The sequence below is a fragment of the Microbispora sp. NPDC046933 genome (genome assembly GCF_040644635.1).
Taxonomy (GTDB): domain Bacteria; phylum Actinomycetota; class Actinomycetes; order Streptosporangiales; family Streptosporangiaceae; genus Microbispora.
Genome location: NZ_JBEYWW010000002.1, coordinates 341,447 through 435,524, shown reverse-complemented (window position 1 = coordinate 435,524; position 94,078 = coordinate 341,447). Strand labels below are relative to the sequence as shown.

The window sequence follows — 94,078 nt, the reverse complement described above, 5'->3', positions numbered from 1 at the left end:
GGCTGCACGGCGCACCGGAATCCCTCGCCTACATCCGCTCGCTCAACGCCATCACCCCACCGGCCGCCGCCTTCGACGCCGCCTTCTCCTCCGAGTGACCCACCGGGCGGCGGCCCCCACTGTGGGCCGCCGCCTCGGCGACTCATCCCGGCCCGAGCCCAGATCTCGCCGTCAGCCCGGGGCGTTCACTCCGTCCCCAGTTTCGCGCTGATCGTGCGCAGCGCTTCGAGGAGATCGCGGGCCGAAGGGGCCTGGTCCGGGTCGACGAGCCACTGGGCCGCCATCCCGCCGAGCAGTGCCTGGTAGAACGCGCCCACTGCCATCGCCTTGCGTTCGTCCCCGGCCGGATCCAGCTGTTCGAAGATCGCCGCCAGGCCCAGCTTCGCCTGCCGGTTGGCGGTCGCGAACGCCTCGCGCAGCTCCGGGAGCCGGTCCATCTGGGCGATGAGCTCGAACTGGATGGCCCACAGCGGTCTCATCCTGGCGAAGGACTCGATGATCCGCGTCCAGGTCGCCTCGAATCGCTGCGCGGGTGTGCCGTCGAGTGACGCGTCGGCGGCGAGAGTCTGCTCGATCTCCTTTCCCCATTCCTCCATCGCCTCGATGAGGGCCGCGTCGAGCAGGGCCTTCGTCGATCTGAAGTGGTAGCCGATGGCGGCGAGGCTCGTGCCGGCGGCCGCCGCGATGTCACGCGCGGTGGTGCCGGAGTATCCCTTCTCCATCAGGCACCGTTTGGCGCCCGCGAGCAGATCTTCCCGGTTTCCCATGCTCAGAGCCTAGCCCATGCCAGCACAAATGTCTTGGACATCCGTACTAGACAAGTGATTGAGACGCTTGTACAGTTCCCGGCATGGCGAACATCTTGATCTCCGGCGGAAGCGTCGCCGGGCTGACGCTGGCTTTCTGGCTCCGCGAGCACGGCTTCGCGGTGACCGTCGTGGAACGCGCGCCCTCACTGCGGGACGGCGGCTACAAGATCGACATTCGGGGGGCGGCCCTCGACGTCGTCGCCCGCATGGGGCTGCTGGACGAGGTGCGGCGGCACAGCACGGACATGCGGGTGGCACGCTTCGTCGACGCGCGCGGCAGGCAGATCGGCACGATGAGCGCGCAGCTGTTCGGCGGCCGAGAGGGTGACGACGTCGAGATCATGCGGGGTGACCTCACCCGGCTCCTGCACGCGGCGACCGGAGACGGCGTCGAGTACGTCTTCGACGACTCCATCACGGCCCTGCGGGAGACCCCCGAAGGGATGCACGTCACCTTCGCGAACGGCTCCCCGCGTACGTTCGACCTGGTGGTGGGCGCCGATGGCCTGCACTCCACCGTGCGCGCGCTGGTCTTCGGCGAGGAGTCCCGGTTCGTCCACCACCTCGGGCACCACATCGCGATCTTCACCGTGCCGAACCATCTCCACCTGGACCGCACGGAGATGATGCATCCGGCCCCGGGCAGAAGCGCCGGGATGTACAGCACCGGGCGCGGCGACGACGCCAAGGCGATGTTCCTCTTCTCCTCACCGCCGTCGGCCGGCGACCGGCGGGACGTCGCCGGGCAGAAGAAGCTGCTCGCCGACGTCTTCTCCGGCCAGGGCTGGGAGGTCCCGCGCCTGCTCGACGCCATGGAGGACGCGCCGGACTTCTACCTGGACTCGATCAGCCAGGTGCGCATGGACCGCTGGTCGTCGGGCCGGGTGGCACTCGTGGGCGACGCCGCCTACGCGGCCTCGCCCGCGTCCGGCCAGGGCACCAGCCTGGCCCTGGCCGGCGCCTACGTTCTCGCGGGCTGCCTCGCCGAGGCGGCGGGAGACCACGCCGCCGGGTTCGCCGCGTACGAGCGCGAGATGCGGCACTTCGCCGAGGAGAACCAGAAGCTCGCCGCGAACAACCTCAAGGGCATGGTGCTGAAGTCCGCGGCGCAGATCCGGTTCCAGATGCTGATGCTGCGGCTGATGCCGCATCTGCCGGGAAGGAACCGCATGATCGAGCGCGTCACCGAGCCGATCCGCAGGGCCGCGACCGCGATCACGATCAGGGATTACCGCACGCCGGCTTCGTAGCCGTGCACACCGTCATTCGTACGGCCGTCGCGACGGCCGGGCCCGCCACGCCGCGAACCGCTCACGCAACGGCCCCGCGGGGGTACGCCTCTCGTCGGAACCCGCAACATTTCACGGTTCTCCGGCATCTCACACGGCATGAGATTGCGTACGGTTCTCGCGACCCTTCTCCTGACCGCCGTACCGCTGAGCGGGCAGCCCGCGGCGGCTGCCACCGCACCGGTCACGATCGCGTACGCCCAGCGAACCCAGACCTGGGAACTGGTGCTGACCAACGGTGACGTGGTGAAGGTGCCCGAAGCCCTCGCCGTGGCGCCCCGCGACGCGGTCAACGCCGGGACGCGGGCGGCGTTCCTGATCAGCGGGGACGGCCGGCACTTCTTCTACTTCCGCAAGTCGGACGGGCTGTTCGTCGAGCGGACTCTGCACGGCAAGGAAAGAGCGATCCGGAACATCACGGCGTACACGATCGGCGAGGAGTGGCCGTCGGTGTCGTACGACGGCAGTTACGTGGTGACCGGGACCTCGGCGCCGGGGCTGGGAGTCCTGGTGGACCTGCGGAAAGGCAAGACGTTTCCGCCGCCAGGAGGGACGGACGCGTGGGGGCTCGCGGGATTCAGCCCGGACAGCAAGCGGCTGCTGCTGGAAGGGGAGCGGGTGACGGTGTTCGACCGGGGGCTGCGCGCCCGGTTGCGGCTGAAGACGCGGCTGTCGCCGATGGCGCTGGCGAACGACTACGTGACGGCGGCGGCGCCTGTCGGTTCGTGGCCCAAGTATCGGAAGATACGCCTGCTCGACCTGCGTACCGGCCGGGTGAGAGGCACCGTGACCGTGCGATTGCCCCGAGGGCAGCACATGGACGATCTCGACTTCGACGAGGCGGGACGCCTGATCGTCCGGTCGAAGACCAGGACAGGGGTGGCCGTCTACCGGATCTCGAAGACGACCGGCAAGGCGACACCGCTACGGACGATGACCAGGCCCGACGTGAAGGTCTGGGTGCTCCCCGGGGACGACGAATACGAGCCGTGGACGGAGAAGAAGTGAGTCCCGCCCTCACCCGCGTGAACGTATGACCTCTCCCGGACGTCGTACTCGTGAACGGGAGGGGAGCATCGTGCGTACCGTATTCGTCTCGGCCATGACGGCGCTCGGGCTGGCGTGCCTGCCGGCCACGGCGGCCTCGGGCGTGACCCACCAGGGCCGCCAGGCCGGGGAGGCCGCATCGGCGTGGCGGCTGACCAGGGTGAACACGCTGCCCGGGGACGACGTCCTCAACGACGTCACCGTCCTGGGCGACGGGTCGGTGTGGGCGGCCGGTCACCGGGTGGTGAACGGCAGGCAGCGGGGCCTGGTCCAGTGGTTCGACGGCGGATCGTGGAAGGTCGTCCCCGGCAGCCCGCCGTACGAGCTGAAGGCCGTCGCGGCCACCTCGAACAGGAACGTGTGGGTCTTCGGCCCGGGGAAGGCCGCTCGGTGGAACGGCCGCGGGTGGACCACCGTCTCGCTCGGCAGCGGCTTCTCCGCGACCGACGCCGACGGAACGGGCGCGAGGGACGTCTGGGCGGTCGCCGAGTCCACGGCCTCGGCCAGACACTGGAACGGGTCCTCGTGGACGAGCGTCCCGCTGCCGGCCCGCGCCGCCGCCGTCGACGCGTACAGGGCCGGTGACGTCTGGGCGGCGGGGACCAAGGGCGATCGTCCCGCGATCATGCGGTGGAACGGGAAGTCCTGGGCGCTGGCGCCCACACCCACGATCAAGCTTCCCGCCCCTGACGCCGCCGCTGTCCTCCACGACATCGCCGTCGTGGGCCCGGGCAACGTGTGGGCCGTCGGCGGCGTCACCTGGGAAGGCGCCGACGACGAGGGCGACGACGTGACCTACAGCCGCACCCTGGTCATGCGCTGGAACGGCAGCTCATGGACCACCTCGATCGGTGCCGCCAACGCGCAGCCGTACACGGAGGTGGAGCCCGACGGCGAGGGCGGCGTGTGGGTCGTGCAGAGCGACTGGAACTCGACCCTGTGGCACGTCACGGGTTCGGCGTGGCGGAGTGCCCCAATCCCCCGGAAGCCCGGCACCGACGCCGCCCTGTTCTCGATCGCGCACAGGCCCGGGACGGCGACACTGTGGGGTGCGGGGTTCACCGTGCCGCAGGGCGACCCCGACGACCCTTCGGCCAACGGCACCTTCTGGCGTACGCGGTGACAGGCCGACCTCGGGAACCGGTGGGGCGTTGTCGTCGTCGTACCGGCTGAGGCGTGGCCGGAGGCGGAGAGGTGAGCATGCGGCGGAGCGAGTCCCTCACTCCGCCCATGTCGGCGGCGAAACCCGCCACGGAGGTCACCACGCCGCCTGCGGCCTCGATCTGCCGCAGGGCGGCGTCCTCGGTGCGGGCGGCGATGCCCCCGCAGGCGTCCACCAGGACCTGCACGTCGAGGCCATGCGCGAGCGCATCGAGGGCGGTGCGCAGCACCACGACCTCCGTGGTGACCCCGCGGATCACCAGGGTGGGGCGGCCCGCCGACAGGACGGTCTCACGCCAGGCGGCGTCGTCCCAGCAGGACGGTCCGGTACGCACGTACGGCGCGCGATCCCGGGGACCGGCGCAGGCAGACACTGGCACTCACCACGGAGGGCCGGGAACTGCTGGCCGCGTGCACCGCGGCGGCGGCCGAACTCGACACGGAACTGACCGACGGCCTCAGCCCCCGACGAGACACGGGCGCTCCGAAGCGCTCTGGGCACGCTGGCCCGTCGCAACGGCCTGCCCGCCGACCAGGGCGCACCCGTGACGGCCAAAGCCCCCTCACCGCCCAGCGCGTACGACGTGCCGTCGCACATCTGACGCACGGCCACCGAAGCCCGAAGACGCCGGCCGCGCACCTCACGCCCCCGCGAGCCGTTCGCTGACCATGTGCGCCCGCCGTGGCGGCCCCGGAACCGCTCAACGAGTGTGACGAGCGCCACATTTGTTTATCCAATGATTGCCCTGACCTGCGGTTTTACGATTTTGATCCTTTTTATGTGATCCTTACCGTTTTGCACCCTTTGCGACAATATGGGGCTACTTGGTAGTTTCCTTGCCCTACGACGGGGTCCACGTGACGCCGCCGTTACGAACCCGGCCCGGCCGTGTTCGAAACGAACATCCACTGTCACCGTCGCCATGTCCTCTCCGCCCCCCTGGGCGCCGGTGATGCCGAATCCGTGCAGCAAGGAGGCCCGGAGCCGGGGAACCAGTCGACCTTCGACGAAGGTCTGGGGTGAATCGGCGCGCCAGCGCCGTAGGGCGACTTCCCCGCCCGAATCCGTCAGCTAACCCGGTAGGCGCAAGCGGAAGACCCTAGGGAGAGATCCCCTGTCTACCAACTCCACCACTCTGCTCCGCATTGCCTGCGTCACCATCGGTAGCGTCGCGCTCACCGCCTCAGCGGGAGCCCTGAGCGCACTCCCCGCGGCCGCCGCGCCGGGGACGGTGACAGCCCCGCCCCCGGCCCCCGGGGTCGTTTCACCCGAGCCCCCCACGCCACCCGTCACCGGGGTCGCGACCGGCGAGGCCCCCGCGTCCTCCGCGGCGGAGGATTCCGCGACCAAGAAGCTCACCAAATCCGCTCTCCAGCAGGAGAAGGCCGAGCATGCCATCAGGGTGGCGAAGAAGCACCTCGGCGATCCGTACGTATGGGGCGCCACAGGCCCCCGGGCGTTCGACTGTTCGGGGCTGGTCCAGTTCGCCTGGCGCAAGGCCGGCGTCAAGCTCCCGCGTACGACGTGGTCGATGCTCGACGCCGTCAAGAAGAAGGTCTCCCTGGCACATCTCAAGCCCGGCGACCTCATCTTCACCAACGGCGGCGGCCACGTGGGCATGTACATAGGGCACAAGAAGGTGATCAGCGCCCCTCACAGCGGCGCGGTGGTCAGCGTCGACAAGATCAACGGTTACTGGAGGAGCGGCTTCCTCACCGCCGTACGTCCCGGAGTCTGACCCCGAGCCGCCGTGGAGACCTCCTCGGCGGAGATGTCCCGACGCGGCCGCCACCTGCCGGGACATCTCCGCCGACGCGCGACTCACGCCGAGTCCGCAGTAGCCGTTCGGCGCCTTGACACCATAGTGCTCCGCCTCAGGCGACACCTGTGCCTGGCGCCGGCGGGACCTTGCGGGCGGAGGCCGCCAGCCGGTCCGCGAGCGCGACGACAAGGCCGCGGAGCTCGTCCGGCCGCTCGATGACGAACGGCCGGTCGAGCGACGCGAGCACCGGAGGCAACCAGTCGAGCCGCTCCGCTCGCAACTCGACGCGGAGCCAGCCCTCGGTCTCCGGATCCGCGCCTCCCGCGGACGGGGACTCCTCCACAGTCGCGACGCCGGCGGGAAGCCGGGCGCGGATCTGCTCGACCGTCCCCTGGATCCGCAGGACCACTTCATGCCGATACCGAGCCTTGGCGAACCCTGACAAGACGTGCTGCGCCGGATCGAGCCCGGCGGGCGGCTCGAACGAACCGGGCAGGGTCCTCGCATCCGCGATGCGATCCAGCCGGAAGGTCCGGTCCTCGCCGATCCCGGGATCCGCACCCGTCACGTACCACCGGCCCGCATGGGCGACGAGCCCGTACGGATGCAGCGTGCGTTCGCTGCGCCGGCCGTCGGCGGCGGTGTACCTGATGGAGATCGGCCGGTGGTGGCGCACCGCATCGGCGACGGAGAGCAGGACCGCGGTCTCCGGGGCGGCGAACCCGCCGGGCGAAGCCGTGAAAGCGAGGGATCCGAGCACGGTGTCGAGCCTGCGGGCGAGCCGCTCGGGCAGGACCCGCCGGATCTTGGCCGCCGCCGTCTCACTCGCCGTGCCCGTCGTCGTCGTCAACCCTGACCGGCGACCGGCGACCAGGCCGAGCAGCACGGCGAGCGCTTCGTCCTCGCTCAGCATGAGCGGAGGCATGCGGTATCCGGGGGCGAGCCGATACCCCCCGTAGCGGCCGCGCACCGACTCGACGGGCACGTCGAGGTCGATCAGGTGGTCCACGTACCGCCGCACGGTGCGCTCGTCGACGCCGAGCCGGTCGGCGAGCTCGGCCATCGTCCGAATGCCTCCCGACTGCAGGAGCTCCAACAGCGTGAGCACGCGGTGAGTAGGTCGAGCCACGTCACACAACCTAGTGAAAATACTGGGCGGTTCCTGTCCGGTATCCGTCCTAGTGTGCCCCGTGAGAACGACCCCACAAACCAGGGAGATCACCATGGACTTCGTATCGATCCGCATCATCACGGGCGACGTCGCGCGCCTCGTCGACTTCTACGAGCGGGCCACGGGAGTGCGGGCCAGTTGGTCCAGCGAGGACTTCGCCGAGCTCAGGACCGCCTCCGCCACCCTCGCGATCGGCAGCACCCGCACCGTCCCGCTCTTCGCCCCCGGCGCCGCCCGGCCGGCCGACAACCGCAGCGTGATCATCGAATTCCTCGTCGACGACGTGGACAGGGTGCATCAGAACCTGGTCGGCTTCGTCGAGGAGTTCGTCAAAGAGCCCACCACGATGCCCTGGGGCAACCGGTCGCTCCTGTTCCGCGACCCCGACGGCAACCTCGTCAACTTCTTCACCCCTGTCAGCCCGGCCGCCATCGAGAAGTTCGCCCGCTGACGTGCTCCGCCGGCCGCAAGGTCCGCCGAACACCCCGTGATCTGCTCGCGGGGGTGCCCGCAGTCCGCGAACCTGTACAAGCCGATACGGCCTCCATCGGGGCTGGGAAGCCATGGCGTTGGACTACATCGGCATACTGCGTGCCGCCGTCTCCACCGATCCCGATCACCCACGGGCGGTCGCGGTCGTGAGTGAACTGAGAATCAGCAGCCCGGAGTTCCATCGCCTGTGGGCACGGCACGACGTCAGGGAAGTCGTCCACGGTACAAAGACCATCCGGCACCCGCGCGTCGGTGACATCGCCGTTGAATGGGACGCCTATCCGCTGCAGCCCCCACCCGGACCGCTGTTGATCGTTCTCACCCCCAAGGCCGGGCATGAGGAGCGGCTACGCCGGAGGGGCCGTAGCGATGAGGCGTCGCAGTGCCGCCTGGGCGGGTGGGCCCCACGTGGCCTTGCCACCTGGGCGGCCGCGGACGCCGGCTTCACCGATGAGGATGCCGCTGAGGGCGCGTCCCACCGCCCATCCGCGGGCACGGCGCAGGGTCGCGGCGTCCGGGGCCGGCTGGTAGGCGGCATTGAAGCGGTCGGCGGCGCCGTCCGGCAGCAGAATCCAGGCGGCGGCGAGGTCACAGGCCGGGTCGCCGGCGCAGAGGTCGCCGAAGTCGATCACGCCGCAGATGGTGCCGTCCGCGGTGAGGACGTTGGCCGGATGCAGGTCGCCGTGGAGCCACAGCGCGGGGCCTGCCCAGTCGGGCGCGGCGGCGGCGTCGTCCCAGACCGCGCGGACGGCATCCGGGTCGGGAATCAGCCCCATCTCGGTGGCCGAGGCGAGCTGCTTGGCGAACCCCTCGGAGTAGCCGGTCAGCGGCCCTCCGCGGTCCCGGCCCGTGGGCGCCTGGTCGGGGGCGGGTTGGTGCAGAGCCGTCAGGAAGGCGGCCAGGGCGTCGGCCGCCTCCGCGGCGCGCGTGACAGGGGCGCGGTCGGCAGGCGCGCCCGGCACCCAGGTGGTGACGATCCAGGGTCGTGGAAACAGAGCGGAGGGCTCGCCGAGACGCTGCGGGACGGGAACCGGCAGCGGAAGGCGCGGGGCGAGGACGGGCAGCCAGGTGTGCTCTTTGCGCAGCAGCGCGTCCGCAGACTGCGTCGCCCAGGGCAACCGGACGGCGAGGTCGTCACCGAGCCGCCATAGCTGGTTGTCCCAGCCACGCGCGCCGAGCCGCAAAGGGCGGTCTGCCAGGTCGGGGTGCTGGTCGCGCAGCAGATCCCGCACCAACTCCGCGCTGATCTCGGTCTCGGTGTGAGTCATGCGAGGCAACAGTAGCCGGATGGTGAGCGGCCCGCCCGTTTTCCAGGCCGCCGTCGCGGCTGGTCGCTCCATCCTCACGATCATCCGGCACCTGCCGTCCGGCCCGACCCCCGTTTCATCGACCTCGGCGCCGACTTCTACGACAACCGAGCCGGGCCGCTGTCTGTAAAAGAAGCGCCGGCTCTCCACCGCCTGACCGCTTTGCCACCGTATGTCTGCGCGCAGGCAGTGAAACGGGCAGCCTCGCCGCCGGAGGCGCAAAGCCATCGACGCTGAAAATTTCATCGCCGCGTCAACGGCAGCCGCGGCTTCTTCCCTGGTCAAAACCGAAGGAATGGACGGTTGCAGACGAGGGGCTCTCGAGGAGAAGGCGAAATTCTTGACAGATCTCATGACGTCATATTTGCTCCGCTTCACCACCACCTCCAGTCGCCCGGCAGAGAGGAGCACTTAGCCGCCCCCGTCACTGTTAGCGCTAACATACATATGGGCTAGTCGCCAGGCGGAACCGATCGGGATCGGCAGATTCCGGCACGCGCCTCCTTCACCTGGTATTCACCAGATGGGAAGCCGCATTCCGAGATTCCGCCGCGTTCTCCCCCAACCGAGGAGAGAACACGGCAAGCGCCATGCCAACGCTAACGGGCATCTGAACTCGCCATTCTCTTCTGCGGCAGGGAAGGCGAGCACGCGCGCGCCGACGATGGTCGGTCGCCGCGCTCCTGCGGGTCGACTGACGGTGGGCTCACTGAGCGTTCGAATCCGTCCGGGGAGGCCGCTCGGTCGGCATGCGCATGCCGACCGCGGACGCTCCACCGGATGAGAAAAAACCAATGGCTTCCCTATCGACGCATGTCGATTCTTGAACGGCAAAGGGAGTTGCGTGAAGTTGAGACAGAGATCCATCTTTACCGCCGTCGCGGCCGCCGCGCTTCTCGTCCTGACCACGGGACGCATGGCACTGAGCGACAGCCTCGGCGCGACCACGCCGTCCTCGGCCGGCGCCGTCGCAGCGGCGACCGCCGGATGCGGCAAGACCCCGACGCTGAGAAGCGGTTCACAGACGATCACGACCAGCGGCAAGAATCGCACTTGGATCCTGAGGATTCCCGACAACTACGACAACAGCCGCCCCTACCGGTTGATCTTCGCGTACCACTGGTTGAACGGCACCGCCCAGATAGTCGACAGCGGCGGATCGGACGGAGCCGTCTGGTCCTACTACGGGCTCAAGCAACTTTCCAACAACAGCACGATCTTCGTCGCCCCCCAGGGCATCAACAATGGCTGGGGCAACACCAACGGTGAAGACCTGACCTTCACCGACGACGTGCTGAAGCGTGTCGAGGGCGATCTCTGTGTCGACACGACGCAGCGCTTCGCCATGGGGTGGAGCTACGGCGGCGCGATGAGCTTCGCGGTCGCGTGTGCCCGGCCGACGATCTTCCGTGCGGTCGCGGTCTACTCCGGCGCGCAGCTCAGCGGGTGCAACGGCGGCACGCAGCCCGTCGCGTACATGGGCATTCACGGCACCCATGACTCGGTGCTCAACATCTCCAATGGACGGTCGCTGCGTGACAGGTTCGTCACGAACAACGGCTGCACCCCCATGAACCCGCGAGAGCCCGCACAGGGCAGCCTGACGCACATCATCACCGCCTACTCGGGGTGCCGGGCCGGGTACCCGGTCGTCTGGGCCGCGTTCGACGGGGATCACACCCCCTCTCCGAACGACGGGTCCACCTCCACCAGCGGCGCCAGGACCTGGACTTCGGGAGAGGTGTGGAAGTTCTTCACACAGTTCCAGTCCGGTCCGTCGACGTCTCCTTCTCCCTCACCTTCGCCGTCCTCATCCCCGTCGTCGTCCCCGTCGTCGTCCCCGTCGTCATCTCCGTCGTCTTCTCCGTCGCCGTCGCCGTCGCCCAGTGACGGATCGGGCGCCTGCCGCATCAGCGCCACCGTCAACGCCTGGAACAACGGACTGACGGAGAACATCACCATCACCAACACCGGCTCCTCCACCATCAGTGGCTGGTCTCTGACCTTCACCCTCCCCGGCGGACAGACCATCACCAACGGGTGGAACGCCACCTACTCCCCCACCAGCGGACAGGTCACGGCGAAGAACGTCAGCTACAACGGCTCGCTGACGCCCGGAGCCTCCACCGAGATCGGATTCCAGGCCACCCACACCGGCAACGCCGCCAAGCCCACCGCGTTCACCCTCAACGGAAGCCCCTGCACCATCGCCTGATCGGCAAGGATCACCGGGGGTGGCGCCCGACCGGACTCCACCCCCGGGCCCTCCCCCGCGTATGGGGCGGTGGCGGAGCCGGTGAGGGCTCGGCGGTTGACCGAGCAGGGGGGTCGCAAGCTGCAGCGAATCGTGCGGCGGGGCAGGCACGAGTCGGTGCGGGTCCGGCGGGCGTCACCCGGGCATGCTGGCCGCGGTGCCGGGAACGTGGGCCGACGCCGGAGAGCCGCTCGATGAGCCGGGGCTGCCCGACGGGGCAGGAGACGCCGGTGCCGCCGAGGCCGCAGTAACCGTTGGGCACCTTGGAGCAGGTCTGACACAGGCCCCGGCCCACAGGGTTCTCGAAGGGCCAGCGGCTTGCGTTACGCAGCCGACGGCGCGCGTACGGGCAAGTAGGAGCTACCTCACGGCCTGATGCCTTCGGGGAATCCGGTCCATCGTAGGTTGGGCGGGAGGTGGCTCATGTCGTTGAACATCACGATCGTGGGCGGCAGGCCGTTGCGGTACTCGATGACCGTCAGTGCGGTGTTGGCGCTGTTCAACCCGAGCCACCGGGATGGCGGCGCGTCCAGCGCGTGCCGCACCAGCCACGCGATCGGGTAGGCGTGCGTCACCAGGACCTCGTGGGTGTCGGGCTGGACCCCTTTCCCGGTTGTGTCGGGGGCCTTCGCGAACCGGGCGACCAGGGCCTCGGCGAGCCTCTGGCCCGAGGCTGCCTCGGCGTCGTCATAGCCGTCGAAGAAGTCGGCCCAGGACGGGGGCGTTTCGGCCGCGCTGGGAACGTAGGGCACGTGGTCGACGAGTTCGGCGGCCTCGGTTACGAGCACGTTCTCCGGTAGATGACGCGCGAGTTCGTGCGCGCTTGCTTCCGCACGTGGTAGCGGAGAGTGCCACACCGCGTCGACCGGCACGCCGGCGAGCCGTTCGCCCAGCAGGCCTGCCTGCCGACGCCCGATATCGGTGAGTTCCCCAAACGCGTCGGCTGCGCCGTGGCGTGCAAGGTAGAGGCGTCGAGTTGCCATGCGTAGTCAGGGGCGGGAGTCCGCGCGGACCCCTTTCCCGTCTCCTTCCAGTCGGTACGTGTGGGTTCGACGGCGGGATGCTCGGAGGGAGCCGGCTTGGCGGTGCGCGTCCAGGCGGTGCGTTCATCGTCAGCGGACGAGGCGGGGGCCGTGCCGTTGTCGCTGCTGGCACTGTTGCTATGTCGGCGGCGTGCGATTCCGGCAATGGCACGCGGTCACAGAGGGCCGTGATCAACTACGCGTTTGCCGCCGTGACGGTGCCAGTGGTGCCGTCGATGGTGATGATGGTGTCGTCGCGGAGCCTGCTCGTCGCGTTCGGGATGCCGAGGACGGCGGGGATGCCGTGCTCTCGAGCGACGATCGCGGCGTGGGAGAGCACGCCTCCGGTTTCGGTGACGACGCCGGCGGCGATGCGTAGCAGTGGCGTCCAAGCAGGGTCGGTGAAGGGGCAGACGAGGATGTCGCCCGGGCGCACGCGCGCGAAGTCGCCGAAACCACGGACGATCCTCGCGGTGCCGGTCACGGTTCCGTGACTGCCTGGCATTCCGGTGAGTCCGGCGGCTGTGATGGCCGAGGCGCCGGAAGGAGGTGTCGGTGGTGGGGGTGCGGCGGTGACCGGCCGTGCCTGCAGAACCCAAGTGCGGCCGTCGGCGATCGCCCACTCGATGTCCTGCGGTCCACCGAGTGTGGCAGCAATCTGTTTGCCCAGCTCGGCCAGCTGCGTGGCGGTCGCGTCGTCGACCGTCGGCTGGTTCCGGACAGCGGTGGGCACGTCGCGGATGACGAGCTGCGTGCCGCGCCGGTCAAGGCGCTTCTGTTTGTCCGCGACGGTGCGGGTGACTGACCCGTCCTCCGAAACGCGGTAGGCGTCAGGGGTGACCTTGCCCTCGACGATGCTGGGGCCGAGGCCCCAGGACGCCTCGATCCGGGTCGCCTCGTTCGGGTCCGCAGGTGTGAACATGACCCCGGATACCTCGGCGTCCAGGTGGCGCTGGACGATGACGGCCATCAAAAGATCGTCGGACGGTTGATCGTTGCGGCCGGAGGCAGCCCGGTAGGCGATGGCACGCGGGGAGAACAGCGAGGCCCAGCAGGCCCGTACGGCCTTGGCGACCTCACTCACTCCGTGCACGGCGAGGAAGCTCTCGTGCTGACCTGCCGCCGATGCCTGGCCGGTGTCTTCCTTTGCTGCCGATGATCTTACTGCCACGGGCGGATCGCCGAGCTTGTCGAGCGCGCGTCCCAGCGCATCGATCAGGGCGGCGTCGACCGGGCGCGCCTCGATCGCCTGCCGCGCCGCATCAACTTCGTCCGATTCGCCGGCCAACCACCCGAGGTTCAGGTCATGGACAGCGGCGAGGTAGGCGGCGAAGGGGACGACGAAGCCGTCAGGAACCGGTAGACCCGCACGGCGCAACGCGCCGAGTGCGCCGGCCTTGCCACCGCAGGTGTCGACGACAGCCTCCACGAGAGGTACGACCACGTCGCTCCACCTTTCAATGAAATGTTGACAACTATTTGTTGATTGTGCAGTATGAGACCTATGCAACGCAAGGACGACATCGCTCACAGGCTGCACGCTGACCACGTCCAGGCTCAGCGTGAGCGGGACGCGCGTGAACGTCTTCTGGACCTGGGCGCAGATGAGCTCGACGCCCGTCCGTGGCGCCCCTCACCCGCCCCGCCATCGGCGGTCGACCTTGTGCAGTTCGCCGTCTGGCGCAACGCCGACCTGGACCCGGAGGACATCCTGAGCGCGCTCGCCCTCCTACCGTCCGCACGAGCCGAGGTCGAAGGACTCGAGTCCGCCCTGCTGTTCATCGCCCGGAGCGCAGGCCTGACCTGGGCGCAGATGGCGCGCGTGATGGGGTTCAACTCCGCTCAGGCGTGCCAGCAGCACTACACCCGCCTGGCGGCACGACAGGGCGCCGGCTCGTGACGCACGACTCTCCGCCCGGCCTCCTGGTCCTGCACGCCGTGCGCATCACCGGGTTCGCGGACACCCCGGTAATCGCTCGTCGGTACGGGCTCGATGCGGCTACGGCGAAAGAGGTGCTACACGACGCCGAGACACGTGGCTGGGTTGAGCACACCGCCTTCGCCGGCACCGGAGGCTGGTCGTTGACCGAACCGGGCCGGGCCGAGAACGAGCGCCAGCTCGCGGCCGAGCTCACACTCGTCGGCGCCGCCGACGAGGTCCGAGACGTCTACCGCAAGTTCCTTCCGCTGAACGCTCTCCTACTGCAAGCCTGCACCGACTGGCAACTCCGGCCCACCGCCCACGATCGGCTCGCCGTCAACGACCACTCCGATCCCGCCTGGGACGCCGGAGTGCTCCATGAGCTCGCCTGCATCGACCGGGCACTCACGCCACTCGCAGACCGGCTCGGTCGCGTCCTCACGCGGTTCCACGGATATGACACACGATTCACCACAGCCCTGGCGCACGCCCAAGCCGGGGAGGGTGCCTGGGTCGACCGCACCGACGTGGACTCCTGCCATCGTGTCTGGTTCGAGCTCCACGAAGACCTCATCGCCACGCTCGGCCTCGACCGGCGCGAGGAACCCTGACCCGCTCGCGTACAACGAAGGCGAACAACGCCACACCGCGCCTGGAAGGGTTGTAGATCCCCAACCGTGTACAGGCCGTGGTCACCGCCTGCGAAGCCAGACTCACCACGGCCGGGGGCGATGACGGCTCCAGGCCGTGTCGCCGCCCGGCTGCACCTGTCGGCGGGCGCCAGACGCGACTACCTCACCAGCGCGATCACCAAGACCGGCGCCCGCAACAAGATCGACGCCGGACAGGCCCCCTCGTCGCAGAGCGGGTCCGAACCGAAGGTTCGGGGCCGCAGGTCACCGAGACCGGTAGCCCTTCCTCTTACGGCTGGCTGGCACGGCCCGGCGACCGGAGCCGTTCTGCGCGGGTTTTTGTGCCTGCCGCCGTGCTGGTTTCTCCGCGGGGGAGGCAGGGGTACGGCCCCGCGAGCTATTCACTGTCCGGCCGCGGACGATGCCGATGAAATCTTCCACCAGGTCAGTGGTCGCGTCCGTGGGCCAGGTCAGCGCGACCTGAGACTGCGGCGCGTCGATCACCGGCCGATATGTGAGATCCCTACGGTGGTAGAGGCGTGCCAGCGACTGCGGAACCAGGAGAATCCCAGTGCCGGCCGCTACCAGCTTGACCGCGTCCGCCGTTGTGGCAGGGCAGGTGAACGCGGGCTGCCCGGGCCGGACCGTCCACTCGATGGTGTCGTCCAGGGCATGGAACACCTCGTCGTCGGCAAGGTCGGCGATGACCACCTCGTCGGCGGCGGCCACCGCGTGGTCCTTGGGCACCACGACCACCGTGGTCTCCACGTAGAGAGGAATCACGCTGAGCCCGTCCCGGTCGACCGGCAGCCTGGCGAATCCGGCGTCGGCGCCGCCGTTTCGCAGGAGTCCCACCACCTCGGCGGCGGGAACCGCGACCAGGGTGACCGGCACGTCGGGCATCCTCTCGGTCCAGATGTTGACCCATTTCGCGGGTGTCACCCCGGGCACGTACGCCAGCCGAAACACCCTGCCGGTCTCTCCATCAGTCACTTCCTCAGGCTACCGATGTCATGGGAACCCGTTCCGACTGACTACTCTTGACGTTTATGACCTCGCCCAAGCCGAAGACCATCCAGACGATGAAGCCCGCGACCGCGGCCAAGAAGCTGGGTGTCCTCCTCTCGGCCACTCCCGCCGAGTTCCAGGCGGGTGTCGTCTCCAGGGACGAGCTGAACGAGTTGCAGTCGACGCCACCCGCCTGGCTCGTTGACCTGCGCCGTAACGGCCCGCACCCCAAGCAGGTCATCGCCGCGAAGCTCAGAGTCTCCATTTCTGGCCTGATCAGAGGCGGGATCACCGGACCGCTCACCACCGCCGAGATCGAGGCGTTGAAAGCGGAGAACCCGGCGTGGCTGGAGCGCGAGCGGTCCATCCAGGCCGAGGTCCGCAAAGAAGCACTCCGTCTCAAGCAACGCTAGACAGCTGAGATCCTGCGCGTCTCCGACCCCGGACCCCGTCTCCAGGCTGCCGCCACCGCACATGGTGATGTGCTGGTAGTAGACCTTCGCTTCGGGCATCCGATCTATTGAGGCTCGGACCGGTGATCAAGAGCAGCGACTACCGCATGCTGCCTGCGCAGATACCGCCAGCCCAGGACCCCGTACCAGACCATGACGGGTATGTGGAGCGCATACCCGAGCTGTTCCAGTGCCCCCGTGGGGCCGTCGGTCCCGGTCGTCCACGGAAGCACGACCGCGGCCAGGCCGATAAGTGCGGCGGTCACACCGGTGACACGAAGCCCGGCGGGCATCGGGATCCCCACCGCGCTCGCGGCGGTGGCAGCGACCCACAGCAGGCCGGCCAGATTGACTGCCCATTTGGCCGTGAGCAGGACGGCCAAGGCCACTGTGGTGGCCGCCGGGGCGGTCGGGCGGGTGGCCAACTGGGTCAGTGCCAGGTTTCCGGCGTCATGAAGCAGGCCGGCCAGCCCTGCGCCGGCCAGCAGGCCACCGGCCAGCGTCACCAGGTAGGGCCTTGACGTCTCGGCGGGGCGAGCAGCCATCACAAGCCCGGCCGCGGTCAGTGCCAGCCAGCCCAGCACGTCGAAGACCAACTCGGTCAGGTGCAGCCTGACCTGCCCGCGTACCGCGTTCAGCGCGGCGCCGGGGTCGGACGGACTCAGGGTCAACCCCGATGGCACCACGATGGCCGTACCGGCGATCATGGCTACCAGCGAGGTCAACAGCAGCACACCGGTGAGCCGGCGCCGAGGGTTCGGATCAGTCATGGATCGTGACGGTAGAACCCTGACGCAGGGACAAGGTCAACATGCCAGGAGAGGGGACGCCATGTGGCGGATCGGGCAACTGGCGCGCATGGTCGGCGTATCCGAACGGACCCTGCGCCACTACGACAAGATCGGGCTGCTGGTTCCCACCGCGGTCGACCGCACCACCGGCTACCGCTGGTACGGCGTGGCCGAGTTGTCCCGGCTCGAACGTATCCGCGGGCTGCAGCACCTCGGCCTCTCGCTGCGCCAGATCGCCGATCTGCTGGACGCTCCCGAGACACAGTTGCGGCAGGCGCTGACCGAGATCGTGGCGAACATCAGGCGTGACATCGCCGCGCTGGCCGCGACCGCCGCTCACGCCGAGGACCACCTCGCCGTGCCTATGTCGATCCTGCCTCAGCAGACCGCAGTGAACTCCCGTCGCCTACGCGTCCGCCACATGCGCCTCAACCATCCCGACGAACTGGCCGCCGTCTGCCCGGCGCCACCGGCGGCCCTGCTGACCTGGCTTCGCGGGCAGCCGACGGGCGGCTTCGCCGCCGCGGTGACCACCGATGGCGCCGGCGAGCAGCTCTTCCTGCCTGCCCGCACCGTCGTACGAGCGGTCGTTCCACCCTCAGCAGGGGTGGTCCGCGCCGGGCAGGACCTGTTCGGCTGGCTGCACCGCCGCCGCCTTGCTGTCACCGGTCCCACCGTGGAAGAGCACCTCATCGACGCCGACGGTGCTCGCGCCATCGTCCTTGAGGTATCCGTGAACCCACGGCGGTGCATCGACGCCGCTTGACCGTTCTTCGCTTTCACCGCACGCCTACGCCTCGCCGGACGTCAGACCGACAAGCCACGCCCGTGCCACCGAGGCCGCAGTAGCCGTTCGGCACCTTGCTGGTGGTAGCGGTTCTCTTCGGGCAATACTTCGCGGCTAGCGTGGCCTGGAGCGGAAATCAGCCCAGAGGTCAACCGTCTGTTGCAAGTCGAGGGCGGCGACGTCCTCGCGAGACATACCGACGGTGTAGAACTGGCCGGCGTCTGCAAGGACTTCGAGCATCGGGACGTGAAGACCCCCTCCGGGCGTCACTGGATCCCCACCACATTGCGCCGCCAGTGATGATCGCCTTGACGAAATCGCTGATCTGCTCGGCGGGGATCCACTGCCGCGAGCCGATCAGCGCAGCTTGTAACCGGGGCTCGACCCTGACGAAGTCCGACGCCAGTGCGCTCATCAGTTCCTCGAGGTTCCGCCGCACCCACGCTGCCTCGACGATGAGGGCAGTAGCCGCTCCCAATCGTGTAATTTTCACACACGTGATCACGAGTGGCTGCTCTCGTTGTACCGCATTCCCGTCACAAGATCGATCAAAGTGGGGCACATTGTCCCAGCTCACCCTGCAAATGGCGGCTGCCGTATTAGCCATGTACTCCGTCACGAGGACAACGGTCGCCAGATCTTTGTGGCCAACTGGCAATACCGCGCTGTATCGATCCGGGCTAAATCAATATTTATCGATCACCTGCCCGTCCCGCATAAGGAGAAGCATGCAAAAAGTCACTTGGCCCCGCCGGCTCGGCCTCGTCTCAGCAGTGGTGGCGGTCGGCCTGACCACCTCGCCCGTGACCGCGCACGCCGACGGCTATGACACTCCCCGCAGCGCCACCGCCGACGGAGCAGGCAACACCCAAGCAGCCGGGATCGCATCCGCCGAACAGCGGGCCCGGCAGGCCGTCCTCGCGGTCGGCCACGACTGCGACGCTGGGAGGTATTACACGCGTTCGATCTATATCTCCCCGGGTGGCGGCACGTGGGCGTACCGGTCCACCCACGAGGCGATGTGCGTCGACTGATCAAGGTTCAGCAGCTCGGCCCCCGCCGGGGTTGCCCGCCATCGGGGAGCCCACGGCCAGCAGGCCCAAAACGCTAAATCCACCCAGATTGAGCCCCAGGCTCAGCGCCATATTCATTTGCACCCTGCGAGTCATCCCGCCCATGTCACTTCCTCTCGCTGCAGGCTGGCGTACAAGACCCGACGAAGGAGCTTGCAGATCGCTTGGGGTGCCCCTCATGTCCGTCTACGCGCGGAACAGTCGCGGCGGTGACCCCCGCTTCATGAAGTTCGGCAAGCACGTCCGGTGCAAGGTCGCCGACGTGGAAGCGTGGGAGCACGAGCACTAGGTGGAGCAGGCGAACTGACGACAGCGCAGGCGCTATCGTCGTCCCCACCAGCACAGAAGTGCCCGGCACCGATCACGGTGCCGGGCCCTTCTTTCCGGTTGACGTTGCTCGGCAACTACAAACAACGACAACCAACCACAGGGTTTTTCCGGCTCAGCGCCCGTTTCCGGGAAGATCGCCACTTCGACGCCCGAGGTCCAAGGGTTTCTGACACGAGTACGCCAACAGGCACGCGTGCCCTTGGAGCGTGGGACCCAGATCGGGCAACCACGCTGGGAGTACTCCGCATGCGCTGGCAGATCAACTCCGAAGAGCCCCTCTACACCGACCCGTGACTCGACATCCGGGTCGCGGATGTCGAGCTGCCCGACGGCAGGCATCTGAACCACCGGCTGATCCGCACCGCGCCCGGAGCCGGAGCCGTGGTCGCCGACGAACGGCGCCGGGTGCTACTGATCTGGCGGCACCGCTTCATCACCGATTCCTGGGGATGGGAGATTCCCATTGGGAAAATCGAAGATGGAGAGGAGCCTGCGGGCGCCGCAGCGCGCTAAGTCGAGGAGGAGACCGGCTGGCGGCCCGGGCCGATGCGCCCATTGGTGAAAGTCCAGCCGACCAACGGCATCTCCGACTCCGTTCACCACATCTTCCACGCCGACAGCGCCACCTACATCGGCCCGCCCACAGAGGAGGGTTGGGAGGCCGAACGCGTCGAATAGGCGCCGCTGAGCGGCATCCCCCGGCTGGTCGGCAAGAGGTGAACTCGTGAGCGGCACCAGCATGGCCGCGCTGCTCTACTCCCTCGCCGAGATATAGAGGCCGGCCGAAGTCCGGAGAGAGCCGACACGGCAGGCGATCAACGGATCAGGGCCAGGCAGCAGGACGGGTCACGCCCAGGAGTCGAGCCCGAGCCTTACAGCGGGATCTGCGGAAACTACTCCTCGGCCGGAACCAGGCCCGTCTGGCAGGCAGCCCACTCGGACGGGTCACCTAGCTTGACGTTAGTACCGCCGAGGCCGCAGTAGCCGTTCGGCACCTTGAAGAGATATTGCTGGTGGTAGCGGTTCTCTTCGGGCAATAATTCGCCGCTAGCGTGGCTTGGACCGGAAGTCAGCCCAAAGGTCGACCGCCTGCTGCAAGTCGAGGGCGGCGACATCCTCACGAGACATGCCGACGGTGTGAATCAAGCGATCCGCGAGCCAATCCGGCACCGGCTCCCGAGGAGGCGGTTGATCGACGCGGATGTGATCGGCCAGCGCGCCCAGGCGTTCGATGATCTGGCCTAGCTGCACTACCTCGGGACGCCCCTTGCCAGCGGCACGAACCCTGGCTGTGGCTTCGGCGTAGACCTCGCTATCGGCCCTCTCGCCCACAGCCCACACTTCGCAGATCTCGATCGACTTGTCGTCCGTGATCCGATAGACGACCCGCCAGGTGTTGCGCCCGACCACGAGCTTGCGAAAGCCGGTCAGCTCCCCGCCCAGCGGATAGCCCGCCTCGGGATTGTCGAGCAAAAGAAGGATCTTCTTGAGCACCTTGGGCGCGGCGTCCGGACCGATTCGCCGCAGGTCATCGACCGCCGAAGCCGTGAAGACGACGTCAGACACGGTCTACTCGTCGTCCGGCAGCGCGGCCAGCGACTCCCGCGTGTGCCCGAAAGCGGAGAGCACGTCATCGAGCGATACACGCTCTCCAGAGTCGGTTACCGAGCGTGCGAGCACGAGCGCCAAGTCCCGGAGATCGGCGGCGGCCTCCTCCAGCTCATTCAGGCGACGGATGCTGACAACCGCCGCCACTGGCTGATGCCGACGGGTCACCACCAGATCGGTCCCACGTTCAGCATCAGCGACCAGACGGGCCACCCCACGCTGGGCTGCTTCTGTGACGCTCAACTCGGCAGCTTCATGCAGCACGGTCATGCGACTACTGTACAGCAACCTGTACAGAACAGGCGGGAGATGCCCGTCGTTCGGTGATGGCGATCACGGACGCCGGACCGCTTCATATGGGCGGCTTGCGCACCTGCCGGATGTTTCGCGTCATGGAACTGCCGCAGGTCGAGCACCTCCTCGATCTGAAGCGGCGTTGGTTTGCCGAACGACGTCGCGGCTTCCCGTGGTCGGACGAGGAGTATCCAGGCTTCGAACTCCTTGCCTACGTGGCTCTGGACGCCTATGAGCAGGTCACCGGCGAGAATATGGACGATCTCTACGCCGCCGTCGAAGCTCGAGGAGTCCGGAGCAGGTTTCCGCTTCTGGCGGCCGAGTTCGGCGAGCAAGACTGGGATATCGCCGATGAAGGGGAGGTCGCCCGCAGGCTCCCCCGGCTGGCCCGCTACCTGACCAGCCCTGGCTGACCTCCGTGCTCCCCGCCACTACTGATCGCAGATATGCCCGCCGAACGAGATGGATGCGGGCGCAGTGAGCGCTGCTTGCTCTCCGCGCGCACCGATACCGCAGAACCTTCGACCGCTGCGCGTCAGCCTGAATTCGATCCCGTCGTTGCCCCTCGCACCCTCCCAAGGGGCAACGACTCACGATCCTGCCGGGCGAGTGATCAGGCTTCGCCGGCCGTCAGGCCGACGGGGCAGGAGACGCCGGTGCCGCCGATGCCGCAGTAGCCGTTCGGCACCTTGAAGAGATATTGCTGGTGGTAGCGATTCACCTCAGGCAATAAGTTCTCCCTCACCGCGCTCTGTGACTTCTCACTGGTTGCGGGCAGGTCGGCGCCTACACTTGGCAGCATGGACTTGGACAACGAAGGCCGGGCCGACATCGAGGAGCCCCTCGACGCGCCCGCGCTTCCACGGCATCTCGCCGCGCTCGTCGGCGCGCTACAAGGGCCGGCAGACCTCGGCGTCCACCATGACCGGTACCTCACCTATCCTCACCACGAGGAGTCCGACGGAGCGATCACCGCGTGATCCTCTGCGACACGGGACCCCTCGTCGCGGCATTCAACAGGGCCGACAAGGACCACGCTCGCTGCGTCCGGTTTCTCGCGCAGAACTGGACCAAACTCGTCGTGCCGTCGCTCGCGGTGACAGAGATCTGTCACCTGCTCTCCGATCCGGTGCGTCGCGGCAGCTCCACTCTTGCAGCCGAGTTCTGCGCCGCCATCGCCGACGACGAGCTTCGCGTGATCGAGGTGACGCCTCACGACTACCGGCGGATGTCCGAACTGCTCTCGGCCTACGCCTCGCTCCGGCTTCAAGCCGTCGACGCCTGCGTGATAGCCCTGGCCGAACGCTTCGACCTTCGCGAAGTCGCCACGCTGGATCAGCGCGACTACCTCGTCGTTGCCCCTCGTCATCTTCCCAAGGGGCAACGACTCACGATCCTGCCGGGCGAGTGATCAGGCTTCGCCGGCCGTCAGGCCGACGGGGCAGGAGACTCCGGTGCCGCCGATGCCGCAGTAGCCGTTCGGCACCTTGAAGAGATATTGCTGGTGATAATCCTCGGCGAAGTAGAAATCGCCGGCGGGGGCGATCTCGGTGGTGATCTCGCCGTACCCGGCCTTGGTGAGCACCTCCTGGTACGCGTCCCGGGACGCCACGGCCGCCTTGGCCTGCTCCGGACCGTGGGTGTAGACGGCCGACCGGTACTGCGTGCCGACGTCGTTGCCCTGGCGCATGCCCTGGGTGGGGTCGTGGGCCTCCCAGAACACCTTGAGAAGCTCCTCGTACGACACCTCCGCCGGGTCGAAGACCACCCGGACGACCTCGGTGTGCCCGGTCAGGCCGGTGCAGACCTCCTCGTACGTAGGGTTCGGCGTGTAGCCGCCCGCGTAGCCCACGGCGGTCGACACGACCCCGGGGGTCTGCCAGAACTTGCGCTCGGCACCCCAGAAGCAACCCAGCCCGAACTCGGCGATCTCGGTGCCCTCGGGGTACGGCGGAGCCAGCGGTCCACCGAGGACCTGGTGGCGGGTGGCCACCGGCATGACCTCGGCACGGCCCGGCAGGGCGTCCGCGGGATCCACCATCGTCGTCTTGTCTGTGCCGAACAGCCAGCCCATCACGCACCTTCCTTCCGCTCTGCCTTCACCAACCAGGCGTCCCGCGGCCTTGTTCCTGACATAAGCGTCTCTAAACCCCAGACATAGAGACCCTTATTTGTGCTGAATCGAGGTAAGCAGCGAAGATGGGCTTCATGCCTGATACGCGCCGCGGTGTCCTGTACGGCGTCGCCGCCTACACGATGTGGGGTCTGTTCCCTCTCTACTGGCCTCTGCTCAAGCCGTCCGGCGCCGTGGAGATCCTCGCCCACCGGATGGTCTGGTCGCTGGTCGTGGTGGTCACGGTCCTCGCCGTACGCCGCCACTGGTCGTGGATCCGCACGATGACGCGCCGCCAGTTGGTCCTCCTCGTCCTCGCGGCCGTCACGGTCTCGGTCAACTGGGGCGTCTACATCTACGCCGTCAACGCCGGTCACGTGGTGGAAAGCGCGCTCGGCTACTTCATCAATCCGCTGGTCAGCGTGCTGTTCGGGGTGCTGATCTTCCGCGAGCGCCTGCGGCCGTGGCAGTGGATCGCCGTCGGGCTGGGCACGCTCGCGGTTCTCATCCTGACTCTCGGCTACGGGCGCCTCCCCTGGATCGCGCTCGTGCTCGCCGTCAGTTTCGGCACGTACGGCCTGATCAAGAAGGCGGCTGGGGTGGGCAGCGCGGAGAGCCTGACCATCGAGACGCTCGTGCTGCTGGTGCCGGCCCTGGGCTACCTGCTCGTCCTGCAGTCGAACGGCACCGGGACCTTCGCCAATCACGGGCTCGGCCACGCGCTGCTGCTGGTGGCGTCCGGCCTCATCACCGCGGTGCCGCTGATGCTCTTCACGGCCGCCGCGCTGCGGGTTCCGCTTACCGTGATCGGCCTGCTCCAGTACATCGCCCCGGTGCTGCAGTTCCTGTGCGGGGTGCTGATCGCTCACGAGACGATGCCCGCCAGCCGGTGGGCCGGCTTCGTGGTCGTCTGGCTCGCCCTCAGCGTCTTCACCTGGGACAGCATCCGCTCCGCGCGCACTGCCCGGCAGGAACGCGCGGCCGCGCTCGAGACCGTCTAGTACGCCCCCCGGCGTACGGCGTCCGCCTCCGGCGGGAGGACGACGGGAGCGGCCGGAACGGCGAGGATCGGCGGCATGAGCAAGGAATTCCGCTTCGGGATGGTCGCCGGCCTGGCCCCCGACGCCGCCGCGTGGACGGCGACGGCCCGCCGGACAGAGGACCTCGGCTATTCGACCCTGCTCGTCCCCGACACGCTGGGGACGCTGCCGCCGCTGCTCGCGATGACCGCCGCGGCCACCGTCACGACGACGCTGCGCGTGGGCACGTTCGTGCTGGCCGCGCCGTACCGCAATCCCCCGCAGCTCGCGCACGAGCTCGCAGGGCTCGACTTCCTGTCCGGCGGACGGCTGGAGGTCGGCGTGGGGGCCGGCCGTCCCGCCGCCGAGGAGGAGGCCCGCGCGCTGGGCATGCCGTACGGCACGGCGGGTGAGCGCGTCGCGCTGGTCCGTTCGGTGATCGGCGAGGTGCGGGCGGCCTTCGCCGGGAGCAGGACCACCGTGCAGCGTCAGGGGCCGCCCATCCTGGTCGCGGGGGCCGGTCCCCGCATGCTGGCGCTGGCCGCGGAGGAGGCGGACATCGTCGCGCTCGCCGTACCGGCCGACACACCGGATGAGGGCCTGCGCGGGCCCGTCGGCACGCTGCGGGAGCTGGCCGGGGCGAGGTTCGACGACATCGAGCTGAGCATGAACCTGCTCCAGATCGGTGACGAGCCGCCGCCGTGGGTGCCCGAAGGGTTGCGCACCACGTCGGCCGACGCCGCCGCCGTGCTGCGCGGCTCGCACCGCGAGATGGCCGACGTGCTGCTGCGGCGCCGCGACGAGCTGGGGATCTCGTACGTCACCGTCAACGGCTTCTACGCCGACGCCCTCGCCCCCGTCGTCGAACTCCTCGCCGGCCGCTGAAGTCAGCGGATGGCCGAGATGCGTGACCGAGTGCGGGCAGGCGCCGTTGGGGGCAGCTCGGCGAGGATGTCGGCGAGCGTGACCCCGGCGAGGCTGCTGCGCCACGCGGCGTGCGCCTCGGCCATCTTCTCGGCGAGGACGCAGATGCGCCGGCAGTCCTCGGGAGGCAGCGCGCCCCGTCCCTGCTGGCGGATCTCACGGCACTCGTACGGCGAGGAGGCACCGTCGACCGCCTCGACGATCTGCAGCAACGTGATGTCGGAAGCCGCCCGCGCGAGCCGGAAGCCGCCCCGCGGGCCCGTCATGGCGGCCAGCACACCGGCTCTGACGAGCGCCTGTAACTGCTTGGCCAGGTAGGGCGCCGGAACGTCGTAATACTCCGCGAGCTGCGCCGCCGACGCGGTCGCTCCCGGCTCGAGTTGCGCCAGCGTGGTGGCGCAGTGCAACACCCACTCGGTGCTCGCAGGCAGCTTCATGCCCTCCAGTCTATTGGAGACATTGCGGATCTATTTTGTCCGAGATAGCATCTGAGGCGTCTAGCGAAGGAGAAGTCATGCGCATCGCAGTCGCCGGCGCCACCGGGAACATCGGGAAGCTCACCGTCGCCGCCCTCGAACGGAACGGGCACGACGTCGTACGCGTCAGCCGGTCCCTCGGCGTGGACCTGATGACGGGCGAGGGGCTCGACAAGGCCCTGGACGGTGTCGAGGCGGTCGTCGACGCGATCAGCTCAGCCGCGACCGACCGGGACGAGTCGGTGGCGTACTTCGGCACGACCACCAGGAACCTGCTGGCCGCGGAGGAGCGGGCGGGCGTCCGCCACCATGTGCTGCTCTCGATCATCGGCATCCAGCGGGTGGAGGGCAACGCCCACTACGCCGGCAAGCGGGAGCAGGAGCGCCTGGTGTCCGCCGGTTCGGTGCCGTGGACGATCGTCCCGGTCGCGCAGTTCCACGACTTCGCCGAGATGGTGGCGGGGTGGACCGAGCAGGACGGCGTCGCCACGATCGCGCCGCTGCTGGTGCAGCCGATCGCGCCCGCGGACGTGGCCGACGTCCTCGCCGAGATCGCCGTGGGCGAGCCGCGGGGCCGCTACGCCGACGTGGCCGGTCCCGAGCCGCAGGACCTCGTCGACATGGCCCGGCGCACCTACGCGGCACGCGGCCGGACGGTCAAGCTCGTGCCGACCTGGTCGGGGCTCTTCGGTCCGGCGATGGCCGGCGACGTGCTGCTGCCCGGGGAAGGCGCCCGCATCGCGCCGACCACCTTCGACGAGTGGCTCGCCGACCAGAAGTAGACACCGGCGGCGCGAGCGGCGCGCCCTTTCGGACCTCGTGCTCGGCCGCCGGCCACTCCAGGGCGGCCACGGGTCACGGCGGCGTCAGGTCAGCGCCGCCTCCGCCCTGGCGTACGCGGCCTCGGCGATGCGCGGCAGCAGCACGGCAGGGTCGGTGCGCGGCTTCGGCGACTGGGTGGGAATCCGAATCTCCAGCACGTAACGCGGCGTCTGCACCACCTCGACCCACTGCGTCACCGACTCCTCCTCGAAGACCCGGAACGCCCAGGACCGGCTGCCGAGAGGCGGCACGGGGAATGGCTTCACGCTCATCGAGAGGCCCAGCACGCTGGAGAATTTCCGGCAGGAGGCCGTTGCGCCGGGATCGCCGAGACTGCTCACCATCTGGGCGGGCCCGGTGACGACGGTCTCGGAGAACTCCGCCGACCGTTTCCACGCCCCGTCGGCCATCGCGCTCAGCAGCGTCGCGGCGATCTGCACGCCATGCCGATTGAAGTCGCGCAGTGCGACGCGCCACGATCCCACGGTCCACCGCTCGCAGCCGGACAAGCTCTCGAACACCCCGACCGCCTGCCGAAGCGAGATGAACTCCGTCGCTCTGCCCTCGGCGGCGGGCAGGGCGACGACCACGCCCGGTGTGATCATCGACTCGTAGACCCCCTCGTAGCCGGTGAGCAACGCCTCCCTCAGCCGGAGGTCACCGGGGCCGCTCCCAGGGTTGGGGGCCGAGAGCGACCGCCCCTTCTTCATCGCTCTCGCCTCGAAGACCTGCTCGACGGACGGCGCCGGGGACGGGCGTCCCGACGCGCGCGCAGCCGGCTCGGGCGATGGCGATGCGGGCGGAGCCGACTCGGCCGTCCGCAGGCGTCCGAACAGGACCTCGGCGTCTGGCTGGGCAGTGGTCTGCCCCTCTTCCGCACGCGACGTCGCCGGGATCGGTGTCGCGGGCGTGCCGCCGTGTCCGGCGGCGCAGGACGTCGCCGCCAGAAGGCACAGGGCCGCCAGCCGGGTGATCTTCACCCGGCCAATGATCCCCTACAAGATGGTCAGCCCGTGCGCTCGACGACGTAGTCGCACAGGGCGATGAGAGCCGTACGGGCCGGGATGTCGGGCAGGCCTGCGAGGGCGGACTTGGCCCGGTCGGTCCAGCGGATGAGCTCTTCGCGGGCCTGGTCCATGGCCTTGTTGGCCCGCAGCAGCGTCAGCGCCTCCTCGACGTCCTCCTCGGCCACCGGCCCCGACAGCAGCGTACGCAGCCGGGCGTCGGCGGGGTCGTCGGAGGCCAGGGCGTACAGCACGGGAAGCGTGCGGACGCCCTCGCGCAGGTCGGTGCCGGGGGTCTTGCCCGAGTCGACCGTGGGCGCGGCCACGTCGATGAGGTCGTCACCGAGCTGCCAGGCCACGCCGATCGCCTCGCAGGCGTCGGTCAGGCGCTCGACCACGTCGGCGGGAGCGCCCGCGAGCATGGCCCCGAAGCGGCCCGAGGTGGCGATGAGGGAGCCGGTCTTGTCGGCAAGCACGCTGATGTAGTGGGCGACCGCGTCGCGGCCCTCGGCGGGCCCGATCGTCTCGCGGATCTGGCCGCGCACCAGGCGGGAGAACGTACGCGCCTGGATCCGGATGAGTTCGCTGCCGAGGTCGGCGAGGATCTCCGACGCCTGGGCGAACAGGTAGTCGCCGGTGAGGATGGCCACGGTGTTGTCCCACCGGGCGTTGGCGGACGGGGAACCCCGGCGCACCGGCGCCTCGTCCATCACGTCGTCGTGGTAGAGCGTGGCCAGGTGGGTCAGCTCGATGACGACGGCCCCGGGCACGACGCCCGGGGCGTCCGGGTTGCCGAACTGGGCGGCCAGCAGCACGAGCATCGCCCGGAACCGCTTGCCGCCCGCCTCGATGAGGTGCCTGGACGTCTGGGTGACGAAGGCGTCCTCGCTCTCGACCGACGAGCGCAGCAGCTTCTCCACCGCCGCGAGCCCGCCTGCGAGGTCGTCGGCCAGCCGCTCGTCGACGAGAGGAATGTCCACTACGGGCGGCGCGGCCATACGGAGATCTCCTATCGGACGAACAGGGACTGTGCAGCCGTGTGCGCGAGGTCCAGCACGGGCTGGGGGAACACCCCGAGAACTACCGTAGCCAATGCCGCGACGCCCACCACAGCCGCGGTCCCCCGCGAGGGCAGCACGACGGACGGGCCGTCGGCGGCCGGGTCGCTGAAGAACATCAGCACGATCACACGGACGTAGAAGAACGCGGCGACGGCCGAGGCGACCACACCGATGATGACCAACGGCGTGGCGCCGTTCGCGACGGCCGCCTGGAAGACCGCGTACTTCCCGAAGAACCCACTGGTGAGCGGGATGCCGGCGAAGGCCAGCAGGAAGAACGCGAAGACCCCCGCCAGCAGCGGCGAACGCTTGCCGAGCCCGGCCCAGCGGGACAGGTGCCATGCCTCGCCGCCCGCGTCGCGCACCATCGTGACGACGGCGAACGCGCCGACCGTGGTGAAGCCGTAGGCCACCAGGTAGAACAGCAGGCCGGTCAGGGCCGAGGTGTTCTGCGCCTGGGTGGTGCCGGTGGCGATCACACCGATGAGCAGGAAGCCGCCGTGCGCGATCGACGAGTAGGCGAGCATCCGCTTGATGTCGGTCTGCGTGATCGCGAGGATCGCGCCGGCCACCATCGTGAGAATCGCCACACCGTAGAGCACCGGGCGCCAGTCCCAGTCGAGACCGCCGAGGCCGACCCAGAACACGCGCAGCAGCGCGCCGAAGGCGGCCACCAGGGTGCCGGAGGCCATCAGCGCGGTGATGGGCGTGGGCGAGCCCTGGTAGACGTCCGGCTTCCACGCCTGGAACGGCGCCGCGCCGATCTTGAACAGCAGGCCGACGCCGAGCATGGCGGCGCCGATGTAGAGCAGCGTGTCCTGGCCGCCGACCGACCCCAGCGCCTGGTTGATCTTCACGAGGTCGATCGACCCGGCGTAGCCGTACAGCAGGGCCGTGCCGTACAGGAAGAAGGCCGAGGAGAACGCGCCGAGCAGGAAGTACTTGACCGCGGCCTCCTGCGACAGCAGGCGGCGCCGCCGGGCCAGGCCGCACAGCAGGTACAGCGGCAGCGACATGACCTCCAGGGCGACGAACGCCACCAGCAGGTCGTTGGCCGCCGGGAACAGCAGCATGCCGCCGACCGCGAACAGCAGCAGCGGGTAGACCTCGGTGTGCGCGGCGCGCTCGACCAGCGACTGCTCCTCCTCGGCCGAGCCGGGCACGGCCGCCGCGGAGCCGACGAAGTGCTCCTCGTCCTTGATGAGCAGCACGCTCACGAAGGCGAGGATGAGGATCGTGCCCCAGATGAACAGGGCCGGGCCGTCCACGGCCACCGCGCCCATCGCGGCGGGCTTGGTGGGCACGCCCTTGACCGCCTGCCAGACGGCCAGCGCGAACGCGCCGGCCAGCGACAGCAGCGTGAGCGGCAGGTGGATCGCCGAGCGCAGGTAGCGCGGGGCGAACGCCTCCACCAGCACGCCGACGATCGCCGCGCCGAAGACGACGAGCATCGGCGCCAGCAGGGCGTACTCGATACTCGGCGCCTGAATCGTGCCGTTCACTACTGGCCCTCCTGAGCAACGGGTACGGCCGGCTTCGGGTCCGTGACGGAGACGCTGGACAGCGTGTCCTTCACGGCGGGATTGATCACGTCGAGCAGCGGCTTGGGATAGAAGCCGAACACCAGCAGCAGCGCGACGAGCGGCGCCACCACCCACTTCTCCCTGGCGTTGAGGTCGGGCAGCGACTTGACCGACTCCGCCGTCGGGCCGTTCATCGTCCGCTGGTACATCCACAGGATGTAGATCGCGGCGAGGATGACGCCGACCGTCGCGATCACCGCCGGGACGACGTACCGCTGGTAGGTGCCGGTCAGCACCATGAACTCGCTGACGAACGTGCTGAGACCGGGCAGCGAGAGGCTGGACAGGCCGGCCACCAGGAACGTCCCGGCGAGGATCGGGGCGACCTTCTGCACGCCGCCGTAGTCGGCGATGAACTGCGAGCCCCTGCGGTAGATGAGGAAGCCCGCGATCAGGAACAGCGCGCCGGTCGAGAACCCGTGGTTGACCATGTAGAGCGTGGCGCCCGCGCCCGCGCTGGTGGTCATCGCGAACACGCCCATGGCGATGAAGCCGAAGTGCGACACCGAGGTGTAGGCGATGAGCCGCTTCATGTCGGTCTGCCCGATGGCCACGATCGCGCCGTACACGATGCCGATCACCGACAGCGTGATGACCAGCGGCGTGAAGAACTTCGCGGCGTCGGGGAAGAGCTCGAGGCAGAAGCGCAGCATGCCGTATGTGCCGACCTTGTCCAGCACGCCGACCAGCAGGACGGCCGCGCCGGCCGGGGCCTGGGCGGCGGCGTCCGGCAGCCAGGTGTGGAACGGCCACAGCGGCGCCTTGATCGCGAAGGCGATGAAGAAGCCGAGGAACAGCCACTTCTGCGTCGTCACGTCCTGGATGGTGCCGACCAGGTCGGTGAACATGAACGAGCCCTTGCCGGCGATCGAGTAGAGCGCGATCACCGCCACCAGCATCAGGAGCCCGCCGAACAGCGAGTACAGCAGGAACTTCACGGCCGCGTACGACCGCTGCGCCCCGCCGTACGACCCGATCATGAAGTACATCGGGATCAGCATGGCTTCGAAGAAGACGTAGAAGAGGAAGACGTCGGTCGCCGCGAAGACGCCGATCATCATGGCCTCGAGCACGAGCAGCAGCGAGAAGTACGTCCGGACCGAGCGCTTGCCGGCCTCGGCGTCGTGCCAGGAGGCGAGCACCACGATCGGCACGAGGATCACCGACAGCAGGATCAGCACCAGGGCGATGCCGTCCACGGCGACGCCGTAGTGGACGCCGAACGCGGGGATCCAGTCGTACTTCTCGGCGAACTGGAACTTGTCGCCGTTCGGGCTGAACTGGACCGCCATGGCGACGGTCAGCGCCAGCACGATCAGCGACACCACGAGGGTGAACTGCTTGGCGAGCTTGTCGTTGCGGACAAGGGTCACGCCCAGCGCGCCGAGCACGGACACGCCCATCAGGGTTGAAAGCCAGGGCATCACAGGTTCCCTACGACGAGCCAGGCACCGGCCAGGACGGCGGCGCCCAGGAATATCGACAGCGCGTACGAGCGGACGAACCCGGTCTGGACCCTGCGCAGACGCCCGGACGTGCCGCCGATGCCGGCCGCCAGGCCGTTCACGAGGCCGTCGACGCCGCGGTTGTCGAAGAACACCGCCAGGCGGGTCAGCCACTGGCCGGGACGCATGAACAGCGCCTCGTTCAGGGCGTCGCCGTACAGGTCACGACGGGCGAAGGTGGTGAGGAACGAGCCGCGCGGGGCCACCGCGGGCACCTCGGCCCTGCCGTACTTGACCCAGGCGAAGGCCGCGCCGACCGCGACGAGCGCGAGCGTGACCAGACCGGTGAGGCTGAACGGGTGGAACGACGGCATCTCCTCCGGCGCGCCGACGGCCGGCGACAGGAAGGTCATGAACCGGTTGCCCAGCACCAGGAACGCGCCCAGCCCGATCGCGCCGACCGACAGGATGATCAGCGGCCAGGTCATGACGGCGGGCGACTCGTGCGGGTGGGCCGTGGGCTCCCAGCGCTTGGTGCCGAAGAAGGTCATGAACACCAGGCGCGACATGTAGAAGCCGGTGATGCCCGCGCCGAGCACGGCCAGCCAGCCGAGGACGGCGTTGTGCTCCATCGCGGTCTCGATGATGCCGTCCTTGGTGAAGTAGCCGGACAGCAGCGGGAACCCGATGATCGCCAGGTAGCCGATGAGGAACGTCACGAACGTCACCGGCATGACCTTGCGCAACGCGCCGTACTTGCGCATGTCGACCTCGTCGTTCATGGCGTGCATGACCGAGCCCGCGCCGAGGAACATGTCGGCCTTGAAGAAGCCGTGCGTGATCAGGTGGGCGATCGCGAAGGCGTAACCCGCCGGGCCGATGCCCGCGGCGAGCACCATGTAGCCGATCTGCGACATCGTCGAACCGGCCAGCGCCTTCTTGATGTCGTCCTTGGCGGTACCGATGATCGCACCGGCGAGCAGCGTCGCGACGCCGACGATCGTCACCACGAGCTGCGCGGTCTCGGCGCCCTGGAAGATCGGGCCGGACCGGACGATCAGGTAGACGCCGGCGGTGACCATGGTCGCGGCGTGGATGAGGGCCGAGACCGGGGTCGGGCCCTCCATCGCGTCGAGGAGCCAGGACTGCAGCGGGAGCTGCGCCGACTTGCCGCAGGCGCCGACGAGCAGCAGCAGGCCGATCGCGGTGAGCGTGCCCGAGGACGCCTTCGAGGCGTTCGCGAGGACGTCGCTGAAGGCCAGCGTGTGGAACGTCGCGAAGATCGTGAAGATGCCGATCAGCAGGCCGAAGTCGCCGACGCGGTTGACGATGAACGCCTTCTTGGCCGCGGTCGCCGCCGAGGGCTTGTGCTGCCAGAACCCGATCAGCAGGTACGACGCCAGGCCGACGCCCTCCCAGCCGACGAACAGGGCCACGTAGTTGTCGGCCAGCACCAGCAGGAGCATCGCCGCGACGAACAGGTTGAGGTAGGCGAAGAACCGCCGCCTGTTCGGGTCGTGCGCCATGTAGCCGATCGAGTAGATGTGGATCAGCGAGCCCACGAAGGTGATCAGCAGGCAGAACGAGATCGACAGCGGGTCGACCAGCAGCCCCACCTTCGCCAGGCCCGGGATGAAGTCGTACAGCTCGATCCCGCGGCGGCGCTCGCCGGGGGCGAAGCCGAGCAGCTGCGCGAACGACAGCGCCGCCACCACGAAGGACGCGACGGCCATGAGCACGCCCAGCAGGTGGCCGAACTTGTCGGTCCTCCGGCCGCCAAGCAGGAGGACCGCCGCTCCCACCAGGGGCAGAGCGATCATGAGCCAGGCTGCTCCGATCGCTCCGCCGGAGTGCTGGATGATCTCAGCGGGTTCCACGGCCACCTCTTAGTACTTCAGCAGGCTGGCGTCGTCCACCGACGCGGACCTGCGGGTTCGGAAGATCGTCACGATGATGGCCAGGCCGATGACCACCTCGGCGGCGGCCACGATCATCACGAAGAACGCGATGAGCTGGCCGTCGAGGTTGCCGTTCTGCCGGGCGAAGGTGACGAACGCCAGGTTGCAGGCGTTGAGCATGAGCTCGACGCACATGAACACCACGATGGCGTTGCGCCGTACGAGCACGCCGACGCCGCCGATGGCGAACAGCAGCGCGGAGAGCACCAGGTAGTGCGTGGTCACTTGCCGTCCTCCTCGCTCAGGGACTCGGACTCACCGCGCGGGCGGACGATCCGGCCCGCCACGACACCCTCCTCGACGCCCTCCTCGGGCATCGGCTCGGTGTCGGGACCGCCGTCCCTGACCTCGTCCGCGACCGTCGGGGTGCTGTGCCCGTTGGCCCGCAGCGCGGCCTCCTCCTGCGCCAGCACCTGGGCGACCTCCGGGGGCAGGATGCCCTGGGACTCCTCGTACCGGGCGATGTACCGGTTGACCGACAGCGGCGAGACGGACCCGTCGGGCAGCAGCGCCGGCATGTCGATGGCGTTGTGCCGGGCGTAGGTGCCGGGGCCGGGCAGCGGGGCCGGGTTCTTGCCCGTCCTGCCGAAGGCGACGAAGCGCTGCCGGGACAGGTCCTTCTGGGTCGGCTTGGCCTCGGCGCGCTCCCGGTGCGCGAGCACCATCGCTCCGAGCGCGGCGGTGATCAGCAGCGCCGAGGTGACCTCGAAGGCGAACACGTGGCGCGTGAAGATCAGCTCGGCCAGGGAGGGCACGTTGCCCGCCCGGGTGGCGGCGGCCAGGCCCTTGGGCGAGCCGACGACCGCGTTGCCGATGCCGAGGGCGAGCAGGACGGCGAAGCCGAGCCCACCCAGGATGGCCCAGAACCGCTGTCCCCTGATCGTCTCCACGAGGGAGTCGGACGAGTCCACGCCCACGAGCATGAGCACGAACAGGAACAGCATCATGACCGCGCCGGTGTAGACGATGATCTGCACCGCCGCCAGGAACGGAGCGTCCTGGACCGCGTACAGCACCGCCAGCGAGAGCATGACGACGCCGAGCATGAGGGCCGAGTAGACGGCCCTGCGGCTGAAGACGAGTCCGAGCGCGGCGATCACCGAGACGACCGCGAGCACCCAGAACGTGATGGACTCACCCATTGCTTCGACCCAACCGGTAGTAGTCCTCCTCGGTCTCGCCGAGGCGCATCGGGTGGGGCGGCTGCTCCATGCCCGGTCCCAGCGGCGCGAGGAGCATCTCCTTGGTGTAGATCAGCGACTCGCGGCTGGAGTCGGCGAGCTCGTACTCGTTGGTCATCGTGAGCGCCCGGGTGGGGCACGCCTCGATGCACAGCCCGCAGAGGATGCAGCGCAGGTAGTTGATCTGGTAGACGCGGCCGTACCGCTCACCCGGCGAGAAACGCTCCTCGTCGGTGTTGTCGCCGCCCTCGACGTAGATGGCGTCGGCCGGACAGGCCCAGGCGCACAGCTCGCAGCCGACGCACTTCTCCAGGCCGTCGGGCCACCGGTTCAGCTGGTGCCGCCCGTGGAATCGCGGCGCGGTCGGCCGCTTCTCCTCGGGATAGTTGACGGTCACCGGCTTCTTGAACATGTGGTGGAAGGTGACGCCGAATCCCTTGATCGGGTTCAGCCAATCAGTTGCTCCCACTGGTCACCTCCTTGGCGGCGTCGGAATTGAGACGCGCGGCGGGCACGACTCCGTGGTAGTGCGGGGCGTCGAGCGGCGGCACCGGGAACCCGCCCGCGGTCGGCTCCTCGCGCAGCTGCTCGAACTCCTCCTCGATCGCGGCCGCCTTGGCCTCCCTGCGGCGCTGGTTGACCGTGTCGAACCGCAGCCAGATCGCGAAGGCGCCGATGATGACGACCGCGCCGATGGTCATGATGATCGCCCGGTTGCTCTCCGGCATGCGCAGCGCCTTGAACGTGGCGGCCAGCAGGATCCAGCCCAGGTTGAGCGGGATCAGCACCTTCCACCCGAAGGCCATGAGCTGGTCGTACCGGACACGCGGCAGCGAGGCGCGGACCCAGACGAAGAAGCCGAACGCGATGACCAGCTTGATGAAGAACCACAGCATCGGCCACCAGCCGGAGTTCGCGCCGTCCCACAGGGAGATCGGCCACGGGGCCCGCCAGCCGCCGAAGAACAGCGTGATCGCCATCGCCGAGACCGTGAAGACGTTCACGTACTCCGCGAGCATGAACATCGCGAACTTCAGCGAGGAGGAGTACTCGGTGTGGAAGCCGCCGACCAGCTCGCCCTCGCCCTCGGGGAGGTCGAAGGGCACGCGGTTCGTCTCGCCCAGCATCGTGATCGCGTAGATCAGGAAGGACGGGATCAGCGAGACCACATACCAGGACGGCGCCGGGATGGACAGCCCGAAGACGTCCCAGGTGCCGCCGCTCGCCTGCTTCGCCACGATCTCCGAGGTGGACAGCGTGCCCGCCTGGAGGAACACCGCGACGAACGACAGGCCCATCGCGATCTCGTACGACACGACCTGCGCGGCCGAGCGCAGGCCACCCAGCACGGCGTACGGCGAGCGGGAGCCCCACCCGGCGAGCACGACGCCGTAGACGCCGATCGAGGCGGTGGCCAGGACCAGCAGGACCGCGACCGGCAGGTCGGTGAGCTGCAGCGGCGTCCTGTGGCCGAACATCCACACCATCGGCCCGAACGGCACGACGGAGAAGGCCAGGAAGGCCGGGACGGCGATGATGACCGGGGCCAGGAAGTAGATCACCTTGTCCACGGTGCGTGGCATGATGTCTTCCTTCAGGCCCATCTTCAGGCCGTCGGCCACCGACTGCAGCAGGCCGAACTTACCGGCCCGGTTGGGGCCGTAGCGGTGCTGCATGCGCGAGATGAGCTTGCGCTCGGTCCACACGCCGAACAGCACGCCCAGCATCAGGAACACGAAGATCGCGACGGCCTTGATGATGCTGATCCACAGGGGATCGTGGCCGAAGTCGCTCAGCGTGGGTCCGGGGTTGTTCACGAGACGCTCCCGATCTTTACGACGTCTCCGGCGACCGCGCGCAGCTCGCGCGTGACCGACAGGCCGGCGGAGTTGGACGGCACCCACACGACACGGTCGGGCAGGTCCGCGACGCGCACCGGCACGACCACATCGTCACCGATGGTGATCTTGCCGCCGTCGACCGCGCCGATCTCGGCGGCCGTCGCCTCCGACAGCAGCGCCGCAACCTGGCGGGCGGTCCCCGCCAGGTAGGGCTCGCCGTCCTGCATCCGGCCGTCGTCGAGCAGCAGGTGCCAGGTCGCCAGCACGGCCTCGCCCGCCTGCGGCTCCTTGACCGGGCGGCCGGTCACGGAAGGCGCGGCCGGGCGGGTGCCCTTCCAGGCGCCGAGCGCGGCCATCTCGCGCCGGGCGGCGGCCGGGTCGGGCAGGCCGAGGTGGACGTCCATCTGGTCGGCGATCGAGGCGATCGCGCGCAGGTCGCTCATCAGGCCGGGGACGGCCGTGGCCACGCCGAACGAGCGGCCCCTGCCCTCCCAGTCGACGAACGTGCCGGACTTCTCGGCCACCGCGGCGACCGGCAGGACCACGTCGGCCCGGTCGGTGACCGCGCTCGCGCGGATCTCCAGGCTGACGATGAACGGCGTGTTCTCCAGCGCCGCCAGGGCCCGCTCCGGGTCGGGCAGGTCGTACGGGTCCACGCCCGCCACCACCAGCGCGTCGACCTCGTCGTTCAGCGCGGCCTCGATGATGCCGGCCGTGTCGCGGCCGGCGGCCTCGGGCAGCGAGGCGACGCCCCACACCCGGGCGACCTCCGCGCGGGCGGCCTCGTCGGCCGCCGGGCGGCCGATCGGCAGCAGGCCCGGCAGGGCGCCCGCCTCCAGCGCGCCGCGCTCACCGGCCCGGCGCGGCACCCAGGCGAGCCGGGCGCCGGTGGCCTGCGTGAGCCGTACGAGCGCGGACAGGGCGCCGGGGGCGGTGGCGAGCCGCTCGCCGGCGAGGACGATCGCGCCCGCGGGCAGCAGGTCGCCGGTGATGAGGTCGCCGATCGCCTCGGCCTCGGCGCCGGGCAGGGTGCGGATCAGCGTGCCGTTCATCTTGGCCAGGCCCGGCGTGGCGAACGGCGCGAGCGAGTAGACCTTCAGGCCCCGCTTGCGCGCCGCCTTGCGCAGGCGCAGGAAGACGATCGGCGACTCCTCCTCGGGCTCGAACCCGGCCAGGAGCACGGCCGGGGCCGTCTCCAGGTCGGCGTAGGAGACCTCGATGCCCTTGCCGGCGACGGCGTGGGCGAGGAAGCGCGTCTCCTCCTCCGAGTGCGGGCGGGCCCGGAAGTCGATGTCGTTGGTGCCGAGGGCGATCCTGGCGAACTTGCTGTACGCGTAGGCGTCCTCGACCGTGAGCCGCCCGCCGACCAGCACGCCGGCCTTGCCCCGCGCCCGCAGCAGGCCCTCGGCGGCGACGGCCAGCGCGTCCGGCCAGGAGGTCGGGACGAGCTTGCCGCTCTCGTCGCGGACCAGCGGCGACCGCAGGCGGTCGGGCTGGGTGGCGTAGGTGAAGGCCCACCGGCCCTTGTCGCAGTTCCACTCCTCGTTGACCTGCGGGTCGTCCCCGGCCAGGCGGCGGGTGACCTTGCCCCTGCGGTGGTCGGTGCGCAGCGAGCAGCCCGACGCGCAGTGCTCGCACGCGCTCGGCGTGGAGACCAGGTCGAACGGGCGGGAGCGGAACCGGTAGGCCGCGCCGGTCAGCGCGCCCACCGGGCAGATCTGGATGGTGTTGCCCGAGAAGTAGGACTGGAACGGCTCGCCGTCGGCGACGCCCACCTGCTCCTTGGCCCCGCGCTCGAAGAAGTCGATGAGCGGGTCACCGGCGATCTGCTCGGAGAACCGGATGCAGCGCGCGCACTGGATGCAGCGCTCGCGGTCGAGCAGCACCTCGCTCGACAGCGGGACCGGCTTCTCGAACGTCCGCTTCTGCTCGACGAACCGGCTCTCGCCCTGGCCGTTCGACATGGCCTGGTTCTGCAGGGGGCACTCGCCGCCCTTGTCGCAGACCGGGCAGTCGAGCGGGTGGTTGAGCAGCAGCATCTCCATCACGCCGCGCTGGGCCTTCTCGGCCACCGGCGAGGTGAGCTGCGTCTTGACCACCATGCCCTCGGCGACCTCGATCGCGCAGGACGGCTGCGGCTTGGGGAAGCCGCGGCCGTTGCCCGCGTCGGGGATGTCAACCAGGCACTGGCGGCAGTTGGCCGCCGGCGAGAGCAGCGGGTGGTCGCAGAACCGGGGGATCTGGATCCCCAGCAGCTCCGCGGCCCGGATGATCAGGGTGCCCTTGGGAACGCTGATCTGGAAGCCGTCGATGGTCAGGGTGACCATGTCCACGACCGGCTGCTCCGGCTGCGTCGTCTGAACTGTCACTTGGACCCCCACACCGTGGAAGCGGCGGGATCGAACGGGCAGCCGCCGATCTCGAAGTGCTTGAGGTATTCGTCGCGGAACTGCTTCACCGACGAGTGGATCGGGCTCGTCGCGCCGTCGCCGAGGGCGCAGAACGAGCGGCCGAGGATGTTGTCGGCGATGTCGGTGATCGTGGCCAGATCCTCCTCGGAGCCCTGGCCCTTCTCCAGCCGCTTGAGCACCTGCTTGAGCCAGTAGGTGCCCTCACGGCAGGGCGTGCACTTGCCGCAGGACTCGTGCGCGTAGAACTCGGTCCAGCGCAGGACGGCCCGGACCACGCAGGTCGTCTCGTCGAAGATCTGCAGGGCGCGGGTGCCCAGCATCGAGCCCTTGGCCCCGACCGACTCGAAGTCGAGCGGCACGTCCAGGTGCTCGGCCGTGAAGATCGGCGTCGAGGAGCCCCCCGGCGTCCAGAACTTCAGCTCGTGACCCTCGCGGATGCCGCCCGCCATGTCGAGCAGCTCGCGCAGCGTGATGCCCAGCGGGGCCTCGTACTGGCCCGGCCGGGTGACGTGGCCCGACAGCGAGAAGATGCCGAAGCCCTTGGACTTTTCGGTGCCCATCCCGGCGAACCAGTCGGCGCCGTTGGCCACGATGCTCGGCACGCTCGCGATCGACTCGACGTTGTTGATCACGGTCGGGCACGCGTACAGGCCGGCGACCGCCGGGAACGGCGGCTTGAGCCGGGGCTGGCCGCGGTAGCCCTCCAGCGAGTCGAGCAGCGCGGTCTCCTCGCCGCAGATGTACGCCCCGGCGCCGCTGTGCACGACGAGTTCGAGGTCGTAGCCCGAGCCGAGGATGTCCGTCCCGAGGTAGCCCTTCTCGTACGCCTCCCGGACCGCGGCCTGCACCCGGCGGATGACGTGGAGCACCTCGCCGCGGATGTAGATGAACGCGTGGTTGGCCCGGATGGCGTAGGACGCGATGATCACGCCCTCGACCAGCGCGTGCGGGTTGGCCATCATGAGCGGGATGTCCTTGCAGGTCCCCGGCTCCGACTCGTCGGCGTTGACCACGAGGTAGTGGGCCTTGCCGTCGCCCTGCGGGATGAAGCCCCACTTCATGCCGGTCGGGAAGCCCGCGCCGCCACGGCCGCGCAGGCCGGAGTCCTTCACCGCCTGGATGACGGCGTCGGGGTCCATGCCCAGGGCCTTCTTCGCGGCCGCGTACTCGCCGTACCCGTCGAGGGTGAACGAGTCGGCCCGGTCCCAGTTCCTGGTGAGGACCGGAGTCAGCGTCGTCATTGGTCGTTCACCGCTCCTCGTTCGCTACGCGGGCCGCTCGTGCCTCACGGACCGCTCCGCTCACCGCGTCGGGTTCTCTCCGCGTGGTCACTTCTGCTCGCTCCCCTCGGCCTTGGGGGCCTCCCAGCCGTTGGCCTTGGCGATCTTCAGGCCCTCCAGCGACGGGCCGGCGGCCGACGGGCCGTCACCGGCCTGGCCGTCGGGGAACCCGGCGAGGACCCTGGACGCCTCCTTGAACGTGCACAGCCGGCTCGGGCCGCGCGTGGGCGCGACCTCCTTGCCCGCGCGCAGGTCGTCGACGAGCTGCTTGGCCGACTCCGGGGTCTGGTTGTCGAAGAACTCCCAGTTGACCATCATGACCGGCGCGAAGTCGCAGGCGGCGTTGCACTCCAGCCGCTCCAGCGTGATCTTGCCGTCCGCGGTGGTCTCGTCGTGGCCGACGCCCACATGCTCGCTGAGCTCTTCCCAGATCTGGTCGCCGCCCATGACCGCGCACAGCGCGTTGATGCAGACGCCGACGTTGTACTCGCCGGCCGGCCTGCGCTTGTACATGGTGTAGAAGGTGGCCACGCCGACGACCTCGGCCTTGGACAGGCCCAGCATCTCGGCGCAGAACTCCTGCCCGTCGTCGGAGATGTAGCCGTCCACCGACTGCACCAGGTGCAGCAGCGGCAGCAGCGCGGAACGCGGCCGGGGGTAGCGGCCGATGATCTCCTTGGCGTCCGTCTCCAGACGCTCGCGGACCTCAGGCTGATAACTCATCGGTCCACACCTCCCATGACGGGGTCGATCGAGGCGACCGCGGAGATGACGTCGGCGACCATGCCGCCCTCGCACGTCGCGGGCACCGCCTGCAGGTTCGTGAACGACGGGTCGCGGAAGTGGACCCGGTAGGGGCGGGTGCCGCCGTCGCTGACCACGTGCGCGCCGAGCTCGCCGCGCGGCGACTCGACCGAGGCGTACGCCTGCCCGGCCGGCACCCGGAAGCCCTCGGTCACCAGCTTGAAGTGGTGGATCAGGGCCTCCATGGAGCTGCCCATGATGTGGGCGATGTGGTCGGGCGAGTTGCCGAGGCCGTCGGGGCCGAGCGCGAGCTGCGACGGCCAGCCGATCTTCTTGTCGTCGATCATCACCGGGCCGCCCTTGAGCGGGCCGGACAGGCGGTCGAGCGCCTGCTCGATGATCTTGAGGGACTCCTCCATCTCGGCCACGCGGACGAGGTAGCGGCCGTACACGTCGCAGGTGTTCTGCGTCGGCACCTCGAACTCGTACGTCTCGTAGCCGCAGTAGGGCTGCGACTTGCGCAGGTCCCAGGGCAGGCCGGCGGCGCGCAGCATGGGCCCGGTGACCCCGAGGGCCATGCAGCCGGTCAGGTCGAGGTAGGCCACGTCCTTGGTGCGCCGGGTGTAGACCGGGTTCGCGTCGAGGAGCTTGCGCATCTCCTTGATCCGCCCCGGCATGACCTTGAGGAACTCGCCGATCTTGTCGACCGCGCCGGCCGGCAGGTCGACGCTGACGCCGCCCGGCCGGACGTACGCCATGTTCATCCGCAGGCCGGTGATGTACTCCATCAGGTCGAGCACCATCTCGCGCTCGCGGAAGCCGAACAGCATCGGCGTGGTCGCGCCCAGCTCCATGCCGAACGTCGCGATCGCGACCAGGTGCGAGGAGATCCGGGTGAGCTCCATCGTCAGGACCCGGATGGCCTGTGCCCGGTCCGGGATCCTGTCGCTGATCCCGAGAAGCTTCTCGACGCCCATGCAGTAGGCGGTCTCGTTGAAGATCGGCGCGAGGTAGTCCATGCGGGTGACGAACGTGACCCCCTGGGTCCACGTCCGGAACTCCATGTTCTTCTCGATGCCGGTGTGCAGGTAGCCGATCACCGTGCGCGCCTCGGTCACGGTCTCGCCGTCGAGGGTCAGCACGAGCCGGAGCACGCCGTGGGTCGACGGGTGCTGCGGGCCCATGTTGACGACCAGGCGCTCCTCGGCCGACTCGCTGACGCTCTTGACCAGCTCGTCCCAGTCCTGACCGGCGACGTCGTAGATCCGGCCCTCGGTCTCGGTGGTGCTCACGACGCTCTCCTCGCTGCCCTCGTCCACTCGTGCAGGTCGCCGTGGATGCTCACGAGTACGACCTCCTCCGGTCCGGTGCCGGGACCTCGGCGCCGCGGTACTCGACGGGGATGCCGCCGAGCGGGTAGTCCTTGCGCTGCGGGTGCCCCTCCCAGTCGTCCGGCATCTCGATCCGGGTCAGCGCCGGGTGGCCGTCGAAGACGATTCCGAAGAAGTCGTACGTCTCGCGCTCATGCCAGTCGTGCGTGGGGTAGACCGGAACCGTGGAGGGGATGTGCGGGTCGGCGTCGGGGCAGGAGACCTCCACCCGGATGCGCCGGTTGTGCGTGATGGAGCACAGGTGGTAGACGGCGTGCAGCTCCGCGCCGGTCTCCTCGGGGTAGTGGACGCCGGAGACGCCGAGCGACAGCTCGAACCGCAGCGCGGGGTCGTCGCGCAGGTGCTTCATCACCTCGGGCAGCCGCTCGCGCCGCACGTGGAAGGTGATCTCGCCGCGGTCGACGACCACGCGCTCGACGGCGTCGGCGAACGCCGGCTCCAGCGCGTCGGCCACCTCGTCGAAGTACGACCCGTACGGCCGGCTGCTGGACAGCTTGGGCGGGCGACGGACGACCAGGCGGTTGTAGCCGGAGGTGTCGCCGGTGTCCTTGACGCCGAACATGCCCTTGCGGGCGACGGGCTCCTCGGGCAGCCCGGGCAGGTTCTCGGTGGTCACTTCCCGGCCCCCTGGTCGATCAGCGGCAGCGTGCGCAGCGCCTGGAGCTCCAGCTCCTCGATCTGCTTCTCCCGGTGCGCGCCGAACTTGATGTTCTGGATCTTGTCGTGCAGCTTCACGATGGCGTCGATCAGCATCTCCGGGCGCGGCGGGCAGCCGGGCAGGTAGATGTCGACCGGCACCACGTGGTCCACGCCCTGCACGACGGCGTAGTTGTTGAACATGCCGCCGCTGGACGCGCACACGCCCATCGCGATGACCCACTTGGGCTCGGCCATCTGGTCGTAGATCTGGCGGAGGACGGGCGCCATCTTCTGCGACAGCCGGCCGGCCACGATCATCAGGTCGGCCTGCCGCGGGGAGGCGGAGGCGCGCTCCATGCCGAAGCGGGCCAGGTCGTGCTTCGGACCGCCGGTGGCCATCAGCTCGATGGCGCAGCACGCGAGACCGAAGGTCGCAGGCCAGACGGAGTTCTTCCGGGCCCAGCCGGCCACCTGCTCGACGGTGGTGAGGACGAACCCGCTCGGGAGTTTCTCTTCAAGACCCATGGCTAATCCCAATCGAGGCCGCGACGCCGCCAGACATAGGCGTACGCCACGAGAACGGTGACGATGAACAGCACCATCTCGACGAGCCCGAACACGCCGAGTTTGTCGAAGGCCACCGCCCACGGATAGAGGAAGATGATCTCGATGTCGAACACGATGAACAGCATCGCGGTGATCATGTACTTCAGCGGGAAGCGGCCGCCGCCGACCGGCTGCGGAGTCGGCTCGATGCCGCACTCGTAGGCGTCAAGTTTCGCGCGGTTCCAGCGCTTCGGCCCGGTGAAGGGCGCGATGCTCACGGAGAACACGGCGAATCCCGCCGCGAGGACCGCGAGCACCACGATCGGCACATACAGCTCCATGGCTACATGTCCTCGCTTACTCGGTGAATTTGGGCGATCACGAGAATGCCGGAGAGCGCGGCCGTCCGGGCGGCCACCTTCGGGGCCGGCGCCGATGTGCGCGTCGTCTCGGTCATGCGGGCTTCAGTCATGCTGGCTTCGGTCATGATGGCGGAGCCACCTTGGACAGGGCGTTGATTATTCGGTCGGAGACGTCGCCCCGCCGGTCTGTGAGATTAGCGAGCAGCTTGAAGGCGAATCTCATCAGGGTGGGATGGGGCATCCCGTGCCGGGTGGCGAAGCTCATCACTCGCGGCCTCCCGATCGCCTCCACGAACAGGCGGCCGAGGGTGAAGTATCCGCCATGGGCGTCTTTGAGGATACGCGGGTACGCGAGTAAGACGCGCTCACGCTGGGCGGGCGTCGGCCGCGACAGCGCCTGGACGACCACTTCGGCCGCGGTCCGGCCGGTCTCCATGGCGTACGCGATGCCCTCGCCGTTGAACGGGTTGATCGACCCGCCCGCGTCGCCCACGAGAACCAGCCCGCGGGTGTAGTGCGGCTGCCGGTTGAAGCCCATCGGCAGCGCGGCGCCCCTGATCGGGCCCGTCATGTTCTCTTCGGTGAAGCCCCACTCCTGCGGCGTGTTCTTCATCCAGCGCCGCAGCAGGTCGCGGTAGTCGATGTTCTTGAAGGCCTCGCTGGTGTTCAGCAGGCCGAGGCCGACGTTGGAGGTGCCGTCGCCGACGGGGAAGATCCAGCCGTAGCCGGGGAGCAGCCGGTCGCCGTCCCACAGTTCGAGCCACGTCTCCAGGTAGTCGTCGTCGTGCCGGGGGCTCTTGTAGTAGGTGCGCACCGCCACGCCCATCGGGCGGTCCTCGCGCTTGTGCAGGCCCATCGCGAGCGACAGCCGGGTCGAGTTGCCGTCGGCCGCCACCACGAGCCGCGAGCGGTAGGACACCTCCTCGCCGTCCGCCTTGGCCGTCACGCCCACGACGTGGCCGCTGCGCTCGTCGAGCAGCGGGCCTGTGACGTTCACGCCCTCGCGCAGCCGGACGCCCGCGCGCTCGGCGTGCCTGGCGAGGATCTGGTCGAAGTCGGCGCGGGTGCGCACGAGGCCGAAGTCGGGGTAGCTCGACAGCTCGGGCCAGTCGAGTTCGAGACGCACGCCGCCGCCGTAGACGCGCAGCCCCTTGTTCCTGATCCAGCCGGGCGCGTCGATGTCGACGCCCATGGCGACGAGTTCCTTCACCGCCCGCGGAGTGAGACCGTCACCGCAGACCTTCTCCCGCGGGAAGCGCGTCTTCTCCAGCAGCAGCACGTCGAGACCGGCGCGGGCGAGGTGGAAGGCCGTCGTCGCACCCGCGGGACCCGCACCGACGACGATGACGTCGGCGTCGACATCTCTCCGCGTCACGCGGGGTTGCTCGCTCACGGGGACCTGTCCGTTCCAGGGAAGGAAGGCCTCGAATTGGTTTAGACCTTCGTGCCTTTGTGAACAACTTCACAAACTGTCGCGCCGCAGTCTAACCCCTACTCGCGGCGCAATGTCAGAGGGGTATGGGTAAGCATCTGTCACCGCTCCTTGACGGCACGGTGCAGGGCCACGATGCCGAGCGTGAGGTTGCGCCAGGCCACCTTCCGCCAGCCGGCCTCCTGGATGATCTTGGCCAACGCCTCCTGGTCGGGCCAGGCGCGGATCGACTCGGCGAGGTACTCATAGGAGTCGGGGTTCGAGCTGACCATCCGGGCCACCGGCGGCAGCAGCTTCATCAGGTACTGCGAGTAGACGAGGTCGAACGACTTGGGCGTCGGCCGGGAGAACTCGCAGATCACCAGCCTCCCGCCCGGGCGGGTCACCCGCAGCATCTCGCCCAGGGCCTGCACGGTGTCGGCCACGTTGCGCAGGCCGAAGGAGATCGTCACCGCGTCGAACGTCCCGTCGCGGAACGGCAGGCGCAGCGCGTCGCCCGCGACGAACGTCACCCCGCGCACTCCCCCGCCGTACAGGCCGGAGCCGCCGCGCCGCTCCACGCCGGTGCGGAGCATCCCGAGCGAGAAGTCGCAGGCGATCGCCCGCGCCCCGAGCGCGGTGAACGCGTCGGTCGAGGTGCCGGTGCCCGCGGCGAGGTCGAGGACCAGCTCGCCGGGCCCGGCGTCGATCGCCGCCGCGGTGGCCTTACGCCACAGGCGGTCCTGGCCGAGCGAGAGGACGTCGTTGACCAGGTCGTAGCGCCGGGCCGTGCGATCGAACATCGCGGCGACCTCGTGCGGCTGCTTGTCCAGCGATGCGCGCGTCATGCACGCAAGCCTAGGCGGCGACGGGCGCGCCCCCTCACCGCCGCCGCCGGATGAGCGGAACGTAGTTCATCGATTACGCTGCGTCTGCTAGAAATTGGGGAATGCGCGTCACCACCGCACTGCTCCCGGTCGCATCGCTCGTCACATGCGCCGCCGTCATCCATGCCGTACCGGCGTCCGCCGGCGTCCCGCAGCCCCGTGTGGTCGCGGAGAACCCGGTGAACACCACTCCGCACGTGCTCGACGGCATCGTCACCGCGTTCGCGCTGGTCGGCCGCACCGTCGTCGTGGGCGGCGAGTTCAGCGCGGTCCGCGAGGCCCGGGGCGGCGAGGACCTGCCGCGGGCGAACGTCTTCGCCTTCGACCTCTACACCGGGCGCGTCCTGCGCGACTTCGCGCCGGACCTCGACGGGCCGGTGGCCGCACTGGCCGCCGGTCCCGGCGGCACGGTCTACGTGGGCGGCGCGTTCGGCGCGCCGTCCCGGGGCCTGGTCCGTCTCCGCGTGTCCGACGGCAATCCCGTCGACGACTTCTCCGCCCCCGTCTACGGCGGGGAGGTCACCAGCCTGGTGCGGCTGGGCGGCGCGCTCTACGTGGGCGGCGACTTCAGCAGGATCGGCCGCAGCCCGCGCACCGCGCTGGCCCGGGTGGACGCCGAGACCGGCGCGGTGGACCCCCGGTTCACCGTCACGCCCGGCGACGGGCGCCGCGGCGATCCCCGGATCTACGCGATGGCCGCCGTCAGCGACCGCTTAGTCGTGGACGGCGCGTTCACCACGCTCGACGGCCTGCGCCGCCCGCAGCTCGGCGTGATCGACCTGACGACCGGACGGGTGGCCGACTGGCGCACCGAGGCGTACGCCCCGGCGTGCAAGCCGGACTTCCCGTCGTACGTGCGGGGGCTCGACCTGTCTCCCGACGGGCGCTACTTCGTGGTCGTCACGACGGGCGGGCCGGCGCCGCGCACGTCCAAGCTGTGCGACTCGGCCGCCAGGTTCGAGACGTACGCGAAGGGCGAGGCGATCCGTCCGACCTGGGTGAACCTGACCGGAGGCGACTCCCTGTACGCGGTCGCGGTCACGGGGTCCGCCGTCTACGTGGGCGGACATCAGCGCTGGCTGGACAACCCCCGGGGCGCCGACACGGCCGGTCCCGGAGCGGTCCACCGGCCCGGGATCGGGGCGATCGACCCGGTCAGGGGCAGGGCGCTGCGCTGGAACCCGACGCGGGAAAGGGGAATCGGGGTAAAGGCCTTCCTGACCGTAAAGACAGGTCTTTTGGTGGGAAGCGACACGACGGAGCTCGGGCATGAGTACCATGCCCGCGTCGGCATGTTCCCGGCGACCTAGTTCTTCCCCGTCTCCCGCCGTTTCCCGGCGATGCGCTCGCTCACCGCGTCGCGCTGTTTGGTCAGCAGCACGTAGCTGGCCAGACCGCTGACCAGGACCGCGAGCAGGAGCAACGGGAACGACCGCAGGCCGACGAGATACAGGACGCCGAGGGCCACGGCGAACAGGCCGAGGCGCGAAAGGGTGTAAACGACAACCGGATGCACAGCGTCGAGGTTACGTCACTCTCCCGACGCGCCGGTCTCTCTTCGCATCTGCTGCGGGCACTGCTAGTGTTCACAACAAGGCGCTTTTGTAAAGAAACACCCATGAGCGCCCCAAAGAGGCTCTATCATATAACAATCGGGCACTGAGCCGGTAACAACCCGTGATCTTCTGCGAAAACCACGGATAAATCAGGCTTCGCTCGGCACACTGGTTACCTGTCCGCCCGCTGCAGGACGCGGGACGCGAGGGGGAGAGATTGTGGAGAGTAGCAGCGAGCGACTGCTGACTCCTGGAGAGGTTGCCGCTCTCTTCAGGGTCGACCCGAAGACCGTGACCCGCTGGGCCGCGGCCGGGCGTATCAGCAGCATCCGTACCCCCGGGGGGCACAGGCGGTTCCGTGAATCGGAAGTGCACGCCCTCCTTCGCGGTGAGGACGTCCTCACGGCCGAACGGCCGAACGGCGACTCCCCGCGAGTCTGACGCAGTACCAGCACCGGGTGATCCTGCGCGCTACCCGGACGCCGCAGGGTCACCGGAGTCAGCCCCGCGTCGAGTCTGCGTCCCGGCCTGTCCTGCTCCCTTGCCGGAACGTCAGTCCTGCTCCGCCTTGAAGGCCAGGAACGCCTGCTCCAACGCGTCGTCGCCCTCACGCCAGCGGCGCCGGCGCTCGGTGTCCTCCTCCTCGGTGATCGACTCGGCCAGCCAGCGCTCGTAGTCCGGCTCGCCCGGGGCGACCTCCACGTACGCGTTGCCGATGAGGCGCCCGTCATCGGTGGTGAGTGACCTGGGCACGCGCAGCGTCCCGTCGCCGAGCCGGATCACGTACATCCGAATCACCTAGATTCCGTAACGCCGGTTGAAGAAGAGCATGACGTCGAGGGCCGCCCGCGTGTCGCCGCCCAGCATGTCGACCAGGGCCGGACGCTGCCGGGACGCGATCGCCGCGAACGCGTCGGCGAAGAACTCCTTGCGCCCCAGGCCGCCGGGCTGCCGGTGGAACGACGACGCGAACAGCGGCAGGCACTCCTCGTAGAGCGCCGCGAACTCCGGAGAGTCCGACACCCACTCTCCCGGACCGGCGTCCACGTCGTCCAGCGCATGTCCGACTTCGTGCATCATGACGTCGGGCGTGGGCGACGGCCGGTCCCCCACCACGATCTTGCGGTCGCCGTACGCGCCGGCGCAGATGTCCCAGGTGGCCCGTCCCGACGGCAGCGGCGCGCCGCGGAGGTAGCCCATGTCGTCCAGGTCGGGCACCCCGCCGCGCCCGACGTAGATGCCTTCGAGCCCGATGGCGAGCTTGGTCTTGAGCCGCTCGGGCAGGCTCGCCAGGCTGTCCACGGCCCGTACGGCGTCGGCGGAGGGAGGACCTTCCGCGGCGTCCCACTCGCGGTGCAGGATGCGCTCCAGCGGTCCGCAGTGCCGCCTGCCGTCCCGCAGGTCGGGCGCGTCGGGAGGGTGGGGGGCGGCCCGCGTCGGCAGGTCGTCGAGTTCGAAGTCCTGCCAGGTGTACTGCGGCCGGTCGTCCACCACGGGCGCGGTGACCGTGTGGGCCCGATCCACGGGCCGCTCCGGCGGCCATCCGGCCCAGTCGGCGCCCCACTCGTCCCGCCGCGAGTCCCGCTGTGAATCCCACTGGGGATCCCGCTGTGAATCCCACTGCGGATCCCGCTGTGCGTCCCACAGAGCGCGGCGGCGCTGTGGCTGTTCCGCGGGCCGTTCCGCGGGCCGTTCCTGGGCCCGCTCCGCCGTGCGGTCGGAGACACGTTCCGCGGCGCGATCGGGAGGGCGTTCGGGGACGTCCGTACGGCGGTGGGAGGACCAGTAGGGCCCTCGCTGCCACCACCGCGACCCCCGCCGGTGGCGGCCCCTGTCGCCCGGCTCCGCCATCGCACCCCTCTAACAGGCTCCGCGTGCCGTGTACCGGTCCACCGTACGATGCCGGGCTGCCCCCGTCACCCCAAAGCCGGACACGATCAGTCGCCGGTATGGCTTACCGTGTGGGCATGCCTAGCGTGATTATCGGCCTGGCGCTGCTTGCCCTCTGGCTCTACTGCCTGTTCGACGTGATCACGACCCCCGAGCAGGATGTGCGTAATCTCCCCAAGTTCATGTGGGTCCTCATCGTGATCTTCCTGGCGGACGTGGGCGCGCTGACCTGGCTCCTCGTGGGTCGCCCCCGCCCCCGGCACGCCATGTACGCGGCCGGGAACGGCGGGTGGGCCCGGAGCGGCGAGGCGCCCCGCGGCCCCGACGACGACCCCGAGTTCCTGCGCAGCCTGGAGCGGCGCCTGCGCGACGAGGACTGATCGCCTCTCGGGCGGCCGATTCCCCCCAAGCCGCCATCCATCCCTCAGGCGCCGTCCATCCCTCAGGCGCCGTCCATCCCTCAGGCGCCGTCCATCCCTCAGGCGCCGTCCATCCCTCAGGCGCCGTCCATCCCTCAGGCGCGGCCCGTCACTTCGGCACGTCGGCGTAGGAGTGCAGTCCCGAGAAGAAGATGTTGACGCCGACCAGGTTGAACAGCAGGCAGGCGAAGGCGACCAACGAAATGATCATCGCGGCCTTGCCCCGCCACCCGGCCGTCGCCCGGGCGTGGAGATAGGCGGCGTAGACGACCCACGTGACGAACGCCCACACCTCCTTGGGATCCCAGCCCCAGTAGCGGCCCCACGCCCGGTCGGCCCACAGGGCGCCCGCGATGACGGCGAAGGTCCAGATCGGGAAGGAGATGACGATCGCGCGGTGCGCGACGCGCTCCAGGCCCTCCCTGCTCGGCAGCACCGACGGCCGCCCGTCCTTGCGGATCAGGTAGAGGATCGCGCAGACGCCCGCCACGATGAACAGCCCGCTGGCCACGATCGCCGCCGTGACGTGGATCGCGATCCAGTACGAGTGCAGCGCGGGCATCACCGGGCCGGCCTGGACGTGCAGGAACAGCACGGCGAAGCCCAGCCCGAGCGCCGCGGTCACGGTCACGAACGCGCCGAGGAAGCGGATCGGCTGGCGGATCATCAGCGCGAGGAACGCGGTGACGGCGGCGAAGCAGATGGCCACCACAAACTCGTACATGTTGGCCCACGGCCACCGGTCGACGGCGATGCCGCGGGTGAGGATGCCGGCGAGGTTGCCGGCCCACGCGATCCAGGTGAGGACCACGCCGACGGTCCCCGCCCGGACCGCCCACGCGACCGGCTGCGGGCCTGGATCCTCCGTCGTGCCCCCAGTCGTGTCACCAGTCGTGTCACCGGACAGCGCCGGACCGCCCGCGCCGACGAGCTCCCGCCGGCGCGCGGACACGACCGTGCGGGCCCGGCCGAAGGCGAGATCCAGCGCGTAGCAGATCATCGCGGCGAGATACAGCAGGACGGTGACCAGGATGAGCTGGTCGCTCAGCGTGGCGAGACTCTCGTTGACGGCTTGGGTTACCGGGGCGGGCATCACTCACTCCTCGTCCGGGCGGGCGCCCGGCGCAGCGTTTCCGGTGGGCGCGTCCGGCGCGACGTGCCCGGCGCTCCCAGCCTTGTCCGGCTCGGCCGGTTCAGGCGTCCCATGACCGGGCTCGCTCGTCCCGGCGGCCTCCGGCTTCTCGGGCGGGCCGCCGCGCAGGGCGGTGACGATCTGGGCGAACTCGTCGGCGAAGGCCGCGCCGCCGCCTTCGGTGCGGGTCAATCCTCCCACCGTGACCGTCCCGTCCTTCACGCGCACCCAGAGGCGGCGGCGGCGGATCGTGAGGGACAGCACGAGCCCGATCACCGCGGCGGCCGCCGCCAGCAGGGCGGGCTCCCGGCCCGGGTCGTAGGTGATCTGGAGGCTGATCCACTCCTTCACGCCGGTGAACTGGATCTTCCCGGCGCCGTCGGCGAGCTCCTTGGTCTCGCCCACGTTGAGCGGGGTCGGCTGGGCCGACATCTTGCCGAGCGGCTTCAGGTTCGTGGTGTCGAGCTGATAGACCGACTGCGGCTGCCCCGACTTCAGCCCGAGGTCGCCGGCGAACGGGAAGACCTGCACGGTCGGGTTCGCGGCGCCCGGGAAGACCGACACCCAGGAGGCGCCGTTCGGCACGGTCGTGGGCAGGAAGCGCGCCAGGAACCCGAGCTGGGTCGGCTGGGCGTCCGGCACCTTGATCACGCACTCGGACGTGTACGTGGCCTGGTCGTCGGCCAGGCACGGCACCGGGCCGTCGTAGGCCACCTGGCCCTTGCCGTCGGTCACCCGGAACGTGGGGGCGTAGCCGTGCCCGATCAGGTAGGTCAGCGTGCCGTTCACGTCCAGCGGGTCGTTGACCTTGAGGTCCGCCTCGCGCGGCGCGGCCGTCGGCGAGTCCTGCACGGTCAGCTTGGCGACGTAGTCGAGCGGCTGGCCCTGCTTCTCCCCCGCGGCGACGTAGCTGGCCTGGAAGTCCTTCAGCGTGAAGGAGAACGGCTCCAGCGACTCGGCGGTGACCCGGCTGCCGGGCATGAAGCGGTCGTAGGCCGCCACCGCGTTGGAGAAGCCGTCTCCCTCCACCACCAGCACGTTGCCGCGGTAGCCGTACAGGCCTCCGGCGCCGACGGCGAACAGCAGCGCGAGCAGCGCGACGTGGAACAGGAGGTTGCCGGTCTCGCGGAGGTAGCCCTTCTCCGCCGCCACCCAGCCGTCACCGGTGACCACGCGGAACCGCCTGCGTCTGAGCGTGGCGGCGGCCTGCTCCAGGGTGAGCCCGCCCTCGAACGCCTCGCTGTGCGGCAGGCGCAGGAGGTTGCGCGGCGCGGCGGGCGGCCGGCGCCGGATCTCCTTGACGTGGGTCAGCGCGCGCGGGAACACGCAGCCGGCCAGCGAGATGAACAGCAGCAGGTAGATCGCGGCGAACCAGGGCGAGGTGAAGACGTCGAACAGCCAGAACCGGTCGAGCCACTTCGCCTGGGTCGGGTTGTCCTTGAAGTACTGCGCGACCCTGCCCGGATCGACGCCCCGCTGCGGGTAGACGGATCCGGGGACCGAGCCGAGCGCGAACAGGAACAGCAGGATCAGGGCCGTGCGCATCGAGGTGAGCGTGCGCCAGGCCCAGCGCGTCCAGCCGACAGGGCCCAGGCCGACGGGCTTCGTCCGCTCCTGCGCCTGTGCCTCGGTCGCGGGCTCGTCCCGTACGGCGGAGGCGAGGTCGTCGGGGGCGCTCATCAGATCACCGGCCTGAAGCCGCCGACCCACACCTGCAGGTGGACGATGATCTCCGACCACTGCCCGGTCACGAGCAGCACGCCGACGGCCACGAGCATCGCGCCGCCGACCTTGGTGATCAGCGGGGTGTGGCGGCGCACCGCCTTGAACGTGTGGAGCGCCTTGCGGTAGGCCAGCCCCGCCAGCACGAACGGCAGGCCGAGGCCCAGCGCGTACGCGAAGGCGAGGGCGGCGCCGCGCAGCGCGCTGCCCTGGTTCACCGAGAGCGTCATCACCACCGCCAGCGTCGGGCCGATGCACGGCGTCCAGCCGAGGCCGAAGACGACCCCGAGCAGCGGGGCCGTCGCGATCCCCGCCGCCGGAAGCCGATGGATGCGCACGTCACGCTGGAGGCCCGGGACGATCCCCACGAAGGCCAGCCCGAGCACGATCGTCACCACCCCGAGGACCCTGGTGATCACATCGGCGTTGCCCTGCAGCGCCGCGCCGAGGCCGCCGAACAAGGCGCCCCCCAGCACGAACACGACCGCGAACCCGAGCACGAACAACGCGCTGCCGAGCACCATCCGGCCCCGCTTCGGGTCGCCGCTCATGCCCGTGACGTACGACAGGTAGCCGGGGACCAGCGGCAGCACGCACGGCGAGACGAACGACACGAGCCCGGCGACGGCGGCGATCGGCGCGGCCAGCAGCAGCGACCCGGTCGCGACGGTGCTGCCGAGGTCACTCATCGGTCACCTTGGTGACGGCCGAGAGCAGGTCGTCGTACTTGACCGCGCCGAGCGCGCGGGCGGCGATGCGGCCCTGGGCGTCGATGATCAGCGTGGAGGGGATGGCGGCGGGCGGCACCGTGCCCTGGAACTGCAGCAGCACCTTGCCGCTCTGGTCGTAGATGCTCGGATAGCCGGGCTTGACCGCCCGGTCGTACGCCTGCGCGGACGCCTCGAGGTCCTTGAAGTTGACGCCGAGGAACTCCACGCCCTTGGACTTGGTGGTCGCCGCGATGTCCTTGAGCACGGGCGCCTCGGCCCGGCAGGGCGCGCACCAGGAGGCCCAGAAGTTCAGCACGTGGACCTTGCCCGCGGTCAGCGTGGCCGTGCCGCCGTCGAGGGTCTTCCCCTCGATCACGGGCGCCTTGTGACGCTGCGCGGCGGCGAAGAGCTCGACGCGGCCGTCCCCCGGGACGAAGCGCGTGTCGCCGGAGCGGGGCTGGGCCGTCTGGCCGCCCGCGCAGCCGGCGAGGGCCGTCGCGGCCGCGGCCGCGGCGGCGAGCGCGGTCAGACGCTTGACGGACACGCGCTTGGCGGACAGGCGCTTGGCGGACACGGGAGGAGGCTCTCCTTGTACTACAACCGGTAGAGCTGTAAGCCTACCGACCGGTGCGGGTGCCCCGTTCGTCGGGTCACACGCCGGGGACGGATCGCGTGCCGGGCGTCTCCTCGCCCTCCGGGCCCGCCCGGAGGGCGTCCGGGAGCGCCTCGTCGGCCTTGTCGAACAGCGCGGCCTCGCCCTGCGGCGGCGCGCCGGCCTTGAGCAGCTCCCCGGCGGGCTCGCTGTAGCCGACGCTGATGAGCCGGTCACCCTCGAAGGTCAGGCTGGTGAGGCTGGCGAGCGCGCACTGGCGGCGGCGCGGGTCGTGCCACAGCCGCCTGCCCTCGGCCGCCAGCCGGATGATCCAGATGGGCAGCTGGTGGCTGACGAGCAGTGCCTCGTGGCCGCGCGCCGCCGCCCGCGCGTCGTCCACGACCGCCTTCATGCGCGCCACGACCTCGGTGTACGGCTCGCCCCACGACGGACGGAACGGGTTCCTGAAGTGGCGGTAGGAGCGGGGGTCGCGGAAGACGTTGTCGCTTCCGGCCATCCGCAGGCCCTCGAAGACGTTGCCCGCCTCGGTCAGCCGCTCGTCGGTCGCCACCTCCAGGCCCAGGGCGCGGGCGGCCGGCGCCGCGGTCTCCTGGGCGCGCTCCATGGGCGAGCTCCACACCGCGACGATGTCCCTGCCCTCGACGGCCTTGGCGACCACCTCGGCCATGCGGCGGCCGGTCTCGGACAGGTGGTAGCCCGGCAGCCTGCCGTACAGGACCCCACGGGGATTGTGAACCTCACCGTGCCGGAGCAGGTGAACGATGGTCATCTCTGTCATGACCTGGACAGCCTACCCGCCGGGCAGCTCCGAGCACGCGGAGCGCAGCGCGTCGGCGGCGGCGCGGATCGCGGGACGCCGGGCGGCGTCGGTGCGCCAGACCGCGTAGATCCGCCGCACCGGCGGCGGCTGGACGGCCAGGACGGCGACGCCCTCGGGCAGCGGTCCCCGGCCCAGCCGGGGGATGAGCGCGCAGCCGTGGCCCTCGGCGACCAGCGCGAGCTGGGTGGGGTACTCGTCGGCCATGCAGACGATCCGCGGCTCCCGCTCCTCGGAACGCAGCAGGAACACGAGGAAGTCGTGACACACCGTGCCGGGGGTCGAGCTGATCCAGCTGTCGCCGGCGAGGTCGCTCAGCCGCAGCCGGGCGGCGCCCACGAGAGGATGATCGGCCGGCACGACGACGTCGGCCACGTCGTCGAGCAGCGCCGCGCGCGACAGGCCCTCGGGCAGCGCCATCGGCCGGTTGAGCCAGTCCTGCAGGACGGCGAGGTCGAGGTCGCCGCGTGCCAGTTCGCGGATCTGCCGCTCCGGCTCCCTCTCGTAGACGAGCAGATCGAGATCGGGGTGCTGCCTCTTGAGCATGGTCAGGGCGCGCGGCACGATGCCCCGGGCCGCAGTGGGGAAGGCGGCCATGGTCAGCTTTCCGACCACCGCCCCGCGCAGCGCCTCGAAGTCGGCCTCCGCCGTCTCCACGAGCGCGAGGATGCGCTCGGCGTGCTCGGCGAGCAGTCCGGCGGCGTCGGTCAGCTTGACGCCGCGCCCGTTGCGTTCGATCAGGACGGCGCCGGTCTCCCGTTCGAGCTTGGCGAGCTGCTGGGAGATCGCCGATGGGGTGACCATCAGCGCCTCGGCCGCCGCGCCGACGGAGCCGTAGACCGACACGGCGTGCAGGGCCTTCAGCCGGTTCAGATCCAACATGTAGCCAGCCTAAACCGTTCTCCTTAGAGAAACTTGTTTGTACTCAACTGTTTAGCGATGCGACGATGTTGTCATGCGAATCTTCAACGATCACTTCATAAAGTCGATCCGTTCCGAGCAGGGCTCCTGTCTGGAGGTTCTGGCGAGGCAGACCAGGCAGGCCACGCCGCCCCTCGCGCTGATCCCCTGACCCATGCGCCCTCGCCATCTGGCCCTCGCCGTCGCGCTCGCCGCCGTCTGGGGCGTCAACTTCGTCGTCATGCAGGCGGGCCTGAAGCACTACCCGCCGCTGACATATGCCGCACTCCGGTTCCTGCTGGCCGCCTTCCCCGCCGTACTGGTCGCCGGAGGGCCGCGCGTGCCCTGGCGGTGGGTGCTGGCCACCGGCGCGTCGCTCGGCGTCGCCCAGTACGGCCTGCTCCTGCTCGGCATGCGCGCCGGGATGCCCGCCGGGCTGACCTCCTTGGTCATCCAGGTGCAGGCCGTGTTCACCGCACTGTTCGCGACCGCGCTGCTGGGCGAGCGACTCGGGCGGCGCAGGATCGCCGGGATGGCGGTGGCCTTCGGTGGACTGAGCGTGATCGCGGCCGGCGTGGTGGCGAGATCGGGCGCGATCCCCTTCGGCGCGTTCCTGCTGTGCGTGGGGGCCGCCGCCGGGTGGGGCCTCGGCAACGTCGCCACCCGCAAGGCGTCCCCGCCCGACTCCCTGCGCTTCATGGTCTGGGTCAGCGCGGTCGCGTCCCCGCCCCTCCTGGCGCTCGCCCTGGCGACCGAGGGACCGTCGTCGCTGGCGTCGTTCACGGCGGAGGGCGTGGGGGCCGTGCTCTACACCGCGTTCCTGTCCACCCTGGGCGGCTTCGCCGTGTGGGGATGGCTGCTGGCGCGCTACGACGCCTCGGTGGTCGCGCCGTACAGCCTGCTCGTACCGGTCTTCGGCATCGCCTCCGCCGCGCTGTTCACCGGCGAGCCGATCTCCCCCCTCACGGTCGCCGCGGGCGCCCTCATCCTCGCCGGCCTCCTGTTCGCCAACTCACGCCCCCGTACGGCTCCCGCCCCCGAAAGGCACCCCCTCCCCGCCTCCCGCTGACCCTCGCCCTCGCCCTCGCATACCAATCTAGAGACAATGGGTAAGGGTCACGAGATTGAGTGGAACGGCTACCGTGAGTGACGAGGATGACACTAAAGTGCACGACGTGAGCAGCGCACTCGAGTACTGGCCGGCACCGCCTCCCTGGGGGTGGACCGCGGACGACCTCGATCATCTGCCTTACGAGGGCCCGAACGGCGAGCCCGACTTCTTCAAACACGTCGAACTGATCGATGGAGCACTCGTCTTCATGTCCCCCCAGAGACGGTTCCACGAGCGGCTCATCCGCGGTCTGACGGAGCGACTCGACGCGGAGTCCCCTGCACATCTGGCAGCCGTACAGCAGATGGACGTCAAGCTGGGGCCTCGGACGCGTCCGTGCCCGGATGTGATGGTCATCGACGCCGAGGCCGCGGCGGACATGAACCGTACGTATTACGAAGCGCGGGAGGTCCATCTCGTGATCGAGATCGTCTCCCCCGAGTCGGTGGAGCGCGACCGCAAGCTCAAGCCGCTGCGGTACGCCGAGGCGGGCATCCCGCACTTCTGGCGGGTGGAGGAGAGCGACGGGCGTCCCGTCGTCTACGTGTACGAACGGGACCCCGCCACGGGCGCGTACACGCCGACAGGAATCCACCACGGGCAGCTGGCGGTGCAGGTGCCCTTCCCGATCGAGGTGGATCTCGATCAGCTGGTGAAGTAGGGGTTCAGACCCCGGCGGCCTGGGCGGCGGCCTTGGCGGCCAGGGACAGGGCCTCGGCCACCCGGGTCAGCGCCTCGTCGTCATGGGCGGCCGACAGGAACCACGCCTCGTACGCCGACGGCGGCAGGTAGACGCCCTGGTCGAGCATGCTGTGGAAGAACGCCCGGTAGGCGTCGGTGTTCTGCGTCCGCGCCGAGTCGAAGTCGGTGACCGGGGCGTCGGTGAAGAAGATCGAGAACAGGTTCCCGGCCCGCTGGAGGCGGTGCGGGACCCCGGCGGCGGCCAGCGCGTCGGAGGCGGCCCTGCCGATGACCAGCGCGGACGCGTCGATCCTGTCGTACACGTCGTCGTCGCAGGCGCGCAGCGTGGCCAGCCCGGCCGCGCAGGCGAGCGGGTTGCCCGACAGCGTGCCGGCCTGGTAGACGGGCCCCTCGGGAGCGAGGGCGGCCATGACCTCCGCCCGCCCGCCGAACGCGGCGGCGGGCAGCCCGCCACCCATGACCTTGCCGAACGTCATGAGGTCGGCCTCGACGGGGTCCAGGCCGTACCAGCCGGAGGCGGACACGCGGAAGCCCGTGAGCACCTCGTCGAGGATCAGCAGCGCGCCGTGCTCGGTGCACAGCTCGCGCAGGCGCCGGTTGAAGCCGTCGGCGGGCGGCACGACACCCATGTTGGCCGGGCACGCCTCGGTGATCACGCACGCGATCTCGAACGTGCGGAACGCCTCCTCGACCGCCTCCACCGAGTTGTACGGCAGCACGATCGTGTCGGCCGCGGAGGCGCCGGTGACGCCGGGGGTGTCGGGCAGGCCGAAGGTGACGACCCCGGACCCGGCCGAGGCCAGCAGCGCGTCCACGTGCCCGTGGTAGCAGCCTGCGAACTTCACGACCTTCGCCCGCCCGGTGAAGCCGCGGGCCAGCCGTACGGCGGACATGGTCGCCTCGGTGCCGGAGCTGACCAGGCGGACCTTCTCGACGGGGGCCACCCGGGAGACGATCTCCTCGGCGAGCAGGACCTCGCCCTCGGTCGCGGTGCCGAACGAGAAGCCGCGCGCGACGGCCTCCTCCAGGGCCTCCACGACGGCGGGGTGGCGGTGGCCGAGGATCATCGGGCCCCAGGAGCACACCAGGTCGACGTAGCGGTTGCCGTCCACGTCGGTGATGTACGGCCCCTCGCCTGAGGCCATGAAGCGGGGCGTGCCGCCCACGGCGCCGAAGGCGCGCACCGGCGAGTTCACGCCGCCGGGAACGATCCGGTGGGCGCGGTCGAACAGGTCCTCGGAGGTCTGCGTGCGAGTCACGCCCTCCAGATTACGGGCCCACCCACGCGGGGCCCCTACCGGGAATCACTCGCAGAAGTCGGCGAGCAGGTCGAGCACGCGCAGCGGGTCGGGCAGCGGACGCCCGTCGGGCGGCCTGATCCAGCTCACGACCGCCCCGGAGGGCAGGGTGGACGGCGGCGCGAGCACGTAGCTGTCCCGGCAGTGCCAGCGCAGGCCCGGCGTGCTGTCGATCGTCTCGGGCCCCGCGTCGAGGCTGCAGGACCACCACTCGTCCTCGTCCTCGGGCGCGCCACGCGTGGCCACGAAAAAAAGCACCCGGTCGCCGTTCTCGGCGACCGGGCCCGTGTCGAAGCCTGCGGCGTCCATGGCGGCCAGGGCGGGACGGCCCGCCGCGGCCGGTACGTCGAACACGTCGAAAACCCTGCCGGTGGGCAGGATCACGTTCGCGTCCGGTTCCTGTTTCCACCACCGCGTGAGCAGCGCGGTGTCCGTCGTGGCCTGCATCTGCCACGCGGGCGACAGCGGGTGCATGCCGGGGTCGGGACAGCCGACCCGGTCGCAGGAGCACGCCCTGCCCCCCTCGCTCAGCGGATGGGCGCCCATACAGCTCGCCCAGCCCAGCTGCGCGTACTCGAGCACCGACGTCATCTTGCGCGGCGCGTGATGCGCACGCCGTTTCGCACGTCGGGCCAGCGGTACCCCCACCATGGCGCTCCTCCCCACAGCGTCACACCCGCTGCCCTCCTGCGTTACGCAAGATGCTCGCGGTACGTACCTGATAATGCCTTCTGCCCGATTACGGCGCGGCACGACCCCCCTGATGAGGTGTCAGGATAGTCCGCGGGCGACCTCGGTGGCCCAGTAAGTGAGGATCATGTCGGCACCGGCGCGGCGGATCGCGATCAGCGACTCCATGATCACCCGCTCCCGGTCGATCCAGCCGTTGGCCGCCGCCGCCTCGACCATCGCGTACTCGCCGCTGACCTGGTAGGCCGCGACCGGCACCTCCACCGTGTCGCGCACCTGCCGCAGGATGTCGAGGTACGCCAGGGCGGGCTTGACCATGACGGCGTCCGCGCCCTCGGCCAGGTCGAGGCGCACCTCGCGCAGCGCCTCGCCGATCGGGCCTGCCGGGTCCTGCTGGTAGGCGCTGCGGTCGCCGAACTGCGGCGCGCACTCCGCGGCGTCGCGGAACGGCCCGTAGAACCCGGAGGCGTACTTGGCGGCGTACGCCATGATCGGGACCTCGGCGAAGCCGTTGGCGTCGAGGGCCGCGCGGATGGCCCCCACCTGGCCGTCCATCATGCCGCTCGGCGCGATCATCCTGGAGCCGGCCGCCGCCTGCGCGACCGCCGCCGACGCGTACCGCTCCAGCGTCGCGTCGTTGTCCACCTCGCCGTCGGCGGTCAGCAGGCCGCAGTGGCCGTGGTCGGTGTACTCGTCCAGGCAGGTGTCGGTCATCAGCACCAGCGCGTCGCCCAGGTCGGAGGCGAGGTCGCGCAGCGCCACCTGGACGATGCCGTGCGGGTCGTCGGCGCCCGAGCCCCGGGCGTCCTTGTGCGCGGGAACCCCGAACAGGATGATCCCGCCCACGCCGGCCTCGGCCGCCTCGTGGGCCGCCTTGCGCAGCGACTCGCGGGTGTGCTGGACGACCCCGGGCATGGAGCCCACCGGCTGCGGCTCGGCGATGCCCTCCTTGACGAACATCGGCAGGATGAGTTCGGCCGGGTGCAGCCGCGTCCCCGCGACCATCCGGCGCATCGCGGCGGTACGGCGCAGCCGCCGGGGCCGCGCCACCGGGTATTGGGCGTTCACACTGGTCTCCCCGCTCTTGATCGCGTCGGCCCGCCGGATGTCACCGGCGGGCCGCACTCGAATCAGGTCATTTCACGCGACGCCGGGCGCCCCTGCGCATCTGGGACGGACGGCGGGGCACCTCGCCCGCAGAGACGGCGGCGTGCCGCATCTTGGCACCATAGTCCGCCAGGGCGGCGGCGAGAGCCGAAGCGGACGGCTTGTCGGCCATCACGTCGACCCGCAGCCCGAACTCCTCGGCCGTCTTGGCCGTCTGCGGACCGATGACCGCGATCACCGTCACGTTGTGCGGCTTCCCGGCGATGCCGACGAGGTTCCGCACGGTCGAGGACGAGGTGAACAGCACGGCGTCGAACCCGCCGCCCTTGATCGCCTCGCGGATCGGGGCCGGCGGCGGCGCGGCGCGCACGGTCCGGTAGGCCGTCACGTCGTCGCACTCCCAGCCGAGCTGGGTCAGCCCCGCCACCAGCGTCTCGGTCGCGATGTCGGCCCGCGGCAGCAGCACCCGGTTGATCGGGTCGAGCATCGAGTCGTACGGCGGCCACTCGGCCAGCAGGCCCTCGGACGACTGCTCGCCCGTCGGCATGAGGTCGGGCTTCACGCCGAACTCCACCAGCGCCCGCGAGGTGGCCTCGCCCACGGCGGCGACCTTGAGGCCGGCGAACGCCCGGGCGTCCAGGCCGTACTCCTCGAACTTCTCGCGCACCGCCTTGACCGCGTTGGCGCTGGTGAAGGCGACCCACTCGTAGCGGCCGGTCACCAGGCCCTTGATGGCGCGGTCCATCTGCTGCGGCGTGCGCGGCGGCTCGACGGAGATCGTCGGCACCTCCTCGGGCACCGCGCCGTACGAGCGCAGCTGCTCCGACAGCCCCTTGGACTGCTCCTTGGTGCGCGGCACGAGCACCCGCCAGCCGAACAGCGACTTGGTCTCGAACCAGGACAGGCGGTCGCGCATGCCGACCGCGTCGCCCACCACGATCAGCGCGGGCTCGGTCATCCCGGCGTGCTTGAGGTCGGGGCCGAGCCGCCCGAGCGTGGAGACCACCGTGTACTGCTCGGTGGTCGTGCCATCGCTGGTCACCGCGACCGGCGTCGAGTCGGGCTTGCCGCCCGCGATCAGCGCCTTGCTGATCGGGACCGCGTCCGCGACGCCGTTGTAGATCACCAGCGTGCCCTCGCACGCGGCGTGCTTGGCCCAGTCGTCCGTCTGGGCGGCGTCCACGATGCGGAACTCCGGCACCGACGCCGCCGGCGGGATGCCGGCGTACGTCAGCACGGCCGTGGCCGGCGGCACGCCGGGCACGATCTCGAAGTCCACGTCCGCCTTGGCGCAGGCGGCCACCTCGTCCGTGACCGAGGAGAAGAAGGACGGGTCGCCCGAGCACAGCCGCACGACCGTGCGGCCCGCCTTGGCGGCCTGGATGGTCTTCAGCGACACCGAGTTCTCCGCCGCGTCGGCGGAGATGTCCACGACCTCGGCGTCCTCGCGGCAGTGGCGCAGCAGCGGGCCGTACGCCTGCCGGTCGAGCACGACGACGTCCGCCCTGCCCAGCAGGTCGGCGCCGCGCAACGTGAGCAGGTTCTCGTCACCGGGGCCGGCGCCGACGAAGGCGACGAACCCGGACCGGGTCTGAGTGGTGTGATTCGCGGGGCTCAATGGGCCTGCTCCCCCATCAAAGTGTCGGCCCCCTCGGCGATCATGGCTGCCGCGAGTTCGCGGCCCAGCTCCACGGCCGCCGCAGAGGGTCCGGAGGTGGACTTGCGCACCGACCGTGCGCCGTCGACGGCGACGACGGTGGCGGTCAGATTGAGAATGTGCCCGTCACCGGAGGCGAAAGCACCTACCGGGGCCGCGCAACCGGCCTCGAGGGCGGCGAGCACCGAACGCTCGGCGTCCACCGCGGCCCGCGTCAGCGGGTCGTCGACGGCGCGCAGCAGCTCGATGAGATCGTCACGGTCGGCCAGGCACTCGACGGCGAGAGCGCCCTGCCCGGGAGCGGGCAGCATCTCGTCGACCTCGAACACCTGGGCGATCTCCCCGTCCCGGCGGATCCTGGCCAGCCCTGCGGCGGCCAGCACGATGGCGTCGAGCTCGCCCGACGTCACCTTGCCGATGCGGGTGTCCGCGTTTCCCCTGATGGGGACGTAGTCGAGATCCGGCCGGAGCAGCCGCAGCTGGGCCACCCGGCGCGGTGAGCCGGTGCCGACGCGGGCACCGGCGGGCAGGTCGTGCAGCTTGACCGGGCCGACGAGCGCGTCGCGCGGGTCGTCCCGCCGGGTGATCGCGGCCATCGCGATCCGCCCGTCCGGCTTGGTCGGCAGGTCCTTCAGCGAATGGACCGCGAAGTCGACCTCGCCGGCGAGCAGCCGGCCACGCAGGTCGTTGACGAACACGCCGGTGCCGCCGAGCTGGGTCAGGTGGGCCCGGGACACGTCGCCGAACGTGGTGACGCCGACGAGTTCCACCTCCCGGCCGGTCAGGGCGGTCAGCCGGTCGGCGACGATCTGCGACTGCGACGTCGCCATCAGGCTCTTGCGGGTGCCGAGCCGCAGGGGGGCGGTCACTGTTCCACCTCCAGGCTCGAAACGGCTTCGGGCTTCTTCGGGTCGAGGCCGAACAGCTCGCGCAGCGCCTCAGCGTACTGGTCGCCGCCCGGCGAGGCGGCCAGCCGCTTGACCCGTACGGTCGGCTCGTGGAGCAGCTTGTCCACGACCCGGCGCACAGTCTGGGTGATCTCGTCGCGCATCCGCCCGTCGATGTCCGGCAGGCGGGACAGCAGCCGGCCCATCTCCGCCTCGACCACCCCTGCGGCCTTGCTGCGCAGGGCCACGACCGTGGGGGTGACGAGCGCGGCGCGCGCGGCGTCGAGGTAGGCGGCGACCTCCTCGGCCACGATGCGCCTGACCTCGCAGATCGCCTCGGCCCTGCCGCCGTCGGAGACGTCGTCGCCCACGCCGTCCTGCTGCATCGACTTCAGGTCGACCAGCGTCACGCCGGGCAGGTCCCGTATGCCGGGGTCCACGTCGTGGGGCAGCGCGAGGTCGAGGACGAACAGCGGCCTGTCGCGGTCCCCGATCGTCTCCGGGGTGATGGTGCGGGTCCCGGCGCCGACGCAGGAGATGACCAGGTCGGCCTCCGCGAGCTCCGCGGGGACGTCGGCCAGGTCCGCGGCCCGCCCGCCGACCGTCTCGGCGAGCCGGTCCGCGCGCTCGCGGGTGCGGTTGGCGATGACGATGTCGGTCACGCCCTCGCGCGACAGCGTCGCGGCGGACAGCGAGCTCATCGAGCCCGCCCCCACGACCAGGGCGCGCCTGCCGCTGATCGGGCCGAGCACCCGCTCGGCGAGCGTCAGCCCCACCCCGACCAGCGACGCGCCGGCCCGGTCGATGCCCGTGTCGGCGTGCGCGCGCTTGCCCACGCGCAGGGCGTGCTGGGCCAGCTCGTTGAGCGTGGTCCCGGCCGTGCCCTCCTCCTGCGCCAGGCGCAGCGCGGTCCGTATCTGGCCGAGGATCTGCCCCTCGCCGATCACCATGGAGTCGAGCCCGCAGGCGACGGTGAACAGGTGCTGGACCGCCCGGTCCTCGTAGTGCACGTACAGGTGCCGCGCCAGCATCTCCTGCGGCAGGCCCGAGTGCGCTGCGAGCATGTTCGTCACCGCGGTGACGCCGCCGTGGAAACGGTCGACGACGGCGTAGACCTCGACGCGGTTGCACGTCGAGACGACCAGCGCCTCGGACACGTTCTCGTCCGCCTGCACGTCGTGCAGCAGCTTGACGAGCGCGTCCCCGCTGACCGTGACACGTTCGAGCAGCGCGACCGGCGTGGTCCGGTGGCTCAGGCCGACGACGAGGACGCTCATGAGTTCGCTCCGATCGATGGCTCACTCACATGACCACCCCGTCCGGCCACTCCTCGGCCATGATGGGCCCTCCATTAGCCTTGCGCTGCTCGTGGAACGCAAGTATCTGCAGCTCGATGGATAAATCGACTTTACGGACATCCACGCCGTCAGGCACAGCCAAGACGACGGGGGCGAAGTTCAAAATACTGGTGACACCGGCCGCGATGACACGGTCGCAGACCTGCTGCGCCGCCGTGGCGGGGGTGGCGATCACCACGATCGAGACTCCACGCTTCTTGATCACCGACTCCAGCTCGTCGGCGTGCTCGACGACGAGACCCGCGATGCGGTCGCCCACGACGTGCGGATCGGCGTCGAGCAGGCCGGCGATCCGGAACCCGCGGGAGGCGAACCCGCCGTAGTTGGCCAGCGCCCGGCCGAGGTTTCCCACGCCCACGATCGCCACGGCCCAGTCCTGAGTGAGACCAAGCTCACGCGAGATCTGGTAGATGAGGTACTGCACGTCGTAGCCCACGCCCCGGGTGCCGTACGACCCGAGGTGGGACAGGTCCTTGCGGAGCTTGGCGGAGTTCACCCCGGCGGCGAGCGCGAGATCCTCCGAGCTCACCGTCGCCGTGCCCCGTTCGGCCATCCCGTTGAGTGCGCGCAGATAGAGCGGCAGCCTCGCCACGGTGGCGTCGGGGATGCCGCGGTCGCGGGCCTGCGGGATACGGCGGATCACTTGCCGGGGCTCCAGGGGGACGGACGGCCGGTTACGCCCCCGGCCGCACAGCGGATGCGACGGATGAATACCAGGTTAGTGCCTTTGTGAAGCTATGCACAAAGTCGATCGTGCGCGCTTCCCTCGTATCCAGGGTCCCAGGAGGGGGCGCCGGTCTCCATGCCGGGCCGGGAGGATCGCGATAATCGGGAGCATGGCTCCTCGAGACCACCGCATCACGCTGCTCGGCAAGCCCGGCTGCCATCTGTGCGACGACGCCCGCGCGGTGATCGAGCGCGTGGCCGGAGAACTGGGCGTCCCCTGGGAGGAACGCGACATCACGGCCTCGCCGGAGGACCAGGCCGAGTACTGGGAGATGATCCCCGTCGTCCTGATCGACGGCGTGCAGCACGACTACTGGCGGGTGAACGAGAACCGCCTCCGCGAGGCCCTGCTGCGTTGACGTCGAGGCCGGCGTCGATGCGGCCCCCCCCTGATCCAACACGCCGGTCGACCGTTACCTGCCCGGCCTGCCGGCGCCCGACGTCACCGTACGCCACCTGCTCCGGCATACGAGCGGTGTGCCCGACTACCTGGCGCTGCTGGACCCCGGCGACATCGTGGCCCATCGCTACGACCACTGGAACGCGATGGACCTGGTCGAACTCGCGCTGCGCCACCCCATGGAGTTCCCCGTCGGCACGGACTGGAGCTACTCCAACACCAACTACCTCATCGTCGCCCTGATCATCGAGAAGGAGACCGGCAACGCTCGGCTTCAGGACCAGCGGCGGGGCGACCCTCGACGGCAGGCGGATAACGGTGATGACCAACCTCTACCGCATCGACGGCGTCCGCAACGCCGACCTCGACTCAGTGGTCACCGCCGCCCTGTGCGAGACCGCCTCGTGAGGGCCTGGGCCTAGAGGACCTGACGGGTGGGGAGGGGGACCACCTTGGCGGCGTTGACGGTGAGCTCGATGACGTTGGCCGCCAGCACGTACTTCACCCGCTCGGTCGCGAACCGCTCCATGTGCGGCTGCCGCTGGTGCTCGCCGTAGCCGACCTCGTCCCGGTAGAGCTCGTAGACGATGCGCTGGAGCGGGGCCGACTTGACCCCGTGGCAGACGAACAGCAGCGTGTCGGGCTCGTTGCGCTGGACGGCCTCCACCGTCTCCTCCGCCAGCTTGTCGAACGCCTCGCCCGAGCCGTCGAGCAGGGTGAAGACGGTCAGCAGGCCGTAGATTCCGGGGGCCGGCTTCACCGTGCCCCCCTGACCGGCGGGCCGGCCCGCCTGCTGCGGCGCCTGCGGGTCCCCCTGCCCGCCGCCCTGGCGGCTCATGACCGGCCGGGACCTGCCGCCGAACCCCACGCCGAAGCTCGCCGCGAGGTCGGCCGGGTCGGGGATCTCCGCCCCGGGATACAGGGCCCCCGTGGCGGGCATCGCCCGGTCGGGCTCGGCCGGGGACGCGGCGGGCATGCCGTACTCGGGCCTGCGGGGCTGGCCGTACTGGTCCGCGGCGAGAAGCTGGCCGGTCGCGGGCCCGCCGAAGTCGTCGGCGAGCGGAGGGCCGTCGGAGGGCCGCATGCGGGCGGCGTAGTCGACCTCGCCCTGCTCCCCCGCCCGGTATTCGGCCACGAGGTCGCCGAGCCCGGAACGGCGCGGCGCTCCCGGAACCCCCGCCCCTCCCGGAACACCGGCTCCTCCGGGAACACCCGCTCCTCCAGGAACACCGGGCGCTCCCGGCATCCCGGGCGGAACCGCGCCCGGTCCGGCGGGGCGGCCTTGAGGGGCCCCTCGCGGCGGCACGGGCGGCCCGGAGGGCGCGGAGGGCACGCGGGTCTCGGCACGCAGGGCGCTGTCGGCCCGGCCGCCGCGCCGCCCCTGCCACTCCTCCTCCGGCGCCTCGTCGTCCTCGCCCTCGTCGTCGTACGGTGCGAGCGGGCGGGCCACGGCGTACCAGACGCCTCCGGCGGAGGCGGCGAGCACCACGACGACGACCAGCCCCGGGAGCCCGAATTCGAGCACACCCGAGATCACCATTCCCGCCGGGGCGAGCACGACCGTCGCGTTCATGTTGTCGACGTCGTACTCGTCGCCGTCACGCCAGGCCATCACCGCCATGGCGAGGCAGAGCAGGAGCATGAAGACCACCAGGCCGTGAACGCCCCGCAGCAGCCACTCCGGCCAGAGGTCCCAATGGGCCGGCCCGTCGGGCAGCGACTTGTCGAACCCAGCGGTGACGACGGGGTCGAGCACCATGATCACCGTGCCCACGACCGTGAGCGCCGCGCCGAGGAGCCAGCCGGCGAAGCGGGCGCCGCCCTTCTCCGCGAGGAGCTGGATGACGCCGATCGCCAGCCAGAGCGGAGCCAGCAGCGAGCCGGTGATCTGGTAGGCCCGGAACGTCACGGGCCCGAACCCGGTGAGATGGCCGACGGCGATGGCGCCGAGCGACAACGCCAGCGCGCCCGTGGCGATGCTCCACGCGATCAGCCAACCGGCCGGCTCGTCACGGAGACGCCCGACGAGGACGCCGGTGGTGATGCCGGCGAGCAGGGCGCCGGCGAACGCGAGGAGAGCGACGAGGACTTCCATGGTGGCACCCATGCTGCCGGACATCGGCTTCCCACCGGTAGCCGGTCACCCTGTCCGGGAATATCACCACCCGCGTCTCCACTCCTGAAGTCGATTCCTCCACCCGAACGGATTGTGTTATCTCCCGTTGATTTCTAGAGTGTTCGAGCACGCCGACTCCCCTTCCCCCATGGGATAACGGATGCCGAACACGTGGCCGTTGGCCGGGCTTTCCCCTCCGGTCGCCGCAGGAGCAGCGCAATCCGCGCGCTCCGCCGGTCTCTCCGACCGGGAGCACGAGCACGACGAGATGCGAAGCCTCGTGCTGCGCGCCAAGACCGGCGACAGCGAGGCGTTCGGCATGCTCTACGACCACTACCTGGAGCTGGTCTACCGGTACGTCTACTTCCGGGTCGGCAGCCACGCGCTGGCCGAGGACCTGACGAGCGAGACGTTCCTGCGGGCGCTGCGGGGCATCGCCGAGTTCACCTGGCAGGGCCGCGACTTCGGCGCCTGGCTCGTCACGATCGCCCGCAACCTCGTCACCGACCACTACAAGTCGGGCCGCAACCGCCTCGAGGTGACCACCGCCGAGATCCTCGACACGCCCCTGGACGGCCCGCACATCCCCGAGAACGCGGTCGTCACGAACATGGTCAACGAGCGCGTGATGCAGGCGATCAAGCAACTCGGCGCGGAGCAGCAGGAATGCGTGATCCTGCGCTTCCTGCACGGGATGTCGCTCGCGGAGACGGCGAAGATCATGGGCAAGAAGTCCGGGGCGATCAAGGCGCTCCAGTTCCGGGCGATCAGGGCGCTCGCCCGGGCGCTCCCCGACGATCTCGGCTGAGACCCCCGTAACCATTACCCATACCCCATCGTTGGGCATGTGGCAGGTCGGATCTTCAGGCGGATCTCGCGGGCCGGCCGGGAGGTGACGAACGCTTCCCAGGGCCCGCGAGCGGATCTCCGCTGGGCGTCAAGCGGGGGATGGCGGGAGCGGTGATGGGCTGGTGGCGACCCTCGCGCCGCGCGGGCGGCCGGTCGGCGGCCCGCAGCCGCCGGCTCGCCGGTCACCGCTTCCTGCTGCGCGGCCGCTCGGCGGCCCGCACCCGCGGGGTCTCCGCGCGCGTGGCCGGTCTCCGCTCCCTGCTGGGCGGCGGCCCGAGACCCGAATTTCGCGAGAGGCTGCGGACCGAGCTGATGCGCGCCTACGCCGCCGAGCGCGCCGCGGGCAGGCACGCGGCGGGAAAGCACGCCGCACCCCCCGCCACACCCCCGCGGCCCCGGCCCCGCCGGTCCCTGCTCGTACGGCTGCGCCCCCTGCTGGTGTTCTGCGTGCTGCTGGCAGGGATGTTCGGCACCGGTGTGCGCGCCTACCACTCGGTGCCGGGCGAGGTGCTGTATCCGCTGAAGAGGCTGGCGGAGTCGACGGTGCTCGACCTCGCGTACGACGAGGAGGAGCTTGCGCAGCGGCAGATGGTCGCGGCGCGGGAGCGGGCGGCCGAGACGGCCTCACTGGTGGACAGGTCGACCCCGGAGCGCCGCCGGCTCATCGGGCAGACGCTCGACGACATGGAGACGACCACCAGGGCCGCGCTGAGCCGGGTTGCCCGCCAGGGGCGCGCCGGCGGCAAGGCCCGCGAGTTCGCCCGTGAGCAGCGCAATCTCGTGGAACCGCTGCTGCCGAAGCTCGACCAGGAAAATCGCGACAAGGCCAACCAATACCTGAGTTACATCGACTCGTTCACGGGTTCCGGACGTTGACACGTCATGTCCCGCTCCCGTTCCGGACACTGTCCGGCGGTTAAGCTGATGAGCCATGAGGCGGCTATTGCGACGGCGGGAAGCGGCGGAGATCGCCGGCGAGGTGGCGGCCGCCGCGGCGGTGTCCGCCCCCGAGGTCGTCCCCGACCTCACCGCGGCGGCGTTCTTCGATGTCGACAACACCATGATGCGCGGCGCCTCGATCTACCACTTCGCCCGGGGACTGGCGGCGCGCGGCCTGTTCACCAGCCGTGACCTCATGAAGTTCGCACTGGGACAGGCGTGGTTTCGCGTGCGGGGCAACGAGAACCCCGAGCACATCGCCAAGGCCAAGGAGATGGCCCTCGCCTTCGTCGCCGGGCTGAAGGTGGACGAGGTCGTCCGGCTGGGCGAGGAGATCTACGACGACGTGATGGCCGACCGCGTGTGGCAGGGCACCCGCGCGCTGGCCCAGGCGCACCTGGACGCCGGACAGCGCGTGTGGCTGGTCACCGCCACGCCGGTCGAGCTGGCCCGGGTCATCGCGCAGCGGCTCGGGCTCACCGGCGCGCTCGGCACGGTCGCGGAGACCGCCGACGGCGCCTACACCGGAAGGCTCGTCGGCGACCTGCTGCACGGCCCGGCCAAGGCCGAGGCCATCCGGGCGCTGGCGCGCCGCGAGGGCCTCGACCTGGCCCGCTGCTCGGCCTACAGCGATTCGGCCAACGACCTGCCGATGCTCTCCCTGGTCGGGCACCCGCACGCGATCAACCCGGACAGCGAGCTGCGCGAGCACGCCAGGGAGAACGACTGGGAGATCCGCGACTTCCGCACGGGCAGGAAGGCGACGATGATCGGCCTGCCGATCGCCGCGACCGCGGGGGCCATCGCGGGCGGCGTCGCCGCGGGCATCGCCCTGCGCCGTCACTACCGCTCCACCGTCTGACCGGACCGCCGCCCCACGGCGGATCGGCGCCGTACGGGCTCGGCCTGGGGGTCGCGGACGCCCATCCACGCGGCCGCGACGGCCGTGACGGCGACGAGACCGGCGGCGATCCAGAACGTGAGCCGGACCGCACCCAGGGCGGCGGCGCCCGGATCGACGTGCGACCGGACGTCCGCGGTGAACCTGTGGAGGAACGCGGTGCCGAGGACGGCGACGCCGAGTGTGCCGCCGAACTGCTGGACGGCGTTGAGCAGGCCGGCGGCGGAACCGGTCTCGTGCGGTCGCACCCGTGACAGGGCCGTGGTGAAGAACGGGACGGTGAACAGCCCGTTTCCCGCTCCGCCGAGTGACAGCGCCGCGAGCAGGGGCCACGGACAGCCGTCTGCGGGTGCGGCGTGGTAGACGCCGATCGCGCAGATCAGCCCGGCGAACAGGGCGGCGAGCCCGACGAACATGATCTTCGCTCCGTGGCGGGGAACCAGACGGGCACCGGCGTGCCAGGAGGCGACGGCCATGGCGGCCGACCACGGGAGCAGGGTGAGCCCGGCGGTCAGGACGTCGCTGCCCAGCCCCAGCTGCACCTGGAGGACGATCGCCACCATCAGTCCGTTCATCACCGCGAAGAACAGCGTGGAGGTCGCCAGAGCGGCCGGGAAGGCCCGGTCGCGGAACAGGCTCGGTTCGATCAGCGGGCTGCGGCCCCGCCGGGCGCGGTGACGCTGGTGCCACCCCAGCGCCGCGAGGACGGCGACGCCCGCGGCGAGAGCGATCCAGACCCAGGCGGGCCAGCCGGCGGCGTCCCCCTGGATGAGGGGATACACGATCAGGCCGGTGCCGAGCACGGCCAGCCCGGTGCCGGGCAGGTCGACGCGGGGAGGGTGAGGCGACCTGCTCTCCCGCAGGGCCCACGCGATGGCCAGGACGAGGGCGGCGAGGGGAACATTGACGAGGAACGCCGCCCGCCACGACACACCGAACAGGTCGGCGCGGGTGAGAACGGCGCCGAGCACGGGCCCGCAGACGGCGGCCAGGCCCATCACCGGCCCGATGGACCCCATGGCCTTGGCCAGTTCGTCCCCCTCGAACATGGCCCGGATCAGTCCGATGGTCTGCGGAATGATCAGCGCGGCCGCTGCTCCCTGGACCGCACGTGTGGTGATGAGCATTCCCGAACCGGTGGCGCAGGCGCAGACCGCCGATGCCAGCGCGAAGAGGGCGACCCCGGCCGTGAACACCCGTTTGCGGCCGATGAGGTCACCCAGACGGCCGCCGGGCACCAGCAGCACGGCGAAGGGCAGGGTGTAGGCGGCGCTGAACCACTGGATGTCCGACTCGGCGCCGCCGAAATCGCGGTGGATCACCGGCGCGACCACCGTCGTGATCGTGGCGTCCAGCAGGTTCATCGCCTCGGCCACCAGCAGCGTGACCAGCGCGAGCCACCGATACCGCGCGGCGGCGGTGTCCTCCTGTACGGGCATCACGTCTCCTTCCGCTTGTGTCGTGGGCACGCAGCAGCCTGCGGCGTACCGGTGGGACGCTCCAGCCAGGAAGCCGACTTTGCGGATTTGTTCCATGGAGGGCGGAACAGCGAAAGAATCTGACGATGCTGGATGAACTGGACCGGGGTCTCGTCCATGCCCTGCACGTCGACGGGCGAGCGCCGTTCAGCCGGTCGCCGAGGTCCTCGGCGTGTCCACCCAGACCGTGACGCGCCGTTACCGGCGGCTGCGCACCGAGGCCGGGCTGCGCGTCGTCGGCCTGCCCGAGCAGGACCGCACCGGCCAGGCGCAGTGGGTGGTCCGGCTCACCACGACCCCCAGCGCGTCCGCGGCTCTGGGGCACGCGCTGGCCCGGCGTCCCGACACCTCCTGGGTCAAGCTGGCCTCCGGAGGCACCGAGATCTTCGCGATCGTCCACGCGGCGGGCGACAGCCGGCTCTCACGGTCGCTGCTGCTGCACGACATCCCCCGTACGTCCGGGATCACGGCCGTCTCCGCGCACCTGCTGCTCCACACCTACCTGGGCGGTCCGACCGGCTGGCGTGGACGGCTGCGAACCCTCGGCGACGAGCAGCATCAGGCGCTCCTGACGCCGGCCTCCTCACCCGGCATTCGCGATCAGGTGAGCCTGACGGACGGCGACCGCGCTCTGATCGACGCCCTGCGCCACGACGGCCGAGCCGGCTACGCCGAACTCGCCGCGGCCACCGGCTGGTCCCCGGCCACCGTGGCACGCCGCCTGGCCGACCTGCGCGCCGGCGGAGCCGTTTTCTTCGACGTGGAGATCGATGTCGCCCTCTACGGCGTCACCACCCAGGCTCTGCTGTGGATGGCCGTCGCGCCGGCGCATCTGGACCAGGTCGCGGCCACCCTGGCCACCCACGACGAGCTCGCCGTCGTCGCGGCCACCACCGGCACCACCAACCTGCTCGCCCACGCGCTCTGCGCCGGCCCCGCCGACCTGCACCGCTACCTCACCCGGCGGCTCGGCACGCTCGACCAGATCCGCACCCTGGAGACCGCCCCCGTCCTGCACACGCTCAAGGCGGCCGGGCATCTCACTCCCGTGGCCGCCGGGCCGGGGTTCCGCGCGGCACGCGCCTGAACCGCGATCAGGCCGCGGCCCGGCCCGGTGGGGAGCCGGGTACGGCCCGCTCGATCAGGCCGGCCAGCTCCCGGTTCACCAGCTCGGGGCGTTCGAAGCCGATCATGTGCCCGGCGCCGGGGATCCGGACGAACCGGGCCTCGGGCAACGCCTCGGCGATCCTGCGGCTGTGGGCGAGCGGGGTGAGCCGGTCCCGCTCCCCCACCATGACCAGCGTCTCCATCCGCTGGAGCGCCCTCAGCGCGGCGAACTTGTCGTGCACCCGGAAGTCCCGGAAGAACCCGACCATGACCTCGGTGGGCGTCGCCGCGGCCATCGCGTTCACCAGCCGGACGTGCCGCCGGCTCGCTCCCCTGCCGAAGGCGACGTACCGGGTCACCGGCAGGTTCGTCCAGCCCTTCACGCGGGGCCGCGCGTCGATGACCGCGGCGCGGGCCAGCATGCTCTCGAACAGCAGGGGCGTGACGCGGGGAGCCAGCCGCCCGAGCGGCCCGGGGAGGCCGAAGGTGCTGGCGTCGAGCCCGCCGGACGAGGTGCCGAGCAGCGCCGCACCGGCCACCCGCGACTCGACCAGGGCGGGGTGCCGGTCCGCGAGCGCCATGACCGTCATGCCGCCCATCGAGTGGCCGACGAGGACGACGGGCAGCCCCTCCGGCACGGCGGCCTCGATGACAGCGGCCAGGTCGTCGCCCAGCCGGTCGATCGTGCACGTCTCCAGCGCCCCGGCCGAGGAGTCGCCGTGCCCGCGCTGGTCGTAGAAGACGAGCGTGCCCAGGCCCGCCAGTGCCTCGCGCTGGAGCTGCCAGCAGTGCCGGTTCATCAACCAGCCGTGCGCGAAGACGACGGCGCACCGGGGATCGGGATGGTCGTCGACCTCCACGGCCAGGCGGACCCCGTCGTCGGTCGTGACCGTCGTCCGGCGCCCGGGCGCGCCGTACGGAGCCAGTGCGGCCTTCGCCCGTCTGGTCTGGACGCGTCGCGCGGCGCCGATCGCCAGGCCGAGGGCGAGCCCGGCGAGGGCGGCGTTCCGCCCCTTGCTCATGGTGCTCCTCCGGGGGTGAGAGTGAGCACACCATACCGACCAGTAGGTCGCTTTGTTAGATCCTGTACCCAATAAGTTTCGGGCAGCGTGGAGTCACAGCACGATCGGCGGAAACGCCGGCCCCCGGCGCAGCCGCAGGGCGTCGAGCTGCCGTTGCATGGTCTCCCGGACGTGGTCGGTCAGGTCGAAGACCAGCATGGGGTCGTCGGCCTCCTCCGGGGCGTACTCGTCGGTCCGGATCGGCTCGCCGAACTCGATCAGCCACTTGGACGGCAGCGGAAGCAGGCCGAGCGGCCCGAGCCAGGGGAACAGCGGAGTGATCGGCAGGTAGGGCAGGCCGAGCAGCCGGGCGAGCGACGGAATGTCGCCGATCTTGGGGTAGATCTCCTCCGCCCCCACGATGGCGCACGGGACGATCGGCACGCCGGCCCTGATCGCCGACGCGACGAACCCGCCCCGGCCGAACCGCTGGAGCCGATAGCGCTCCGAGAACGGCTTGCCGATGCCCTTGAAGCCCTCGGGGAAGACGCCGACGACCTCGCCCTTGCGCAGCAGCCGGTCGGCGTCCTCCGGGCAGGCGAGCGTGTGCCCGGACTTGCGGGCCAGGTGCCCGAGCACGGGAAGCTGGTAGACCAGATGCGCCCCGAGCAGGCGCAGCGGCCTGCCCAGCTCGTCGTGCACCGCGACCTGCAGCATCAGTGCGTCCACGGGCAGCGTGCCGGAGTGGTTGGCCACGATCAGCGCGCCCCTGTCGGCCGGCACGTTGCCGAGCCCGAGGGCCTCGGCCCTGAACCAGTGCCGGTAGAGCGGGCGCAGCGCCTCCAGCAGCACCTTCTCGTTGAGCTCGGGGTCGAAGCCGAACTCGTCGACCTCGTACTCGCCGGTGACCCTGCGCCGCAGGAAGGCGAACAGCTCGGCGAGCCGCTCGTCGGCCGTGTTCCCATCCGTGCGCCGGCCCTGGAAGTCGTCCATCAGCGTCCCGTCAGGAGATCGGCCGGACGAAGTCGGCCAGCCAGTCGACCAAGGCGCGCGGCAGCTCGCCGGGTCCGCCGCGCGACCGGAGGAAGTCGTCGAACGCCGCCGCCGTGCTGTACTTCGGCCGCCAGCCGAGCTCGGCCGCGAGCCTCGCGATGTCCACCGCGCGGCCGTGGCTCATGAGCGCGAGCTGCTCGGGCGAGAAGTCCACCAGCCGCGCGCCCCGGGCGAGGCCGCTGACGAGGCGGAAGGCGGGAGACGGCATCGGGATCACCGGCCGGCCCGTGCGCCGCGCGCACTGCGACAGCAGCAGGACGCCGTCGCCCGCGACGTTGAACACCCCCGGGTGGTCGGCCCGCGCCGTACGGCACAGCACCTCGACGGCGTCGTCCTCGTGGACGAACTGCAGCCGGGGATCGAAGCCGAGCACGGTGGGCAGCACGGGCTGGGAGAAGTACCGCGTCAGCGGTGAGTCGACGCCCGGCCCCATGAGGTTGGCGAACCGCAGCGTCGTCGTCGTCACGTCGGGCCGGCGCCGGGCGAAGCCCCGCACGTACGTCTCGACCTCGGTGGCGTCCCTGGCGTACCCGGAGTGCGACACCTCGACGGGCTCGGTGTCCTCCGTGAACACGGCGGGAGCGTGCGGCGAGGAGCCGTACACGGCCGTGGTGGACCGCACGACCACCCGGCGCACCGTGGCGGAGCGCTGACACGCCGCGAGCAGCTGCATCGTCCCGATGACGTTGTGCTCCTTCATGGCCGGCCGGCCGCCGCCGGTGCCACTCACCCGGCCGCTGCCGCCGGGGCCGCTGACCAGGCTGAGGTGCACGACGGTGTCGACGTCGGCGTCCCTGATGACCTTGACCAGGTCGGGACTGCGCAACGCGACCCGGACGAACTCGGTGCGGCCGAGCACCGCGCCGTCCTCCCCGGCAGGGGATGGCGGCGGCGCCGTGTCCACGCCGATGACCCGGTCGATCTCCGGGTCGGCCGCGAGCGCGATCGCCACACGAGCGCCGATGTGACCGGAGACACCGGTGACAAGCACAGTACGAGTCATCGACGCCTCGCCGGGGGTGTGCGTGTTCACGGTCGCCCGGTCCCTGGGGACCGGTGCGCGCTCCGTCTCGGCTACTTCTTGTTACGCCGCTGGATGCGGGTCTTCTTCAGCAGCTTGCGGTGCTTCTTCTTGGCCATACGCTTGCGGCGCTTCTTGATCACAGAGCCCACGGGACCCCCAGGTGAAGGTGTGACTGTCAAACCGGCGCGCGAGCGCACACCGGCTCAACAGACTACCGGCGATCCGTGGTAGATCGCTCCCCCGGGGGACCCCGCGTCGACCGGGAGTCGGCCACGCCACCGTCAAGCGCGGCCGTCCGGGCGGTTCATCCTGCTTCGATGAACGCGTCCCGCAAGTAGTCGTGGACCGCCTGCTCGGGCACTCTGAAGGACCGGCCGACACGGATGGCCGGTAACTCCCCGGAGTGCACGAGCCGGTACACGGTCATCTTGGACACCCGCATGACGGTCGCCACCTCGGCCACCGTCAAGAACTTCACCTCGCTGAGAGGTCTTTCGCCTGCACCCATCGGACGCCTCTTCCGCACGTGTTTCCGGGTTATCCCCACTGGTGCCATTGCTCACGCACGTGTACTGCCGTCAGCGTAAGTCCGGACTCCGAGTAGGCAAACCCCTCATTCCATCAGTCAACGGAGCCGTGTGCCGTCAAAATCGGGAAAGTCGCTGGCAGCAGCCGGGCCGTGCCCCTCGCCTCAATCTTGGAACGGACCAACTTCTCTCACATTAGAGTCGCCCAGGCACACGAAAAAGTTGGCAAACGGTCGGCACAGAGGTGCAAAATCGGGCGCGAAATGCCCGGTTTGGGAGGTCCGGAAGGGGAGTCAGAGGCTGCGCGCGACCCGGGCGAGCAGGTACGCCGTCAACGGAGCGTAGAAGCGGGGCAGCACATTGTCATCCAGGGGAACGGTGACCGCGATCTTCCCCTCGGCCTCGCCCACGAACAGCGCGGGGTCGTTGCTGTCGGCGAAGCCCACGGTCTCGACCCCGGCCTCGCCCGCGGCCCCCGCCCAGCCGTGGTCGGCGATCACGAAGTCGGGCCGCTCCTCGGCCAGCATCGCCTCCATCGGCGCCGCGTCGTGGGTGTGCACGAACGTGCCCCGGTCCTCCAGCATCGCCACGCCGTCCAGGTAGCGGATCCGCCTGCGGCGGCCGAGACCGCCGACGTACGTCCACCCCTCGGCCGGCAGGAGCAGGGTCGCCCCGTTGTCCGCGAGGAACCGCGCCAGCGCGAGGTGGATGGTGAGCAGGCCGGTCGGGTGCCCGGTGGCGAGCACGATCCGGGGCGCGCCGCGCCGCAGCACCTTGGCGATGCGCTCGCCCATCTCCTCGACGGCGTCGATGGTCCGCTCGGGGTCGATGGTGTCCGGGCCCTCGCGATGGCCCGGATCGTCCGCCACCCCCGCCTTGTCGGCCATGAGCGCCAGCACCTCGTGATAGGACCACTCACCCTCGAAGGTGAGCCCGAAGAGGTAGTGCGGGTCGCGCAGCGCGAGCGACCGATAGTGGTCGAGGTTGTTCTCGCGGCTGGTCGCCACGTCACCCGCGATGGCGGTCCGGACAAGATGTTCGCGCAGTTCGGCCCGAGTGGGCGTTCCGGAGGGTGGTGCGGTCACGACAGGTACAGCGCTCCTCGGCTCGGCATGATTCCTTACCTCTCACGGCATGGGGTCCAGGCCGTGGAAGGGGAACACCGCCTTCCTGGTCGCGATGACGGCCCGGTCGACGGCGTCGGCCGGATCGTACCCTTCCGAAATGTCCCGCCACTGCGGGTGCCGCCCGTCCGTCATGGTGAGGGGCGGTATCTCCCCTGTTCGCTCCTTCACGTACGTCCGCCAGCTGTCGGGTGTGGCGGTCGACGGCTCGACGGGGCGCCCCACCGCCTCGGCGATCAGATGCGTCCACGCCCGCGGCACGACCTGGACCAGCTCGTATCCCCCGCCGCCCACCGCGATCCACCGGCCGCCGGCGGTCTCGTGGGCCAGCCGGTGCAGCGCGGCGTACGCCGTGCGCTGCCCGTCCAGGCTGAGCATGAGATGGGCCAGCGGGTCGAGGGCGTGGCTGTCGCAGCCCTGCTGGGTGACCAGGATCTGCGGCGCGAAGGCGCGCAGCAGCGGCGGGACCACCGCGTGGAAGGCGCGCAGCCACCCGGTGTCGCCGCACCCGGCCGGCAGCGCCACGTTGACCGCGGTGCCCTCCACGCCGGTCTCCTGGGGGAAGCCGGTGCCGGGGAACAGCGTGCGCGGGCTCTCGTGCAGGCTGATCGTGAGCACCCTCGGGTCGTCGTAGAACGCCGCCTGCACGCCGTCGCCGTGGTGCACGTCCACGTCCACGTACGCGATCCTCGTCGCGCCCTGCGACAGGAGCCACGCGATGGCGACGGCCGGGTCGTTGTAGACGCAGAAGCCGCTGGCGGCGCCGGGCATGGCGTGGTGCAGACCGCCCGCGACGTTGACCGCGTGCTCGGCCCCGCCCGTCCACACCGCCCTGGCGGCGGCCAGCGTGGCGCCGGTGACCAGGGCCGACGCCTCGTGCACGCCTACGAAGGCGGGGTTGTCCTCGGTGCCGAGCCCGTAGCGCAGGTCGGGACGGCCGTCCTTGGAGACGTTCTTGACCGCCTCGATGTAGTCCCGGTTGTGCACCAGCGCGATCTCGTCCTCGGAGGCGGGAACGCAGCCGGTCACCTCGGCGCCGTCGAGCACGCCCAGGTCGCGGGCGAGCGCCATGGTGAGCTCGACACGTACGGGCGCGAGCGGATGGCCGGGCCCGAAGTCGTACGAAACCAGAGCGTCGTCCCAGACGACCCGCACCGCCTGACTCATGCCGCGACGCTACCGCACGTCTCGTCATCGACGTTCACTCGGGCGTCACGCACCGCTAGCGGTTCAGAGGGCTGACGAGATGAGGGCGAGCCAACCACGCCTCGTCGATCACCGCGCCGCAAATGGCCTCGCCTGTGAGCACCATGGCCAAGCCGGGGAATTCCCGCCAACCGCTCCGGCGGGGCGGCGTCGTCTCCATCCAGGCCTCCACGGCGGACAGGTCGGGCTCCGGCAGGAATTCCCAGCTGATGTAGTTGAACGAAAACAATACTGTCCCGTGCTCCGCGTAATCGACGATCGGAGGACAGAAATCACTCCAGCCCGCTTGGAAACACGGCCCGCGAGTAGAGAGCCGCCGCATTGTCTCGTCACTCGCGAAACCTTGAGTGAGCATCGCGACGGCCCCGCCGCCCAGCGCACCCGCGATCAGGAGGGCGACCTCGTCGTCGTACGTCTCATCGAGACAATCGGGGTCGCACGCATCAGCCAGGGTCGCGTGATCCGCATCGGCGGGAGGTAGGCCGAAGCCGGCGAACACTTCCTCAGGCGAGACATTCGCGCACCAGAGCACGGCAGCGAGATCGTCGAATTCTGTTCGCCTCAGCCACCGATATCGCTCTGGTGGTTCCACTGGCCATCTCCGTTCCTGTGCGGATCGCGACAGTCTGCCCACCGGCGCCGCAAGCCAGTGGACGGACTATGCTCACATCTGGTGCTTACATCACAGCATCTTTTGAACGGAATCCCGTCCAGTGATTCCAGTTCTTCAGGCGAGCGCCTGCGCCGCATTTTTCGAATCGCTCGACCATGTCCTCACAGCCGTACGGCCGAATGACGCGCCGACGGCCATCGACGGGTGTCAAACACTTTCAGTCCGTACGGAGGGGGACGACGGGGTCGAGCCTGGCCGCCCGCCGGGCAGGAGCGACGCCGAAGAAGACGCCGACGGCCGCGGAGACCCCGAAGGCGAGCACGATCGACCACCAGGTGATCGACGCGGGCACCGGTGAGACCGCCTGGATCAGCAGCGCCCCGCCGACCCCGGTCAGGATGCCGATCACACCGCCGATCGTGGTCAGCAGCACGGCCTCGATCAGGAACTGGCCGAGGATGTCCCGCCCGCGGGCGCCGAGGGCCTTGCGCAGGCCGATCTCCTTGGTCCGCTCCCTGACGCTGACCAGCATGATGTTGGACACCCCGACGCCGCCGACCAGCAGGGAGATCCCCGCGATGGCGGCGAGCACGCCGGTCAGCATGCCGAGGACCGTGCCGATCGTGCCGAGCAGCTGGGTCTGCGTGACGGCCGAGAACTTCTCGCCCGGGTAGCGGGCGTCCAGGGCGGCGACGACCCGCTGCCGCAGCGGTTCGATCTCGTCCGGGCCGGAAGCGCCGACGGCGATGCCGTTGATCCTCGGCAGCCCGATCAGCCGCTGGGCGGTGGTGACCGGCAGATGCACCTCCTGGTCCCGCGCCACCCCGAACGTGGATCCGACGGTCTCGTAGACGCCGATCACCCGGAACCGCACCCCCGCGATCGTGACCTGGCGGCCGATCGGATCGACGTCGCCGAACAGCTTGGCCGCGACCTCCGAGCCGAGGATCGCCACGCGCCGCCGCGTGTCCACGTCGGTCTCGGTGAGATAGCGCCCCCGGCGCAGCGGCCGGTCGAACACGTGCGGCATGTTCTCGTCGGTCCCGGTGAGCGTGGCGAACACCTCCAGGCGGCCCACCCGGACCGGCTCGCCGGAGTTCACCGCGACCGTCACCTTCGACGGGTCGCCCACCACGCGCCGCACGTACGCGACGTCCGACAGGTCGAGGCGGCTCTGCGTGGGCGCCGCACCCAGCCCCACCTGGCCGGGGACCACGAGGATGATGTTGCTGCCGAGCCCCGCGATCTCCTTTTCCACGGCGTTCTTGGCCCCGGTGCCGATGGCGACGAGGATCACGACCGAAAGCACGCCGATGATCACGCCGAGCATGGTCAGCATGCTGCGCAGCCGGTTGACCCGCAGCGCCTCCACCGCCATCCGCAACGCCTCGGCCGTCCTCATGACGCCGTCCTCATGACGCGGTCCTCATGCGTCGCGCTCGATCCGGCCGTCGCGTACGTGGATCTGACGGCGGGCCCGGGCGGCGACCTCTCCGTCGTGGGTGACGAGGACGACGGCGACGCCGCCCTCGTTGAGCCGTTCGAGCAGGCCCATCACCTCCTCGCCGTTGCGGGTGTCGAGGTTGCCGGTGGGCTCGTCGGCCAGCAGCACCCGTGGATCGCCCACCAGCGCCCGGGCGATCGCCACCCGCTGCTGCTCGCCGCCGGACATCTGGGACGGCCGGTGCGTGAGCCGGTGGCCGAGCCCGACCGCCTCCAGCGCCGCCCTGGCCCGCTCCCTGCGCTCGGCACGGGACACGCCCCGGTAGACCAGCGGAAGCGCCACGTTGTCGAGCGCGGACGTGCGGGCCAGTAGGTGGAAGGACTGGAACACGAAGCCGATCGCGCGGTTGCGCAGATCGGCCAGTCCGGCGTCGTCGAGCGTCGCCACGTCCACGCCGTTCACCCGCAGCGTGCCGGAGGTCGGCCGGTCGAGGCAGCCGAGCAGGTGCATGAGCGTGGACTTGCCCGAGCCGGACGGGCCCACGATCGCCGCGAACTCCCCCTGTGCGATGCGCAGGTCCACCCCGCGCAGCGCGTCGACCAGCACCCCGCCGTCCAGGCGGTAGGAGCGGGTGAGGCCGATCGCCTCGAACGCCGGCGCGGGCGCGCCGCTCACGACAGGGTCTGGCCGGGGCGCACGGCGTCGGCGCCCTTGACGACCACCCGCTCGCCCGGGGACACCCCGCTGAGGACCTCCACGACCGCGTCGCCCTGCGCGCCCAGCCGTACGACCCGCCGCTCGGCCCTGCCTTCACGCACCGCCCACACGATCGTCTCCCGGCCGCTCGTCACGATCGCCGACGCGGGAACGGCGGTGGCGTTCTCCGACCGGCGTACGGCCAGCCGCACCACGGCGCTCATCCCCGGCTTGGGCGCGGGGGCCGCGCTGCCGTCGTCGTAGGAGCCCCGGCCCAGGCGCAGCCGTACGGGATAGCTGACCCCGCCGGTCGCGCCCTCCTTGGGGGCGACCCCCACGCCGGTCACGGTGGCGGCGTACGTCCCGCCGGTCACCGCGTCGAACTCGACCTCGGCCGGCGTGCCCCTGTGCACCAGCAGCACATCGGTCTCGTCCACGTCGGCGGACAACGTGAGCACGGACACGTCGGTCACCGTGACGATCGGGTCACCGGCGGCCACCGGGACACCGGTGGCGATCGTCCCGCCCGAACGGCCCGCGGGAGCGGCCGCCTGGCCCGCCCCCGCCTGGCCGAGCAACCCGGCCGGGAGTTGCGAGACCAGCGCGCCGAGGCCGCCGGCGCCCGCGGCGGTGGACGCGCCGCCGAGCGTGACCACGCCGCCGAACGGCGCCCTGACGACCAGGGCGTCCACGGTCTGCTCGGCCGCGCGCACGGCCGCCCTGGTCTGGGACCTCGACGCCGCCCGCAGGGACGCCAGGGACGCGCTCAGCCCGCTCATCCCCGCGCTCACCTGGCCGCTCACCTGCGACAGCGTCTGGTCGAGCGAGCGGGTCAGCCCGTCGAGCACCTCGCCGAGCGCCCGCCGCTGGGCCTGCCGGCTCTTGTCGGCGACGTCGATGGCGGCCAGCAGCCGGGCCCTGGCCGCGCGGTTGTCGATCGACCTGGCCGCCTTCCTGGCCCGGGCGAACGACCGGGCGACGTGCGCGTCGAGCGAGCTCGGCAGCCGCAGGCGCGGCAGCCGTACGGTCACCGGGGCGCCGCCGAAGGAAACCGGACGGGCGGCCTGCCTGTCGGCCTTGCGCGCGGCCGAAAGCTGCTGCCTGGCCTGGGGAGAGCTGATCCTGGCGAGGATCTGGCCCTTCTTCACCGTGTCGCCGTCCTGGACGTACAGGCGGGCCACCGTGCCGGAGGCGGGGGCGGTCAGAGTGGCCGTCGCACGCGCGCCCACCGTCGCCGGAGCCTCGACGGCCTCGCTGACGGTGGTCCTGGTGACCGTCGCGACCTGGGCTTTCTGGGGTTCGGACGACGAGCACCCGGCGGCGAGCAGGACGACGAGAAGCGGGACGACCCCGCGACGAGACGTCACCCGCCAATCGTAAAGCGATGGTCAACGCCCGTCCCGGGAATGCCGGTCAACGCAGGGCATAGCGCGACAACCGGGGTGAGCGCCTCGCGTCAGCCGGCGGCGAGACGGCGGCTGCGCTCGCAGGCCGCCTCGATCGCGTCGAGGAACGCGGCCCGCACCTTGTGGCGCTCCAGCTCGGCGATGGCGGCGATCGTGGTGCCTCCGGGCGAGGTCACGGCCTCGCGCAGGATCACCGGGTGCTCCCCGGAGTCGCGCAGCATGATCGCGGCGCCGACGATCGACTGGGTGACCATGTCGAGGGCGGCGGCGCGCGGCATGCCCAGCAGGATCCCGGCGTCGACCATGGCCTCGACCAGATAGAAGAAGTACGCCGGGCCGCTGCCGGACAGGGCGGTGGCGGCGTCCTGCTGCGACTCGGGGATGCGCAACACCTTGCCCACCGGGCTGAGCAGCGCCTCGGTGCGCTTGAGGTGCTCCTCGGAGGCGTGCGCCCCGGCCGAGATGACGCTCATGGCCTCGTCCACCAGCACCGGCGTGTTGGACATGACCCGGACGACCGCAACGCCGTCCCCGAGCCTCGCCTCCACGAACGCGGTCGTGATGCCGGCGGCCACCGAGATCACCAGCCGGTCGGCGGCCACGTGCGGGGAGATCTCGGCCAGCAGCGCGCCCATGTCCTGCGGCTTGACCGCGAGGATCAGCGTCTCGGCGAGCTTGGCGGCCTCGGCGTTGCCCGCGACCCGGACGCCGTATTGCTCGCGCAGCGCCTCGGCCCGCTCGGGCCTGCGGGCCGTCGCCACGATCTCGTCCGGCCGCAGACCGGCGCGTACCAGCCCGGAGAGCAGGGCCTCGCCCATCTTTCCGGTCCCGAGAATCGCGATCATTCCTGCACCTCTTCTGGGCTTCGCCGGGATCTCCAGGCAGCTTACCGACCTCGTGAGGACGGAGCCGAATGCGCTGCGCCACGGGTCGAAAGAGTCAGTTCCAGTGACCGGCGGCGGCGGTCTCGGCGACGTAGTCCTCGAACCGCCCGGGCGGCCGGCCGAGAGCCTGTTGCACCCCGTCGGAGGGCGTGGCGCCCCGCCCCTCGCGGATGTTCACGAGGAGGCCGGTGAGCAGCCGCGCGACCTTGGACGGGACGCCGTTCGCGACCTGGCGCGCCACGAAGACCTCCGGGGCCACGTCGACGTGCCGGATCGTGCGCCCGGTGGCCCTGCCGATGAGGCCGGCCGCCTCGCCGAAGCCGATCGCCCGCGGGCCGGTCAGATGGTAGATCCGGCCGCTGTGGCACTCTTCGGTCAGCGCCGCCGCGGCGACCTCGGCGATGTCCTCGGCGTCGACGAACGGCGTGCGCCCGTCGCCGGTGGGCAGGGCCAGGGTCCCGGCGAGGATCCCCTGCCGCCAGAAGGCCTCGCTGAAGTTCTGCGAGAACCAGTCCGGCCGCAGGATGGTCCAGCCGACGCCCGATTCGCGTACGGCCCGCTCGGCGGACTTCAGGGGGTGATCGTCACCGGCCTCGCCCACGCCGTACGCGGACAGCAGCACCAGCCGCCGCACGCCCGCGGCCACCGCCTCGGCCACGAAAGCGGGGACGCGCGCCCGGCGGTCCAGGCCCGGCCGCAGGTCGGGCTCCACGACGTAGACGGCGGCGGCCCCGTCGAGCGCGGGAGCCCAGGTCTGCGGCCTGCCCAGGTCGAAGGGGACGTCCCCGCCGGTGCGGGACGCCGTACCCGCCTGCAGACCGGCGGCCTTCAGGCGCCGGACGACGCGGCGACCGGTCTTGCCGGTGCCGCCGAGAACGAGGATCTTCTCCATGCCTCAAGGAAACCGGCGGAAGCGAAGACGATCCATGGGAGAACGTCGCCTATCCATTTGTGATCGTCTACCGTGACGAGATGGACGTCCTGAGCGACCTGCTCCACCGGGCCAACGCCAGGAACGCGCTGGTCAGGCAGTTGATCCAGAGGCCTCCGTGGGCGCTGGCCTTCACCGGGCCCCCTCCCCTCACGGTCGTGGCCACACTCGGAGGCCACGCGTCGGTCCGGCTCGACGACGCCGGCGTCGCCCCGGTGCGCCTGGCCCCGGGTGACATCGCCCTCATCGGTGGCGCCCACGCGCACACGATCGCCGACAGTCCGTCCACCACGCCGCAGGCCGTGATCCACGGAGGTAGGAAACACGTCGCCGGCGGGGGCGAGGGGGCGGCCGGGGCGCACCGGAGCCTGGCCCCGCGCACCTACGGCGACGGCCTGCCCGGGGCAACGATCATGCTCAGGGGGGCCTGCGAACTGCGTGGCGAGGCCGGCGTCCGGCTGCTGGGCATGCTGCCGCCGCTGGCGGTCGTGCCGGCCGGGCCGCGGACCCGGGCGGCCCTGGATCTGCTCGCCACCGAGGTCGCCCGCGACGAACCGGGCCAGGACGCCGTCCTCCACCGGCTGCTGGACCTCGTGCTCGTGCTGGCGTTGCGGGCCTGGGGCGCCGGGCCGGACGCCGCGCTCCCCTCCTGGCACCGGGCGCTGGCCGATCCCGCCGTCGGCGAGGCGCTGCGCCTGCTCCACGAACGCCCTGCTCATCGGTGGACGGTCGCCGAGCTGGCCGGCGGGGTCGGCATGTCACGCGCCGCCTTCGCCGCGCGCTTCAGGAGCATGGTGGGCGAGCCCCCGCTCACCTACCTCACCGGCTGGCGAATGGCCCTGGGAGCCGATCTGCTCAGCGACACCGACGCCACCGTCGCCGCCGTGGCCCGCGAGGTCGGGTACGCGGACGCGTTCGCCTTCAGCGTGGCGTTCAAGCGCGCCCACGGGGTCAGCCCCTCGGCCTGGCGCCGCCGTACGCGCTGAGCCCCGTTGGAGGCGTACGGCGGCGCTCAAGGGTTCGGCCGGCGCTCAGGGGGTTCGGCGACGCAGCGTGGCGGCGCCGAGCAGGAGGGCCAGCACGGCCGACCCCGCCACCACCAGCACGTCGCGCCAGAACTCCGCGCCCGGGTCGGTATCCGCGACCGCGTGCGCCATCGCCTCGATCGCGTACGACATGGGCAGCACGTCCGAGATCCATTCCAGCACGGTCGCCATCTGCCCGCGCGGCACGAGGATCCCGCCGAGCAGGATCTGGGGGATCATCACGATCGGCATGAACTGCACGGCCTGGAACTCCGTACGGGCGAACGCGCTGCACAGCAGGCCGAGCGCGGTGCCGAGCAGGGCGTTCAGCAGCGCGACGAGCACCAGCGGCCACAGCGGGCCCGGCAGGTCGAGGCCCAGCCAGGTGAGGGAGACGGCCAGCGCCAGCGCCACCTGGGCGCACGCCGCCAGCCCGAACGCGAGGCCGTACCCGAGGAGGAGGTCGAGCCGGCCGAGCGGCATCGCCATGAGCCGTTCCAGCGTCCCCGATGTGCGCTCGCGCAGGGTCGCGATCGAGGTGATGAGGAACATCACCAGGAAAGGGAAGACGCACAGCAGGATCGGCGCCCAGCGGCCGAACGATCGCTCGTCGTCCATCACGTAGTAGAGCAGGATCATCACCAGCGTCGGCACCAGGACCATCAGCGCGACCGTCCGCCGGTCGTGGCGGAGCTGGGTCATGATCCGCCTTGCGGTGGCGAGGGTGATCCGAAGGCTCATGCCACCTCCTCGCCTTCGGCTCGGAGCAGGGTCTTGCCGGAGGCGCGCAGGCGAACACCTCGGCAGGCGCGGTATTCGCTGATTCGCTCGTTCATGCCGCCGCCCTCTCCTCGATCAGGCGCAGGAACGCCTCCTCCAGGTCGGCCGTGCCCGTGTGCGCGCGCAGGGCGCCGGGAGTGTCGTCGGCGAGGATCTCCCCCTGGCGCAGCACGATCAGCCGCTCGCACCGCGCGGCCTCGTCCATGACGTGGCTGGAGACCAGGATCGTGGTGCCGCCCTCGGCCAGGCGGTTGAAGAGCGTCCACAGCTCCTGCCGCAACACGGGGTCGAGCCCGACGGTCGGCTCGTCCAGCACGAGCAGTTCCGGACGGCCGAGCAGGGCCACGGCGAGCCCGGCGCGGCCAAGCTGGCCGCCCGAGAGCGTGGACCCGAGCTGGTGGGCGGCGCCGGCGAGCCCCACCTCCGCCAGCACCCGCTCGGGGTCGTCCTCCGGCGCGCCGAGCACGGCGGCGAAGTAGCGCAGGTTCTCCAGCACGGTCAGGTCACGGTAGACCGCCGGGCTCTGGGTGGAGTAGCCGATCCTGCGGCGCAGGCCGGCGCTTCCCGCCGGCTCGCCGAGCACGCTCACCTCGCCGCCGGACACGATCTGGACGCCCACGATCGCCCGCATGAGCGTCGTCTTGCCGCAGCCGCTCGGCCCGAGCAGGCCGGTGACCTGCCCTCGCGGCACCTCGAAGGTGAGGCCGTGCAGGACCTCTGTCCCGCCCCTCGACACCCGCAGATCCCGTACGGCGATCGCGGGATCCGATAAATTCATCATGCGTTGAAATTAGACCTGTGACGCGGGCACGTCAACGCGTCGGCGGCCGGTTTCGCATGAACCGGGAAGCCTTTACAGCCGTGTAAGGGGAATGAGAAAGCTCTGGGTCGTGGCCCTCCTGTTCCTGGCGGTCGCCTGCGGAGGGACCTCCTCCACCTCGGCCTCGCCCGAGCAGCCGGAGGGCTCCCCCTCCGGCGCCGGGGCCGATCACGGCTCGCCCGCGGCGGCCTCACCGCCGGGCACGGCACCGGCCGGCACCCCCTCTCCCGTGACCCCGGCCGGGCCCACGCTGAATCCCCGCAAGGTGCCGTGGGAGAGCGCCACCCCCGCCGACGACGGCAGGTCCCTCGACGTCGTGTGGTGGTCCGGGGTGGAGCCCTGCAGCGTGCTCGACCGCGTCGAGGTGACCGAGACGGCGCGCGAGGTCACCGTCACCCTGTACGAGGGGCAGGACCGGCGTTCGCCCGACGCCGTCTGCATCGCGATCGCGATCCTCAAGACCACGAAGGTGCACCTCAAGGCCCCGCTCGACGGGCGGAAGGTCGTGGACGGCGCCAAGTAGGCCACCGAACAGGGCCGCCGAACAGGGCCGCCGAACAGGGCCAGATCAGGTCTGCGTCGCGGCCGGAGCCGGGGAGACCAAGCCGGGGAGACCGAGCCGGAGCGGCAGGGCCGGGGCGGCAGGGCATCCACCGCCCCGGACGGGGCAGAGAGGACGAACGCGCACAAGTTCGCGATGACGGGATGAAATCCGCGCGCTCCAGGGTTGAGCCCCATAGACTCAAGCTGTTTGACAGAAGCCCGACGGGGGCTCCAGTATTTGAGTCTGACCGACTCAACTTTGACTACAAGGACGTACTCATGGCACGTGCGGTAGGTATCGACCTGGGGACGACCAACTCCGTCGTCTCGATCCTCGAGGGCGGCGAGCCCACGGTCATCGCGAACGCTCAGGGGTCGCGGACCACGCCGTCCGTGGTCGCGTTCGCGAAGAACGGCGAGGTTCTCGTCGGCGAGGTCGCCAAGCGGCAGGCGGTGACCAACGTCGACAGGACCATCCGCTCGGTCAAGCGCCACATGGGCACGAACTGGTCGATCGAGATCGACGGCAAGAAGTTCACGCCCCAGCAGATCAGCGCGTTCGTCCTGCAGAAGCTCAAGCAGGACGCGGAGGCGTACCTGGGCGAGAAGATCACCGACGCGGTGATCACCGTCCCGGCGTACTTCAACGACGCCCAGCGGCAGGCCACCAAGGAGGCCGGCCAGATCGCGGGCCTCAACGTGCTGCGCATCATCAACGAGCCCACCTCCGCGGCCCTGGCCTACGGCCTCGACAAGGAGAAGGACCAGACCATCCTGGTCTTCGACCTCGGCGGCGGCACCTTCGACGTGTCCCTGCTCGATGTCGGCCAGGAGGACGGGCACGGGTTCGTCGAGGTCAAGGCCACCAGCGGTGACAACCACCTCGGCGGCGACGACTGGGACCAGCGAGTCGTGGACGAGCTGGTGACCCGCTTCAAGAACGCGCACGGCGTGGACCTGTCCAAGGACAAGATGGCCCTCCAGCGCCTGCGCGAGGCGGCCGAGAAGGCCAAGATCGAGCTGTCGGCCCAGACCGAGACCACGATCAACCTGCCCTACATCACCGCCTCCTCCGAGGGTCCGCTGCACCTGGAGGAGAAGCTGACCCGGGCGGAGTTCCAGCGGATCACCGCCGACCTGCTCGAGCGCTGCAAGGGCCCGTTCCACCAGGTCATCAAGGACGCGGGGATCAAGATCTCCGACATCGCCCACGTGGTCATGGTCGGCGGCTCCACCCGCATGCCGGCCGTGTCCGAGCTGGTCAAGGAGCTGACCGGCGGCAAGGAGCCCAACAAGGGCGTGAACCCGGACGAGGTCGTCGCCATCGGCGCCGCGCTCCAGGCCGGTGTCCTCAAGGGCGAGGTCAAGGACGTCCTGCTGCTCGACGTCACCCCGCTCAGCCTGGGCATCGAGACCAAGGGCGGGATCTTCACCAAGATCATCGAGCGCAACACGACGATCCCGACCAAGCGCTCGGAGGTCTTCACCACGGCCGAGGACAACCAGCCGTCGGTGCAGATCCAGGTCTACCAGGGCGAGCGCGAGATCGCGGCGTACAACAAGAAGCTGGCCACCTTCGAGCTGACCGGCATCGCCCCGGCCCCGCGCGGCATCCCGCAGATCGAGGTCACCTTCGACATCGACGCCAACGGCATCGTGAACGTCTCGGCGAAGGACCTCGGCACGGGCAAGGAGCAGTCGATGACCATCACCGGCGGCTCGGCTCTGGGCAAGGACGACATCGAGCGCATGATGCGCGAGGCGGAGTCCTACGCCGAGGACGACAAGCGGCGCCGAGAGGAGGCCGAGGTCCGCAACAACGCGGACGCGCTGGCCTACCAGACGGAGAAGTTCCTCCGCGAGAACGACGAGAAGGTCCCGGCCGACGTGAAGACCGAGGTCAACGACTCGCTCGCCGAGCTGAAGAAGGCGCTGGAGGGCACCGACATCCCCGCCATCCGCACCGCCGCCGAGACGCTCGCCACGGTCAGCCAGAAGATGGGCTCGGCCATCTACGCCCAGTCGCAGGCCGGCGCCGAGGGCGCCGCGGCCGGCGCGGGCGCGGAGGGAGCGCAGGGCGCGCAGGCGAAGGCCGACGAGGACGTGGTCGAGGCGGAGATCGTCGACGACGAGCGGGAGGGCGGCCGCAAGTGAGCCCGCGTGAGAACGGTTCCGAGGAGGAGCCGGTGATCCGCGACAACCGCAAGATCGACCCGGAGACCGGCAAGGCCCGTGAGTCCGCCGGGGACGCGCCCGAGGCCGCCCCCGGGGACCAGGGCACGCAGACGGCGGCGGCGCCCGCCGAGGGGTCCGCGACGGACCTGCTCGCCGAGCGCACCGCCGACCTGCAGCGACTCCAGGCGGAGTTCAGCAACTACCGCAAGCGGGTCGAGCGCGACCGGATCGCCGTCAGGGAGCAGGCCGTCGCGAGCGTGCTCACCGAACTGCTGCCAGTGCTCGACGACATCGGCCGCGCCCGCGACCACGGCGAGCTCACCGGCGGCTTCGCGAAGGTGAGCGAGTCGCTGGAGGCGGCCGTCGGCAAGCTGGGCCTGACCGCGTACGGCGCGAAGGGCGACCCCTTCGACCCGACCGTGCACGAGGCCCTGCTGCACAGCTACTCGCCGGAGGTGACCGAGCCGACGTGCGTCGAGATCCTCCAGCCGGGCTACCGGATCAACGACCGGATCCTGCGCGCCGCCCGCGTGGCCGTCGCCGAGCCGAGCGAGGAGACGGCGCCGGAGGAGACGGCGGCCGGCTCCGTCGAGTCCGGCGAGTCCGGCGCGTCCGACGGGCCGGACGAGAACTGAAACCGCGGAGGTCTCTCCCGATCGGCGAAGATCGGGAGAGACCCGCGAGGGCACCCGCGACGACAGCCGCGGGAACACCGAATCACTCCCCTTTCGTGCGAAGGAAGCAATAGATGAGCACCAAGGACTACTTGGAAAAGGACTACTACGCCGTCCTTGGTGTGCCCAAGACCGCGAGCGCCGAGGAGATCAAGAAGGCGTATCGCAAGCTCGCCCGCCAGTACCACCCCGACGCCAACCCGGGGAACAAGGAGACCGAGGAGAAGTTCAAGGAGGTCTCCGAGGCGTACGACGTGCTCTCCGACGTCAAGCGGCGCAAGGAGTACGACGAGGCGCGCACGCTCTTCGGGTCGGGGCTCGGGGGCTACACGGCGGGCGGGACCCGGGCCGGTGGCGGCTTCAACTTCGACCTCGGCGACCTGTTCGGCGGCTCTGGGTCGGGCGGCGACCGGATCGGGGACCTGTTCGGGGGGCTGTTCAACCGGGGCGGCGCGGGCACGCGCACGACCACCGCCCGGCCCCGGCGCGGCCAGGACGTCGAGTCGGAGGTGACGCTCGCCTTCGGCGAGGCGGTGGACGGCACCACCGTGTCGCTGCGCCTCACCAGTTCGGCCGCCTGCACCGCCTGCGGCGGCACGGGGGCGAAGGCAGGCACCACGCCACGGGTCTGCCCGACCTGCGAGGGAACCGGGGCGGCCAGCCGCAACCTCGGCAACTTCGCCTTCTCCGAGCCGTGCCGCGACTGCCGCGGCCGGGGCCTGGTGGTCGACGACCCCTGCCCCGTCTGCGACGGGAGCGGGCGCGGCAAGAGCACCCGTACGATCCAGGCCCGCATCCCGGCCGGGGTCGGCGACGGCCAGCGCATCAGGATCAAGGGCAAGGGCGCGCCCGGTGAGAACGGCGGCCCGGCCGGCGACCTCTACGTGCTGGTCCACGTCAAGCCGCACCCCGTGTTCGGGCGCAGCGGGGAGAACCTGACCGTCACGGTCCCCGTCACCTTCCCCGAGGCCGCGCTCGGTGCCGAGATCAAGGTGCCGACGCTCCGGGGGATGCCGGTGACCCTGCGCATCCCGGAGGGAACGCCCAACGGGCGGACGTTCCGGGTGCGGGGCCGGGGGGCCTCCCGCAAGGACGGCACGAAGGGCGATCTGCTGGTCACCGTCCAGGTCACGGTGCCCCAGAACCTCGACGACAAGGCCCGCGCGGCCCTCGAGGAGTTCAGGAACGCCACCGAGGGCCAGGACCTTCGCGAAGAGCTGATCAAGCAGGCCAGAAGCGAGTGAGCCGATGGATGCCAGGTTTTTCGACATCTCCGACGACACACCTGTCTACGTGATCTCCGTAGCCGCCCAGCTGTCCGGGCTGCATCCGCAGACGCTGCGCCAGTACGACCGGCTCGGGCTCGTCAGCCCCGGCCGTACGGCCGGGCGAGGGCGGCTGTACTCGACAAGGGACATCGTGCTCCTGCGCGAGGTCCAGCGGCTCTCCCAGGAGCACGGCATCAACCTCGCCGGCATCAAGCGCATCCTCGAACTCGAAACCGAGAACATGCGCCTGCGCGAGGAGGTCACCCGGCTCAGGGGTGAGCTCACGATGTTGCGGGCACTGGTCCGCTACGAACTGCCACCTGCCTGACCGGCGAAACGAGGCATTCACATATGGACTACAAGTTCACCCAGAAGAGCCAGGAGGCCCTGTCCGCGGCCGTCCGGCGGGCCGCGGCCGACGGCAACCCCGAGGTCGCGCCCGCGCACCTGCTGACGACCCTGCTGGCGCAGAACGGCGGCATCGCCGGGTCGCTGTTGCAGGCCGTCGGCGCGGACCCCCGGCAACTGCGCGCCCAGGCCGAGGAACTGCTCGACCGGCTGCCGAAGGCGCAGGGCTCCACCGTGAGCGCGCCGTCCAGCTCGCGCCAGCTGCTGACCGTGCTCAACACCGCCGCGCAGCGGGCCAAGCAGCTCGAGGACGAGTACGTCTCGACCGAGCACCTGCTCGTCGGGCTCGCCACCGACGGCGGGCAGGTCGCCGACCTGCTCAAGGCCGCGGGCGCCACCCCGAGCGCGCTGCTTGAGGCGTTCGAGAAGGTCCGCGGGCACGCCAGGGTGACCAGCGAGACGCCGGAGGACACCTATCAGGCGCTGGAGAAGTACGGCGTCGACCTCACCGAGCGGGCGCGCTCCGGCAAGCTCGACCCGGTGATCGGCCGCGACAGCGAGATCCGCCGGGTCGTCCAGGTGCTGTCGCGCCGCACCAAGAACAACCCCGTGCTGATCGGCGAGCCCGGCGTCGGCAAGACCGCCGTGGTCGAGGGCCTCGCCCAGCGGATCGTCGCCGGCGACGTGCCCGAGAGCCTGCGCAACAAGCGCCTGGTCGCGCTCGACCTCGGCGCGATGGTCGCGGGTGCGAAATACCGCGGCGAGTTCGAGGAACGCCTCAAGGCCGTGCTCAACGAGATCAAGGAGAGCAACGGCCAGATCGTGACGTTCATCGACGAGCTGCACACGATGGTCGGCGCGGGCGCCGCCGAGGGCGCGATGGACGCGGGCAACATGCTCAAGCCCATGCTGGCCCGCGGCGAGCTGCGCATGATCGGCGCCACCACGCTCGACGAGTATCGCGAGCGCATCGAGAAGGATCCGGCCCTGGAGCGGCGGTTCCAGCAGGTCTACGTCGGCGAGCCGACGGTCGAGGACACGATCGCGATCCTGCGCGGGCTCAAGGGCCGCTACGAGGCCCACCACCAGGTGCAGATCTCCGACAGCGCCCTGGTCGCCGCCGCGACGCTCTCCGACCGCTA

General features: G+C 70.4%; 97 protein-coding genes, 5 pseudogenes and 1 riboswitch (1 of these 103 only partly in view). Of the genes and pseudogenes, 37 read left to right on the top strand and 65 right to left on the bottom strand.

What is annotated here, in order from left to right; genetic code table 11:
• Positions 1 to 185: 185 nt before the first annotated feature.
• Positions 186 to 767: a TetR/AcrR family transcriptional regulator gene (locus tag ABZ857_RS04535; protein WP_357037370.1), complete on the bottom strand. Its 582-nt coding sequence runs from the start codon at positions 765 to 767 to the stop codon at positions 186 to 188.
• Between the two features lie 83 nt (positions 768 to 850).
• Between ABZ857_RS04535 and ABZ857_RS04530 the strand changes: the two genes are divergently transcribed.
• From ABZ857_RS04530 to ABZ857_RS04520, 3 genes are all read left to right on the top strand, one after another.
• Positions 851 to 2,059: an FAD-dependent monooxygenase gene (locus ABZ857_RS04530; protein ID WP_357037367.1), complete on the top strand. Its 1,209-nt coding sequence runs from the start codon at positions 851 to 853 to the stop codon at positions 2,057 to 2,059.
• Positions 2,060 to 2,197: 138 nt separating this feature from the next.
• Positions 2,198 to 3,106 (top strand): hypothetical protein, encoded by a 909-nt coding sequence (locus ABZ857_RS04525; protein WP_357037364.1) that lies wholly within the window; start codon positions 2,198 to 2,200, stop codon positions 3,104 to 3,106.
• A 70-nt stretch (positions 3,107 to 3,176) separates the two neighbouring features.
• Positions 3,177 to 4,268, top strand: coding sequence for a hypothetical protein (locus tag ABZ857_RS04520; protein ID WP_357037361.1), 1,092 nt, complete (start codon positions 3,177 to 3,179; stop codon positions 4,266 to 4,268).
• Here the strand turns inward: ABZ857_RS04520 and ABZ857_RS04515 are convergent.
• A complete protein-coding gene (locus ABZ857_RS04515) occupies positions 4,204 to 4,641 on the bottom strand; it encodes an isochorismatase family protein (protein WP_357037359.1) in 438 nt (145 codons plus the stop codon). The two genes, ABZ857_RS04520 and ABZ857_RS04515, sit on opposite strands and share 65 nt — an antisense overlap.
• Before the next feature lie 609 nt (positions 4,642 to 5,250).
• Positions 5,251 to 5,408, top strand: a riboswitch (cyclic di-AMP (ydaO/yuaA leader).
• A 130-nt stretch (positions 5,409 to 5,538) separates the two neighbouring features.
• Between ABZ857_RS04515 and ABZ857_RS04510 the strand changes: the two genes are divergently transcribed.
• Entirely contained in the window at positions 5,539 to 6,045 is a 507-nt protein-coding gene (locus tag ABZ857_RS04510) for a C40 family peptidase (RefSeq protein ID WP_357037356.1), read from the top strand.
• Between the two features lie 136 nt (positions 6,046 to 6,181).
• On the opposite strand, the gene ABZ857_RS04505 is transcribed toward ABZ857_RS04510, so the two are convergent.
• Positions 6,182 to 7,198, bottom strand: a complete 1,017-nt coding sequence (locus tag ABZ857_RS04505; protein WP_357037353.1) for a YafY family protein — start codon at positions 7,196 to 7,198, stop codon at positions 6,182 to 6,184.
• A gap of 94 nt (positions 7,199 to 7,292) precedes the next feature.
• Between ABZ857_RS04505 and ABZ857_RS04500 the strand changes: the two genes are divergently transcribed.
• Both ABZ857_RS04500 and ABZ857_RS04495 read left to right on the top strand, forming a co-directional pair.
• On the top strand, positions 7,293 to 7,691 hold the full coding sequence (locus tag ABZ857_RS04500; protein WP_357037349.1) for a VOC family protein: 399 nt from the start codon (positions 7,293 to 7,295) through the stop codon (positions 7,689 to 7,691).
• 103 nt (positions 7,692 to 7,794) lie between these two features.
• A pseudogene (locus tag ABZ857_RS04495) lies at positions 7,795 to 8,067 on the top strand (XRE family transcriptional regulator); the annotation flags it as partial.
• Between the two features lie 12 nt (positions 8,068 to 8,079).
• Here ABZ857_RS04495 and ABZ857_RS04490 read toward each other — a convergent pair.
• Positions 8,080 to 9,000: a phosphotransferase gene (locus tag ABZ857_RS04490; RefSeq protein ID WP_357037346.1), complete on the bottom strand. Its 921-nt coding sequence runs from the start codon at positions 8,998 to 9,000 to the stop codon at positions 8,080 to 8,082.
• 889 nt (positions 9,001 to 9,889) lie between these two features.
• Here ABZ857_RS04490 and ABZ857_RS04485 point away from each other — a divergent pair.
• The gene (locus ABZ857_RS04485) at positions 9,890 to 11,254 is read left to right on the top strand and encodes a cellulose binding domain-containing protein (protein ID WP_357037343.1); all 1,365 of its coding nucleotides are present in this window, start codon (positions 9,890 to 9,892) and stop codon (positions 11,252 to 11,254) included.
• A 404-nt stretch (positions 11,255 to 11,658) separates the two neighbouring features.
• Here ABZ857_RS04485 and ABZ857_RS04480 read toward each other — a convergent pair whose 3' ends face one another.
• Positions 11,659 to 12,276: a histidine phosphatase family protein gene (locus tag ABZ857_RS04480; RefSeq protein WP_357037340.1), complete on the bottom strand. Its 618-nt coding sequence runs from the start codon at positions 12,274 to 12,276 to the stop codon at positions 11,659 to 11,661.
• Between the two features lie 235 nt (positions 12,277 to 12,511).
• Complete coding sequence (locus tag ABZ857_RS04475) at positions 12,512 to 13,759, bottom strand: PEP/pyruvate-binding domain-containing protein (RefSeq protein WP_357037338.1); 1,248 nt, start codon at positions 13,757 to 13,759, stop codon at positions 12,512 to 12,514.
• 60 nt (positions 13,760 to 13,819) lie between these two features.
• Between ABZ857_RS04475 and ABZ857_RS04470 the strand changes: the two genes are divergently transcribed.
• The gene (locus tag ABZ857_RS04470) at positions 13,820 to 14,215 is read left to right on the top strand and encodes a DNA-binding protein (RefSeq protein ID WP_357037335.1); all 396 of its coding nucleotides are present in this window, start codon (positions 13,820 to 13,822) and stop codon (positions 14,213 to 14,215) included.
• A 38-nt stretch (positions 14,216 to 14,253) separates the two neighbouring features.
• Positions 14,254 to 14,847, top strand: a complete 594-nt coding sequence (locus ABZ857_RS04465) for a transcriptional regulator (RefSeq protein WP_357037332.1) — start codon at positions 14,254 to 14,256, stop codon at positions 14,845 to 14,847.
• A 285-nt stretch (positions 14,848 to 15,132) separates the two neighbouring features.
• Here the strand turns inward: ABZ857_RS04465 and ABZ857_RS04460 are convergent, their stop codons facing one another.
• Positions 15,133 to 15,861 (bottom strand): LysR family substrate-binding domain-containing protein, encoded by a 729-nt coding sequence (locus ABZ857_RS04460; protein WP_357037328.1) that lies wholly within the window; start codon positions 15,859 to 15,861, stop codon positions 15,133 to 15,135.
• Positions 15,862 to 15,917: 56 nt separating this feature from the next.
• On the opposite strand from ABZ857_RS04460, the gene ABZ857_RS04455 reads away from it, so the two are divergent.
• Positions 15,918 to 16,289 (top strand): DUF5997 family protein, encoded by a 372-nt coding sequence (locus ABZ857_RS04455; protein ID WP_357037325.1) that lies wholly within the window; start codon positions 15,918 to 15,920, stop codon positions 16,287 to 16,289.
• 104 nt (positions 16,290 to 16,393) lie between these two features.
• Here ABZ857_RS04455 and ABZ857_RS04450 read toward each other — a convergent pair whose 3' ends face one another.
• Positions 16,394 to 17,098, bottom strand: coding sequence for a hypothetical protein (locus ABZ857_RS04450; RefSeq protein ID WP_357037322.1), 705 nt, complete (start codon positions 17,096 to 17,098; stop codon positions 16,394 to 16,396).
• A 61-nt stretch (positions 17,099 to 17,159) separates the two neighbouring features.
• On the opposite strand from ABZ857_RS04450, the gene ABZ857_RS04445 reads away from it, so the two are divergent.
• From ABZ857_RS04445 to ABZ857_RS04435, 3 genes and pseudogenes are all read left to right on the top strand, one after another.
• Positions 17,160 to 17,885 (top strand): MerR family transcriptional regulator, encoded by a 726-nt coding sequence (locus tag ABZ857_RS04445; RefSeq protein ID WP_357037319.1) that lies wholly within the window; start codon positions 17,160 to 17,162, stop codon positions 17,883 to 17,885.
• A gap of 749 nt (positions 17,886 to 18,634) precedes the next feature.
• On the top strand, positions 18,635 to 18,940 hold the full coding sequence (locus ABZ857_RS04440; protein WP_357037317.1) for a hypothetical protein: 306 nt from the start codon (positions 18,635 to 18,637) through the stop codon (positions 18,938 to 18,940).
• Between the two features lie 669 nt (positions 18,941 to 19,609).
• Positions 19,610 to 20,084, top strand: a pseudogene (locus ABZ857_RS04435) (NUDIX hydrolase).
• 272 nt (positions 20,085 to 20,356) lie between these two features.
• Here the strand turns inward: ABZ857_RS04435 and ABZ857_RS04430 are convergent.
• On the bottom strand, positions 20,357 to 20,875 hold the full coding sequence (locus ABZ857_RS04430) for a type II toxin-antitoxin system RelE/ParE family toxin (protein ID WP_357037314.1): 519 nt from the start codon (positions 20,873 to 20,875) through the stop codon (positions 20,357 to 20,359).
• Between the two features lie 3 nt (positions 20,876 to 20,878).
• Positions 20,879 to 21,187, bottom strand: coding sequence for a type II toxin-antitoxin system prevent-host-death family antitoxin (locus ABZ857_RS04425; protein WP_357037311.1), 309 nt, complete (start codon positions 21,185 to 21,187; stop codon positions 20,879 to 20,881).
• A 56-nt stretch (positions 21,188 to 21,243) separates the two neighbouring features.
• On the opposite strand from ABZ857_RS04425, the gene ABZ857_RS04420 reads away from it, so the two are divergent.
• Positions 21,244 to 21,624, top strand: a complete 381-nt coding sequence (locus ABZ857_RS04420; RefSeq protein ID WP_357037308.1) for a hypothetical protein — start codon at positions 21,244 to 21,246, stop codon at positions 21,622 to 21,624.
• Positions 21,625 to 21,824: 200 nt separating this feature from the next.
• On the opposite strand, the pseudogene ABZ857_RS04415 reads toward ABZ857_RS04420, so the two are convergent.
• Positions 21,825 to 21,923: pseudogene (locus ABZ857_RS04415) on the bottom strand (peptide-methionine (S)-S-oxide reductase); the annotation flags it as partial.
• 88 nt (positions 21,924 to 22,011) lie between these two features.
• Between ABZ857_RS04415 and ABZ857_RS04410 the strand changes: the two are divergent.
• Both ABZ857_RS04410 and ABZ857_RS04405 read left to right on the top strand, forming a co-directional pair.
• Entirely contained in the window at positions 22,012 to 22,191 is a 180-nt protein-coding gene (locus ABZ857_RS04410) for a hypothetical protein (RefSeq protein ID WP_357037305.1), read from the top strand.
• A complete protein-coding gene (locus ABZ857_RS04405) occupies positions 22,188 to 22,622 on the top strand; it encodes a PIN domain-containing protein (RefSeq protein ID WP_357037302.1) in 435 nt (144 codons plus the stop codon). Before ABZ857_RS04410 ends, ABZ857_RS04405 begins: the two co-directional genes overlap by 4 nt.
• Here the strand turns inward: ABZ857_RS04405 and msrA are convergent, their stop codons facing one another.
• On the bottom strand, positions 22,623 to 23,285 hold the full coding sequence (gene msrA / locus ABZ857_RS04400; protein ID WP_357037409.1) for a peptide-methionine (S)-S-oxide reductase MsrA: 663 nt from the start codon (positions 23,283 to 23,285) through the stop codon (positions 22,623 to 22,625). It abuts the gene before it with no gap.
• A gap of 134 nt (positions 23,286 to 23,419) precedes the next feature.
• Here msrA and rarD point away from each other — a divergent pair, with 134 nt between their 5' ends.
• The gene (gene rarD, locus ABZ857_RS04395; protein ID WP_357037299.1) at positions 23,420 to 24,325 is read left to right on the top strand and encodes an EamA family transporter RarD; all 906 of its coding nucleotides are present in this window, start codon (positions 23,420 to 23,422) and stop codon (positions 24,323 to 24,325) included.
• Between the two features lie 75 nt (positions 24,326 to 24,400).
• Positions 24,401 to 25,228 carry a TIGR03621 family F420-dependent LLM class oxidoreductase gene (locus ABZ857_RS04390; protein WP_357037297.1) on the top strand — a complete coding sequence of 276 codons (828 nt, stop codon included), beginning with the start codon at positions 24,401 to 24,403 and terminating at the stop codon, positions 25,226 to 25,228.
• A 2-nt stretch (positions 25,229 to 25,230) separates the two neighbouring features.
• Here the strand turns inward: ABZ857_RS04390 and ABZ857_RS04385 are convergent, their stop codons facing one another.
• Positions 25,231 to 25,704, bottom strand: coding sequence for an Rrf2 family transcriptional regulator (locus ABZ857_RS04385; protein ID WP_357037294.1), 474 nt, complete (start codon positions 25,702 to 25,704; stop codon positions 25,231 to 25,233).
• Between the two features lie 77 nt (positions 25,705 to 25,781).
• Between ABZ857_RS04385 and ABZ857_RS04380 the strand changes: the two genes are divergently transcribed.
• Complete coding sequence (locus ABZ857_RS04380) at positions 25,782 to 26,525, top strand: NAD(P)H-binding protein (RefSeq protein ID WP_357037291.1); 744 nt, start codon at positions 25,782 to 25,784, stop codon at positions 26,523 to 26,525.
• A gap of 84 nt (positions 26,526 to 26,609) precedes the next feature.
• Here ABZ857_RS04380 and ABZ857_RS04375 read toward each other — a convergent pair whose 3' ends face one another.
• The 19 genes from ABZ857_RS04375 to ABZ857_RS04285 all read right to left on the bottom strand — a co-directional run bounded on the left by ABZ857_RS04375 (position 26,610) and on the right by ABZ857_RS04285 (position 46,270).
• The gene (locus tag ABZ857_RS04375; RefSeq protein ID WP_357037288.1) at positions 26,610 to 27,545 is read right to left on the bottom strand and encodes a hypothetical protein; all 936 of its coding nucleotides are present in this window, start codon (positions 27,543 to 27,545) and stop codon (positions 26,610 to 26,612) included.
• A 26-nt stretch (positions 27,546 to 27,571) separates the two neighbouring features.
• Complete coding sequence (locus ABZ857_RS04370; RefSeq protein ID WP_357037285.1) at positions 27,572 to 28,567, bottom strand: polyprenyl synthetase family protein; 996 nt, start codon at positions 28,565 to 28,567, stop codon at positions 27,572 to 27,574.
• A gap of 11 nt (positions 28,568 to 28,578) precedes the next feature.
• A complete protein-coding gene (gene nuoN / locus ABZ857_RS04365) occupies positions 28,579 to 30,132 on the bottom strand; it encodes an NADH-quinone oxidoreductase subunit NuoN (RefSeq protein WP_357037282.1) in 1,554 nt (517 codons plus the stop codon).
• Positions 30,132 to 31,637 (bottom strand): NADH-quinone oxidoreductase subunit M, encoded by a 1,506-nt coding sequence (locus tag ABZ857_RS04360; protein ID WP_357037279.1) that lies wholly within the window; start codon positions 31,635 to 31,637, stop codon positions 30,132 to 30,134. The genes nuoN and ABZ857_RS04360 overlap by 1 nt, the downstream gene beginning before the upstream one ends.
• Positions 31,637 to 33,478, bottom strand: a complete 1,842-nt coding sequence (nuoL, locus tag ABZ857_RS04355) for an NADH-quinone oxidoreductase subunit L (RefSeq protein ID WP_357037276.1) — start codon at positions 33,476 to 33,478, stop codon at positions 31,637 to 31,639. The genes ABZ857_RS04360 and nuoL overlap by 1 nt, the downstream gene beginning before the upstream one ends.
• A gap of 66 nt (positions 33,479 to 33,544) precedes the next feature.
• Positions 33,545 to 33,841, bottom strand: a complete 297-nt coding sequence (nuoK, locus tag ABZ857_RS04350; protein ID WP_139574092.1) for an NADH-quinone oxidoreductase subunit NuoK — start codon at positions 33,839 to 33,841, stop codon at positions 33,545 to 33,547.
• Positions 33,838 to 34,758: an NADH-quinone oxidoreductase subunit J gene (locus ABZ857_RS04345; protein ID WP_357037273.1), complete on the bottom strand. Its 921-nt coding sequence runs from the start codon at positions 34,756 to 34,758 to the stop codon at positions 33,838 to 33,840. Before ABZ857_RS04345 ends, nuoK begins: the two co-directional genes overlap by 4 nt.
• A complete protein-coding gene (nuoI, locus tag ABZ857_RS04340) occupies positions 34,751 to 35,266 on the bottom strand; it encodes an NADH-quinone oxidoreductase subunit NuoI (RefSeq protein ID WP_139574090.1) in 516 nt (171 codons plus the stop codon). Before nuoI ends, ABZ857_RS04345 begins: the two co-directional genes overlap by 8 nt.
• Positions 35,253 to 36,614, bottom strand: a complete 1,362-nt coding sequence (gene nuoH, locus ABZ857_RS04335; protein WP_357037270.1) for an NADH-quinone oxidoreductase subunit NuoH — start codon at positions 36,612 to 36,614, stop codon at positions 35,253 to 35,255. The genes nuoI and nuoH overlap by 14 nt, the downstream gene beginning before the upstream one ends.
• A complete protein-coding gene (locus ABZ857_RS04330; RefSeq protein WP_357037267.1) occupies positions 36,611 to 39,007 on the bottom strand; it encodes an NADH-quinone oxidoreductase subunit G in 2,397 nt (798 codons plus the stop codon). Before ABZ857_RS04330 ends, nuoH begins: the two co-directional genes overlap by 4 nt.
• Positions 39,004 to 40,290 (bottom strand): NADH-quinone oxidoreductase subunit NuoF, encoded by a 1,287-nt coding sequence (nuoF, locus tag ABZ857_RS04325; RefSeq protein ID WP_357037265.1) that lies wholly within the window; start codon positions 40,288 to 40,290, stop codon positions 39,004 to 39,006. Before nuoF ends, ABZ857_RS04330 begins: the two co-directional genes overlap by 4 nt.
• A gap of 87 nt (positions 40,291 to 40,377) precedes the next feature.
• Complete coding sequence (gene nuoE / locus ABZ857_RS04320; protein WP_357037262.1) at positions 40,378 to 41,052, bottom strand: NADH-quinone oxidoreductase subunit NuoE; 675 nt, start codon at positions 41,050 to 41,052, stop codon at positions 40,378 to 40,380.
• Positions 41,049 to 42,365 (bottom strand): NADH-quinone oxidoreductase subunit D, encoded by a 1,317-nt coding sequence (locus ABZ857_RS04315; protein ID WP_357037260.1) that lies wholly within the window; start codon positions 42,363 to 42,365, stop codon positions 41,049 to 41,051. The genes nuoE and ABZ857_RS04315 overlap by 4 nt, the downstream gene beginning before the upstream one ends.
• 49 nt (positions 42,366 to 42,414) lie before the next feature.
• Positions 42,415 to 43,080 carry an NADH-quinone oxidoreductase subunit C gene (locus ABZ857_RS04310; RefSeq protein WP_357037257.1) on the bottom strand — a complete coding sequence of 222 codons (666 nt, stop codon included), beginning with the start codon at positions 43,078 to 43,080 and terminating at the stop codon, positions 42,415 to 42,417.
• The gene (locus tag ABZ857_RS04305) at positions 43,077 to 43,628 is read right to left on the bottom strand and encodes an NADH-quinone oxidoreductase subunit B family protein (RefSeq protein WP_357037254.1); all 552 of its coding nucleotides are present in this window, start codon (positions 43,626 to 43,628) and stop codon (positions 43,077 to 43,079) included. Before ABZ857_RS04305 ends, ABZ857_RS04310 begins: the two co-directional genes overlap by 4 nt.
• Before the next feature lie 2 nt (positions 43,629 to 43,630).
• Positions 43,631 to 43,990 (bottom strand): NADH-quinone oxidoreductase subunit A, encoded by a 360-nt coding sequence (locus tag ABZ857_RS04300; RefSeq protein ID WP_079315519.1) that lies wholly within the window; start codon positions 43,988 to 43,990, stop codon positions 43,631 to 43,633.
• A 2-nt stretch (positions 43,991 to 43,992) separates the two neighbouring features.
• Entirely contained in the window at positions 43,993 to 44,136 is a 144-nt protein-coding gene (locus ABZ857_RS04295) for a hypothetical protein (RefSeq protein ID WP_357037251.1), read from the bottom strand.
• Positions 44,133 to 45,386, bottom strand: coding sequence for a geranylgeranyl reductase family protein (locus ABZ857_RS04290; RefSeq protein ID WP_357037248.1), 1,254 nt, complete (start codon positions 45,384 to 45,386; stop codon positions 44,133 to 44,135). The genes ABZ857_RS04295 and ABZ857_RS04290 overlap by 4 nt, the downstream gene beginning before the upstream one ends.
• Before the next feature lie 158 nt (positions 45,387 to 45,544).
• Complete coding sequence (locus ABZ857_RS04285) at positions 45,545 to 46,270, bottom strand: demethylmenaquinone methyltransferase (protein WP_357037245.1); 726 nt, start codon at positions 46,268 to 46,270, stop codon at positions 45,545 to 45,547.
• Between the two features lie 101 nt (positions 46,271 to 46,371).
• Here ABZ857_RS04285 and ABZ857_RS04280 point away from each other — a divergent pair, with 101 nt between their 5' ends.
• Positions 46,372 to 47,619 (top strand): hypothetical protein, encoded by a 1,248-nt coding sequence (locus ABZ857_RS04280; protein WP_357037242.1) that lies wholly within the window; start codon positions 46,372 to 46,374, stop codon positions 47,617 to 47,619.
• Here the strand turns inward: ABZ857_RS04280 and ABZ857_RS04275 are convergent.
• Positions 47,616 to 47,825, bottom strand: coding sequence for a DUF4229 domain-containing protein (locus ABZ857_RS04275; RefSeq protein ID WP_357037240.1), 210 nt, complete (start codon positions 47,823 to 47,825; stop codon positions 47,616 to 47,618). The two genes, ABZ857_RS04280 and ABZ857_RS04275, sit on opposite strands and share 4 nt — an antisense overlap.
• Positions 47,826 to 48,084: 259 nt before the next feature.
• Here ABZ857_RS04275 and ABZ857_RS04270 point away from each other — a divergent pair, with 259 nt between their 5' ends.
• Positions 48,085 to 48,306 (top strand): BldC family transcriptional regulator, encoded by a 222-nt coding sequence (locus tag ABZ857_RS04270; protein ID WP_079315524.1) that lies wholly within the window; start codon positions 48,085 to 48,087, stop codon positions 48,304 to 48,306.
• 111 nt (positions 48,307 to 48,417) lie between these two features.
• On the opposite strand, the gene ABZ857_RS04265 is transcribed toward ABZ857_RS04270, so the two are convergent.
• A complete protein-coding gene (locus ABZ857_RS04265) occupies positions 48,418 to 48,654 on the bottom strand; it encodes a hypothetical protein (RefSeq protein ID WP_357037237.1) in 237 nt (78 codons plus the stop codon).
• A gap of 9 nt (positions 48,655 to 48,663) precedes the next feature.
• Positions 48,664 to 49,389: a hypothetical protein gene (locus ABZ857_RS04260; RefSeq protein WP_357037234.1), complete on the bottom strand. Its 726-nt coding sequence runs from the start codon at positions 49,387 to 49,389 to the stop codon at positions 48,664 to 48,666.
• A 443-nt stretch (positions 49,390 to 49,832) separates the two neighbouring features.
• Between ABZ857_RS04260 and ABZ857_RS04255 the strand changes: the two genes are divergently transcribed.
• Positions 49,833 to 50,135 (top strand): PLD nuclease N-terminal domain-containing protein, encoded by a 303-nt coding sequence (locus tag ABZ857_RS04255; protein ID WP_357037231.1) that lies wholly within the window; start codon positions 49,833 to 49,835, stop codon positions 50,133 to 50,135.
• Positions 50,136 to 50,283: 148 nt separating this feature from the next.
• Here ABZ857_RS04255 and ccsB read toward each other — a convergent pair whose 3' ends face one another.
• From ccsB to ABZ857_RS04225, 6 genes are all read right to left on the bottom strand, one after another.
• Positions 50,284 to 51,267, bottom strand: coding sequence for a c-type cytochrome biogenesis protein CcsB (gene ccsB / locus ABZ857_RS04250; RefSeq protein ID WP_357037228.1), 984 nt, complete (start codon positions 51,265 to 51,267; stop codon positions 50,284 to 50,286).
• Between the two features lie 3 nt (positions 51,268 to 51,270).
• Complete coding sequence (locus ABZ857_RS04245; protein ID WP_357037225.1) at positions 51,271 to 52,986, bottom strand: cytochrome c biogenesis protein ResB; 1,716 nt, start codon at positions 52,984 to 52,986, stop codon at positions 51,271 to 51,273.
• Complete coding sequence (locus ABZ857_RS04240) at positions 52,986 to 53,717, bottom strand: cytochrome c biogenesis protein CcdA (RefSeq protein WP_357037222.1); 732 nt, start codon at positions 53,715 to 53,717, stop codon at positions 52,986 to 52,988. Before ABZ857_RS04240 ends, ABZ857_RS04245 begins: the two co-directional genes overlap by 1 nt.
• Positions 53,710 to 54,312, bottom strand: coding sequence for a TlpA disulfide reductase family protein (locus ABZ857_RS04235; RefSeq protein ID WP_357037219.1), 603 nt, complete (start codon positions 54,310 to 54,312; stop codon positions 53,710 to 53,712). Before ABZ857_RS04235 ends, ABZ857_RS04240 begins: the two co-directional genes overlap by 8 nt.
• Positions 54,313 to 54,388: 76 nt before the next feature.
• Positions 54,389 to 55,129, bottom strand: a complete 741-nt coding sequence (locus ABZ857_RS04230; protein WP_357037216.1) for a histidine phosphatase family protein — start codon at positions 55,127 to 55,129, stop codon at positions 54,389 to 54,391.
• 12 nt (positions 55,130 to 55,141) lie between these two features.
• A complete protein-coding gene (locus ABZ857_RS04225; protein WP_357037212.1) occupies positions 55,142 to 56,050 on the bottom strand; it encodes a LysR family transcriptional regulator in 909 nt (302 codons plus the stop codon).
• A 193-nt stretch (positions 56,051 to 56,243) separates the two neighbouring features.
• Between ABZ857_RS04225 and ABZ857_RS04220 the strand changes: the two genes are divergently transcribed.
• The gene (locus tag ABZ857_RS04220; RefSeq protein ID WP_357037209.1) at positions 56,244 to 57,137 is read left to right on the top strand and encodes an EamA family transporter; all 894 of its coding nucleotides are present in this window, start codon (positions 56,244 to 56,246) and stop codon (positions 57,135 to 57,137) included.
• A gap of 106 nt (positions 57,138 to 57,243) precedes the next feature.
• On the top strand, positions 57,244 to 57,840 hold the full coding sequence (locus ABZ857_RS04215) for a Uma2 family endonuclease (protein WP_357037206.1): 597 nt from the start codon (positions 57,244 to 57,246) through the stop codon (positions 57,838 to 57,840).
• A 4-nt stretch (positions 57,841 to 57,844) separates the two neighbouring features.
• Here ABZ857_RS04215 and hemL read toward each other — a convergent pair whose 3' ends face one another.
• The 7 genes from hemL to ABZ857_RS04180 form a co-directional block, all read right to left on the bottom strand.
• Positions 57,845 to 59,140 carry a glutamate-1-semialdehyde 2,1-aminomutase gene (gene hemL / locus ABZ857_RS04210; protein WP_357037203.1) on the bottom strand — a complete coding sequence of 432 codons (1,296 nt, stop codon included), beginning with the start codon at positions 59,138 to 59,140 and terminating at the stop codon, positions 57,845 to 57,847.
• Between the two features lie 45 nt (positions 59,141 to 59,185).
• Entirely contained in the window at positions 59,186 to 59,830 is a 645-nt protein-coding gene (locus ABZ857_RS04205) for a bifunctional DNA primase/polymerase (RefSeq protein WP_357037200.1), read from the bottom strand.
• Positions 59,831 to 59,950: 120 nt separating this feature from the next.
• Positions 59,951 to 60,937 carry a porphobilinogen synthase gene (hemB, locus tag ABZ857_RS04200; protein WP_357037406.1) on the bottom strand — a complete coding sequence of 329 codons (987 nt, stop codon included), beginning with the start codon at positions 60,935 to 60,937 and terminating at the stop codon, positions 59,951 to 59,953.
• Positions 60,938 to 61,004: 67 nt separating this feature from the next.
• On the bottom strand, positions 61,005 to 62,594 hold the full coding sequence (locus ABZ857_RS04195) for a uroporphyrinogen-III synthase (protein WP_357037197.1): 1,590 nt from the start codon (positions 62,592 to 62,594) through the stop codon (positions 61,005 to 61,007).
• Complete coding sequence (gene hemC / locus ABZ857_RS04190) at positions 62,591 to 63,502, bottom strand: hydroxymethylbilane synthase (RefSeq protein WP_357037194.1); 912 nt, start codon at positions 63,500 to 63,502, stop codon at positions 62,591 to 62,593. Before hemC ends, ABZ857_RS04195 begins: the two co-directional genes overlap by 4 nt.
• Entirely contained in the window at positions 63,499 to 64,797 is a 1,299-nt protein-coding gene (locus tag ABZ857_RS04185) for a glutamyl-tRNA reductase (protein ID WP_357037191.1), read from the bottom strand. The genes hemC and ABZ857_RS04185 overlap by 4 nt, the downstream gene beginning before the upstream one ends.
• A 25-nt stretch (positions 64,798 to 64,822) precedes the next feature.
• A complete protein-coding gene (locus tag ABZ857_RS04180; RefSeq protein WP_079315542.1) occupies positions 64,823 to 65,521 on the bottom strand; it encodes a redox-sensing transcriptional repressor Rex in 699 nt (232 codons plus the stop codon).
• A gap of 193 nt (positions 65,522 to 65,714) precedes the next feature.
• On the opposite strand from ABZ857_RS04180, the gene ABZ857_RS04175 reads away from it, so the two are divergent.
• Together ABZ857_RS04175 and ABZ857_RS04170 are read left to right on the top strand one after the other, a co-directional pair.
• The gene (locus ABZ857_RS04175) at positions 65,715 to 65,963 is read left to right on the top strand and encodes a glutaredoxin family protein (protein ID WP_357037187.1); all 249 of its coding nucleotides are present in this window, start codon (positions 65,715 to 65,717) and stop codon (positions 65,961 to 65,963) included.
• A 49-nt stretch (positions 65,964 to 66,012) separates the two neighbouring features.
• Positions 66,013 to 66,426, top strand: a pseudogene (locus tag ABZ857_RS04170) (serine hydrolase domain-containing protein); the annotation flags it as partial.
• On the opposite strand, the gene ABZ857_RS04165 reads toward ABZ857_RS04170, so the two are convergent.
• Positions 66,423 to 68,099 carry a hypothetical protein gene (locus ABZ857_RS04165; RefSeq protein WP_357037184.1) on the bottom strand — a complete coding sequence of 559 codons (1,677 nt, stop codon included), beginning with the start codon at positions 68,097 to 68,099 and terminating at the stop codon, positions 66,423 to 66,425. The pseudogene ABZ857_RS04170 and the gene ABZ857_RS04165 sit on opposite strands and share 4 nt — an antisense overlap.
• 289 nt (positions 68,100 to 68,388) lie before the next feature.
• Here ABZ857_RS04165 and ABZ857_RS04160 point away from each other — a divergent pair, with 289 nt between their 5' ends.
• The 3 genes from ABZ857_RS04160 (at position 68,389) to ABZ857_RS04150 (ending at position 70,770) form a co-directional block, all read left to right on the top strand.
• The gene (locus tag ABZ857_RS04160) at positions 68,389 to 68,928 is read left to right on the top strand and encodes a sigma-70 family RNA polymerase sigma factor (RefSeq protein WP_357037181.1); all 540 of its coding nucleotides are present in this window, start codon (positions 68,389 to 68,391) and stop codon (positions 68,926 to 68,928) included.
• Positions 68,929 to 69,083: 155 nt separating this feature from the next.
• Positions 69,084 to 69,845 (top strand): DUF5667 domain-containing protein, encoded by a 762-nt coding sequence (locus ABZ857_RS04155; protein WP_357037178.1) that lies wholly within the window; start codon positions 69,084 to 69,086, stop codon positions 69,843 to 69,845.
• A gap of 55 nt (positions 69,846 to 69,900) precedes the next feature.
• On the top strand, positions 69,901 to 70,770 hold the full coding sequence (locus ABZ857_RS04150; protein WP_357037175.1) for an HAD-IB family hydrolase: 870 nt from the start codon (positions 69,901 to 69,903) through the stop codon (positions 70,768 to 70,770).
• Here the strand turns inward: ABZ857_RS04150 and ABZ857_RS04145 are convergent.
• Entirely contained in the window at positions 70,752 to 72,248 is a 1,497-nt protein-coding gene (locus ABZ857_RS04145) for an MFS transporter (protein ID WP_357037172.1), read from the bottom strand. The two genes, ABZ857_RS04150 and ABZ857_RS04145, sit on opposite strands and share 19 nt — an antisense overlap.
• Positions 72,249 to 72,459: 211 nt before the next feature.
• Between ABZ857_RS04145 and ABZ857_RS04140 the strand changes: the two genes are divergently transcribed.
• Positions 72,460 to 73,374: an Lrp/AsnC family transcriptional regulator gene (locus ABZ857_RS04140; protein WP_357037169.1), complete on the top strand. Its 915-nt coding sequence runs from the start codon at positions 72,460 to 72,462 to the stop codon at positions 73,372 to 73,374.
• A gap of 7 nt (positions 73,375 to 73,381) precedes the next feature.
• Here ABZ857_RS04140 and ABZ857_RS04135 read toward each other — a convergent pair whose 3' ends face one another.
• From ABZ857_RS04135 to ABZ857_RS04075, 13 genes are all read right to left on the bottom strand, one after another.
• Positions 73,382 to 74,416, bottom strand: a complete 1,035-nt coding sequence (locus tag ABZ857_RS04135) for an alpha/beta hydrolase (protein WP_357037165.1) — start codon at positions 74,414 to 74,416, stop codon at positions 73,382 to 73,384.
• 93 nt (positions 74,417 to 74,509) lie between these two features.
• Positions 74,510 to 75,388 (bottom strand): lysophospholipid acyltransferase family protein, encoded by an 879-nt coding sequence (locus ABZ857_RS04130; RefSeq protein WP_357037162.1) that lies wholly within the window; start codon positions 75,386 to 75,388, stop codon positions 74,510 to 74,512.
• Positions 75,389 to 75,398: 10 nt separating this feature from the next.
• The gene (locus ABZ857_RS04125) at positions 75,399 to 76,451 is read right to left on the bottom strand and encodes an NAD-dependent epimerase/dehydratase family protein (RefSeq protein WP_357037403.1); all 1,053 of its coding nucleotides are present in this window, start codon (positions 76,449 to 76,451) and stop codon (positions 75,399 to 75,401) included.
• 71 nt (positions 76,452 to 76,522) lie between these two features.
• Entirely contained in the window at positions 76,523 to 76,621 is a 99-nt protein-coding gene (locus ABZ857_RS04120; RefSeq protein ID WP_018654693.1) for an AURKAIP1/COX24 domain-containing protein, read from the bottom strand.
• Positions 76,622 to 76,776: 155 nt separating this feature from the next.
• Positions 76,777 to 76,980: a helix-turn-helix domain-containing protein gene (locus ABZ857_RS04115; RefSeq protein WP_030456159.1), complete on the bottom strand. Its 204-nt coding sequence runs from the start codon at positions 76,978 to 76,980 to the stop codon at positions 76,777 to 76,779.
• Between the two features lie 312 nt (positions 76,981 to 77,292).
• Positions 77,293 to 78,084 carry a phosphatase gene (locus tag ABZ857_RS04110; RefSeq protein ID WP_357037157.1) on the bottom strand — a complete coding sequence of 264 codons (792 nt, stop codon included), beginning with the start codon at positions 78,082 to 78,084 and terminating at the stop codon, positions 77,293 to 77,295.
• Positions 78,085 to 78,126: 42 nt separating this feature from the next.
• Positions 78,127 to 79,290, bottom strand: a complete 1,164-nt coding sequence (locus tag ABZ857_RS04105) for an acetoin utilization protein AcuC (RefSeq protein WP_357037154.1) — start codon at positions 79,288 to 79,290, stop codon at positions 78,127 to 78,129.
• 55 nt (positions 79,291 to 79,345) lie between these two features.
• Positions 79,346 to 79,921 carry a hypothetical protein gene (locus ABZ857_RS04100; protein ID WP_357037151.1) on the bottom strand — a complete coding sequence of 192 codons (576 nt, stop codon included), beginning with the start codon at positions 79,919 to 79,921 and terminating at the stop codon, positions 79,346 to 79,348.
• A gap of 238 nt (positions 79,922 to 80,159) precedes the next feature.
• Complete coding sequence (locus ABZ857_RS04095; protein WP_357037148.1) at positions 80,160 to 81,344, bottom strand: ABC transporter permease; 1,185 nt, start codon at positions 81,342 to 81,344, stop codon at positions 80,160 to 80,162.
• A 24-nt stretch (positions 81,345 to 81,368) separates the two neighbouring features.
• A complete protein-coding gene (locus ABZ857_RS04090; RefSeq protein ID WP_357037145.1) occupies positions 81,369 to 82,061 on the bottom strand; it encodes an ABC transporter ATP-binding protein in 693 nt (230 codons plus the stop codon).
• Complete coding sequence (locus ABZ857_RS04085) at positions 82,058 to 83,449, bottom strand: biotin/lipoyl-binding protein (RefSeq protein WP_357037142.1); 1,392 nt, start codon at positions 83,447 to 83,449, stop codon at positions 82,058 to 82,060. The genes ABZ857_RS04090 and ABZ857_RS04085 overlap by 4 nt, the downstream gene beginning before the upstream one ends.
• Before the next feature lie 89 nt (positions 83,450 to 83,538).
• Positions 83,539 to 84,333 carry a pyrroline-5-carboxylate reductase gene (gene proC / locus ABZ857_RS04080; RefSeq protein WP_357037139.1) on the bottom strand — a complete coding sequence of 265 codons (795 nt, stop codon included), beginning with the start codon at positions 84,331 to 84,333 and terminating at the stop codon, positions 83,539 to 83,541.
• A 94-nt stretch (positions 84,334 to 84,427) separates the two neighbouring features.
• Positions 84,428 to 85,264 carry an NAD(P)H-binding protein gene (locus ABZ857_RS04075; protein ID WP_357037136.1) on the bottom strand — a complete coding sequence of 279 codons (837 nt, stop codon included), beginning with the start codon at positions 85,262 to 85,264 and terminating at the stop codon, positions 84,428 to 84,430.
• 80 nt (positions 85,265 to 85,344) lie between these two features.
• Here ABZ857_RS04075 and ABZ857_RS04070 point away from each other — a divergent pair, with 80 nt between their 5' ends.
• Positions 85,345 to 86,289, top strand: a complete 945-nt coding sequence (locus ABZ857_RS04070) for an AraC family transcriptional regulator (RefSeq protein ID WP_357037133.1) — start codon at positions 85,345 to 85,347, stop codon at positions 86,287 to 86,289.
• Positions 86,290 to 86,334: 45 nt separating this feature from the next.
• On the opposite strand, the gene ABZ857_RS04065 is transcribed toward ABZ857_RS04070, so the two are convergent.
• Both ABZ857_RS04065 and ABZ857_RS04060 read right to left on the bottom strand, forming a co-directional pair.
• Positions 86,335 to 87,069: an ABC transporter permease gene (locus ABZ857_RS04065; RefSeq protein ID WP_357037130.1), complete on the bottom strand. Its 735-nt coding sequence runs from the start codon at positions 87,067 to 87,069 to the stop codon at positions 86,335 to 86,337.
• A 91-nt stretch (positions 87,070 to 87,160) separates the two neighbouring features.
• Positions 87,161 to 87,889, bottom strand: a complete 729-nt coding sequence (locus ABZ857_RS04060; protein ID WP_357037127.1) for an ABC transporter ATP-binding protein — start codon at positions 87,887 to 87,889, stop codon at positions 87,161 to 87,163.
• A gap of 91 nt (positions 87,890 to 87,980) precedes the next feature.
• Here ABZ857_RS04060 and ABZ857_RS04055 point away from each other — a divergent pair, with 91 nt between their 5' ends.
• The 6 genes and pseudogenes from ABZ857_RS04055 to clpB form a co-directional block, all read left to right on the top strand.
• Complete coding sequence (locus ABZ857_RS04055; protein ID WP_357037124.1) at positions 87,981 to 88,451, top strand: hypothetical protein; 471 nt, start codon at positions 87,981 to 87,983, stop codon at positions 88,449 to 88,451.
• Between the two features lie 299 nt (positions 88,452 to 88,750).
• The gene (dnaK, locus tag ABZ857_RS04050; RefSeq protein ID WP_357037121.1) at positions 88,751 to 90,625 is read left to right on the top strand and encodes a molecular chaperone DnaK; all 1,875 of its coding nucleotides are present in this window, start codon (positions 88,751 to 88,753) and stop codon (positions 90,623 to 90,625) included.
• A gap of 32 nt (positions 90,626 to 90,657) precedes the next feature.
• Positions 90,658 to 91,281 carry a nucleotide exchange factor GrpE gene (gene grpE / locus ABZ857_RS04045; RefSeq protein WP_357037118.1) on the top strand — a complete coding sequence of 208 codons (624 nt, stop codon included), beginning with the start codon at positions 90,658 to 90,660 and terminating at the stop codon, positions 91,279 to 91,281.
• A 113-nt stretch (positions 91,282 to 91,394) separates the two neighbouring features.
• Complete coding sequence (dnaJ, locus tag ABZ857_RS04040; RefSeq protein ID WP_357037115.1) at positions 91,395 to 92,564, top strand: molecular chaperone DnaJ; 1,170 nt, start codon at positions 91,395 to 91,397, stop codon at positions 92,562 to 92,564.
• A 4-nt stretch (positions 92,565 to 92,568) separates the two neighbouring features.
• A pseudogene (locus ABZ857_RS04035) lies at positions 92,569 to 92,856 on the top strand (helix-turn-helix transcriptional regulator); the annotation flags it as partial.
• Positions 92,857 to 92,939: 83 nt separating this feature from the next.
• Positions 92,940 to 94,078, top strand: partial view of an ATP-dependent chaperone ClpB gene (clpB, locus tag ABZ857_RS04030; RefSeq protein ID WP_357037112.1) — the 5' end (the start) only. The gene runs 1,453 nt beyond the window's last position; the window shows 1,139 of its 2,592 coding nt (coding positions 1-1,139); its start codon is at positions 92,940 to 92,942; its stop codon lies beyond the right edge, outside the window.

Coding starts and splice junctions, on each gene's coding strand:
- ABZ857_RS04535 (WP_357037370.1), bottom strand. CDS start 767: ATGGGAAACCGGGAAGATCTGCTCGCGGGCGCCAAACGGTGCCTGATG.
- ABZ857_RS04530 (WP_357037367.1), top strand. CDS start 851: ATGGCGAACATCTTGATCTCCGGCGGAAGCGTCGCCGGGCTGACGCTG.
- ABZ857_RS04525 (WP_357037364.1), top strand. CDS start 2,198: ATGAGATTGCGTACGGTTCTCGCGACCCTTCTCCTGACCGCCGTACCG.
- ABZ857_RS04500 (WP_357037349.1), top strand. CDS start 7,293: ATGGACTTCGTATCGATCCGCATCATCACGGGCGACGTCGCGCGCCTC.
- ABZ857_RS04490 (WP_357037346.1), bottom strand. CDS start 9,000: ATGACTCACACCGAGACCGAGATCAGCGCGGAGTTGGTGCGGGATCTG.
- ABZ857_RS04480 (WP_357037340.1), bottom strand. CDS start 12,276: ATGGCAACTCGACGCCTCTACCTTGCACGCCACGGCGCAGCCGACGCG.
- ABZ857_RS04470 (WP_357037335.1), top strand. CDS start 13,820: ATGCAACGCAAGGACGACATCGCTCACAGGCTGCACGCTGACCACGTC.
- ABZ857_RS04455 (WP_357037325.1), top strand. CDS start 15,918: ATGACCTCGCCCAAGCCGAAGACCATCCAGACGATGAAGCCCGCGACC.
- ABZ857_RS04450 (WP_357037322.1), bottom strand. CDS start 17,098: ATGACTGATCCGAACCCTCGGCGCCGGCTCACCGGTGTGCTGCTGTTG.
- ABZ857_RS04445 (WP_357037319.1), top strand. CDS start 17,160: ATGTGGCGGATCGGGCAACTGGCGCGCATGGTCGGCGTATCCGAACGG.
- ABZ857_RS04440 (WP_357037317.1), top strand. CDS start 18,635: ATGCAAAAAGTCACTTGGCCCCGCCGGCTCGGCCTCGTCTCAGCAGTG.
- ABZ857_RS04425 (WP_357037311.1), bottom strand. CDS start 21,187: ATGACCGTGCTGCATGAAGCTGCCGAGTTGAGCGTCACAGAAGCAGCC.
- ABZ857_RS04420 (WP_357037308.1), top strand. CDS start 21,244: ATGGCGATCACGGACGCCGGACCGCTTCATATGGGCGGCTTGCGCACC.
- ABZ857_RS04410 (WP_357037305.1), top strand. CDS start 22,012: ATGGACTTGGACAACGAAGGCCGGGCCGACATCGAGGAGCCCCTCGAC.
- msrA (WP_357037409.1), bottom strand. CDS start 23,285: ATGGGCTGGCTGTTCGGCACAGACAAGACGACGATGGTGGATCCCGCG.
- rarD (WP_357037299.1), top strand. CDS start 23,420: ATGCCTGATACGCGCCGCGGTGTCCTGTACGGCGTCGCCGCCTACACG.
- ABZ857_RS04390 (WP_357037297.1), top strand. CDS start 24,401: ATGAGCAAGGAATTCCGCTTCGGGATGGTCGCCGGCCTGGCCCCCGAC.
- ABZ857_RS04385 (WP_357037294.1), bottom strand. CDS start 25,704: ATGAAGCTGCCTGCGAGCACCGAGTGGGTGTTGCACTGCGCCACCACG.
- ABZ857_RS04380 (WP_357037291.1), top strand. CDS start 25,782: ATGCGCATCGCAGTCGCCGGCGCCACCGGGAACATCGGGAAGCTCACC.
- ABZ857_RS04370 (WP_357037285.1), bottom strand. CDS start 28,567: ATGGCCGCGCCGCCCGTAGTGGACATTCCTCTCGTCGACGAGCGGCTG.
- ABZ857_RS04360 (WP_357037279.1), bottom strand. CDS start 31,637: ATGCCCTGGCTTTCAACCCTGATGGGCGTGTCCGTGCTCGGCGCGCTG.
- nuoL (WP_357037276.1), bottom strand. CDS start 33,478: ATGATCGCTCTGCCCCTGGTGGGAGCGGCGGTCCTCCTGCTTGGCGGC.
- ABZ857_RS04345 (WP_357037273.1), bottom strand. CDS start 34,758: ATGGGTGAGTCCATCACGTTCTGGGTGCTCGCGGTCGTCTCGGTGATC.
- nuoF (WP_357037265.1), bottom strand. CDS start 40,290: ATGACGACGCTGACTCCGGTCCTCACCAGGAACTGGGACCGGGCCGAC.
- nuoE (WP_357037262.1), bottom strand. CDS start 41,052: ATGAGTTATCAGCCTGAGGTCCGCGAGCGTCTGGAGACGGACGCCAAG.
- ABZ857_RS04305 (WP_357037254.1), bottom strand. CDS start 43,628: ATGGGTCTTGAAGAGAAACTCCCGAGCGGGTTCGTCCTCACCACCGTC.
- ABZ857_RS04300 (WP_079315519.1), bottom strand. CDS start 43,990: ATGGAGCTGTATGTGCCGATCGTGGTGCTCGCGGTCCTCGCGGCGGGA.
- ABZ857_RS04295 (WP_357037251.1), bottom strand. CDS start 44,136: ATGACCGAAGCCAGCATGACTGAAGCCCGCATGACCGAGACGACGCGC.
- ABZ857_RS04285 (WP_357037245.1), bottom strand. CDS start 46,270: ATGACGCGCGCATCGCTGGACAAGCAGCCGCACGAGGTCGCCGCGATG.
- ABZ857_RS04280 (WP_357037242.1), top strand. CDS start 46,372: ATGCGCGTCACCACCGCACTGCTCCCGGTCGCATCGCTCGTCACATGC.
- ABZ857_RS04265 (WP_357037237.1), bottom strand. CDS start 48,654: ATGTACGTGATCCGGCTCGGCGACGGGACGCTGCGCGTGCCCAGGTCA.
- ABZ857_RS04255 (WP_357037231.1), top strand. CDS start 49,833: ATGCCTAGCGTGATTATCGGCCTGGCGCTGCTTGCCCTCTGGCTCTAC.
- ccsB (WP_357037228.1), bottom strand. CDS start 51,267: ATGCCCGCCCCGGTAACCCAAGCCGTCAACGAGAGTCTCGCCACGCTG.
- ABZ857_RS04245 (WP_357037225.1), bottom strand. CDS start 52,986: ATGAGCGCCCCCGACGACCTCGCCTCCGCCGTACGGGACGAGCCCGCG.
- ABZ857_RS04240 (WP_357037222.1), bottom strand. CDS start 53,717: ATGAGTGACCTCGGCAGCACCGTCGCGACCGGGTCGCTGCTGCTGGCC.
- ABZ857_RS04230 (WP_357037216.1), bottom strand. CDS start 55,129: ATGACAGAGATGACCATCGTTCACCTGCTCCGGCACGGTGAGGTTCAC.
- ABZ857_RS04225 (WP_357037212.1), bottom strand. CDS start 56,050: ATGTTGGATCTGAACCGGCTGAAGGCCCTGCACGCCGTGTCGGTCTAC.
- ABZ857_RS04220 (WP_357037209.1), top strand. CDS start 56,244: ATGCGCCCTCGCCATCTGGCCCTCGCCGTCGCGCTCGCCGCCGTCTGG.
- ABZ857_RS04205 (WP_357037200.1), bottom strand. CDS start 59,830: ATGGTGGGGGTACCGCTGGCCCGACGTGCGAAACGGCGTGCGCATCAC.
- ABZ857_RS04185 (WP_357037191.1), bottom strand. CDS start 64,797: ATGAGCGTCCTCGTCGTCGGCCTGAGCCACCGGACCACGCCGGTCGCG.
- ABZ857_RS04175 (WP_357037187.1), top strand. CDS start 65,715: ATGGCTCCTCGAGACCACCGCATCACGCTGCTCGGCAAGCCCGGCTGC.
- ABZ857_RS04165 (WP_357037184.1), bottom strand. CDS start 68,099: ATGGAAGTCCTCGTCGCTCTCCTCGCGTTCGCCGGCGCCCTGCTCGCC.
- ABZ857_RS04160 (WP_357037181.1), top strand. CDS start 68,389: ATGCGAAGCCTCGTGCTGCGCGCCAAGACCGGCGACAGCGAGGCGTTC.
- ABZ857_RS04155 (WP_357037178.1), top strand. CDS start 69,084: ATGGGCTGGTGGCGACCCTCGCGCCGCGCGGGCGGCCGGTCGGCGGCC.
- ABZ857_RS04150 (WP_357037175.1), top strand. CDS start 69,901: ATGAGGCGGCTATTGCGACGGCGGGAAGCGGCGGAGATCGCCGGCGAG.
- ABZ857_RS04145 (WP_357037172.1), bottom strand. CDS start 72,248: ATGCCCGTACAGGAGGACACCGCCGCCGCGCGGTATCGGTGGCTCGCG.
- ABZ857_RS04135 (WP_357037165.1), bottom strand. CDS start 74,416: ATGAGCAAGGGGCGGAACGCCGCCCTCGCCGGGCTCGCCCTCGGCCTG.
- ABZ857_RS04130 (WP_357037162.1), bottom strand. CDS start 75,388: ATGGACGACTTCCAGGGCCGGCGCACGGATGGGAACACGGCCGACGAG.
- ABZ857_RS04125 (WP_357037403.1), bottom strand. CDS start 76,451: ATGACTCGTACTGTGCTTGTCACCGGTGTCTCCGGTCACATCGGCGCT.
- ABZ857_RS04115 (WP_030456159.1), bottom strand. CDS start 76,980: ATGGGTGCAGGCGAAAGACCTCTCAGCGAGGTGAAGTTCTTGACGGTG.
- ABZ857_RS04105 (WP_357037154.1), bottom strand. CDS start 79,290: ATGAGTCAGGCGGTGCGGGTCGTCTGGGACGACGCTCTGGTTTCGTAC.
- ABZ857_RS04095 (WP_357037148.1), bottom strand. CDS start 81,344: ATGAGGACGGCCGAGGCGTTGCGGATGGCGGTGGAGGCGCTGCGGGTC.
- proC (WP_357037139.1), bottom strand. CDS start 84,333: ATGATCGCGATTCTCGGGACCGGAAAGATGGGCGAGGCCCTGCTCTCC.
- ABZ857_RS04075 (WP_357037136.1), bottom strand. CDS start 85,264: ATGGAGAAGATCCTCGTTCTCGGCGGCACCGGCAAGACCGGTCGCCGC.
- ABZ857_RS04070 (WP_357037133.1), top strand. CDS start 85,345: ATGGACGTCCTGAGCGACCTGCTCCACCGGGCCAACGCCAGGAACGCG.
- ABZ857_RS04065 (WP_357037130.1), bottom strand. CDS start 87,069: ATGAGCCTTCGGATCACCCTCGCCACCGCAAGGCGGATCATGACCCAG.
- ABZ857_RS04060 (WP_357037127.1), bottom strand. CDS start 87,889: ATGATGAATTTATCGGATCCCGCGATCGCCGTACGGGATCTGCGGGTG.
- ABZ857_RS04055 (WP_357037124.1), top strand. CDS start 87,981: ATGAGAAAGCTCTGGGTCGTGGCCCTCCTGTTCCTGGCGGTCGCCTGC.
- dnaK (WP_357037121.1), top strand. CDS start 88,751: ATGGCACGTGCGGTAGGTATCGACCTGGGGACGACCAACTCCGTCGTC.
- dnaJ (WP_357037115.1), top strand. CDS start 91,395: ATGAGCACCAAGGACTACTTGGAAAAGGACTACTACGCCGTCCTTGGT.